We start from the raw sequence: 115,343 nt of genomic DNA, 5'->3' as shown, positions 1-115,343 counted from the left end.
GGGGTTACTTCTTCTACTAGGATTGGATAACTCTCTTTCAAATGATCGATTAATTGCTTTGTTTCTTGTCTACCAAGCAATTCATGTGCATTATTTTTGATTAGCTCCGTTATATGAGTTGAAACCACAGATGGTGGATCGACGACTGTATATCCAAAGATTTCAGCTTGCTCCTTGACTGCTTCTGTAATCCACTTAGCAGGTAGTCCGAAAGATGGCTCTACCGTATCAATTCCTTCAATTGAGTCATCCTCAATCCCAGGACTCATTGCTAAATAATGATCCAATAGTAACTCTCCTCTAGCCATCTCATTTCCTTTTATTTTCAAGCGATATTCATTCGGCTGTAGCTGTATATTATCGCGGATACGCACGACCGGAATGACTAGACCAAGCTCGATTGCCAATTGTCTTCGTATCATTACAATTCGGTCTAATAAATCCCCACCTTGATTAGCGTCAGCTAATGGGATCAGCCCATATCCAAATTCAAATTCAATTGGATCTACATTTAACAGATTCACAACATTCTCAGGACTTTTCATCTCATCTGTATGTATTTCTTCTTCGAGCTGAATCTGGTCTTCCTCGGATTGTTCCGGTATTTTAGAAATCATATATCCACCAATCCCTAATAATACTGCAATTGGCAAAGTTAATACTAAACCGATTGGAGTGAAAATTCCTAATAACAACAAAGTGCCAGCAGTAACATATAGAAGTGTAGGGAATTGAAGCAGTTGCTTTGTAATATCGTTACCTAAACTTCCATCCGATGCAGCTCTTGTCACAACAATTCCAGTTGCTGTTGAAATAAGAAGTGCCGGTATTTGACTGACTAGACCATCCCCAATTGTTAGCATTGAGAACTTTTGTGCTGATTCAGCAATCGTTAATCCATGCTGCATGACACCGATAATCATTCCAAAAATCAAGTTTATTAAAGTTATAATGATGCTAGCAATTGCATCCCCTTTTACAAATTTACTCGCACCATCCATTGAACCGTAAAAATCAGCTTCACGGCTAATTTTTTCACGGCGCTCTCTCGCGTCTTTCTCAGAAATCATCCCGGCATTTAAATCCGCATCAATACTCATTTGCTTACCAGGCATTGCATCAAGTGTAAAACGGGCTGCTACCTCAGAAACACGCTCCGCACCCTTTGTAATAACAATGAATTGAATAATAACAAGGATTAAAAATACTACTAAACCGACTAAAATATTTCCACCGGTCACAAATGATCCAAACGTATCAACAACTCTTCCGGCGTCACCTTGGCCTAAGATCGCTCTCATTGTGGAAACATTCAGCCCAACTCGGAATAACGTTAAAAGAAGGATGAGTGAAGGGAAGATTGAAAACTCAAGCGCTTCTTTCATATTCATCGCTGTTAATAATACAAGTAGAGCCAACGCCATATTGATGATAATTAAAATACTCAATAACCATGTAGGAAATGGAATGACGAGCATCGCAACGATTAAGATGACTCCAAATAGAACGGATAAATTCTTCCACTGCATAGTATTTTTCTCTCCTAACTTTGCATAACAAAAACCGGCTCCATTAGCTGTTGCATTTTTATTTAAACTTTATTTTTCACTTTATATACATACGCAATAATTTCTGCCACTGCTTTAAAGAATTCCTCAGGGATCGCTTGACCAATTTCAGCTTGATCATAAAGAGCACGTGCTAATGGGCGATTTTCTACCATTACTACTTCGTTCTCCTTTGCAATCATTTTGATCTTTTGCGCAACGAAGTCGACTCCCTTTCCAATCACAATTGGTGCATCAGATTTACTTTCATCATATTTGAGGGCAATTGCGTAATGTGTTGGATTCGTTATAACTACATCGGCTTGAGGAATTTCCTGCATCATCCTTCTCATTGCCATTTCACGTTGTCGTTGCTTAATTTTTGACTTAATAAGAGGATCTCCCTCCATGTTTTTATACTCATCTTTTATGTCTTGTTTCGACATGCGAATGTTTTTCTCAAAATCATATCTTTGATAAAGATAATCAAGAATCGATAAAAACATGAGAGCAATTGCTGCAAACAAGCCCATTTGCAACGTCAGGTTGACGATCGTTAACATCGCTGCGCCAACTGTTTTTTGTGACAAATAGAGAATTTCATCAATTCGCACCCATAATACAGTAAATGCAACAGCTCCAACAAATGAAATTTTTAATACTGATTTGAGCAATTCTACAAGTGCTCTTACTGAAAAGATTCTCTTAAATCCTTTGATAGGATCAATCTTCTCTAGCTTTGGTTTAATACTTTCACCGGAGAGCAAAAAACCAACTTGTAAATAGTTCGCAGCAACCCCTGCGATCATTGCAATACCCATTATAGGTGCCAGCAAGTACACTATCTCTTGTAACATCGTTAAAAAAATGACGTAAATATTCTCTTCTGTGAATGAAATGAATATATACTCTTGAAAGGAGTGCTTCATCAAATTCAAGGTGATGTTAATAAAATATGTACTAGCAAAGAACATGAGTAAAAATACCCCGAATAGCACAAATGCTGTATTTACATCCTGACTCTTCGCAACTTGACCTTTCTTTCGTGAATCAAGGCGTTTTTTCGGTGTTGCTTTTTCTGATTTTTCACCTGCAAACATCTGCAAGTTCAATGCAAGTAGCTTCACCTTATCCGCCTCCCATCAACTGCATTAACCCTCTCATCGTTGTTGCCATCAATGTAAATAGTTGAGAAACGACAAGCATCATCACACCCATTACAATGACTAGAATGATAAAGCTAACCCCAATTTTTAATGGTAGACCTACAACAAACACATTCAATTGTGGCACTGTTCGAGCGACTATACCTAGCGCAACATCAACTAGAAAGAGGCTACCAACAACTGGAATCGCCATTTGAAAGGCAACAAGAAACATCGTATTAAATGTGCGTAAAACATACTCTGCTAAATTCGAATCTCCAAACGGTATAAATGCATGATCAAGTGGTATAAATTGATAGCTATAAAAGATTCCATCAAGCAGTAAATGATGTGCATTGACTGCTAGCATAAATAAAAGCGCAATGATGTATAAATACTGTCCAATAATTGGGCTTTGTGCACCTGTTTGCGGATCGATTACATTTGCCATTGCAAAGCCCATCTGAAAATCAATAAAGCCTCCTGCCACTTGAATTGCAGCCATAATGATATAGGCAATGATGCCAACCATAATGCCAACAAGCGCCTCTTTAATAACTAGAAGTAAGAACGTTCCATCAATCGGAATTTCAGGCACGTCAATTGTAAAAATCATAATATATGCCAAGAAAAAACCTAAACCAAGCTTCGCTTGCGTAGGGATCGTCCGATATGAGAATAGTGGCAACGTCAAAAAGAAGGAAGTAACCCGGACAAAGACGAGCATAAAAGCAGGTATGGCTGGAATTATTTCTAACATTCTCCTACCCTACATATCTTGTTAAATTTGAAAAAATGTCACTCGCATATGATATCAAATGACTTAACATCCACGGTGCAAAGAAAACAACACCGACTAAAACTGCCACAATTTTAGGAATAAACGCAAGTGTTTGTTCTTGGATTTGAGTTGTCGCTTGGAAGATACTCACAATTAATCCGACAATAAGTGCTAATGCAAGCAGTGGACCTGCTATTAATAAAATGGTAATAATGCCTCTTTCAGCAATTTCAATTACGGCGTCTGCTGTCATTTTTATTCACCTGCTTAAAAACTTTGTAATAACGATTTCACTACTAAATACCAGCCATCTACTAACACAAACAATAAAATCTTAAAAGGTAGCGAGATCATAACTGGAGGAAGCATCATCATCCCCATCGACATGAGCACTGATGCGACAATCATATCAATCACTAGAAACGGAATAAAAATCATAAATCCAATTTGAAATGCTGTTTTTATTTCACTTATTGCGAACGCAGGAACGAGCGCTGTTAACGGTATGTCTTCAATCGTTGCTGGAGGTTCTGCTTGTGAATAGTTTAAAAATAGCTCCAAGTCTTTTTGCCTTGTATGTGCACTCATGAATTCTTTAAATGGGATAACCGCTTGATCATATGCTTCTTCCAGAGTTATTTCTTCATTGAATAATGGTGTCAATGCTTGCTGATTCACTTCATGAAACGTTGGTGCCATAATAAAAAAAGTCATAAACAGTGCAATTCCTATAATGACTTGGTTAGGTGGCATTGACTGTGTGGCAAGCGCCGTTCTGACAAAGGAGAGAACGATTACGATTCTCGTAAAACACGTCATTAAAATGAGAATACTCGGAGCGATCGATAATACAGTCAAAAGGAGAACTAATTTGACAGATGTCGAAACATTTTCTGGTGAGCTTGTATTAAAAAACTCCATAAATTCATTCATCGATCGTTTGGTCCTTTCTTCTCAAATTGATTAAATGCTTTGCTTCGATCCTTTTTCATCTCCTCCAATTGTGCGTTTAGCGTCGATTGAAATGAGCTTTTATTGTCGTCCTTTTTCCTGTTCTTTACTGAATCGATTGCCTTTGTCACAATATCGCTTGGTTGCATTAATTGATCCTGCTTATCGTTATAGAGCTTTAATAGTTTTTCAACTTCTCTATCATCGTCAATTTCCTTTAATACTTGGACATTTTCCCCTACCCCAACAACGAGCAATTTCCCCCCAACTTTAATCACTTGGATTGAACGATTATTTCCTAATGAAGTTCCTCCAAGGTTTTCGATGAGTTGAGTGCTTTGGTAAGTACGAGCACGCTTATTTACCAATTTCAAAATGAGGTATAAAAGACCTATAACAAACACCGTAGCAATAATCATTTTTATAACATCCCATACCGTAAGCCCTACAGGACTTCCAGAGAAGTTGGCATTTGAATTTGCTATTTCTTCATTCAAGTCGGTGTTACCTTCAACAGATTCCTCTGCTTTAGGATCGATCCCATTGCTTTCCTCTTCATCATTGCTTTCATTTTCCTCAGGTTGTAAATGTTCCAAGACTGACTTATTGTCATCTGCAGAGGCCATATTCATCAACCCCTGCAGAGGAAATAACGTAAACAGAAGAACTAGTACAACGGCTGTAAGTACTTTTTTATACACTGCCTGCACCCTCTAGTTTTAAAAATTCTAGCTTAACGTTTTAGATATAGCTTCAATTACTCGATCTGCTTGAAATGGTTTTACGATGAAATCTTTTGCTCCTGCTTGAATCGCATCGATAACCATCGCTTGTTGTCCCATTGCTGAACACATAATAATCTTTGAATTAGGATTAATACTTTTAATCTCTTTTAAAGCAGTGATTCCGTCCATCTCCGGCATTGTAATATCCATCGTTACAAGATCGGGCTGCAATTCTTTGTACTTTTCTACTGCCTGAACTCCATTTTCTGCCTCTCCAACTACATCAAAACCGTTTTTTGATAAAATATCCTTAATCATCATTCGCATGAAAGCTGCATCATCTACAACTAAAATTTTATGTGACATTGTGTTGAACCTCCTGTGTTATCTCAATTTTTTTATACGATCGCTCTGACTAATAATATCTGTTACTCGCACTCCAAAGTTTTCATCAATAACAACAACCTCACCTTGGGCAATTAAGCGATTATTTACAAGAATATCAACAGGTTCCCCAGCTAATTTATCCAGTTCAATAATCGATCCTGATGCAAGCTCTAGAATTTCTTTTACAGAACGGCTCGTTCTGCCAAGCTCTACGGTAACTTGAAGCGGTATATCTAATAGCATATTTAAATTTTTTGTATCCGTAGCTTGTGTTTCAAACGAATCAAAGCTTTGGAACATTGCCGGCTGTACATTTGGTGGCTCCTGCTGTATTGACTGTCTATGACCACCTAAATGCTGTGGTGCAGCAGCATGAGTTTGCTGAGGTGCACTTTGCTGATGGGTTACTTGCTGTTGCGCTACCCCCACTTCTTGCTGCCCATATGCGGAAGCAGAAGCTGTATTCATTTGAACAGGTGTCTCATTGATCACTTGCTTTTCGATTGGTGGTGCTTCCTCCATTACGGTTGCAGCTGTCGGATTTAACAATTCTTGAACAAGCTTTTGCCCGAACGATAATGGCAATAATTGCATAATAGAAGAGTCAATTAAATCACCAATCTTTAATCGAAACGAGATTTTTACTAATTTATCATCATTCGGAATCGTTTCTACCCCTTCACCAGAAGGAAGATTCAATAGATCGATGCTCGGTGGAGAAATATCAACTTTCTTTCCGAAAATAGTCGACATAGATGTTGCTGCCGAACCCATCATTTGATTCATCGCTTCTTGAACTGCACTTAAGCGAATTTCATCTAGCATTTCAGTGATGTTTTTACCATCACCACCAAGCATTAGGTCTGCTATTACCGAAGCGTCTGCCTGGTTAATTACTAACAAATTGCTTCCTAAAAACCCTTCTGTATAATGAACCTGTATAGCCACATACGGGTGTGGAAACTCCTCTTTCACTGAATCTCGCATAATAACGGATACAGTAGGTGTTGTTATTTCAACTTTTTGGTTTAACAAAGCCGATAATGCAGTTGCTGAGCTTCCAAATGATATGTTGCCAATTTCGCCAAGAGCATCTTGTTCCATTGGTGAAAGCAACTCCTCTAAGTTTATTTGGGCATCGACCATGACATCCTCTTCTTCATCATCGTCACCACGTAATAGAGCATCAATCTCATCTTGTGAAAGCATGTCTTCACTCATCATCGTTCTCTCCCCCTTTCACAATATCCATGATTTGTATTGCATTTTTCTTACTAGACTTTCCAGGTTGTCCGGTGAATTTTGGAATTCCACCAACTTTAACAACAAGTGGTTCTTGAATTCGCTTATTTAATTCAATAACATCCCCAAGATCTAATGACAAGAAATCTTGAATAGAAATATCAGATTCCCCTAATTCTGCCACAACTGGTATTCTAGCCTTTTGAATATTTTTCTCTAGTTTTTCGATGACTTCTGGCTCGCTAGCCTTTTTCTCTGTTTGCATCCAATAATGGACAGAAAGTCTCGGGATGATTGGCTCTAGTACAACATGTGGAATGCAAATATTAATCATTCCTGTTGTCTCACCAATCGTAGTATTTAGTGAAATAACTACGACTGTTTCATTCGGCGAAACCATTTGCAAAAACTGTGGATTCACTTCAAATTCTGCTAGTACTGGATCAATATCTACAATCGTACTCCACGCTTCTTGTAATGATTCAAAAGCTTTCTCAAAAGTGTTTGACATGATCTTTGTTTCTATTTCTGTTAAGCTATCAATCTTATTAACGCTTGAACCGCGTCCACCCATCATTCGATCCAATAATGAATAAGCAATATTTGGATTCACTTCAATTAAAATTCGTCCGTCTAATGGTTCTACTTCAAACACATTTAGGATTGTCATTTTTGGTATGGAGCGAATAAATTCCTCATAAGGAATTTGGTCAGCGGAAGCTACCGAAATATTTACATAGGTGCGTAGCTGAGCCGAAAAAAACGTTGTTAACAATCTAGCAAAGTTTTCATGTATTCTCGTTAAACTTCGGATTTGATCTTTTGAGAAACGTAGAGCTCGTTTAAAATCGTACACCTTGACTTTCTTTTCACTTTGCTCCTTTTTCAACTCCTCTGCATCCATTTCACCTGTAGATATTGCAGATAACAGAGCATCAATCTCGTTTTGTGATAATATTTCTCCTGACAACTTTCCTCACCTCCATGACAAGGTATCTACAATTTCATTTTCTATTGGAGGAGAGACTCTGTAATATATACGCGCTCTACCTGTCCAGACTGCATCAATTCATTAAGCTTTGCCTTTAATGTTTCTTGAAATGCAACCTGATTTGCTTTCCCTTGTATTTCGGTTGATTCCATTTCAGCTAATTCTTGAATGATTACGTTTTGCACTTGGAAACTTCTTTTCTCAAGCTCTTCTTTTGCTTTCTTATCGCTTGTTTGAATCGTAAAAGAAATCCTTATGTATTCATTGTTTTTTAGATTAGTTGTAATTTGAGGAATCTCAACAGACGCTTCAAGAATTTCATCAATGCTCATTTCTGCACTCGCTTTAGCTGGTTCATTTAATTTTAAAATCGTAATATAGGCAATGGCTCCAATTAATAAAATTGCTAGAAGCATAAAAGACATGATGGCAATTAGCTTATTATTCTTCATCTTCATCCCTCCCTACATGTTGTAGTCCCACTAGACCAATGGATTGATAAAATTCACTGATACGATTATGTATTTGATCTTCTGATTCCTTCACTACATACTTCCTGCCATTTGTCAGTGTAATCGTTGTATCTGGAAACGACTCAACCGTTTCAATCATTAGTGCATTAATCATAAATTCTTTGCCATTTAATCTAGAAACTTTAATCAAGGTTTTCCAAGGCTAGCGAGAATTACCCTCACTAACCTTGTCCCTCCTTCACTTATCGTTTTAAGTTCACAAGCTCTTGTAAAATCTCATCTGAAGTAGAGATAATTCTAGTATTCGCTTGGAATCCACGTTGTGCAACGATCATCTCAGTAAATTCCTCAGATAAATCCACATTGGACATTTCTAATGAACCAGAAGCGATTGTCCCACGACCTTCGCCTGCCATATTAACATTCGCAGTACCAGAGTTTACAGACTCTTGGAATAGATTGTTTCCAGCCTTTACCAAACCAGACGTGTTACTGAACTTAGCCAATGCTAATGTACCAAGGCTACCAATCTGGCCGTTTGAGTATACTCCAAAAATCTCACCTGTCGGCCCGATACTAAAGCTCTCTAGAATACCAGCCATATTACCATTAGTATTTCCCATTGCAGTAATAGACCCAGGCTGGTTCGTTAACCCAGTAAAATCAACAGTTAATGGTGTCGGAGCAGGTGTACCTGGCAAAGCTAGATTGGCAGGTGCTGTAGCATTTCCGTTTGGTCCAAACGTAATAGCTTGTGCAGTCGTCTCAACGGCTGGATCTACATTTCGATCAATCACTTGAACAGTCCAAGCTGTTCCGTTAGTCGTAGCAAATTTTAAGTCTAACACCTTCGCTTCACCATCTGCACCAACAACTTTAATTTGTTGTGTTACTTCATTGGCACCAGTTGCATCGGACGGTAAGTTCCCTACAAATGTAATCGAGTTTGTTTGTGTTGCTGGCTGTACTGCATTAACATTGACCGTAATGTCACGTAGGACACCATTGTCGTATTGCTGTACTTTTAGTCCATCTGAGTTGACAAGCGTCCCGTTGTCATCTAAGTAGAAGTTACCAGCACGTGTGTAAAATAAGCTATTTCCTTGGGAGACTACGAAGTAGCCATCGCCATCGATTCCTAAGTCAAGTGCACGGTTTGTTGTTTGTAAACTTGATCCTGTATGAATTGTATCAATGGTTGCAAGTGTTGAGCCTAATCCAACTTGCATTGGATTTGTTCCACCACGAGCGTCTGTCGCAGCACTTGCACCCGCAACCATTTGGTTCATTGTATCTTTAAATGTTACACGACCTTTTTTGAAGCCATAAGTGTTAACATTAGCAATATTATTACCAATAACATCTAATTTCGTTTGAAAGTTTTTCATCCCACTAATACCTGAGTACATTGAACGTAGCATGTTTTCTTAACTCCCTTCTGTATGTCCCATACCTCAATCATTCGGTATGGGATTTGGCCTCCTTATAAGGTCCAGCCAATTTATTGATCAAGTATGATCGTTCCGTTTATATTTGTGAAAATTTGTGAACCTGCCTCTTGTCGATTCATAGCTGTTATCACAATGCTGTTTTTGGCACTGACGATTAAAGCTGCGTCCTCAAGCAAAACCAACGATTCTTTAACACCCATTCTTTTTGCTTCTGACAGTTTTGACTCTAAACTTTTCCAAGTCTGTTCATCAATGGTGATTCCTCGTTCATTCATTCGCTCCTTTGCATGCTTGCTTATTGTGAGCGGCTGTTTTGTTTGAATTGCTGTATGTAAATGCTCTGCAAACGGCTGTGACGGCTTTAACGAGCGAACCTTCTGTTGATTCGATTGAACATTTGAATGGGATTGAATCGGATTATAATAATATGTACTCATCCGAACCCTCCATTTACTGAACTTTGATGATTTGCGAAGACTGAATGCTACCATCCAAACCTTCTAGGTGAAACATTGCCTTGCCATCTTTAAACGTTACAGATTCGATTTTTGCTGATTGCTCTTTCTTGTTTTCATCAAGAAAAGTAACCATTTTTCCAATCATCAAACTCGCTTGAATCATGTAATTCTCATCTTTAACTTGGTTCACTTGCGAGATATTTGCTGGTGTTAATTCTGTACCATCCTCAAGAGTAAAGACGACTGTATCACCTTTGTACTGAACTGACTTCACAATACCTTTTCCTTCTTCAATCACTGGTGAGCTGCTCTCATTTGATGAAGATGAAAGTTTATGCCATACAACCTCTTGCCCAACAAATTGATGGTAAGAGATAATTTGACTCTCTCTTTCAAGACTAAGAAGTGATTCCATTGTTTTTCCAATGTTTTGCATTTGCTCCAAGCTAGAGAATTGTGCCATTTGTGCGATAAAATCCTTATCGTCCATTGGACTTAATGGATCTTGGTTTTGAATTTGTGCCATTAAAATCTTCAAAAAATCATCTTTTCCGAGAATATCAGACCCTTTTTTTTGGTTTTGAAGTTGATAGTCTGAAAGATAAAGGGATGTATCGATTGAATTCGTCATTATTGCACCTCCTAAGCTTCAGTATTTACAATCGCTTCTTCAAGCTTTTGTGAGAAGCTTTCTTGCTCATTCTCTTCGTCTAGATGCTGTTTCTCTGCCTGTTGCTGTTTTTGCTGACCAGCTTGCTCTTCACGACCAAAGAACCGATCTTGCTGCTGTGTCATTTGCTGAGAAATTTCAATTTTTTCTACTTGTACTTGTTGAGTTTGAAACGCTTGCTTCAAACTATTCAACTGTTGATCTAACGCCTCACGTGCTGCTGCTGTTGATGTCAAAATTCTTGCGGTTAACATCGAATCCCTTTGTATAAGCTCAATTCGTAAACTTCCTAAGTGTTCAGGGTTTAACCTTAAAAATAACTTTTGTGTTCCACCAGCTTTTGAAAATTGACTTCTAGCTAAAATACTTTCAAATTGCTTCATTAATTCATCTGTAGATACATTACTGCCTAACTGTAGAACTGGTGCTCCTTGTGGTTTCACCATCTGATGAAACTGAATTGCTTGATTAACTGCCATTCCATCAGTCTTAAACGTTGTCTCAAGTATTGGAGACGTCGTTTGGGCTTTTGCCTTACCTTGTTCAATATATTGAACAAAAGAGCGTAAAGGATCATCAGTTTGGCGCGTACCAGGTCGCAAATCCACCAGTTTCTGTTGCAATGCCTCACTTAACTTCTCAATTAAGCCTTTTACATTTACCTGCTGTTGAAATGAATCTCGATGACTTCCTACTAGTTCATACATTTTTAGTACTTGTATAAGCTGCAAATGCTCAGATTTTAGTGGTTGTTGAACGATCTGATTACTGTTTGATTGTACAATTTGTTGAATCAACTGCATCAATTGTCGATCAGCTTCTATTAAATCGTCTTGAGAATGTATAATGGGTAGTTCTAATATATTCATATCTTCACCGATCTCTTTTTGTAAAAGTTCAATAATCTGAGAGAAAGGCAAGTCTAATTCTTTTGAAATCAACTGAATAATTGTCACATCTTCATTCCCAATTGCCTGATCGAACAAATAGATTCCATTGTCTAATTGAAAAACGTCTTCCATTTCAAGTAGTGCCAAGGTATTTTTCAATTCGTCTAATGTAAACGGCAGTGTAGCATCTCGTTCAACATTATTGCTAGGTAATGTTTCTAGACTAGATAGCATTGCTCCAAAACCAGTAGTGGTTTCCGCTTGGATGCTGTTAGAAACTTGAGTATTATTTACTTGTGCGATTAATTGGACTGCCGGAATATTCACTTATTCACCCCCTTTCAATTTTCACTAGGACTCATTTTCCTTTGCTGCTGTTAGAAGTCTTGTAAAATTAGCCGCATTTTCAGGATCCATTTTTTCTAATATCCCAGCTAAAATATCTGGTTTCACATTTGCTAGAATCCTTACCGCTTCTTGTTCATCCATTTCTACCAATATTGGTGCAGCACGTTTTGCTGAAATCGTTTCGAAGGTTTTCACAATGTCTCTAAAAGCTCGTTTGTTTTCATCTCTTATCGCAATTAATTCATCAATTTCATTTTGAAGACGTTCTTTTTCTAATCGTGAACGATCCATTTCCAAGTCTTTTGATTCCAATTGTGATTCAAGTTGTGTTACCTTCGCTTCACGATCTTTAATTTCAGCTTCTAAACCTAAAACTGTTGACTCAAATTCTTCTAGAGTTTGTCGATCCCCTTCTGTGAAAAGCCCAGAAACTATAGGGATTTTCTGTCCATATTCCTTCGTCAATGTGAATACATTATGACCAAGTAACGTTGCGACAATTAAAAAGACGGCAATAGCGAATAGAAGAGGGATGACGCCAAAGTATAGGGTTTTCCGCACAATTCCTAATTTTTTCTTTTCCTCAGCTTCAAGTTTGTTTGCCATTCGATCACCTAACTTCCTCGATTCACATATTGCTGAATAGAGATCTCATCCATTCGTTTGCTTTCAGAGTGCTTCAATTCATCTAAAAATACCATCTTGCTTTTTTCTTTCATTTTTTCATATTTTTTTACTTCAATGTTTTTGTCCATTAACCGCTCTTGAAAATAATTCATTTGATTTCTCGCATTCATCACGACTTTCTGATAATGCTCAATTGATTGATCCAAGTGTGCAACAAAATGCTGATGATGGCGGATTTCTTGAACGGGCAAGCCTACAGCTAATCGGTCAAACTGATGAGACTCTAAATCTTCCTTTTTCTTTAAAAGGTCATATAACTTCGTAGCAGCTTCTTCAAAACGCTTTACTGATTGATTATAGATCGAAAGGGCTTCATCTTTCTCACGCTCTTTCACATTCATGATTTTCTGAAACTTATATTGATACACCATAAAAGTTAGTCACCTTTCTTCGCAAGATGATTTAAAGCTTGTACACTGTCAACCATTGAGATTTTTTCATCAGTGCGCTGTTTTAAATAAGTAATGATTGATGGGTGGCTAGAAATAGCTAAATCTATTTCTTTAGAAGACCCTTTCTTATAAGCACCAATATTGATTAAATCTTCTGAATTAATATAAGTACTTAAAAGCTCCCGTATTTTCTCAGCTGATTGCACATGTCCCGGTTCAGCGATTTGATTCATCACTCGACTAACACTTTTCAACACATTGACAGCCGGATATTGTCCTTGATTGGCTAGTGCACGGTCTAAAACAAAGTGTCCATCCAAGATTCCTCTTACAGTATCCGCAATAGGCTCATTCATATCATCCCCATCGACTAACACCGTGTAAAACGCTGTAATTGATCCGTTCTGATTCGTTCCTGTACGTTCCAATAGCTTAGGCAAAGTTGCAAACACAGAAGGTGTGTACCCTTTAGTAGTTGGCGGCTCACCAATGGCTAACCCTACTTCACGTTGTGCCATTGCTACCCTTGTGACAGAATCCATCATCAACATGACATTCATCCCTTTATCACGGAAGTATTCTGCAATCGCGGTAGCTGTATATGCTCCTTTAATCCTCATCAACGCTGGTTGATCTGATGTTGCGACAACAACAATGGAGCGTTTCAAGCCTTCTTCACCAAGGTCTTTTTCGATAAATTCACGAACCTCCCTGCCTCGCTCACCTATGAGTGCGATGACATTGAGATCTGCTTTCGTATTCCTTGCAATCATTCCGAGAAGTGTACTTTTCCCGACTCCACTTCCTGCAAAAATTCCGACCCTTTGTCCATTCCCCACTGTTAAAAGTCCATCAATGAGGCGAACCCCTATTTCTATTGGTTCATGAATTGGTGGTCGACTTAACGGATTCGGGGGAGATTGCTCCGTTAAAACCGGAACCAACCCTTTAGGGAGTGGCGCCCCATTTAACGGGATGCCAAGTGAATCAATTACCGAACCAATTAATGAAGGACCAACTTTAACTTCTAACGCTCTAGAGCAAGCTTCCACCAAGCATCCTGGTGAAATTTCCTTTACTTCTGTATAAGGCATAAGGACTACATTCTCTTCTTTAAAGCCAACGACTTCTGCCATGATTTTTCTTTTTCTTGATTTGCCGATGTGAATATAGCAAACATCACCAATTGAGCTTTCAGGCCCCTTTGATTCAATCATGAGTCCAACTACACGATTGACTCTTCCGAACCTTTTAAAGCTATCTATTTCTTCAATCTCATTTAATAGATTCGTAACATTCACGCTTGTCCACTCTCCAAAAACTCATGCAGCTTATTTTTCAATTCCAAAAGTTGACTATCAATACTCACATCAATTCTGCCGTTTTCTGATTCAATCCAACAAGTCGTTTCAGCCACATCATCATTTGGGTAGATGTACAACCTTGATTCTTTCGGAAAAACCATCATCAATTCTTCTTTATGTGAGAGTAGCATGTCGTAATAGCTTGGATGAATATGAATTTGTACCTCTAGTTGATCCTTTGCTTCTTTAATGCCTCGTTTTACAAAGGAAACATACGCTTCTTCTTCATCAAGCTTCAAGCGTAAGATTTTTTCTGCAACCTTCATTGAGATTAAAAGGATTTCGGTATCAGCTGTTTCGATTGTTCTTTTAAAGTCTTCTTTGGCGGATTCAACAACACTTTGCGCTGCTTTTATTTGTTCTTGATAAGAGGCTTTACCAGCCTCTTCACCACGAATAAAACCTATATCAAATCCTTCCTTTTGCGCACGTTCAAAAACCTCAACCTTCTCATCCTCAAGATATTTTCGTTCCATCTCCAATTGATCATAAGTTTGTTTAGCCTCTGTCTTCGCTTTAGTGAGAATTTGTTCAGCTTCTAGTCTAGCTGCTTCAAGCACTTCATTCGCTTTTCGATTCAGCGCTTCTACCATTGGCCCTTCATCTAGCTGCTCCTCTACTGGGTTTGCACGATTAAAAGGCTTTATTTCAATGATCTTTTCGTTTGATTTCGATTGCGATTGTGAGGCTTTAAATAATCTAGACAATGATGTCATCTCCTCCACCACGCGCGATGATGATTTCACCAGTTTCTTCTAAGCGTCTAATAATGGCAACAATCCTTGATTGCGCTTCTTCCACTTCACGCAATCGAACTGGACCCATATACTCCATTTCTTCTTTGAAAGTCTCAACCATACGGCTAGACATATTTTTAAAGACAATCTCTTTAACTTCCTCACTAGATACTTTAAGTGAAAGCATAAGATCTTCTGTTTCACAATCACGGATAACACGTTGAATTGCTCGATTATCAAGGGTAACAATATCTTCAAATACAAACATTCTCTTTTTAATTTCTTCTGCTAGTTCAGGATCTTGTATTTCTAATGAGTCAAGTATGGTTCTTTCAGTCGCTCGGTCAACTCCATTCAATACTTCGACGACCGCTTCAATTCCACCAGTTTGCGTATAATCCTGTGTAACTGTGGCAGATAACTTTCTTTCTAACACTTGCTCAACCTCATTAATAATCTCAGGTGATGTGCTATCCATCACCGCAATCCTACGTGCAATATCTGCCTGCACTTCTTGTGGAAGTTCAGATAATATTTGCCCAGCTTGCGCAGAATCTAAATATGAAAGAATTAGCGCAATTGTTTGCGGATGTTCATTTTGAATAAAGTTTAAAATTTGTCCTGGGTCTGCTTTACGAGCAAAATCAAAAGGACGAACTTGCAACGATGAAGTTAACCGATTAATTATAGTGGCTGCCTGCTCAGAGCCAAGCGCTTTTTCTAGCACTTGCTTTGCATAACCAATTCCACCTTGAGAAATATAATCTTGTGCCAATGCGATTTGATGAAACTCATCCATTACTTCCTCTTTTTTAGAAGAATCCACCTTCTTCATCCCTGAGATCTCTAGTGTTAGCCGTTCAATCTCCTCTTCACTTAAATGCTTATATACAGAAGAGGCAACATCTGGCCCAAGGGAAATAAGTAAAATTGCTGCTTTTTCTTTCCCTGATAGTTCTAGTTCACTTTTCTTTGCCAATTTTTCTCCTCCTAGTCTTCAGCAATCCAAGTCCTTAGGAGCTTTGCAAAATCCTCAGGCTTTTCTTTCGCCATTTTTTCCAATTGCTTTCTTCTTAACGTTCCTTCTGTTTCCTTCTCTTCGTTTACATCTGGAACATCAAATGTTTGTGGTGCTACAACATCTTCTTCCATTACATTATTCTTACGACGAGAGCGAATAAATAAAATGAGTAGCAATGCAATGATTAATAGCAACACGCCACCTATTACATAAGCCCACCATGGAATTTGTGTCGTTCCAGTTTGAGCAATCGACTCTTTACCGTTAAATTGTGCTACTGATACTACAATTTTATCTTGTAAATCTTCCGTTGAGATTTCTCCACCAACTGAATCTTTATTAATCGTTGTTCTCACAATTGTTCCAAGAATCTGTGTAATATCATTTACTCTTTCTTGTGGAAGTGACAACGGATCCTCTGCTACTGGTGGTTCAACCATTACTTGAATCCCTAGGTCACGAATTTTATACGGACTTTCTACAATCTCTCTTCGAATTCGATTTACTTCATTATTAATAGTTTCTTCGATTCGCTCATAATCACCATTTGCATTATTTCCTTCTAAGTAGGTACTGCCTAATGCATCAGCAGGATCCTCGCCTTGTGGAATACCACCTACTTGATCTCCATTTCCAGTAAAGGTTTCGGTTAATTTCTGGGCACTAATTGTGATTCCTTCCATATTTTCTGGATCAACTGGCTCAACTAGGTTTTCTTCCCGGTTTTCTTGGGTAAAGTCAATATCAGCAGACACTGAAACTACGACTTTGTCTTGTCCCATAATTGTGCCTAGCATTCTTTGTACTTGTCTTTGAACATCCTTTTCAATTTCTCGTTTGATTTGTTGCTGAGATGCAAATTGTGTTGCTGGGTTACTATTATTTTGATTTTCTAAGTCAAAATACTCTAAGAACTGATTTGTAATGACTATATTTTCTGTTGGTAAGTTCGGTATGCTTTTTGAAACAAGTTGGTACAATGCTAAAATTTGATTTTCTTGAAATTGATAACCTGCCTGTTGATCAATTCGGATTGCTGCACTGGCTTCTTCATTTACATCATTGACGAAAATCCCTTTTTCAGGAAGTTTAATCATTACCGATGCATCTTGTACTCCATCAATCCCTTTGATCAAATTGGCTAGCTCTGTTTGCATAGCATCCAGTTCCATTACATTAAATTCATTCTCAGTCATACCTATACCAGCATTTTGACTAAAGAATGAATAATCGATGCTGCCCGTCTGTGGGATTCCTTCTGCTGCTAATTCAACCTTAAGTGCATCGATTCTTTCTTCTGGAACGCTAATGGTTGTACCACCATTAGAAACTTCAGATTTTATCCCTCTCCCATCAAGGCTTTCTTTAATAACGCCTGTTTCTGATGGGGATAAATTACTATAAAGTGGCACAAGCGTAGTTCTTGTCGATAAAAATGAAACAACAACAATCAACACAACAAACAGTAGGGAGGACCCAATATAAACAAGCTTTTGTGTCTTCGTTCTTGAATTCCAAAACTCTTTAATTTTGTTCATATAATTTTGAAAAGATTCCTTCATCTCATGTCCCCCGATGATTTTTCACTTCACTTTTTAAAAAGAGCACGAGTTATGCTCTTTTAGTTATGTATCCCAATTTATTAAACTTGCATTCTCATTATTTCTTGATACGCTTCAACTGCTTTATTCCTCACTTCAATTGTTGCATTCATTGTGACACTCGCTTTTTGCGATGCAATCATGACTTGATGAAGATCGACCTGTGCTCCTGAAGCAAACTTTTCTGTCAAAAGATCAGATTGAACTTGAGCTTCATTAACAGAATAAATGGTCTCTTTTAAAACAGCCGCGAAACTTTTATGAGCTTCATCTGGTGTAACAGATTGCTTCACTTGGCTTGGTTCAGGCCGTAAAACATTTGATATTGGTGAAAAACTAATTTGATTCATACTAAAATCACTCCATTACTTTCCGATTTCTAAAGCTTTCATCATCATGCCTTTAGTTGCATTAAATACCGTAACATTCGCCTCATAGCTTCTAGTGGCACTAATTAAATCAACCATTTCTCTTAACGGATCAACATTTGGCATTTCAACAAATCCATCTTCATTGCTATCAGGATGTGTGGGATCATATACAAGTTTAAAAGGTGTTTGATCTTCTACAATTCTTGTTACCTTTACGCCATTTCCTACCTCTTTATTATCACTACGGTTCATTGCAACATTTAAAAAGTTCGAAAATTGCCCTTCTTTCGGTTCTAACACAACAGATTTGCGTCTGTATGCCTCTCCACCGTTAACTGATCGAGTAGAGTCCACATTCGCCATATTCGATGAAATGACGTCCATCCTTAATCGCTGTGCTGTTAATGCAGAAGCAGTAGTGTTCATACTATGGAAGATTGACAACTCTAACGGCCTCCTTTAATTACATTGTTCAGGCTAGAAAACTTCCCATTCATACGGTCGATCATTGTGTAATAATAGATTTGATTTGTTGCTTGGTCAGACATCTCTTTATCAATATCTACACTGTTTCCTGTATGTTGGTAAGATACTTCCCTGTTATATACACCTGGAGTACTTACCGGTTTCTCTTTGAAGTTAAAGTGGCGCACGTCTGTTTTATGTGCCATGATTTGTTGATTCATTGCGCTCTCTAAACTTTGCTTAAAGCTAACATCTTTCGCTTTATAGCCAGGCGTGTCGACATTTGCAATATTTTGTGAAATCACCTTTTGCTTCAATGATGAGTAATCTAATGCATTTTCTAGTGTTGTAATAGTGTTAGAGAATAATTTCATAAGTTTCCACCTCTTTTTTGATAAAAACCATCTGTCGTTCTATGTAAAACATTGGCAAAACATGTCATAGTCTCATATCTTAGTATTTATTGTAATGAAAGTGAAATAATAAGTCTATGTAGATCATCAGAATTTCATTAATCCATTTGTCCTATTTTCATTGAATTGACAATTCCATCTGCAAAACATAGGACTTATTGCGCCGATAAACCTAAGTGATTTTTAACAGACAAAAAGACAATAGACATTCACTTAATAATCTTAATAGGACTTTATTCCTGTTTTTTAGCATTGCAAAGGCTTTACAACGATGACAATTCTTATTACATTTTTACACAAATAGAAAACGTCTACCTACGGTTCACTTACAAGTATCACAACACTAGGGTATTATTGACTTCTCTCACACCATGTGAGCCTCAAGTTTATAAATGAAGACCTCAGTAAATTCTGTATTTTGCAAGCTTTAAGTTTATGTTCGCACCTTCGACGCACTGATTGGACTAGTGTCAGTATTTCTAACAGGCTTTATCGAAATTTAGTCGGTGGCACCAAAGTCAACTATTGGCTAGAAAATGATTAAGGTCGCTATCTTCAAGAACTGAATTCTTCATCTTTTCATGTCAATATTTATTGCTTCTGGGACCACAAAAAGAAACCTGAATCAATAGATTCAGGTTTCTTTTTGTTAAAGATGATATTAGTTTGATTTAAGTTTTTCTAATTCTAACAAGAACTTATCATTAAGTACTTTGATGTAAGTTCCTTTCATTCCTAATGAACGGGATTCGATTACTCCAGCACTTTCTAATTTACGAAGTGCATTTACAATTACCGAACGCGTAATTCCTACACGATCAGCGATTTTTGAAGCAACTAATAATCCTTCATGTCCATTTAACTCTTCGAAAATATGTTCAATCGCTTCTAACTCACTGTATGATAATGAGCTAATCGCCATTTGTACAACCGCTTTGCTTCTTGCTTCTTCTTCGATCTCTTCAGCTTTTTCACGAAGAATTTCCATTCCGACAACTGTTGCACCGTATTCACCAAGAATTAAATCATCGTCATGGAATTGCTCTAGTACACGAGCTAGGATTAAAGTTCCTAAACGCTCCCCTCCACCGATAATTGGTACAATTGTTGTTAAACCATTTTTGAATAAGTCACGGTTTTCAATTGGGAATGCAGAGTATGCACTTTCAACATCTAGGTTTGAAGACGTTTCCTGAACATTGAATAGACCTTTTGTGTATTCCTCAGGGAACTGACGATCTTCTAACATTTTTTTCATACGCTCATTCTCGATTTGTTGGTTCGCTGCGTATCCTAATAGCTTCCCTCTACGGCTAACAACATAAATGTTTGCCTCAATCACTTCACTTAAAGTTTCTGCCATTTCCTTGAAATTAACTGGCTTTCCTGCTGCTTTTTGTAGCATTGCGTTAATCTTTCTAGTTTTTGATAATAAATCCATGTTCCTTCCTCCTATTTATGACAACGATTATTGCCTTGTTTATTAGTTGATCTTTTTTAGTCATTTTATTATCCGGTTTAAAAATCCAGAATATCACAGTATAAATTGACTCAAGTCTTTATTCTTGGAGATCACCCCAAGCTTCTCTTCGACATAATGCGGTGTTATTTTAACAACTTCCATTGTAATATCTGGTGCTTCAAAAGATAAATCCTCAAGCAGCTTTTCCATAATTGTATGGAGCCTTCTTGCACCAATATTGTCTGTATCTTGATTCACCTCGTATGCGAATTGAGCGATTCTACGAATAGCATCGTCTGAAAATTCAATTTGTATACCTTCTGTTTCTAATAATGCTTCATATTGTTTAATTAATGCATGATCCGGCTCGATTAGAATCTTATAAAAGTCATCGACCGTTAGTTTCCCCAATTCAACTCGGATAGGAAAACGCCCTTGTAATTCAGGTATTAAATCAGATGGCTTTGCGATATGAAAGGCACCAGCAGCGATAAAAAGAATATGGTCGGTCTTCACCTGACCATGCTTTGTCACTACAGTCGAACCTTCAACAACTGGTAAAATATCACGCTGAACTCCTTCTCTCGAGACATCAGCCGATGAACCACCGCTATTCTTACTAGCAATTTTATCAATTTCATCGATGAAAATGATACCTGTCTGCTCAGCTCTGAAAACCGCTTCCTGGCTTACTTCATCCATGTCGATAAGCTTGAAGGCTTCTTCGTTTGTTAACACTTTTCGAGCTTCTTTGACGGCTAGCTTGCGTTTTTTCTTTTTCTTCGGCATCAATCCACTTAAAGCATCTTGCATATTCATACCCATCTGTTCCATACCAGAACCTTGTAACATATCAAACATTGACGGTTGTTGCTCTTCAACCTGTACTGTGACGAACTCATCCTCGAGCTCTCCTGCAGCAAGCTTTGTTTGAACAACACGCCGCTTCTCCTTGAGCGTTAAGTCCTCTTGGTTTGTGTCCTCTTGGTTCTGTGATTGATCACCACCACCGAACAGCATCTCCAATGGATTATTATAATTGGATGTTTTCTTATTGCTCGGTACGAGCAGCTCAACAAGTCTGCGATTAGCATTTTCTTCTGCTAGCCCCATCACATTGATCATTTTTTCTTCTTTCACAAGCCTAACTGATGTTTCCACTAAGTCCCTAACCATTGATTCAACATCTCTACCTACATACCCTACTTCTGTAAACTTAGTCGCTTCTACTTTAATAAAAGGAGCGCTTACTAGCTTCGCCATTCTTCTCGCGATTTCAGTTTTCCCAACTCCAGTAGGTCCAATCATTAGGATGTTTTTAGGCGTAATCTCATCACGAATTTTCTCAGAAAGAAGACTTCGACGATAACGGTTTCTAAGTGCAATGGCAACTGCTTTCTTTGCATCCTTTTGACCGATAATATATTGATCAAGGCGCTCAACGATTTGACGCGGAGTTAAATTTGTTCCAGTACCCATTATTAGTTCACCCCTTCGTTAAATTTCTTCCACAATAATTTCATGATTCGTATATACACATATTTCTGCAGCAATTTCTAATGATGCCTTCGCAATTTCCTTAGCGGAAAGATGATCCCCAGCATACCTCTTTAATGATCTTCCAGCAGAAAGTGCATAATTCCCACCTGAACCGATTGCTAAAACACCATCATCAGGTTCGATAACTTCCCCAGTGCCTGCTATTAAGAGCATGCTATCATGGTTCATCACAATTAACATTGCTTCTAATTTCCTTAAAACTTTATCGCTTCTCCAAAGCTTTGCTAGTTCAACTGCCGCTCGCTGAATATTCCCGTTATATTCTTGGAGCTTCCCTTCAAACATTTCAAACAATGTAAATGCATCAGCTACACTGCCAGCAAAACCAGCAAGCACTTTACCGTTAAATAACTTTCTTATTTTCCTTGCTGTATGTTTCATGACGACAGCATTTCCCATTGTAACCTGACCATCGCCAGCCATTGCAAATTCACCTTTATGGCTAACAGCAAAAATCGTGGTAGCATGAAATTGTAACATGATCCGTCCTCCTTTTATCGCGTTTCGAACATTCTTTGGCCTCATTTCATTCATAGCCATTTTTATTAATTTTATGCGTCTTCTTTCCTTAATTGACTCATACAACTACGTTCTACGCTCGCGGGTGGTGAGACATGTATGTTTTTCTTAAGTATTCATTCGTAACATGTGTGTATAGTTGGGTTGAGGATAAAAAGCTGTGTCCCAATAATTCCTGCACTGTTCGCATATCTGCGCCGTTTCCTAATAGATGTGTAGCAAACGTATGGCGTAACATATGCGGGTGAATGGTTCCAGTCAATGATGATTGTTCGATTAGCTTATTTAGGATTTTACGCACACCACGATCAGATAGTGTGTTACCTCGGTAGTTTAAAAACAAGTATTCGTTTTTATCAGCGTTTACGGATAACTTTTTCCTACCATTCTGTATGTAAGTCTCTAACGCAGTTTGCGCGAAGTGTCCGAATGGAATATAGCGATCCTTTCCGCCCTTACCTTTAACTAAAACTGTTGCTAATCCCAAATCAAGATCTGAAAGTTTAATATTGACACATTCTCCAACACGAATGCCTGTTGCATAGAGTAGCTCCAATAAAGCGTAATTCCTTTGACCTAAAGGTGTTTCTTGCTCACATGCTTCAAATAATAGTTTTAGTTCTTGTTCATAAAAAAACTGAGGCAATCTTTTTTCTGACTTCGGAATGGAAACAAGTGAAAATGGATTTTCCTTTACCATCTTTTCTCTTAAAAGAAACTTGTAAAAACTCCGAAGACATGAGATTTTTCGCGCCACAGATTTTCTTGAAAGCTTACGATCATATAAGTTTGTTAAAAAGATTCGAACATCAGCATAAGAAACATCATCTAAAGATGATATCCCTTGTTCAGTCATGAACATAAAGTATTCACTAATATCATAGTGGTAATGTTCAATTGTATATTGTGAATAGTTTTTCTCTATTTGTAAATATTCAATAAATAAATGTAACGAAATATTCACATTTTCAGCCATATTTTGTCACCTCACAAGAGCTACTAAATCGTATCATATGTTCAGTAGCCCTTGCAAGAATATTTACATATTTTTCACAAAGTTCTGAATTGTTTCTAACGCTCGGTTTGCATGCTGTTCGTTTCTTTCTTTCTTTCCTTTGATCTTAGTTGGCAAGTCTGGGAATAACCCAAAGTTTGCATTCATCGGTTGAAAGTTTTTTGCGTTTGTTGTTGTAATATATCGAGCCATACTTCCAATTGCCGTATCATGTGGAAACTCAAGCGGTTCCTTCCCTTGAACAAGTCTTGCAGCATTAATACCAGCAACTAACCCGCTTGCAGCAGATTCAACGTATCCTTCAACACCAGTCATTTGACCAGCAAAGAATAGATCTTCTCGATTTTTAAACTGGTAAGTTGCACGCAGTACATTCGGTGAATTAATAAATGTATTACGATGCATTACACCATAGCGAACAATCTCCGCATTCTCTAGGCCTGGAATTAAGCGAAGCACTTCTTTTTGTGGTCCCCATTTCAAGTGCGTTTGGAAACCAACTAAGTTATAAAGTGTTCCTGCTGCATCATCTTGACGTAATTGAACGACTGCATATGGACGTTTACCAGTGCGAGGGTCTTCTAAACCAACTGGTTTCATAGGTCCAAACAACATTGTTTTTCTTCCACGATTCGCCATTACTTCAATCGGCATGCACCCTTCAAAGAAAACCTCTTTCTCAAATTCTTTTAACGGGACTGTCTCTGCAGCAATTAAAGCTTCATAAAAAGTATTAAATTCCTCTTCAGACATTGGACAATTTAAATAAGCCGCTTCACCTTTATCATAGCGAGATTTCAAATATACTTTGTCCATATCTATGGAATCTTTTTCGATGATTGGAGCAGCAGCATCATAGAAGTACAAATATTCTTCCCCTGTAAGCTCTTTTAATTGCTCTGATAATGCTTGACTAGTAAGGGGACCAGTTGCAATGATTGTTGGTCCTTCAGGAATTTTTGTCATTTCCTCATTTACGACTGTCACATTCGGATGGTTTTTTACTCTATCTGTCACTTTACCAGCAAAGTCATGTCGGTCGACAGCAAGAGCTCCACCAGCTGGCACAGCACTATCATCGGCAGATTGAATGATGACTGAATTTAGAGCACGCATTTCTTCTTTTAATACACCGACAGCATTTGTTAAGTTGTTCGCACGAAGAGAGTTGCTACATACTAACTCCGCAAACTTATCTGTATGATGAGCAGGGGTTTGTTTGACTGGACGCATTTCATATAGACGTACTTTTATGTCTCTGCTTGCTAATTGCCAAGCTGCTTCACTACCAGCAAGACCGGCCCCTATGACGTTTACTACCATCTCATTCATCTATAATCCTCCTATATGTATCAAAAGTATGAGCATAAGAAATCCGCTTCTATATTTACACAATTGACATAACTTTCTATTGATATACAATATACAGACTTTGAAAGAGGTTAGACCTCTTTTGAAACTTCCATTCTGCATTGTACAATACTGAGCAAAAAAAATAAAGCATAATGCTGTCGTTTGCTGTCGATTTATTTAATTCGCAATAATCTTTACGATTATGTAAGAAAGCGAGTGGTGAAGTTTCAAATGAAACTTCACCACTCGCTTTAATTTAGCCTTGCTGTTCTTCCTTATAATCACATTCCACACACTGAACCTGCACACCCTTTTTCAACTTCTTCTCAACTAAAAGGTGTTCGCATTTTGGACAGCTTCTTGCAATTGGTTTATCCCATGAGATGAATTCGCATTGTGGGAATTGGTCACATCCATAGAATATTCGGCGCTTTTTGCTTTTTCGCTCGATGATATTCCCCGTTTTACATGTCGGACATTTTACACCGATCTCCTTAACAATTGCCTTTGTGTTACGGCAATCTGGGAAATTGCTGCATGCCATAAACTTCCCATATCGCCCCATTTTATAAACCATTGGGTGGCCACATTGATCACAATCTTCACCAGCTGGTTCATCTTTGATTTCAACTTCTTGCATTTCTTTCTCTGCTTTTTCTAGGTTGATGACAAAATCCTGATAAAATTCGTCTATGACTTGTACCCAGTTTTCATTGCCATCTTCAATGCTATCAAGGTCTTTCTCCATCTTCGCTGTAAATTCTACATCGAGAATTTCAGGGAAAAATTCTAGGATAAGCTCCAACACGATCTCACCTAGCTCTGTCGGTACAAAGCGTTTATTATCGAGCATTACATAGCCACGTTTTTGAATCGTATCCAAAGTAGGTGCAAAAGTAGACGGTCTACCTATGCCTAATTCTTCGAGGGTACGAACTAGTCTTGCTTCTGTGTATCGCGGTGGCGGTTGAGTATAGTGCTGCTTTGGATCGATTTCTTTTTGCAACACTTCATCACCTTCTTCAAGGTTTGGAAGCATTTTATTTTTTTCTTCAGATTGATCATCAGAACCTTCAACATATACCTTCATGAACCCTTGAAACTTTACTTTAGATCCAGTTGCTCTGAATGTTACCGGGCCATTTTCAAGGTCTACACTCATTGTATCCATAATCGCTGGAGCCATTTGACTTGCTATGAATCTTTCCCAAATGAGTCTGTACAGTCTTAATTGATCACGAGAAAGAGCAGATTTAAGACTTGATGGTTCCTTCATAGAGCTTGTCGGGCGAATCGCTTCATGAGCATCTTGAGCTTTTGCGTTCTTTTTTTCTTTCTTCTTTTCTGAAGGTAAAAATTCCTTGCCATACTGTTGCTCTATATACTGTGCGGCTTCTGTCTGTGCAACTTCTGAAACTCGAGTTGAGTCAGTTCTCATATATGTAATCAAACCGACAGTTCCTTCTTTTCCTAAGTCTATTCCTTCGTAAAGCTGCTGAGCAAGCATCATTGTCTTTTTAGCACGGAAATTTAACTTTCTTGCTGCTTCTTGTTGTAAAGATGATGTTGTGAATGGAACGGCAGGATTTCTTTTTCGTTCCTTCTTTGACACTGATGATACTTTAAATTTATTCGATTTCATTTTCTTTAAAACATCATTTACTTCTGCTTCAGATTTCAGCTCTAATTTCTCACCATCTAAAGAGTGAAAGCTAGCTTCAAATGCATTGGTACCTTTTAAAAATTCCCCATCGATGGACCAGTACTCTTCTGGCTCAAATGCATTGATCTCTTTTTCACGATCAATTATGAGCCTAACAGCAACCGATTGTACCCGACCTGCACTTAATCCTTTCTTAACTTTTTTCCATAATAATGGACTAATGTTATACCCGACAAGGCGATCGAGCAGCCTCCTTGCTTGTTGAGCATCTACTAAATCCATATTAATTGGCCTTGGATGTTTAAACGATTCTTTAATCGCATCTTTTGTAATTTCGTTAAACACAACACGGCAATCGGATTGGATATCCACATCAAGACTATGCGCTAAATGCCACGCAATTGCTTCTCCTTCACGATCTGGATCGGCTGCGAGAAAAATTCGCTTTGCTTTTTTAGCTGCTGTCTTCAATTCTTTTAATACCGGACCTTTACCACGAATGGTAATATATTTTGGATTATAATGATCTTCTACATCAATTCCCATTTGGCTTTTCGGGAGATCCCGTACATGTCCCATAGAAGCTTTTACTTTATATTTTTTTCCTAAATAGCGTTCAATCGTTTTCGCTTTTGCAGGTGATTCTACTATCACTAAGAAATCCGACATTAATGGTCCTCCTATAAGAGGGAATTCAATTCAGTTGTTCCACTCTTTTTTATCTCTAGTTCATCTATTCTAAAATCACGCATCTTCTCTATCATATATCTGCGTGTAGAACTCTTGTTTAGTTACTCTTATCTTCAAAAAAACGGACTGTCTACTTTTGCCGAAAATTCGAAAAGGTAGCAAAAGAAGCATTCCGCCTCTTATTTACAATAATCTTTTCTCGTCGCTTCATGAATGCTGTCATTCATTCTATGCATAAATATACGTGTACTTACCTCAAACAATAAAGTTTCCACCATTATTAATCAATCGAAACGTTTTTGTCAAATTAAAATATCACTTCAATTATGGAACGTCTTCTCTAAATCTATACGTTCACCTGTTGCAAAATGTATAACAGTTTTTATAGAAATTCAACCTTTTTCACATAAATTCCTTCATTTTAATCACATTTGTTGGTTTTTCTCCCATTTTTACCCCTATTTATCGATAACTCATCTAAAATGTCTTTAGCATCCATTACGAGCTTAGCACCCTGTTTAATCAATTCATTTGCCCCAACACTACGTTGATCAAAAATCCCTCTAGGTACAGCAAAAACTTCCCTCCCCTCATCAACTGCCATTTGAGCAGTGATTAAGGAGCCACTTCGTCGTTTCGCTTCTATGATTAGTGTTCCAGAAGACATGCCACTAATAATTCTATTTCGCATTGGAAATTGCCATTTTTGAGGTTTCATATAAGGTGGGTATTCTGAGAGTAGGAGATGGTTTTTGATGATTTCTTGAGCAAGAGGTTGATTGGAGGCAGGGTAAATATGATTAAATCCGCCAGCTATAACTGCAATCGTTTTCCCATTATTTGCAATTGTATATTGATGGGCCAATGTATCAATTCCTATAGCTAGCCCACTGACTATTACGACCTTTTCTTCAATTAAAGGAGGAAACAGCGTTTTAATGACATTCACACCATAAGATGATGCATCCCTCGCTCCAACCACAGCAAGTAGCGGAGAGTATTGGGCTAACTTCACATCTCCAAGCGTATAAAGGACCCAAGGAGGCTGATAAATCTGTTTTAGTAGTGGAGGGTATTCATCTTCAAACAAAGTGATTACGCGGATGCCAGATCGTTCATATGATTGAATGAGATTTTTGATTTTATCTGAGTGAAGATCTTGAATGGCCATTTCTAATGCCTTTGGTGAAGGGAAAAACCGGGTTAGAGATTCGAAGAGGAATTGTGGAGGACGCTCAAAAAACGATAATTTTCGATCTTCTTTCAATAAATGGTAAATGATCTTCCACCCTATACCACGGCAATGAAGTAAGTGGACAATGCGAGATTTTAGTATTTCCATATAAATCACCCCTAATTGTTTAATAGCTTAAAAAACAGTCCCCCAAAGCATCGGGGGACTCTAAATTGTATTAATGAGTTTTACACTTGTCGTATAAACCTTTTTCTTTAATTACTTTAATTAAAGTTTCTCCCATAACGGATGGAGTATCTGCTACTTCAATGCCACACTCATTCATAACGCGGATTTTTTCATCTGCAGTTCCTTTTCCTCCTGAGATAATTGCACCAGCATGTCCCATTCTTTTTCCTGGAGGTGCAGTACGCCCACCGATGAAGCCTACGACTGGTTTAGTCATGTTCGCTTTCACCCATTCAGCCGCTTCTTCCTCTGCAGTACCACCAATCTCACCAATCATGATAACTGCATACGTATCTTCATCTTCGTTAAATGCTTTAAGGACGTCGATGAAGTTAGTTCCGTTAACTGGGTCTCCACCGATTCCAACAGCTGTAGACTGACCAATTCCTTCTTGAGATAATTGGTGTACAGCTTCATAAGTCAATGTTCCAGAGCGAGAAACAACTCCTACATGACCTTTAGTATGGATATATCCTGGCATGATTCCAATTTTACACTCGCCTGGAGTAATAACTCCTGGGCAGTTAGGTCCTACAAGGCGAGTATTCTTGCCTTCCATGTAACGCTTAACTTTAACCATATCAAGTACTGGGATATGCTCAGTAATACAGATTGCAAGATCAAGCTCTGCATCAACAGCTTCCATGATAGCATCTGCTGCAAATGGAGCTGGTACATAGATTACAGAAGCATTTGCTCCTGTTGCTTTAACTGCTTCGATCACAGTATTGAATACAGGCACACCCTCAACTTCTGTGCCACCTTTTCCTGGAGTAACACCACCGACGATTTGCGTACCATATTCAAGCATTTGTTTTGTATGAAAAAGGGCAGTAGAACCTGTGATCCCTTGGACAATTACTTTTGTATCTTTATTGATAAAAACGCTCACTTTTATTCTCCTTCCTGATATTGCACCGTATCATTCGTTACGGTTGCCATAATTGTTCTTTTTCGATTAGCCAACTAATGAAACGATTTTTTCTGCACCATCTGCCATAGAATCTGCAGCAATGATATCAATATCTGACTCAGCTAGAATCTTCTTACCTAAGTCAACATTTGTCCCTTCAAGTCTTACGACTAAAGGCACTGATAGTCCAACTTGCTTCGCTGCTTCCACAACACCTGTAGCAATGATGTCACATTTCATAATTCCACCGAAAATGTTTACAAAGATACCTTTTACATTTGAATCAGAAAGGATGATTTTGAAAGCTTCTGTTACTTTTTCAGCAGTGGCACCGCCCCCAACATCAAGGAAGTTTGCCGGATCTCCGCCATAATGCTTGACGATATCCATTGTTGCCATCGCAAGTCCTGCTCCGTTAACCATACATCCGATGTTTCCATCTAAAGAAATATAGCTTAAGTCATATTTAGAAGCTTCGACTTCTTTTGCATCTTCCTCTTCAAGGTCACGCATATCTACGATGTCCTTTTGACGATAAAGTGCATTTGAATCAAAGTTTAATTTTGCATCTAGTGCGATAACTTTTCCATCACCAGTTACAACTAATGGGTTGATCTCGGCGATTGAAGCATCTTTCTCAACGAAAGCTGTGTATAAGCCCATCATGAACTTAACCGCTTGTCCTACTAGTTTAGCTGGAATATTAATGTTAAACGCAATACGACGAGCTTGATAGCCAGTTAAACCAACAACCGGATCAATCACTTCTTTAAAGATTTTTTCAGGTGTTGCTTCTGCTACTTCTTCAATCTCAGTTCCACCCTCTTCAGATGCCATTAATACGACACGAGAAGTTGCGCGGTCTAATACTAATCCGATATAATACTCTTTTTGGATGTCACAGCCCTCTTCAATTAACAGACGCTTAACTTCTTTTCCCTCTGGGCCTGTTTGATGTGTGACTAATGTTTTTCCTAAAATTTCTGACGCATATGTACGGACTTCATCAAGGTTTTTAGCAACCTTAACTCCACCAGCTTTACCCCTTCCGCCAGCATGGATTTGCGCTTTTACGACACAAACTTCCGTGCCAAGTTCTTTCGCAGCTTCTACAGCCTCTTCAACTGTAAATGCAACTTTTCCGTTTGGAACAGATACCCCGTATTGTCTGAGGACTTCTTTTCCCTGATACTCATGTATATTCATTACCCATCCTCCTATCAAATGCTTCAAAAAATAAACTGCGCTTTCATTTTATAAAATGGGAGAATCATTGTCTAGCATTATAGATGAAATATTTAAATTCTTTATAATTTTAGTAGATAAAAGTATTTTTTCTTGTCATTACAGGAGATTAATGGTAGACAAAAAAGAGAATTACTTTTCTACAATAGCGTAATTCTCTAGTTCTTTTTCTTATTTTCATTTTTAAGCCGCTGGTCAGCCTGATAAATAAATGCAAAGACTTCTGCAACCGCTTGATATAACTCGTCAGGAATCTTTTCATTTATTTCAAGATTTCCTAACAACCCAACTAAAGAAGCATCCTCTTGAATCGGAACATGATGCTCCTCTGCTTTTTTTATGATGTTTTCCGCAATATACCCTTTTCCTTTAGCAGATACTTTCGGAACATCAACCTGTTGATCGTAAGTGAGTGCGATCGCCTGTTTTCTTCCTTTTGGTTGATTTGCATTCATATGCGAAAATCAACCCCATTTGTATTTAGGTCTTCTTTTGGTACACTTGCTTCTTTTTTCTCCTCAACGTAAGAAGATGTAAACTTTACACTAGATAAACGATAGTCCATTTCTGCTAATTTCTTCTTTAGTGGTTCAATGAAAGGGTGCGCAATTTCATCTAGCCTTTCTGTATCATTAATGACAGTCACGTTTATAATTCGATTTTGCACATGCAAGTCTATTACTGTTTCCTTCAAAGAATCTAACTCTAAATAAAACAATACCCGGCAATGATTCGGATCAATCTCCCCATCTTCTCGTTTTCTACCACTCCACTGCATCGTTACTTCATATGTTTTTTCCCACATTGAAACAGGGATTTGAAATGCATATTGTTGTATCGGGCCGACTTCCTGTGACAAGAGCTGAAAGCCTGTTATTTGATGAAGGAGCTTCTCGGCAACCGCACGCCCTTGAAACTGAGTTTGCTCTTTTAATAGTGCGATTAAAAGGGGTTTAATAGATTCTACGTTCCTCACCTCATCCGTAAACCCTTGCTTCGCTGCAGTGAACACATCTTTTTCATGAGATAGCCCTAATAATTTCACGATTTCTTTCATTTGTGCTGGTAGTTGATTCACTTGATGCTGAATTTGTCTTTCCTGCGACTCAGATGCCAATGCCTGTCTAACGACTTCATTTTTTAGCACTTCTGTTTGCTGTAGAGGCGGGAGTTCTTTTCCTAACAACATATTCAGTGGTCGTTCTTGGATCACGACCTTCGCTACTTCTTTCATCAATGGAAGCAACCGTTCCTCAGCTAGCGGGAAGGATAACCTTCCGTCTCTTAGCTCACTTGTCATTTGAGTTGCCATCTGTTGTATTTGAGGCGCATTCGTAACTGAAGATGCACTTTTAACTTTCATTAAAGAAAGAATCATTTGCTCAATTGTAACGGATTGATTGGACGAAATGACCGTTTGGCTTGCTTGTAGCAATGTCTGCACCTGCGGTGGCAACTTCGATTGTGAATGCACTTGTCCAAAGAACTGCGATAGCCCATTTAATTCACCTTTTGTTGGAGAGAGAATCCCAAGCTGGGTAAGTGCAGTATATAGTGAAGTAGAGCTTTGTCCTCTTGCAGAAAGCCACTCTGTTAAAATGGTTCTAATACTTTGTTCCTTTGACTTATCACCATTCGATTGAACTACGTTTATAATCTGTGCATGCAAACGTGAAGCAAGATCCGACGGGTTGTTTTCAAGCTGAGGAACGAGTTTCATCATTAACTGCATACTCGATTCCTTTCCCTGTATTGCTAGCATTGCTTGAAAAACAGCGTTCGTGAACGGAAGCTGCCGCGTATGTATTTCTTTTATCGTCTCAAGTCCAGTTGCAGTCGAAGGGAGATTCCCAAGCAATTGAGCAGCCATCTTTAGCAATTCATTAGTAAGAGGAAGCTTTTCCTTCAAGAAATATTGAATCATCTGTACATTCTCTCGGGTTGATTCAAGCCCTAGTTTCTGAAGCAAGTTTTGAATCGATGCACTAGATCCAACCTCATTCATTGCTCCTTGAAGAACCTTCAGCTTAATTGAACCTTCTTCACTATGTCCGACTTGAAACCAATGTCGTTCCAGAGCGGGCAATTGTGTCTCGATTTGAGCAACAACCTTTTGACCACCTACCTGTACCTCAGCCATTTTGTTAGGCAAATGCTTAATTACTTTTCCCGTTACGATTTGCCCTGGTCTTAAGGACAATGCTTCGCCTTGGGGATATTCACGATTCGCTTGCATATGATTCAAGCTATTGAGAGTTTGCATCTTTAGATCACCTATATTATTTTTGGACGTATTCTTTTACTGGAGAAAATGTTTTCCGGTGAATCGGCGTTATTCCATGCTGCTCTATTCCATGTAAATGCTCTTTTGTACCATAACCCATGTTTTTCGAAAATCCATAATTCGGATATTGTTCATGAGCTTCTTTCATCATTTGATCACGGGTTACTTTTGCAATAATAGAAGCGGCAGCAATCGAAATGCTTTTTTCGTCCCCTTTAATTATTGCCTCCTGAGCAGTGACAACTTCGATTTCCATTGCATCAACTAATAAGTAGTCAGGCTGTATAGAACATTGTGCAACTGCTTCCTTCATCGCTAGCTTCGTAGCTTGATAGATATTCACTTCATCTATTACTTGTGCTGACATTACACCGATGCCAACTGCAATGGCTTTTTCCAAAATCTGCTCATAATAGCGTTGCTTTTTCTCTTCAGTAAGTTTTTTAGAATCATCGATTCCTAGCAACAAAAAATCATCAGGAAGGATTACAGCAGCAGCGACGACCGGTCCTGCTAAAGGTCCTCTTCCCACTTCATCCACACCAGCTATGCTCGTGAATCCTTTAAGCTTAGATCTTTGTTCATAAGATTTCATCGATTCGAATTTATTCAGTTGAGCCATTTTTAAAGCTTGTTTCTTCTCCCAACTTTCTCGTAATCGAATGACTCCAATGCGTGTATCCTGTTTAATCTCAATAATGAAAGGATCTTCCCCAGAGTCAATTGTAGCTAATTTTTCTTTAATTTCCTTTATCGTCCACTTCATGTCTACACACCTGCATGCTTTCTATCAATATCGGGTTTTTCCTAGCATTCTTAAGCTAAAAAATAAAAGCCTTCTTAAGTAGAAGACCTTTATATCTTTTATATGTTTAAGAACGAGATTCTCCTTCAAGCTCATCCTTCTGTTCAATTTCCCGCGGTGATTCTAAAGTAATTCGACCAAATCTTTCAGAACGATAATCACGTATGATTAAGTCCGTCACTTTATCATAGTCTGTTTCACCTCGACCCGCTTTACAGCCTCTCCGAGCACCGATGTCATCAAACAAGCCGACGATGTCTTCATTTATGGAATCTAAGCCATAACGACTCTTTAATCGTTCTGGATAATGCTCTGTTAAAAACTTTAACGCATATACAGCAACATCTTGTAAGTTTAAGATCGTGTCTTTGATTGCACCAGTTAATGCTAGCTTTAGCCCAACCTGCTGATCTTCAAACTTTGGCCACAAAATACCTGGAGTATCAAGCAACTCCATCTCTTTCCCAACCTTTATCCATTGCTGTGCTTTTGTTACACCAGGCGTATTTCCTGTACGTGCGATATTCTTCTTTGCTAAGCGATTTATTAAAGTTGATTTACCGGCATTCGGAATTCCTACAATCATCGCTCGGATCGCACGAGGCTTTACACCCTTTGCTTTTAAGCGCTCGAACTTCTCATCTAGCAACTCTTTTGCTGCAGCAACAATTTCCTTCATTCCTTGTCCAGCCTGAGAGTTGATTGCGATCGCTTTTACACCTTTCCCTCGGAAATATGCAATCCATTCCTTAGTTAAACGCTCATCTGCCATATCCGCTTTATTTAGGAGCACAACTCTCGGCTTATGTTGTACGATTTCGTCAATCATAGGGTTTCTAGAAGACTGAGGAATTCTTGCATCAACTAATTCAAAGATAATGTCTACAAGCTTTAACTTTTCCGTAACTTGCCTTCTCGCTTTGGCCATATGACCCGGGAACCATTGGATCGTCAAGACATATCACCTCTTTCTCTGTTCATTCTTTATGTTAATTCACGATGCGAATGTCTCCAATTGGCCAATAAATAATACCTGCACTTCCTAATACTTCTTCCATCGGAACTGCGCCAATATGGCGACTATCTTTACTATAACGTCTGTTATCTCCCATCACAAAGAGATGACCATCAGGAACAACTTGGTGCCCTATTTTCTCCTCTAATGTAAAAGGCTCTGTTAGCGGCCCATCAATCAACCTTTCCTTGTACTCGTCCAAGTAAGGTTCATCATATGCCTCGCCATTTACGTACAATGTATCATCTTTGTATTCAATCTCATCTCCAGGAAGGCCGATGACACGCTTTATGTAATCTTTATTTTCAGGGGCATGAAAAACAATGATATCGAATCGCTTCGGTTCAAATACCTTATAATTGATTTTATTTACAATCATTCGGTCTTGATCCTCTAAAGTAGGGGTCATGGATAAACCATCTACAACAATTGGAGCAAAGAAAAACGTTCTAATAACTACAGCTAAGATGACCGCAATTAAGAGAGCCTTCGTCCATTCCCATAATTCATTCTTCTTTTTAGCCATTAGTTCCACCACTCTTTAATAAATATTGCAATGCAATTTTTTCATTCACATTCTATTGTTTCCAATTTTATTATACATTAAATGATTTATACGATGTTAATTTCTATGTTCTATCATACTCTATAATCAAAAGCATAGAAAAGCAAAAAGAGTGGAAAAAAGAGAGCTTGAAGATCAAGCTCTCTCTTACAATTATCGAATTTCTTTGATACGAGCTTTTTTACCACGTAGGTTACGTAGGTAGTAAAGTTTCGCACGACGGACTTTACCGCGACGAATTACTTCAAGCTTCGCAATCTTTGGTGTGTGAACAGGGAATGTACGCTCAACGCCTACACCGTAAGAGATCTTACGAACTGTGAAAGTTTCGCTAACTCCACCACCACGACGCTTAATCACAACTCCTTCGTATACTTGGATACGCTCACGAGTTCCCTCTACGATAGATACGTGTACACGTACAGTATCACCAGGACGGAATTCAGGAAGATCCGTACGAAGTTGTTCTTTTGTGATTTCTTGGATTAATTTATGCATCGTTTTCAACTCCTCTCGGACAAATGCTCATGCACAACATTTCTATTTGCAGCGGAACATCGGAATAAGACTCATACTAATTTACATCAGCGTAAGTCACAAAAAATATCATATCATACATTCTACTGTAGTTCAATGTCCATCTACTTCTTTTTTTACTTGTTCGAGCAATTTCTTTTCTGTATCTGATATTTGCAGTGAATTGAATAAGTCTGGCCTTCTAGACCATGTCCGCCTTAATGACTCTTTAAGTCGCCATTCTTCAATTAATTGGTGGTTACCACCTGTAAGCACGTCTGGCACCTTCAATCCCCTAAAATCAGCAGGTCTTGTATAATGCGGGTGTTCTAACATTCCTGTTGAAAATGAATCCTTTAAGTGAGACTCTTCACTCCCTAGAACACCAGGTAGCAATCTTACAACACTGTCAATGACGACCATTGCCCCTAGCTCTCCACCTGTCAAAACATAATCTCCTATGGAGATTTCATCAGTTACGACATGTTCACGAATCCGCTCATCATACCCTTCATAATGGCCACAAATGAAAATAAGATGATCACAAGCTGCTAGCTCTTCTGCTTTTTTTTGTGTATAGCGTTCACCTTGTGGGCATAGGAGGATTACTCTGCTTTTATTCTCAGCTTTTTTCGTTAAATCTTCTACTGCATCAAAAATTGGTTGAGGCTTCAAGACCATGCCAGCACCCCCACCATACGGGTAATCGTCAACTGTCTTATGCTTATTATCAGCATAATCTCGAAAGTTGACAACATGATAATCAACAGCTTTAGCTTCTTCTGCCTTCTTTAAAATTGACTGACCGAAAACTCCAGAAAACATTTCAGGAAATAATGTAAGTACATCGATTTTCATTATGATAACAATCCTTCAATTGGATCAATCATTACAAGCTTTTCCTCAATATTAACGGATTTCACAACGTCCTCAATATATGGGATCAAGATTTCTTTCCCATTAGTACCCTTGATCACCCATACATCATTTGCTCCTGGAGAGAGAATTTCTTTAATCGTTCCTAACTCTTCTCCTGAAATCGTTTTGACAGTGCATCCGATGATTTCAAAGTAATAGTATTCATCGTTCTCAAGTTCACTTAATTGCTTCTCAGTTACTTTCAAAAGGCTACCCTTAAACTTTTCAATATCATTGATGTTTTCGTATCCTTCAAAAATAAGCAAATCAAAGTTTTTATGTTTTCTATGCGATTTAACTGTCAGTTCAATCGGCGTCTTCGAATTCGGCTGAAATAAATACAAGGTTTGCCCTTTAGCATAACGCTCTTCAGCAAAATCTGTCTTTGAGATGACACGTGCTTCACCTTTAAGTCCATGTGTATTTACAATCTTTCCTACATTGAGCCACTTTTCCATATTTTCACCTCTAGCGTATTTCCTCGATAACCCCGTCTTTTATAACAATTGTTCTTCCGCGATCAATTTCATCCCAACGATCGCCTTCATTAATTTCGATCAGGGCCTCTACTTCTTTCTCTTTCATTTCACTACCTATTGGTAGCTTATGTATTTGCTCTATTTGTAAATCAATGAGTTTGCATTTTTCTATGCGCGAATTGATTTCTTTATCAAAGTTTTGTTTTAACCGATTTAGATCGTATTTTTTCGTTCGTTCTAGCTTTTTCAATTCAAACTTAAGCTGTTCGCATTCTTTTTGAAGTTGTATCTGAATTTGCATTTGCTTTTCCAATAATCCCGCTTTGCTTTTTTCCGTTAACACTTGCTTTACTGTTACTTTTTGGATTAGTTTCATATCATTTGCAACCTCCCGATTTACACCCTTCACTTGCACGAAAAAATGATCTTTCTAAGAAAAGCGCCAGACGCTTGACCACCCACGAGCATACAACAACGCTACAGCAAGTGCGTAAACCACGACTATTGGTACTATACACAGTTGATGGACGTATTAAGTAATCCTGTATCTTACCGGGCTTAGATATAACCTCGAACAGATAAAAACTGTAGCCATACAACTAATAAGTTCGTAGACTTTCAAACAAATACATCATTTTTGAATTCTCGAAAAACCCCTACACATTCTTATTTTCCATGTGAAAAAAGGAGGGGCTATTTCCCCTCCTTTCTTCTAACATTATTCGCAAATCTCTAAGAAGATTTTTCTCTTGTCTGATGAACCTGCTGCATAGACAACAGTACGAATTGCTTTCGCAACGCGACCCTGCTTTCCGATTACTTTTCCCATGTCCATCTTGTTGACAGAAAGCTGATACGTTACTTTCGTTTCTTCTTCCACCATCATAACCTGAACTTCATCCGGATAATCGACTAAGGGTTTTACAATCGTTTCAATCAGCTCTTTCATCATCATCGATCTCTACTTATTTGCTGTTCTTTGCGTTATGGAATTTCTCCATAATGCCTTGATTTGAGAATAAGTTACGTACTGTATCAGATGGTTTCGCACCAGTTTGTAACCACTTAAGAGCTAGCTCTTCATTGATATCAACGATTGCTGGCTCAGCAACTGGATTGTAAGTTCCAACTGTTTCAATGAAACGTCCATCACGAGGAGAACGAGAATCTGCTACTACAATACGGTAAAAAGGAGATTTTTTAGCTCCCATACGTTTTAATCTAATTTTAACTGCCATTTTAAATAGCACCTCCAAAAAAGTATTACACAAGATAGTATATTATCAATTCTTACATCGTTTGTAAAGGTTTTTTTCTTTACAAGTAAAAAAAGTGTATGTGGCTTGCTCAGACCCGACAAGCATAAGACAAAAAATCGCAGGAAGTCCTGACTTCTGAAGAGTTTTGACTTATGACCTCGAGGGGCTAGCCACTGAAACTAGATTAACAAAAAAAGTGTATGTGGCTTGCTCAGACCCGACAAGCATAAGGCAAAAAATCGCAGGAAGTCCTGACTTCTGAAGAGTTTTGACTTATGACCTCGAGGGGCTAGCCACTGAAACTAGATTAACAAAAAAAGTGTATGTGGCTTGCTTTGTCGCCAATTTTTTTTACAAAAAACGATGCATTAAAAGGGGTTAAATGGTAGCTTAAATCCACCTTTTTTCTTCCCTTTTCCTTGCATGCCTGTCATCTGTTTCATCATTTTCTTCATGTCTTCAAATTGCTTAAGCAATCGATTCACTTCAGGTACACTACGCCCGCTTCCCTTCGCAATTCGCTTTTTGCGGCTTGCGTTAATGATTTCAGGGTGTTCCTTCTCGTCAGCTGTCATCGATTGAATAATCGCTTCGATATGCTTGATTTGTTTTTCTTCAATTTGCATATTGTTTAAGCCCTTAATTTTGTTCGCACCTGGCATCATCTTCAAAATCTCGTCAAGAGGACCCATGTTACGAACTTGACCAAGCTGCTCTAAGAAGTCATCAAGAGTGATTGAAGCTGTACGCAACTTCTTCTCCATCTCCTTGGCCTTCTCTTCGTCAACATTAGCTTGAGCTTTTTCAATTAGCGACAGGACATCTCCCATTCCCAGAATACGAGAAGCCATACGTTCTGGATGGAACGCTTCTAAAGCGTCTAATTTCTCACCCATCCCAATAAACTTAATCGGTGTATTCGTTACAGAGCGAATAGATAGCGCTGCTCCACCACGTGTATCACCATCAAGCTTAGTCAAGACAACTCCTGTTAATCCAAGCTGTGCATTAAAGCTATCTGCAACATTTACCGCATCTTGTCCGGTCATCGCATCAACAACTAGGAAGATTTCATCAGGTTTCGATAATTCTTTTATGTCAGATAGCTCACCCATCAATTGTTCATCGACGTGAAGTCTACCAGCCGTATCGATAATCACATAATCATGATGCTCTTCTTTTGCCTTTACAAGCGCTTGTTTTGCAATTTCAACAGGACTTACTTGATCCCCTAGTGAGAACACAGGCATATTAAGCTGTGTACCTAAAGTTTCAAGCTGCTTGATTGCAGCAGGACGATAAATATCAGCTGCTACTAGCATCGGGTTACGATTATACTTCTTTCGTAGTAAGTTCGCTAACTTACCTGTCGTTGTTGTTTTACCTGCACCTTGAAGACCAACCATCATAATAACTGTCGGCGGTCGGTTTGATACTGCGATTTTACTTTGTTCGCCACCCATTAATTCAGTTAACTCTTCTTTAACGACCTTAATAACCTGTTGACCTGGAGTCAAACTTTTCATGACCTCTTGTCCAACAGCACGTTCACTTACTTTTTTAACGAACTGCTTTACTACCTTGAAATTCACGTCTGCGTCAAGCAAGGCTAAACGGACATCTCGCATCATTTCTTTTACATCTGACTCACTAATCTTCCCTTTGCCACGAATCTTCTGAATCGTATTTTGCAGTCGGTCGGCTAATCCTTCAAATGCCATTTATGCCGCCTCCTAATCTAATTTCTCAAGCTCAGCAATAATTTTAAAAACGTCTTCCGTGTCCGGGATCTCTTTTTCAACTATACCTTTAAGCGAAACCATCAACTTTAAGCGTTCTTGAAACTTTTGAAGTAAGAGTAACTTTTCCTCATACTCTTCAAGCATTGCTTCTGTACGCTTTATATTATCATAAACCGCTTGGCGGCTTACTTCAAATTCTTCAGCAATCTCTCCAAGTGAAAAGTCGTCTAAATAGTATAGGGACATATAGCTTCTTTGCTTCGGTGTAAGCAACGACTGGTAAAAATCATAAAGATAATTCATTCTCGTTGTCTTTTCAAGCACTATGATCCCCCCTTGTTAAGTGAAAAGCCTTTACAACGTAAAGTTTACAGACAAAAGGCTTCTATGTCAAGGAAGAACAGCAAAGCGACTAACCTGAAGTAAACCTATAATAGAACAAGAAAAACATCTTGTATAAGGTAAGTGTTCAGGTTTTAAAACGCTATATTTTCGTTTGAGATTACGAAATCTAATTTAAGATTAAAAGAACCTTCACCTACTTTATCTTTCTGTGGCTCGGAACAAAAACAACCCCGCCAACAACTCACACTGCTGGCGGGTTGTTTTACTCTGCTTCGTTTTCCACTAAGTCAGCAAACAATCCATATACATATTGTTCGGCATTAAATTCTTGTAAGTCATCCATCTTTTCACCAAGACCAACAAATTTAACGGGAATTTTTAATTCATTGCGGATCGCAAGTACGATTCCACCCTTGGCTGTACCGTCTAGCTTCGTTAAGACGATGCCTGTTACATCTGTTGCTTCTTGGAAAGTTTTCGCTTGAACCATGGCATTTTGCCCTGTTGTTGCATCAAGAGCAAGCAATACTTCATGGGGTGCACCTGGAACCTCACGCTCAATCACTCGCTTTACTTTTTCGAGCTCTTTCATTAAATTAACTTTGTTTTGAAGTCGACCTGCCGTGTCACAAATAAGTACATCTACATTACGAGACTTTGCAGCACGAACAGCATCGTACATAACTGCGGCTGGGTCAGACCCTGCGCTTTGTTTTACAACATCAACACCTACACGTTCGCCCCATACTTCTAATTGCTCGATTGCTCCTGCACGAAATGTATCTCCAGCTGCAAGTAGAACGTTTTTGCCTTCACTTTTAAATTTATGTGCTAGCTTACCAATCGTCGTTGTTTTTCCAACACCATTTACCCCGACGAATAAAATGACCGAAAGCCCGTCCTGTGTCAAATTCAATTCGGAAGATGCATTTCCACCCTTTTCATAAATTTCAACAAGCTTCTCAGAAATAACAGCTTGTACATCAGCAGGGTTCTGGATATTTTTACGCTTTACCTCAAGTTTCAACTCATCAACGAGTGTCATTACGGTGTCGAAGCCAACATCTGCTTGAATAAGAATCTCTTCTAACTCCTCAAAGAAGTCCTCATCGACTTTGCGATATCGTGCAACAAGGTCATTTACTTTTCCAGAAAAATTATCACGTGTTTTCGTCAAGCCATCTTTAAACTTTTCAGTAACAGTATCCGTCTGCATCGTGATTTTTTCTTTTAACTTTTTAAAAAAACTCACTTCATCACTTCCCTTTTTATGTATGAGAATGCACAAGCATCCTTTGGTTTATACTTGTGCGACAAGCTCCTCTGATTCCTCTAAGCGAACGGAAACAAGCTTGGAAACACCTGATTCTTGCATCGTTACACCGTAAAGCACATCCGCTAATTCCATTGTTCCTTTACGATGGGTAATGACGATGAACTGCGTATCACCACTATATCGTTTTAAATATTGAGCATAACGATGTACATTCGCTTCATCTAACGCTGCTTCTACCTCATCCAGTATACAGAAAGGTACGGGACGAACCTTCAAAATCGAGAACAACAATGCAATAGCAGTTAAAGCTCGCTCTCCACCAGATAATAGTGCAAGGTTTTGAAGCTTTTTCCCTGGCGGCTGCGCGACAATATCGATGCCCGTATTGAGTAAATCATCCTCATTTGTCATGCGTAAATCAGCGCGACCTCCTCCGAATAACGCTTGGAAAACAGACTCAAAATGGTGACGAATTTGTTTAAATGTTTCTTCAAAGCGACGCTTCATTTCTACATCCATTTCATCAATTACTTGGAACAATGTATCTTTTGCCTCTTGAAGATCATTTCTTTGCTCGACTAAAAATTCATAGCGTTCAGAAACTCGTTCATACTCATCAATTGCTCCTAAATTGACTGTACCAAGCTCTTCTATTCCCATCTTAATGAGCTTCACCTGTCTTCGTGCATCTTCAGCAGGGACGGTTAACGGATAAGCTTCTTTAGCCGCTTCGAACGAGAATAAATATTCCTCACGCAAACGATCTAATCGAGTTTCTAACTCAACATCCAATCGGTTCAGCTTAACTTCTGCATCCTTCATGCTCTCTGTTAAACCTTTATGCTGTCTTCGCAACTCTTTAGTCTCAACCTCTAAGTTTTCTAAATTTGCTTGGAGATTTAACCGCTCACTTCTTCGTGAACCAATCAATTCGATTGTCGCATTTTTATCTTTTAGCTTTTGTTCAGAAAGCTGCTCTAGCTGCTCTTCTCCAGAAGTATTAGAAGTCATATCGGATGTTAACAAACTCAAATCACTCTTGAACAATTCTAAGCGGTCCTTGTTGTCATTAAGCTGTGCAACAAGCGCTACTAAGCGATCGACTGCATGATTCAATTGCTCGCGTTTTGCTGCATAAGTAACTTTAAGTTCATTAATCTGCACTTGAACTTCCTCTTTAGAAGATTGATCAGTTGCTTTTCTTTCTGTTAACTTTTGAATGTCTTCGTTCAGTGAAACAATCGTTTGTGAATACTCATTTAGCTCTTGGGCTAGTTTTTGCTGTCTATGCTCCATCTTTAAGCGCTCTTCATTGATTTGGGCTTGATCAAAATCATAAATGGTTAACCGCTCATTAATGGATTTTTCTTCATACTCAACATCCTTCAACTGCGAATTTGCGAATTGCTCATCCGAACGAAGCGCTTCCCCTTTTGCCTTTAGTGCCTCAACATCGTCTTGTTTTTCTGAAACTTCAACCTTTAAACGCTTTACATCTTCCTCTAATGAAATCGTTTTACGCTCCATTTCATCAATTTTCACCTTTAAGTCTTCGAGCTCACCTTTTCTGGATAATAGCGAATTGTTCTTCTGCTTATTCGCTCCACCAGTCATTGATCCTCCAGGGTTTACGACATCCCCTTCTAACGTCACGATACGTACCCGATGTTGAACAAGTCGTGCTATATCATTCGCGCCCTTTAAATCATGTGCAATAAGGACATTTCCTAGTAAATGATCAACGACGGATTTAAAGGAAGGATCATATTCTACGAGTGATGTTGCAACACCAATAAACGCGGGGTGGGACTCGACATGCCTTAACATTTGATCTTGGATAAAGCGTCCTTTCACAACACTTAAAGGTAAAAAGGTCGCTCTTCCAAATCCATTTTTCTTTAAGTATTGAATCGCACCGCGAGCGTCTTCCTCACCTTCAACAACAATATGCTGCATCGCTGCACCTAATGCAATTTCAATAGCTGTACTATATTCTTTTTGCACAGAAACAATCTCCGCGACAGCTCCGCGAATACCAGGTAATCTTGAATCTCTTGCTTTTAATATTTCCTTTACACCTTGGTAAAACCCTGCAAAATCGTCCTCAAGCTCTTCTAGCATCTCTTTTCTAGCCTTTGTTTGCTGAACGAATTGATAAGCTTGATATAAAGTCTTCTCTTGTTTAAGATAAGCATCCTTTAAGGCTTCTAGCTTTCTTTCTTCCTCCCTAAAGGCAGGAATAAGGGCTTCAATCGCCTTCTTTATATCGTCGCATTTTTGAATTGCCTCATTTTTACGCTTTTCAATTCTTTGACGATCTTTAATATATTTTTGATTGTCATCATCTAAACGGGCACGCTTCGAAAGCTGCTGTTCCAATTGACGCTCAATCATTTGCTTCTCATTTTTTGCTGCTGCCTGCTGATTTAATACGTCTATGTAATCTGTCTTAAGGGATTCAATTAGCTGCTCCACGTCTTCAGTATAAATCGTTAGCTCATTTTCTTTCTCTGCTAATTTTACTTTTAGCTCATTTGCTTCTAGAGACAAAGTTTGCTTTACATGATCTTGATCATTTTTTTCCTTTTCTAATTGTTCAACTTTCACTGAAAGCTCTTGAATATTCTTTTCTAGCTGTCCCTTATTTTGGGCAGCATTCTTCTTCCGTTCTTTTAAAACTTCCTTTCGACCTTCAATTTTTTCCAATTCTTCACTAGCTTGCAGCAGGAGTGCTTGAAGATCGTTGATTGATTCATCCAATGCAGTTGATTGATCACGTAATTGAACAATCTTAGACTCTTTTTGCTGAAGGGCGGTTGAAAGTTGTAACTCAGCTTCCGAATGTTTCTCAAGCTCTTTTTTTAAGGATTCCCATCTTCCATGCAGTTCTTCAACTTCATAAACAAGCAGGGCAACTTCAATTTTCTCTAATTCCTCTTTTTTTTCTAAGTAATCCTTCGCAATTGAGGCTTGAATCTTCAAAGGCTCCACTTGTACTTCTAATTCATGGAGGATATCCTTGACACGATTTAAATTTTCTTCCGTTTCGAACAGCTTACCTTCAGCTTTTTTCTTTCTAGTTTTGTACTTTAAAACTCCAGCTGCCTCTTCAAAAATCGTTCTCCGGTCTTCAGGCTTGCTGTTTAATATTTCTTCTACACGCCCTTGGCTAATGATGGAAAATGCTTCTTTACCTAATCCAGAGTCCATAAACAAATCAACAATATCCTTTAAACGACATGATTGTTTATTTATAAGAAACTCACTATCCCCAGAACGAAATACTCGTCTTGTTACACTGACTTCGTTGTAGTCCACAGGTAAAAATTGATCATCATTTGAGAGAGTTAACGTAACTTCTGCAAAATTTAATGGCTTTCTACTATCACTTCCTGAGAAGATGATATCTTCCATTTTAGTTCCTCTCAATGATTTAGCCGATTGTTCGCCTAAGACCCAACGTATAGCATCAGTAATATTGCTTTTTCCACTACCATTTGGACCAACAACCGCTGTGACCCCAGAGACGAAATCCACAGAGATCCTTTCAGCGAATGACTTAAATCCAATTATATCAAGCTGCTTTAATAACACGAACCGTTCCTCCCACAAAAAATCTCTATGCTCTGTCCATTATTGAATATGGTTTTTCAGAACCTCTAATGCCATTTGAGCAGCATGCTGTTCAGCCTCTTTTTTCGAACGTCCTGTACCCGTTCCAAGCTCTTCTCCATTCAACGATACCGTCGATACAAACTCTCGATTATGTGCTGGCCCTTTTTCGAGCAAGATTTTATATGCTAATAGACCTGTACCTTCACGTTGAATGAGCTCTTGAAGCTGGCTTTTAAAATCCATCACGTGAGAAAATGCCCCACTATCAATCTTTGGAAAAATAACCTTCTCTAGAAACTCTACCACAGGCTCAATGCCTCTATCTAAATACAATGCTCCGATATACGCTTCAAAAACATCGGCTAATAAAGCTGGTCTAGAACGACCACCAGTCATCTCTTCTCCTTTTCCTAATAGGACATATTGTCCAAAGGAAAGTTCATTAGCAAATGAGACAAGTGAAGGCTCGCATACTACTGCTGCTCTAAGCTTCGTTAGCTCCCCTTCACTCATCATAGGGTATTTAATATACAGGAACTTCGAAACCGTTAATTCTAATACTGCATCACCTAAAAATTCTAATCGCTCATTGTCTTCGTGAGGACGTCTTCGATGTTCATTTACATAAGAAGAATGTGTAAATGCTTGAATTAATAGTTTCTCATTATGGAATTGAACACCGACATTACTCTGGAAGTCCTTGAACTTTTGTAAAATTGCGCGTGTGCTTCTTTTTTCCTTATCTTTATTATAGTAGCGCATAATTGCCTCCATCATCTAATCAATTAATTGATCGATCTATTCTGTTTGTATTTGTTAATTGTTTTTAATGTTTAAACCATTTATTTAAAAGCGCAAGAAACTTGGAAAGATGCCCTCTTCCCAAGTTAAGTGATACCACTACGATTAAAATGTTATCATTTTTCCAAGCTATTATACAATAGCGTGTTTACTTTACACTATCACTTTTTTAAAAAGGAACAGTGTACAGTATACACACTATTAATCATTAAATATGTAGGGAGTTGCTGGTACTAAAAAAGCTCGGGACATATACCGATTGGTTATGACCGCAAGCTAATGCCTACTGTAGACTGGACAATAAGGAAGATCATAGATTCTCGTTAGAAAATAAAAAATCTTCAATTCATCGTTTTGCAATCTAAATAATAAACCAGTGGGGAAGTTTTCCCCACTGTTATTAGCTGTTCAATCATTATTGGAGCGCTTTTATGTAATTTACAGCGTCACCAACTGTTGAGATTTTTTCAGCATCTTCATCAGAAATTTCCATATCGAATTCATCTTCTAATTCCATTACGAGTTCAACAACATCTAGGGAATCAGCGCCAAGATCTTCTTTGAAAGAAGCTTCTAATGTAACCTCAGACTCTTCCACACCAAGACGATCGACGATAATTTTCGTTACACGTTCTAAAATATCTGCCATGCTTGCTCACCTCCCCTCAAGCCATTATAGTCGATTCCCGTTTAAGAATAAAGGAAATCGTAAATTATTGCCTACATCACCATACCACCATCAACATGTATAGTTTGCCCAGTAATATAGCGGCTATCGCTTGAAGCCAAGAATGTGACAACGTTTGCAATATCAGAAGGCTCACCCAATCGAGCAAGTGGGATCTGCTTCAACATCGCTTCCTTCATTTCTGGAGTCAATTTGTCCGTCATGTCTGTTGTAATAAAACCTGGGGCAATCGCATTGACTGTAATCCCTCTTGTAGCCAGTTCTTTAGCCGTCGTTTTTGTTAAACCAATGACACCTGATTTTGCAGCGACATAGTTCGCTTGCCCAGGGTTTCCACTGACACCAACAATTGAAGAAATATTAATGATTCTGCCATTGCGTTGTTTCATCATTTGTCGTGTTACTGCTTTCGTACAAAGGAAAACACCTTTAAGGTTCGTATTGATGACCGCATCCCACTCATCTTCCTTCATACGCATCAAAAGATTGTCGCGTGTGATTCCCGCATTATTCACAAGGATATCGAGCTTGCCAAACTTCTCAATCACATGCTTTACCATGTTTGCAACCGAATCTTGATTTGCTACATCCGCTTGAATAGCAATGGCTTCTTGACCTAATGCTTGAATTTCTTGGACGACTTCATTCGCTCTTTGCTCACTGCCAGAAAAGTTTACAGCAACAGAAGCGCCTTCTTTTGCTAATGACAGTGCAATTTCCCTTCCTATGCCACGTGAAGCACCTGTTACCAATGCTACTTGCCCTTGTAATTTCATTCGTTTGCCTCCTTTAAAGCATCAATCACCGCATCAAATGATGAAGCGTCGGATACCGAATATGTCTTTACAGTACGATTGACTTTTCGAATCAACCCTGAAAGTACCTTACCTGATCCAATCTCGATGAATGTGTCTACACCTAATGCAATCATTTTCTGGACTGAATCCTCCCATAATACAGGAGAATACAGCTGCTCGATTAATTTTTCATTAATCTCTGCCTTATCTCTTAGTTCATCCGCAGTCACATTTGCAATAACTGGGATTTGGGCATCTCTTAGATCAACTGAATCTATAACACCCTTAAATTTTTCCGCAGCAGGCTTCATTAGTTCAGAATGGAAAGGACCGCTAACATCAAGTGGGAGCACCCGTTTCGCTCCCTTTGCTTTCGCTTCAATACCTGCAAGCTCTATTCCACGCTTTGAGCCTGAAATAACGATTTGTCCAGGACAATTGATATTTGCAAGTTGAACGGGATCACCAGCTTCACTCACATGCTTAGTCACTGATTGAAGAACATCTCGATCAAGCCCTAAAACAGCAGCCATTGTTCCTTCGCCGTTCGGGACAGCCTCTTCCATCAGTTCTCCTCGACGTCGAACAGTATAGACAGCATCTTCAAAAGAAATTGCATCTGCGGCAACTAAAGCTGAATATTCACCTAGGCTATGCCCAGCCACATAGTCCGCTTTAATTCCAGCTTGCTTAAAAAGCTCAAGGGTTGCAATACTTGTTGTTAACAACGCAGGTTGCGCATTCATTGTTAACGTTAACTCCTCTTGCGGACCTTCAAATATCAATTGAGATAAGGAGAATCCTAGTTTTTCGTCCGCCTGTTTGAATATAGACAGTACTTCTTTTTTCTCGGTAGCGAGCGCTTGCCCCATGCCAACTACTTGTGAACCTTGACCTGGAAAAACAAATGCTATTTTACCCAACCCGATCACCTCTCTACCCTATACATTTATGAATGCTTTTGTTCAATAAATTGCTTAATCGTTTCCGACACTCGGTGCTCTACCATCGTTCTTGTTTGGCGTACAGCATTAAATAGAGCATTTGCATTAGAAGAGCCATGTGCCTTAACAACTGGTGCTTTTAATCCAAATAGGGCTGCTCCACCGTATTCTGTATAATCCATCTTATCTTTTAAAACCTTTAAGTCTGGTTTTAAAACAGCCGCTGCCATTTTTGATTTGAAACTAGAAGTAAGTGCGCCTTTTAACATTTTAAAAACAGACATCGCTGTTCCTTCCACAGTCTTTAAAACCATGTTTCCAGTAAACCCATCCGTAACAACAACATCAGCAACACCATTCAATAAATCTCTCGCTTCTACATTTCCAATGAAATGGATACCTTTTTGCTCACTTAATAGTTTAAAAGCTTCTTTTGTAAGCTCGTTTCCTTTCTTATCCTCTTCACCAATATTTAACAAACCGACACGAGGATTCTTGACCCCACGAACATTTTCTGCATATATAGACCCCATCACACCGTATTGAAGCAAATGCTCTGGCTTCGCATCTACATTAGCACCAACATCTAACAGGATAAATCCATCCCCTTCAATCGTTGGCAAAGTTGGTGACAAGGCCGGGCGTTCTATCCCTTCTATTCGACCAACAACAAACAACCCCGCTGCCATTAAAGCCCCTGTATTTCCTGCTGAAATACAGGCATCCGCTTTTTGATCTGCTACTAATTGTGCTGCTAAAACCATTGATGCTGTCTTCTTTCTTCTTACAGCACGAACTGGCTCGTCTGTTGGCAAAATGACTTCATCCGTATGAACAATTTCAATTCTTTCAGCAGATGTTACATGTTCTTTTATTTTTTTTTCGTCTCCGACTAAAATAATTTCCATATCTTTATAGGTCTCTATAGCTTTCATGGCACCAAGAACGATTTCCTTAGGTGCATGATCTCCGCCCATTGCATCTATCGCGATCTTCATTCCATTCATCCTTTGTCTATTATAATCATTTACTGTTAGTAGCAATTTGGTACTATTTAAACATTCTGTTTATCAGAACGAAACATAAAGAAATCACCTTTAAAAACCAATTCATTGTTTACATAACTATTTACTTCGACAAGTGTACGGTTCTGATCGTCATGCTGAACAACCTTCGCCTTTGCTATGACTCTTTCATTCATTTTAACTGACTGCGTAAAATGAATATTGGCTCTTGCTGTTAAAGCAAGCTCATCATTAATCACCGCGACGGCTAATGAGTTTGCTTGGGCGAATAAATGATGTCCACGCGCAATTTTATTTCGTTTAAATACATGCTCTTCCTGAATGTCGAGAATTGAAATCGCCGTTTCATCCAATTGGATATCAATGATTTCACCAATCACTTCGTCAATTGGCAACGCTTTTACCTCTTCGTCAAAGCGTTTCTCTGCTACATGCTTAATACGTTCACGCAACTCAGGAATTGATAGTTCAAGGCGATCTAATCGAATCGTTTGTACACTAACCGAGAACTTATCCGCAAGCTCTTCGTCTGTTACAAATGGATTTTCTTTAATCGTTTCCTCTAACATTGATTGCCGTTCTTTTTTGTTTCTCTTCATAATTTTTTCACACCGTCCAAGATATTATGACTAGGTACTAAAAGTAGTATATAATTATAACGATTCTATTGCAAGAGAAATCTTGCTCCTCTTAACAATTCCGATTTAATCGAGCTTTTCTCCTTCAAGTACACCGCTTTTCATTAATTGATCCCTTAGTTGCTTATATTGCTGTTCAGTCCAGAATGCCTTTGACTGCACAAGCTTTTCTGCATCCTGTCTTGCTGTTTCAAGTGCACGATAATCGTGAACCATATCAGCCATTTTAAATTCAGGCAATCCACTTTGTTTCTTCCCAAAGAAATCCCCTGGTCCACGAAGCTCCAGATCTTTTTCCGATAAGACAAAACCGTTGTTTGTTTCGGTCATGACACGCATTCTTTCTTTGCCTTCCTCTGTCTTTGGATTGGCAAGCAATATACAAAATGATTGATCTTCTCCTCGGCCAACTCGACCTCTTAATTGATGGAGCTGCGCTAACCCAAAGCGTTCAGCGTCATAAATGACCATGATTGTTGCATTTGGGACGTTCACACCAACTTCCACAACCGTTGTTGAGACCAATACTTGTACATCATTATTAGCGAACTTCTCCATGACTTCTTCTTTCTCATCAGGGTGAAGCCTTCCGTGCATGAGTCCTACATTGGCTCGACTACCAAAGAATTGTGTCAGAATCATGTGAACATCCAATGCGTTTTGCACATCCAACTTTTCCGACTCTTCAATAAGCGGACAGATGACGTACGCTTGATGGCCATTGCGTAATTCTTTATCGATAAAATGGAGAACACGATCAAGCATATCCGGCTTAGCCCAATATGTTTCGATTTCTTTTCGACCTTTTGGCATTTCATCAATTGTTGAAACATCCATTTCTCCAAATGCAGTAATCGCTAGTGTACGAGGAATGGGCGTAGCCGTCATAAATAGTACATCTGGGCTTTCTCCCTTTTCGCGTAAAATCCGACGCTGATTTACGCCAAATCGATGCTGTTCATCCGTGATAACAAGCCCGAGCCGGTGAAACTCCACCTCTTCTTGAATTAAGGAGTGTGTACCGATTAACAAATCAAGCTCGCCACTTTTTAATCTTTGAAGAATTTCACGACGTTTTTTCGCTTTAATTGAACTTGTTAACAGCTCAATTTCTAGTCCAAATTTAGCAAACATCGTTTTGAAGGATTGAACATGCTGCTCCGCTAAAATTTCTGTAGGAACCATTAACGCTCCTTGATAGCCTGCTGTTACACATCCATATAGGGCTATTGCAGCAACCGCTGTTTTCCCAGAACCTACATCTCCTTGAAGCAAGCGATTCATTCGGTAAGGAGAGATCATATCCGCTAAGATTTCATTTACAACCCTTTTTTGCGCTTCCGTTAATTCAAACGGCAGTGAGTAGATCAATTGATTGATTTTCTCATCATTGTACTGTATAGACATTCCATTTGATTGTTCTCGTTGGATTTTACGCAATGATTGCATTTTTAATTGAAAGTATAAAAATTCCTCATATACTATGCGTCGGCGTGCTTGTTTAAGCTGCTCACCATCTTTAGGGAAATGGACAGCTTCTACTGCATCAAATTTACCCATTAACCGATAACCTTTTATTAAGCTTTCTGGTAAATCTTCAATTAGTTCATGACCGTATTGTGTAAAAGCTGAATTGATCAGCTTCCTTATCCCTTTTACTGTGACTTTCCCTTTCACTGTATAAACCGGTTCATAATCTTTTTGATGAGAAAATGGTCCGACATGAAGTTCACTCACTGTGATTACTTGGCGGTGCTGATCCCACTTACCCGTAATGGTGACCGTTTCTTGAAGAATCAACTTACTTTTTAAATAAGGTTGATTAAATAGTACAGCTTGAACAAGAACCCTTCCTACTAAAACCCTAATCGTGAGCCTTGAGCGCTTTCTCCCATAGTATTGCAGAACCGGTTCACTATGAATAACACCTTCTACAGTAACGCGCTCTTCATGTTTCACTTCCTCTAATTCCTTCATCCGATAATCTTCATATCGATATGGAAAGTAAAGCAGTAAATCTTCAACCGTATGTATGTTCATATCATTTAATAATTGCGCGGTTTCTTCCCCAACGCCTTTAACAGCTGTTACCGGCTGGTTCAATGGTTCATTCACTCTATTTGCAAAGAACTTTCCGTAAAGTTCTTTCCTCTCCTCCCTTCTTAGCAAAATGAAAATGTCCTATTCTACATCATATGAATCTTCTACTGAAGTTTCCTTAGGCTCTATACGATTCATTACCTAATTATGCTACTTTCTATAATTATAAAAAAAGCGGCGGCCATGTGAGCCCCCGCTTTCATATTTATTCAATCGCAAAAATAAAAGCATATAACGGTTGCTTGCCGTCGTGAACTTCTACTTCAACGTCAGGGTATGTGTCTTCAACAAATGAAACAAGCTCATTTAATGTTTCATCCGCCGCATCCTCACCCTTGAAAACTGTTAAAATCTCTGCATCTTCATCCACCATTTTCTCTAATAGGTCCTTTGCCGCTTGAACAAGGTCTTTATGTTTAACGATGATTTTCCCTTCATCAATTCCCATAAAGTCTCCTTCTTCAATTTCAAGACCATCAATAGATGTATCACGAACTGCATATGTGATTTGCCCTGTTTTAACATGCTTCATTGCATCAACCATCACAGATTCATTATCAGTAAGAGATGCACCTGGGTTAAATGACAACAGAGCTGACATTCCTTGAGGAACAGTCTTTGAAGGAATGACAATGACTTCTTCCTCAGCAACCTCAGCAGCTTGTTCAGCTGCCATAATGATATTTTTATTATTAGGAAGAAGGATGATCTTCTTCGCATTAACATCTTTTATAGCTTTAAGGATATCCTCTGTGCTTGGGTTCATCGTTTGTCCACCTTCGATGACCTCATTCGCTCCAATGGAACGGAATAATTCAGCAATCCCACTTCCCATCGATACAGTAACAATTCCATACTCCTGCTTTTCAGTTGATTTCGGCTTTGATTGCTTCTCTTTGTCTTCATCGTCTAAAAGGCTCGTATGTTGCTCACGCATATTTTCAATCTTCATATTAATTAAGCTACCGTATTTTTGACCATAGCTTAAGCAATTGCCCGGTTGTTCAGAGTGAATATGAACTTTCACAACATCCTCATCTGCAATTACTAATAAAGAATCTCCAAACTTGCTTAAGTCCTGGCGGAATTTCTCTTCTGAGAAGGGTTGTTCAGAAAGTTTCTCACTCTCAAATTTCACCATAAACTCCGTACAATAACCGAAGACGATATCCTCAGTATTCATATGGCTTTGGACACTTTTATGATGCTCAGCATTTACTAGATCATTCATATTTGGCATGTTCATTGGTTCAGGAAGACTTTCACCCTTTAGCTCAGCAAGAAAACCTTCATATACAAATACAAGCCCTTGGCCACCACTATCAACAACCCCAACCTCTTTTAGAACAGGCAATAGATCTGGCGTACGTTTAAGGGAAGCTTTTGCTTCCTTTACGACAGCTTCCATGATAACAATAATGTCCTGAGTTGTATCAGACACTTCAACTGCTTTTTTCCCTGCATCTTTAGCAACTGTTAGAATTGTCCCTTCAACAGGTTTCATGACTGCCTTATAAGCCGTTTCAACACCGCTTGCAAAAGCACTAGCGAATTCTGTAGAGTTGATTGTTTCTTTTGCTTCGATTGCTTTAGAAAAACCACGGAATAATTGTGATAAGATAACACCGGAATTTCCACGAGCGCCCATTAATAGACCTTTTGAAAGAGCTATCCCTACCTTACCAATATGTGGTTGTGTATTATTTTTTACTTCCTTTGCACCGGAAGTCATTGACAAATTCATATTTGTCCCAGTATCTCCATCAGGCACAGGAAAAACGTTTAGCGCATCTACTAGCTTTGCATTGCTAGACAAGTGATTTGCACCCTGCAATATCATTTTTGCAAACTTTTTCCCGTCTAAAACTTGAATTGACACAAATCTTTCCTCCTCACTACGGGTTCGTAACACGGACACCCTGAACATAAATGTTGACTGAATCAGCACTTAAACCAACTGTCTTGTCCAGAATGTATTTCACTTTCGATTGTACATTATGAGCTACTTCAGAGATTTTTGTACCATAGCTTACGATAATGTACATATCAATATGTACTTCATCCTCTTCTTGGCGAACGACAACACCACGTGTGAAATTCTCTTTACGCAATATTTCTGTTAGTCCATCTTTAATTTGGTTTTTTGATGCCATACCCACTATACCATAACAGTCAACTGCTGCCCCGCCTGCAATTGTAGCGATTACATCGTTTGAAATATCAATTTGTCCAAATTTCGTTTTTAATTCGATCGACATGAATCTTTCCTCCTTTAGAATAATTGTAGGAAAGCGTTGGACGCTTTTTTTATGCTTCATCTAACTCCTATGATGCTTATTAAGTCTGTAAGAAGTAGTTATTTTCAATAAGGATGACACAAGCAACTATATGCCGACAATCAAAGTGAAGCATATCATTCACTGAACATAAAAAGTAGTTATGAACAATTACACATTTTCTATCCTACAGTTTTTACAGAGTAGTTGTAAACAGTTGAATTGAATTTAACTGATTTGTGCAGACTCCACCGATTATGTTTATTTTACTATATGAGCGTTTTTTTTGAAAGCTATAGTTATTATGGCTTTAATTTCCGACTAGTATGTCAAGGTTTTTTTCTTGAAAGCGAATCTCAGCTATTGCAATAGCAAAACATCTATGATAAATTATTAAAGTATCTTTTAATGGTCGTAAAACAGAATTACTGTTTTCTCATTAAGTCAGATGAACTCATGAATTGCAAATGAATGCATAAAACAATAGTTTTAGCTCATGTTTTTGTAAGGAGGGGAATTTTATGCCACGCAAATGTGTTGTCACTGGTAAGAAAACTAGCTCAGGTAACGCACGCTCACACGCGATGAACGCTAACAAGCGTACATGGGGTGCAAACCTTCAAAAAGTACGTATCCTTGTTGACGGAAAGCCAAAACGTGTTTGGGTTTCTGCACGAGCTCTTAAATCAGGTAAAGTTGAGCGCGTTTAATATGCGTATAGGACATCCTAAATTGGGATGTCCTATTTTATTTATTATATGATAAGTATTTAGCCCCACATATTGGCGAGCAAACAATTACGCCATACCGTGTGGAATTGTTGGTATTACTTACCTTCTGTGTGCAAAAAAGCTTATTGCCATTCTTTCGGCAATAAGCTTTTTTATAGTATTAAACTTTGAATTTCGTTACCGCATTTTGAAGCTCTAAAGCAAGGTCGCTTAAGTTTCGAGCAGAAGATGACATTTCTTCAATGGCTGCTAATTGTTCCTCTGATCCTGCTGCGACTTCTTGTGTGCTTAATGTCGTTGTCTTTGTTATGTTCGAGATTTCATTAAAGGAAGCAGAAACCTCTTCTGCTGATGATGACATTTCCTCTGAAGTTGCAGACATTTCCGTAATACGGTCAGCGGCATCCTGAGTTAGCTCTAAGATTTCCACAAAGAGTTCTTTCGTATCTTTTGCAATGGTAACTCCATTCTTCACCTCATTAATCACACTTTTCATCGATTTACTTGACTGTTCAATATCGAATTGTATTTCTGTAATAATGGTGGAAATCTCTTTTGAAGAACGCTGTGATTCTTCCGCTAGCTTACGAACTTCGTCTGCCACAACTGCAAAACCTTTTCCTTGCTCGCCAGCACGCGCTGCTTCGATTGCTGCATTAAGAGCGAGTAAGTTTGTTTGATCTGCTATTGCTGTAATTGCATTTAGTATTTGGGTAATATCCTGCGAACGTACGATAAGCGATTGAGTTAATTGATCTGATTCAATCACGGATTCATGAATCGCATTCATTTGTTCAATCGTTTTATCTACTGATCCGCTTCCAACACCTGCTTTATCTAAGGTTTCATTTGACTTCTCAGAGATTACTGAAGAAGTTTCGGCCATCAATTGTATGCCATGTGTTACTTCATCTAGTGCCTTGACACTTTCAGAAACCATCTCCGCCTGATTCGAGGCATCCTCAGCAACAGACTGCATAGATTTTGCGATCATCATACTTGTTGAATTAGACTGATCTGCACTAGCCGCAAGCTCTGCAGAGGTTGAGGAAGTTTGCTCAGAGCCCTCTTTTACTTGTAGTATTAACGTATGCAAATTCCTTTTCATGACATTTATATTTTTTGCTAGAACACCAAGCTCATCTTTCGAGTGGATGATCAAATCTTCTCCAGTTAAATCACCTGCTGCAATCATTTCTACTCGCCCAGTTAATTGTTTTATTGGCTTGCCGATGCTATTTGCTATCCATATAGCTGAGACAGTAATTAAAAAGACTGATGCTATACTAACGAAACTAGCTATATTTCTAATACTATTCGTAACAGTCAATATACTATCTAACGGTGTAATTAAGTAGATACCAAATTCCCCTTCAAGCAGAGGGGCATATGATACTAACATATCTTCCCCATTGATCCGAATGGTTTGTATACCGCTTGCTGTCTGTCCCTCTTGTAAAACCTTTTTCAAATCATCAGAAACTGATACTTGTTCTAACGGTTTTCCAATTAATTCTGAATCAGGATGATGTTGAATTATATTCTCATTATCCATTAATACTGAAAATCTACCATTACTTGCTGCTTCTTCATCCTCTAAAAAATAATTCACTAGACTGTCAAAATTGACAGATGCTGAAAGTACTCCTATTGCATCCCCCTGCTCAGATGTAATTGGAGTGGCAACAACCATAATGCGATTTCCTGTTGAGTTTGAAACCAACACATCGGAAATTGATTGTTCGCCCTTCATGCCGTTTATAAAATAATCTCGACCGGATAGATCTAATGTTCCTATATTGCTCTCGGTTGTATGAGCAACTACTATTCCATCCTTCCCAGACACTACTACAGTTTCGTATATTGGATCCTGTTCCTTCACGACATTAATAATCTGGCTGCGTTCTTCCAAATCTCCATTTATAATAGCATTTGATTTCGAAATAATCGTTATTTCATCTAATCGTTTTAAGATCCATTCTTCCATGCTTGAAACATAATTTTCTGTTTCTACTCCTAATCTCTCTTGTTCGTTTGATAGAATCTCCTTACTACTCGCGTTGTAGATAATGTAAGAAGATACCATGAGCGGAATCAATCCTATCAATAAAAAATAAATAATAAATTTGGTGCGGATCTTTGATACACCTGATGATAATTTCCTCATAGAAAGATTCCCCTTTAAGTTTTCTAAGCAGTAGCTTACTTTTCATATCGGTGGAGTTTTAAATTAATTCACTAACTTGAACCGGTTGGCGGAAAATTTTATTTAAAAATACTCTATCCCGATAAAAAATATTATATAAGTATAATTAACACCTATCACTGTAATGCTATAATAACTCTCCTGAAGCAAATTTGGGCGTTCCAGGGGAATTATTGCTCAATAGTCTACTACATTAGAAAAATGATTGAATTTTTTAGCTTGATACTGAAGAAGGAGTAAAGATATCACACCTGTCATTTAGAAAGTTGAAGACCATTCATTAGGATTAGTCCAAGCAATCCCAGTAAGCAAAGAGGACGTTGCTGAATCCAAAAAACAGCTTTCTTAATAGGAGACATTAATGCTTAAACACAAAGCTTTGCCAAAACGGCAGAAGAGGTTCTGCCTTTAGGTCTTTAAAATATAAGATAAATTGCCGATTATCTTGTACTTTCCAGTGCTTAATCTCTAATGGCCCGATCTACACAATAAATGGCAAAGAAAGGCTGTCCAATTTTCAAACAAATGACTAATTGGACAGCCTTTCTTTCACTTCTACCTCAAGCATCAGCAAGACATTATTTAGTTTTTACATAATTTATTAAGTCAAATGCATTTTCCATCCGACAGTATTTGAAACAAAGTAAGCTAATTTCAGACTTGAAAAGTAGTTAATTTCATAGTGCTCTACTTTTATCAAAATTTTGTCATTATATTAAGATGTTTCTATTTGTCATGTGTGGACATAACGTACTTAGGTTTAAAACAAAACTGTAGACAAAATCAAATCTACATTGAGTTTGTCTACAGTGAGAGCATCTTAAAAAGATGCCGCTTGGGAAGACAAGTACGTTACCCTTTTTTGAAAGCTCCTAACATTGCACGTACAATCCCACCTAAAAACTTTGGTAACTTAATTGTATAAAACCTCATTTCTTAAGTCCCTCCTCATGAGTCTACCATGTCAATTCATAGGATATTGCAAAAAAATCCTATTCATAAAATGAATGATTCGTACTTAAATTGAATCTCGGCTCCTTACCACCATTAATATGCCTTCTTCGAAGGAAAAAGTACCAGTTTCATTCACAATTTCATTACTTATACATAGTGTAGACCCGATCGGAATATTCCTATCTTTTAAAGGATATTTCACTCCATCGATGGATAATTTACGTACTTCGAAAGTAAGTGGAAGAAAGGAAAGGTATTTATATTCCTCACTTTTTCTTACAGTATATTCTCCCTTTGCACGTACGTAAAGCAAGTTTTGACGATCTTTAATGCATACTTTGATGCTTTTATTTTTTTGTAGTGCTTTAATTAAGAGCTGTGTATTAGCAAAGAGATGGTCCAACCTCCCACCTGTTGCAGCAAATAAAGTAATCGTTTGTGGCGATTGATCAAGAGCCCAATTAAGTGCTAACTCCATATCTGTTTCATCTTTCTCTGGTTTATGCACGTCTAATTCAACATCTAATGCATTGATTTCTTCCCACTCTTCTTTTGCAACTGAGTCAAAATCACCAAACGCCTTTTGCGGAATGATTCCTTCCTTTAATAATGACAAAACACCTCTGTCCGCACTAATCCAAACGACATTTTCACCTTGCTCTTTCTTTAATGATGGCACGTATTCTGCAGGACCAGCGGCAACAATGTTAATGTGCATGTATTCATCAATCCTCCTTTTTTATGATGTTCCCTGTTTACCACCCATGTTATCTTGGTGGTATTTTCCAACGAGAAAAAGGCCGAAATTAAGTTTCGACCTTTTTCTTCTGGATTGCTTCATTACCCACGAATTCTTTCAATTGCTGCTTTTCGATCTGCTTCATTATAGACGGCAGAACCAGCTACGAGTACATTCGCACCTGCTTCTATACACAATCTTGCCGTAACTTCATTCACACCACCGTCTATCTCAATCTCAAGATTCGGATTATGCTGATCAGCCAGTGCTTTTACTTCCCGTACTTTTGGTAAAACAGAATGAATAAACTTTTGACCACCAAAACCAGGATTCACAGTCATTAATAACACCATATCAACATCTTCAATTACATGCTTAATCGTATCAACAGGAGTTGCTGGATTTAATACAACACCCGCCTTCACTCCTAGTGATTTAATGTGGTGAATTGTACGATGAAGATGTTTACATGCTTCCACATGCACAGTAATATAGTCTGCACCCGCTTTTGCAAATGCCTCCACATATAAATCTGGATTTTCAATCATTAGATGAACATCTAATGGAAGCTTTGTTATCGGACGAATTGCATCAACAATTAACGGTCCAATTGTAATATTAGGAACGAAATGCCCATCCATAACGTCAACATGGATATAATCGGCTCCTCCCTTTTCTACATCTTTAATTTCATCACCTAGTTTTGAGAAATCTGCTGATAAGATCGATGGTGCAATTTTAACCATTGTTAATACCTCGGCTTTCTATCCTTAATTTCTTCAATAAATTGTAAGTAATGTTCATAGCGATAAGCTGGCAGTTCAGAAGATTCATATGCTGCTTTCACCGCACACTTCGGCTCTTTTACATGTAAACATCCTCTAAATTTGCAACCCTCACTTAATGCATATAGGTCAGGAAATGTCTGATTTACATCCTCCACTTCCATATCGATAAACTCCAATGAACTAAACCCCGGTGTATCTGCAACTAGCCCATCACCGATCTTAATCAACTCAACATGTCTTGTTGTGTGCTTTCCACGTCCTAGATGTGTCGAAATATCATTCGTCTTAAGCTCAAGCTCAGGCCGTATCACATTAAGCAATGAGGACTTACCAACGCCTGATTGACCAGCAAATACCGAGATTTTCTCCGATAAATACGGATATAGCTCTTCTATTCCTTCTTCAGTTTCTGAAGATGTTAAGATCACTTCATAGCCAATTTCACGATAATCATTTGCATATTGATTAATACGATTTGCTACCTCTTCATTCGTTAAATCCATTTTGGTAATACAAATGATGGGCTTTATATGATTGAATTCAACAAGCACAAGAAAACGATCTAAAAGTGATGTACTAAAATCTGGCTCGACTGCAGAAAAAACTAGGATCGCCTGATCAACGTTTGCTATCGGCGGTCTAACGAGTTCATTTTTTCGCTCCTTAATTTCCAACACATAGCCATCAGTTTCATTTTCAATTTGAAAAACAACCTCATCTCCGACAAGTGGGGTGATTTTATTTTTGCGAAAAACCCCTCTACCTCGGCATTGATAAACTTCATTTTCACTTATTACATAGTAAAATCCACTTAACGCTTTGATAATCTTGCCTTCAGGCATAGCAACTCTCCTTAATCATTTGGATAAGGAACCTTTTCATTAGCAAATACTGAGCCGTCTCGAACGATGCGATATCGGCCTGTAGAACCATTGGCAATTTCCAAATCAATTCGAATTGTTCGATCTTCTACAATGGTAAGCTCTTGAAAAAGGTCTGAGATCGTACGATTCATGTCTTCTATATAGACTAAAACTTGTTGAGGCATTCCTTCCTCTGCAGGTTCATACGGAATTTCCACTTCAACAGTCGCCTTTCTTGGTGGCAATTGTTCTTGACCTTTGGAAATAATCACATGTATGACATCACCCTTTTGTACCTCCGTATTAGGCGCTGGATTTTGAGAAATGACTAGTCCAGCTGCGACATTATTATGATGCTCTTCAGTAGCTTGAATCTTCAATCCTGTCGCCTCTTCATACACTTCTAGACCTTTTACATTATACCCGCTTAAATCATTTAATTTAATAGGTTCTGGTCCTCTGCTTACGTCAAACACGAGTTCAGCTTCATTTGGAACAACCGTCTCTCCAACCGCAATGCTTTGACTAATGATTTGACCAACTGGTGCACTTTCATGAAAGACTTCGTTGGATTCAATATTCTCAAACCCTTCGCGTTCAAGCAAACGCTTCACCGTCTCAAACTGCATTTCAGTATAATCTTCTAGTTCAAACTTTTCTCGACCAAGGCTTTCATACACCTCAACAGTTCCACCTTCTTTTACTGTGTTCCCTGCACGAGGTGACGTACGAATGACCTGACCTTCATCCACTTCATCATCATTGATTTTTATTGGCTCCTCAACCACAAAGCCTGCATCCTCTAAAACTTTTATCGCTTCCTCGAGCTCATAGCCAGTTACATCTGGAACCTCAATATCTTTAGGTGAAAGCAAACTCGGTAAAAACAACACAACTAATAAAGAAATCACAATAAGTGACACGAGGATTGTAGGTAAAATAATCGCCCATTTCACTTTTTTCTTTTTCTTTTTCTTGTCCTTTTTCGGCTCTTCCTCACTATTTTTATCTTTGGATTGCCCATCATGAATAATCGTTTCCTCAGAAGGTGGGAAAATTTTATCCGACGTAATCACAGGTATTGCCTTCGTAGCTTCATCATCCGTTGGAAGCATAAACTTCGGCTCATTTAACCGGTCATCATTTAACGCTCCACTTAAATCATCTTCCATTTCATTTGCAGATTCATAGCGGTGGAATGAGTCTTTTGCAGTCGCCTTTAGTACAATGTTTTCAACACTTTGTGGAATGGCTGGATTCCATCTTCGTAATGATGGTGTCTCTGATTGTAGATGCTTTAATGCAATCGAAACCGCTGACTCTCCAGAAAACGGGAGCCTTCCAGTTAATAATTCAAACATCACAATTCCTAATGAATAAATATCTGATTTGCGATTGGCCATGCCTCCACGAGCCTGTTCTGGTGAGAGATAATGGACGGACCCTAGTACTGAATTCGTTTGAGTAATACTTGTAGCACTTAGAGCCATTGCAATACCAAAATCAGTGATTTTTATGAGCCCCGAATCGTCTATTAAAATATTATGTGGTTTAATATCTCGATGAATAATATGATTGTCATGTGCATGTGAGATTGCTGAAGTCAGCTGCTTCATAATATCCATCGCTTCTTCAATATCAATGGGACTGTTTTTTTGTATGTATTGCTTTAATGTTTGTCCCTTTACATACTCCATCACAATGTAATATAGGTTGTCTTCTTCTCCAACATCGTAAATGCTCACAATATTTGGATGCGCTAAGCTTGTTGCTGATTGTGCTTCTCGATGAAAGCGACGAATAAATTCATCATTTTCAACAAAATCTAGACGGAGCATTTTTACGGCAACATCGCGGTCTAAAATCATGTCATGAGCTAAATAAACGTTTGCCATGCCACCACCGCCGATCATTTCCATGATCTTATATCGGCCGCTTATTCTTTTCCCAATCATCATTGGTCATCACCTGCTTCTAGATGCTCAAAATATTCAACGATAACCAATGTAATATTATCTTCGCCACCATAATGATTTGCTAAGTCTATTAATTGTTCCGCTTTCTTCTCTAATGATAGGTCACTTCTCAATAGGTCTGTCATTTCAGCCTCCGACAGCTTATTTGAAAGTCCGTCAGAGCAAAGGAGAAGAATATCCTCTTCTTCAAACATAATTGTCTTTACATCAATTACAACATTCTCTTCAGAACCTAATGCGCGTAAGACTACATTCTTCATTGGATGATGCTCTGCATCTTCCTTTGAAATTTCCCCTTGGCGTACAAGCTCACTCACTAATGAATGATCATCTGTGATTTGCTGAAATCCGGTTTCATTTAAAATATAACAGCGGCTATCGCCAACATTTACAATGGTAGAAAAAAGGTTCGTACAAATGGCTGCCACGCAAGTTGTACCCATTCCCTCACATTCCTTGTCAGACTTAGAATGTTCATATAAGACCGTATTAACCTCTTTAATTTGTTGTTTAAACCATTCTTCCGCTTGATCAGCTGTCTTAAATTCTGTCGATTCACTCCATCTTTTTTCCAACTCATTTAACGCTATCATGCTAGCAACATCACCAGCACGATGGCCACCCATACCGTCGACTACGACTGCAAGGCGTTGTTTGTGGGCATTCATAAAAATGCCCCCATTGTCTTCATTTAATTGACGAATTTTTCCCTTATCTGTTTTAAAAACCGCTTTCATGCGATCACCTCGTCTCTTCTTTGCGCTCCTTAGCACGAAGTTGTCCACAAGCTGCATCTATATCATGGCCTTGCTCTCGGCGAATCGTAACATTCACACCGTGAGCTTTGAGCGTCTTTTCAAATTGAAAGATTTTTTCCTTCGGTGTTCGTACATAATCTCGTTCTGGAACGTAATTCACAGGAATTAAATTAACATGGCATTTAATCCCTTTAATTAGTTTTGCAAGCTCTTCAGCATGCTCCACTTCATCGTTAACGCCACCGAATAATCCGTATTCGAAACTCACACGTCTTCCCGTCTTTTCGATATAATAACGAATCGAATCCATTAGGTCTGGTAGTTTGAATGCACGGTTGATTGGCATCAGCCTTGTACGAATTTCATTATTAGGAGCATGCAATGAAAGGGCAAAGTTAATTTGTAACTGCTCATCTGCAAATTTGTAAATCTTTGGAATAATCCCACTTGTAGAAACCGTAATATGTCTCGCTCCAATATTTAGAGCTTTATCATGATTGATGATTTTCAAGAATGAGAGCATTGCATCATAGTTTTCAAATGGTTCCCCTATTCCCATTATGACGACAGAGCTTACTCTTTCGTTAGTTTCATCAAGTGCTTGCTGTACTTTTACGACTTGCGCAACGATTTCTCCTGCTTCTAGATTCCGTTTTAATCCACCTAATGTAGATGCACAGAATGTACACCCGATTCGACAACCAACTTGAGTTGTTACACAAACCGAATTTCCGTACTCATGTCGCATAAGAACCGTTTCAATTGAATAGCCATCATGCAACTCAAATAAAAATTTAATCGTTCCATCAGACGATTGTTGCTGAATCAACGTTTTTAAAGTCGTCATTGTATAAGCATCACTTAAACGTTCACGCAACCCTTTTGACAAGTTTGTCATATCTTCAAATGACGTCACTCTTTTCGTATAAAGCCAATCAAATATTTGTTCAGCTCGGAATGCCTTTTCATTATTTTCCTTTAACCACGTTTTAAGCTCTTCTAATTGTAAGGAATAAATCGATGGCTGTTCCGGAACTGTTTGTTGTTTTCTTCCTGTTGTTTGTACCATTTTCCTACACCTTCTTTCTTAGACAGGCGATATAAAAACCATCAGAATTTAAATCCTGAGGAAAAAGCTGCAATTGATTGCCGTCCACTAATGGCCTAATGGACTCGGGCATCCTGTCTACTAATGTTTCATCTTTTTCAAATTGATTGTTCGTATTTAAAAACGATTGAATGATCGTCTCATTTTCTTCTCTATCTACAGTACACGTACTATAAACAAGCATACCACCTTTTTTAAGCAAAGGGGCAACTCTTGTTAATAATTGCATTTGAATGTCATGCAACCTTATTATATCTTCTTCACGCTTTGTATATTTCATATCTGGTTTTCTTCTCATAACACCTAGACCAGAGCACGGTGCATCAAGTAAGATGCGATCAAACGATTCTTCTTCGTGCAAATCGGATAGCTTACGAGCATCATGAGCACGAGCCTCAATATTATTTAATGCTAATCTAGAGGCGTTCTCTTTAATCAACTTAACCTTATGTTCATGTAAATCATAAGAAATAACTTTCCCGTCATTGTTTAGCTTTTCAGCGATATGTGTTGTCTTCCCACCTGGAGCGGCGCATGCATCTAGAATCTCTTCTTGACCAGTTGCACCAAGTGCATGTGCTACAAGCATGGAGCTTTCATCTTGGATGGTGAATAAACCTTGTTCAAACGCTTTTGAATTCGCAAGGTTTCCCCTTAAAGCACGGATCGCTTCAGGAATAATTGGAGACGGTTCAACGGAAAACCCTTCTGCTTCTAATTGCTTTATACAGTTTTCCCGGTCAATTTTTGTTACGTTTACTCTAGCAGTTTGTACAGGAGCGATTAAGTTTGTCTGACACATCTCTTCTGTTTTTTCGACCCCATACTGCTCGACCCATCGCTTCACTAGCCACTCTGGGTGACTAGTTGAAATAGAGATTCGTTCAACCGGATCTTTGATGACATCAAGAGCTGGTATTCCATTGCGTTGTATGTTTCGTAAAACGCCATTTACAAACCCACTGATACCTTTATGACCACGTTTTTTTGCAAGTTCCACCGCTTCATGTATGGCTGCATGATCTGGTATTTTATCTAAATAAACCATTTGGTATACCGTTAGCCTTAACAAATGAAGTACCCAAGCTTCAACTTTTGCTGGCTTTTTAACAAATGGCTTTAAAAAATAATCAAGTGTGAATTTTCGTTGCAAAGTGCCATACGTTAATTCAGTCAATAAGCCGACATCCTTTTGGTCCACTGTATTTTTCTTAATTGCATTATTTAATAGCAAATTGCTATAAGACTGATTTTTTTCTATCGTTTCAAGTAATTCCAGGACGACCTCTCTCACTTGCTTTTGTTTCTTTTTACTCATTCTTTTGCTCCTAAAAGGATGCCAGCTGATAGTTGTGCACCCGAGCCTCTTAAATAATCTTTTGCTAGCATTTTCTTCTTCCCGGAAGGTTGAACCTCTATAATTCTGATGGCCGTGTCGTTTCCTGTTTTTACAATTATACCATCGTCTTCGATATTGATTACTTCACCAGGCACGCCTGGTCTTTTGTCGATCACCTTTTCGCTCTTCCAAACTTTAAGAACAGCCCCATCTAACAATGTAAAAGCGACTGGCCAAGGGTTCATTCCACGAATTTGGTTATATAATTCTTCGCCTGTTTTCGTCCAGTCTAACCATTCTTGCTCTCGTTTAATATTATAAGCAAATGTTGCATCCTCTTCATTTTGTGGAGTTGGTTCAATTTCCCCGTTTAAAAGCCTTGGAATTGTTTCAGATAAGAGCTTTGATCCTGCAACACTTAAGCGATCATGAAGTGTGCCGACATTGTCTTCTTCCGTGATGTCTACTTCTACTTGTGTTAGCATATCGCCTGCATCAAGCTTCTCAACCATATACATGATTGTAATACCTGTCTTTGGCTTGCCTTCAATAATTGAATAATGAATTGGCGCACCACCACGTAGCTCAGGCAACAGAGATGCATGAACGTTAATGCAACCGTACTTTGGCGCTTCCAATAAACGATTTGGTAAGATCTGACCATATGCGGCTGTTACAATAAGATCTGGTTGTAAATCAATAATCGTTTGCAGCTCCTCAGATTGTCGAATCTTTTCAGGCTGATAGATCGGAATATTATGCTTTAATGCCTCTACTTTTACTGGAGGTGGAGTAAGCACTCTTTTTCTCCCTACAGGGCGATCCGGTTGTGTCACTACTCCTATGACCTCGTATCCATCTTCAATGATTGTTCGCAAAACAGGTACGGAAAAGTCTGGTGTCCCCATAAAGACTATTTTAGTCATGATTCTTCGCCCCCCTCTAAGTCTTCTTCAGTTAAATATTTTGATACTTTTGATGTAAATAAAATTCCGTGCAAATGATCAATTTCGTGCTGAATCGCTCTTGCTAAAAACCCTTCCGCCTCTAGAACATAGTCATTGCCTTTACGATCTTTTGCCTTTAATTTCACATAATTAGCTCTTGTTACTTCACCATATAAACCTGGAAAGCTTAAGCATCCTTCTGGATCTGTTTGTTCACCTGATGCTTCCAAAATCTCTGGATTTATCATTTCAATTGTCCCCAACTCATCATCAACATCAACAATCGCTACTTGCAGATCTAAGCCGATCTGTGGAGCCGCTAGACCTACACCATCAAACTCGATCATCGTATCATACATATCATCTAATAGCTTTAATAGCTTTTTATTAAATTGAGTGACTTCCTTGCATTTCGTCTCAAGAATTTCAGACGGATGCATCACAATCTTTCTAATAGTCAAAAATACTTCCTCCATTTGTAGAACCGTTATCATCATTCATTACATTAAAATTTGCGGATTTAAATCAATCGAAATATTTAAACGACCAGAAGCTAATTCTTGCTTATATTGGTCATAAACCTTTTTTAATATGAGATGAAGCTCTGGTTCCCTTTTGTATTTAATCAAACATTGGTATCGATAACGATTATTGATTCGCGCAATCGGTGATGCAACAGGTCCTAAAACAACTGCTTGATCACTTAACCTGCTTTTCACCCATGACGTAATCTTCTCAGTCACCCCAACCGTTTTCATTAGCTCCTCATGACTTACCGTTATTAAGGTTAAAAAATAATACGGTGGATACCCATGAAGTTTTCGAATATTCATCTCGGTTTGATAAAACTGTTCATAGTTTTGGATACTAGCTAGTTCAATACTATAATGCTCAGGTGAATACGTCTGAATGATTACTTCTCCTGGCAATTGATGCCTACCTGCCCTGCCACTTACTTGTGTTAGCAGTTGAAAGGTTTTTTCGGACGAACGAAAATCTGGCAAATGGAGCATCGTATCTGCAGAGAGCACGCCGACTAAAGTAATATTTGGAAAATCCAATCCTTTTGCAATCATCTGAGTGCCTAGTAATATATCAGCTTTTCCATTTTGAAACTCATTTAACAGCTTTTCATGTGAACCTTTCCGAGAGGTCGTGTCTACGTCCATTCGAATGACCTTCGCTTCAGGTAGGACCTTTACAAGCTCCTCTTCCACCTTTTGTGTTCCTGTACCAAAATAGCGGATATGCTCACTTTGACAGTCAGGACATTGTGTATGAACTCTTTCCTCATGCCCACAATAATGGCATTTCATCTTATGTTGCTGACGGTGGTATGTTAAAGATATTTCACAATGCGGGCAGTTAACAACAAACCCACAATCCCGACACATGACAAAAGATGAATGACCACGCTTGTTTAAAAACAATACGGTCTGTTCTTTTCTTAGTAATCGTTCCTGAAGTTTTTCTAATAATGCTCTTGAAAACATCGAGCGATTCCCATCACGAAGTTCTTCCCTCATATCAATGATATCAACAATCGGCAATGCTTGATTGTTCATTCGCTCTGGTAATGTAAGCTCAGTGTATACATGCTTTTTTGCACGAGCAAAAGTCTCTAATGATGGAGTTGCACTACCTAAGATCACCGCACAGTTAACATTCTTTGCCCTTTCGATTGCTACATCACGAGCATGATAGCGTGGGTGGTCCTCTTGTTTATACGTCGTCTCATGTTCTTCATCTATAATGATCATCCCTAGATTTTCAAAAGGGGCAAAAATAGCTGAGCGAGCACCAACTACAACTTTTACTTCTTTTCGTTGAATTTTCCTCCACTCATCGTATTTTTCACCGACGGATAAGCCACTGTGCATGACAGCAACCTTGTCTCCGAATCTACCTTTAAACCTCTTAACCATTTGGGGGGTCAATGAAATTTCTGGTATAAGAAAAATCGCTTCTTTTCCTTTATTCAAAACTTCTTGAATCGATTGCAAATAAACTTCTGTCTTCCCACTTCCTGTAACACCGAATAATAGAAATACTTCATGGCGGTGTTCTTCAATCGACGAAAGAATGGGTGCAATTGCCTTTTGTTGCCACATTGTTAATTGCAATGGCTCTGTACGTTCAAACTCACGATCCTCATACGGATCTCGATACACTTCTATATCCTTTTCAATGACAATTCCTTTTTGAATAAGGCTTTTCACTACACCAACGGTAATGTTTAATTGCTGTAACAATGTCTGCACTAAAATTGGGCTCGGATGCTTTAAGAAATATTCAAGTACAAGTCTTTGTTTTTTTGCTTGCTCTGTCATCCCATCCATCACCGCTTGCAATTCCTCTTCTTCGAGGGCAGGATATACATGCCTTAGCTTCTTTTTTCGGGCACGCTCCCTTACTTCATAGATGACCTCAAGTACTTCGCTTGTGATCAAATTTTGAAGTTTTTTTAATGAAGTAGATTTCTGCACATCCTCCCATTTTATCATACTTTCGGTTGCAAATAGAGAGTAGATTTCTGGTGGCAGATTTTGCTTTTCACTTTCATTTACTAAATGAAGTTTTTTTTCATACTTTGCCTTAAGTGCAGCAGGTAACATCGCTTGATAAGCAGAGATTTTATAACTCAAAGTGTGAATGCTTAGCCAATCACCTAATGCTAATAGTTCTTTGTTTAACACTGGGGTTACATCCATCACTTCTGAAATTTCTTTCAGTTTATCAAAGTCTGAGCTTTCCTTAATCTCTACAATGAACCCTAGCACCTTTCTAGGGCCAAACGGTACCTGTACACGGACTCCCGGACTGATTACACCTTGCCACTGTTCTGGAATGAAGTAATCAAAGGTGCGATCGGTTGGACCTGCTGGAACATCCACAATGACAGACGCGATCTTCATCGTGCATCATCCTTAAAAAAATATGCTGCCTCCTCAAGTAATCGTTTTGCAACATCATGCTTGTCCATCATTGGAAGCTCCACCTTGTCTCCGTCTCTTTTATAAATCGTAACAATATTCGTATCTGTCCCAAACCCTGCACCAGATTTTGTGACATCATTGGCAACGATTATATCCGCGTTTTTCTTTTCAAGCTTTTTCTTTGCGTATGCCTCAACATGATCCGTTTCTGCAGCGAATCCTACTAATACTTGATGCGCCTTTCTTCTTCCAAGCTCCATCAGGATATCTTTTGTTCTTTCTAATTCGATGATTTGATCACCATCTTGTTTTTTAATTTTATAATTGTGCTGAACCTTCGGCTTATAATCGGCTACTGCCGCAGTTTTAATTACGAGGTCAGCTTGATCGTATACATTAAGCACAGCTTCATACATGTCATCTGTGCTCTCGACGCTGATGATCTTGACCGGTAGCGCTGGTTTAATCGCCACCTCTCCCGAAACTAACGTAACATCAGCACCCATCCTTACTGCTTCTTCTGCAATGGCATATCCCATTTTACCGGATGAAAAATTTGTAATATAACGAACTGCATCAATTTTTTCTCGAGTTGGCCCAGCTGTGACGATGACTTTTTTTCCTTTTAACGGTGTTGGCTTTTCTTTAAAAAACGAGGCAATATGACCAATAATTTGTTCAGGTTCTTCTAATCTTCCTTTTCCTACATATCCGCATGCTAAGTAACCTTCACCAGGCTCAATAAAGCGATACCCGAACGAATATAATGTATTAATATTATTGATAACTGCAGGGTGATCGTACATGTTCACGTTCATCGCTGGAGCAATCCATATTTGTGACCTCGTTGCCAAAAGCGTTGTAGAAATCATATCATCCGCTATTCCATTCGCGAGTTTTCCGATCATATTCGCGGTTGCTGGTGCAACAATTGTTAAATCAGCCCAATCAGCTAGATCAATATGTGCGATATATTTAGAATCCTTTTCATCAAATGTATCTGTGTATACATCGTTTCGCGACAACGCTTGAAAAGTAAGTGGAGTTACAAACTTACTAGCGGAATCACTCATGATTACTTTCACATCTGCACCAGTTTGTGTTAGTTTACTTGTTAAAGCTGCAGCCTTATAGACAGCTATTCCTCCTGTTACACAAAGCAGAATCTTCTTCCCATTTAGCATTTTTTTACCCCCATTAAAACGAGCTCTTTTTTCTGTACTTTTATTATGCTAGAAAGACGTCAAAATTTCATCTATTTGGATCAAAATCCTATTTAGAATAAAAAGAAATCAACAGACAATAGACAAAGAAAAAACAACCGGATTGGTTGTTTTAATAGTTATTCTTCATTTTGAGTAGAGCCGATGCGATAGTGTAGTTCATTTGCATGAATTTCTTCAAGCGCTTTTCCAACATTTTTATGTGAGACATATTTTTCTAATTGTAGCGTACCATCAATTTGTAAAACACGTGCTCTTTTCGCAGCTACAGATACAAGCGAGTATTTTGAATCAATTTTTGTCATTAATGAATCAATAGATGGATATAACATAATTATTCAACCTCCAACATACGTTTATATTTCGGTTCGACTCTTTCTCTACGACAGTGCTCAGCTACAACGATTGAATTGATGCGTTCACACGCGTTTTCAATCTGATCATTTTCTACCACATAGTCGTAAAGATTCATCATTTCTAGTTCTTCTTTTGCTGCTGTCATTCGGTTACGGATTACATCTTCTGTTTCCGTTCCCCTTGTCACAATACGGTTCTTTAATTCAGAAAGGCTTGGTGGCACAAGGAAAATAAACAAACCGTCAGGAAACTTTTTGCGTACTTGCTTTGCACCTTGCACTTCTATTTCTAAGAAGACGTCTTTGCCTTCTTCTAATGTTTTCTGAACATATTCAACAGGTGTTCCATAGTAGTTTCCAACAAACTCAGCATACTCAAGCAGCTGATCTTTTGCAATCAAGTCTTCAAAGTCTTCGCGAGATTTAAAGAAATAATCAACCCCATCAACCTCCCCATCACGCGGAGATCTTGTTGTCATTGATATGGAGTATTCAAACTTCGTATTTTGTTGGGAAAAAATTTGTTTTCTAACGGTACCCTTTCCAACTCCAGAAGGTCCCGATAAAACAATTAGCAATCCTTTTTCTTTCATTTCTCCTCGTCCTAACCTTCCTCTATAATCTCATCTCGGTCATTTAAACGCGCTGCAACAGTTTCAGGCTGAACAGCTGACAGAATAACATGGTCACTGTCAGTAACAATAACCGCTCTCGTTCTACGTCCATATGTAGCATCGATGAGTGAGCCTCGATCACGTGCATCTTGAATGATTCTTTTAATTGGTGCTGATTCAGGACTAACAATGGAAATGATTCGATTTGCAGAAACGATATTCCCAAATCCTATATTGATTAATTTAATAGACATTTCTGTCCTCCATTCATCACGTATATTTTGACCTATCTTGCTACCTTCTAAACCGTTTACTCGATATTTTGCACTTGCTCTTTTAATTTTTCAAGCAAACTTTTTAACTCAACGACTTCGTAAGCAATCTTTGAATCATTTGCTTTTGAACCAATCGTGTTCACTTCTCTGTTCATTTCTTGGACGATAAAATCTAATTTTCTACCGATTGGTACACCCTCTGTTTCCAAAGTTTTTTGGAATTGATGAAGATGACTATTGAGACGAGTTATTTCCTCATTTATATCGGCTTTATCCGCAAATATTGCAACCTCAGTTACAATCCGCGCATTATCAATTTGAGCTTGTCCGTTAAGGAACTCCTCCATTCGCTTAAGCAACCGGTCTTTATAATGAAGAGAAACTTGTGGAGCGAGGCTTTGAAGAACGACAATCGTTTGCTGCATGCTTTTTAACTGAGTAAGTAGATCCTCTCTCAAGGCCATTCCCTCAGCTTTTCTCATCTCAATCAGCTGCTCACACGCTTTATGTACCGCCTGTAAAAGCAATGCATCGAACTCATGGTCGATGACATCAACTTCCTCAACTTCTAATGTTTCATCACGTACTATATGATGGACATTTATCTCATCGGATAACTGATACTTGTTCTGGATTGTTTGAATGACTTCATAATACTGATCCGCTAACTCCCAATCAACCAGTAGCTTCTTTTTATATAAGCCTTTCCCTTCGATAGAAGCGAATACTTCAATTCGACCTCTCTTTATGCTTTCACTTAACAGTTTCTTTATTTTATCTTCTAAGCGCAAAAACGGTCTCGGAATCCGCATAAAATACTCAGAGAATCGATGGTTCACTGTTTTAATTTCGATTGTAACAGTGTAATTCTTCGTTTGCTGATGACTTCTTCCATAGCCAGTCATGCTTTTAACCATCTTTCACACGTCCTTCCAAAGTGAAAGCTTAAATGATCTATGTATGATTGTGCTTTCCTTTAATCTTATCACTTAATAAGTGAAATGAATACTGGTATGAAAAGATAATCTTCTATTTCCTCATATGGCGTGCGCTTTCTATATGCACGCTTCAATTTCCTCGATAGAATAAGACTTCGTGGGCATTATTTAGCTGTTGCTTTTCCCATCGTTCTTTCATTTTATTATCCAGTTCCACTTTTTATATCTAAAAAAGAAAAGGTAATAGAGTTTCATCTCTACTACCTAATGGATTATATCATATTTTATTTCGACTTTCTTGCCAAAAATGAAAAGGCAAGCAAAAATGTTGGAATTGCCGATAACCCAATAATCATGAACCAATCTTTTAATACGATTGGGACAGTATGGAAGATTGGCTGAAGTGGAGGATAATAGATGACGACGATCATCAGTAAGAAGGATGATAGTACCGCCCACACTAGATATTTATTACCAAACGGATTTCGTGAAAGGACTGACTTTTCACTTCGACAATCAAACACATGAATTAGTTGAGCCATTACTAACGTTGCAAAAGCAACCGTTTGTGCATACGCTAAATCATTTGGGTTTGCGTTGTATGCAAAGATAAACGCGAGTAATGTAACAATTCCGATAAGGAAGCCTCGTGATACAACTTTCCAACCAAGTCCTCTTGCGAACACCCCTTCTTTCGGATGACGAGGCCCCCGTTTCATGACGTTTTCCTCTGGCTTATCTAGCCCTAAAGCCATCGCTGGGAGTCCGTCAGTTACTAAGTTCACCCATAGAATTTGGATCGGTACAAGTGGCAATGGCATTGCTAAAAGCATTGCAAACAACATGACTAGAATTTCTCCAACGTTAGAGGCTAATAAATACCTTATGAACTTACGGATGTTCTCATATATGTTTCTACCTTCTTTAATAGCAGACTTAATGGTTGCAAAGTTATCGTCTAGTAAAACGAGTGACGATGCTTCCTTCGCTACATCGGTTCCTGTAATTCCCATCGCGATGCCGATATCCGCTGCCTTGATTGCCGGAGCATCATTGATTCCATCACCTGTCATCGCGACAATATGGCCACGATTTTGAAATGCTTTAACAATTTTTAATTTATGCTCTGGTGACACTCTAGCAAATACAGCAACTTCCTCAACAACATCTTCTAGTTCCTCTACAGACATATCCGCTAATGCAGAACCTTCTATCACTCTTTGTCCAGTTGTCAGGATGCCAAGTTGCTTAGCAATGGCTTCTGCTGTTATAACATGATCTCCTGTAATCATGACCGTCTTAATACCAGCTTCTTTACATTCTTTAACTGCATCCCTTACTTCTGGACGAGGGGGATCAATCATCCCTTGCAGTCCAATGAACGTTAAGTTCTTCTCCGCTTCACTTTCACTTAACACGAAAGTGTTTCCAGATATCTCCTTAAATGCTATCGCAATCGTTCTTAGCGCATTGGATGCAAGGTTAACAATAGCATCATTTACCTTTCCTACCATGTCTTTATTCATCAATTGCCTTCTACCGTTCCAAAGGATGCCTTCACTTTGGTTAACGATGACATCAGGCGCACCCTTTGTCACTAAGAATGTTCGACCACTTCGGTCCTTAACTATGACACTCATCATTTTACGTGTTGAGTCGAAAGGAAATTCCTTAATTAATTGGAATTGCTGTGACAATCCTTCTCGGCTATATCCAGCTTTCATTCCTGCGACCAATAACGCTCCTTCGGTAGGGTCACCATCAAGCGCAAACTCACCTTTTTTCTGATGTATCTCGGCATGGTTGCAAAGCATTCCGAACATTAAAAGCTGCTGCAATGTTTTTTCTTCCTGCAAATCTATGACTCTGTCATGACGATAAAATTGACCATTGGGCGTATATCCAACACCATCTACATTCCACTCAGTTCCACCTGCCCATAAATGCGTAACGGTCATTTTGTTCTGCGTTAATGTTCCTGTTTTATCTGAACAAATTACTGAAGCGCATCCAAGTGTCTCAACTGCAGGTAGTTTCCTCACGATTGCTTTAGATTTTATCATCCGCTGAACACCTAAAGACAACGCCACGGTGACAATTGCAGGTAAGCCTTCTGGTATCGCAGCAACAGCTAAAGATACGCCTGCTAAGAACATCGTATATAAGTCTTGTCCTTGTAGCACACCTACGAATACGACAAGTACTGTTAATAATAAAGCAGTCGTAATTAAGATTTTGCCTAGCTGTTCTAACCGTCTTTGTAGTGGGGTAATCATCGTTTCCGCATTTTGAAGTAGATCTGCAATTTGACCCATTGCTGTTTTCATCCCTGTGCCAACGACAAGGCCAACACCATTGCCCCTTGTCACCATCGTACCCATAAACGCCATGTTTTCCATATCGCCAATTCCAACTTTATCACCCTTTATTGGCACAACGGATTTCTGCGCCGGCACAGACTCTCCTGTTAAGGCAGATTCTTCAATCTCCAGACTATTAGATTCAACAATACGGACGTCCGCACCAATCCTGTCCCCTGACGAGAATTTCACTAAGTCTCCAACAACGATTTCCTTAGATGGAATCTTCATCCACTCTCCATCACGCAGTACTAAAACTTGAGGAGCAGATAATTCTTTTAACGCTTCTAGCGATTTCTCCGCCTTACGCTCCTGATAGAATCCTAGACAGGCGTTAATCACTACAATCGCAATGATCGCAATCGCATCGATGTATTCTCCTAGTAAGCCAGAAATTAGCGTTGCAGCTAATAAAACAAGCACCATAAAATCTTTAAATTGACTTAAAAATATAAGCAAAGCAGATGGCTTCTCACCTTCGGCTAACTCGTTATAACCATATTGTTTTAAACGTTTTTGTGCCTCTTCATCGCTCAGCCCTTCTGCCCGATTACTGCTTAATGCACCTTCAACCTCTGCTTCATTCATTTCATGAAATTTCATCTAGGCATCACACACTTCCTCCTCATTCTCACATCTCTAATCATTAATGCTAGTCCTTCTATGAAAGCTTATTCATCCTTGTCCTAAAAAATGCTATGATTAAACAAACGGAAATCTGTTCGACTTTTATTGAAAGAAACGAAAACTTAACTATTACAAAGGATGTTTACATATGTCATTTGATGGACTTTTTACGAAAGCAATGACTTCAGAGCTTTCCGATACACTTTCAGGTGGAAGAATCAATAAAATCCACCAACCATTTAAGAACGAATTGCTTTTTGTTATTCGTGCAAACGGTAAAAACCATAAGCTATTGCTATCGGCTCATCCAAGTTACGCAAGAGCACAGCTAACAAATGAAGTCTTTGAAAACCCTGCAACTCCTCCAATGTTTTGTATGCTATTAAGAAAGCATTTAGAAGGGTTTACGATTGAGAATATTCATCAAATCGAGATGAATCGAATCATTGTTTTTGATATTAAAGGAAGAAACGAGTTAGGTGATTTATCCTATAAGCAATTAATCATCGAGATTATGGGTCGCCACAGCAATATTATTGTCGTTGATCGCGAACGCAATATGATTTTAGATTGCATTAAACATGTTTCTTACGCAGTGAATAGCCATCGCGCGATTTTACCTGGCCAACCTTACGTTCTCCCACCAGATCAAAAGAAACAAGATCCTTTTGCTGCTGATGAGGAAACAATCATCCGAAGCATCGATTTTAACAGTGGGAAGCTAGATAAGCAGCTTGTTGCAAGCTTTGCTGGGCTTTCACCGGTTGTTGCAAAGGAGGTTATTCATCTTGCGGGGCTTCCGAATCGAACAACGATTCCGAAAGCATTTATACAGTTGATAAACAAACTAAAAGCTGGAGAAGTTACTCCTACCTTAATGAAGCATAATGGGAAAGAGAGCTTCCACATATTCCCATTACAACACTTGGAGGGAGAAACAACGTCGTTTCCGACATTAAGCACGATGCTTGACCGTTTTTATTTTGGAAAAGCTGAACGAGATCGCGTCAAGCAGCAAGCAAATGATTTGGAACGGTTGATTCACAATGAAAAAGAGAAATACGAAAAGAAAATCGTGAAATTAGAGCAAACATTGAAGGAAGCAGAAAATGCAGACGCACACCAATTATTCGGGGAATTGATTACAGCAAATATGTATGCAATTACTAAAGGGATGAACGAGATTGAAGTGCAAAACTATTACGATGAAAACGGTGGATTGGTGACGATCACTTTGAACCCACAAAAAACACCATCTGAAAATGCGCAGGTGTATTTTACGAAGTACGTGAAGGCGAAGAATGCGCAGGCGATTGTAAAAGAGCAAATCACAAAGGCAAAAGAAGAAGCTACATACTTCGATTCTCTAACACAACAAATCTTATCAGCCTCACCAAAGGATGTAGAAGAAATACGTGAAGAGTTGGTCGAAGGTGGCTACTTACGCGAAAGACAGAAAAAAGGTCAGAAAAAGCCAGCCAATGCAAAGCCACAGTTAGAGACATATATCGCTACTGACGGTACTGAGATTTTCGTTGGCAAAAACAACAAGCAAAACGATTATTTAACAAATAAATTTGCGCGTAGGGATGAAATCTGGCTACATACGAAAGACATTCCAGGAAGTCATGTTGTCATCAGAAACTCTGAGCCAAAAGATGAAACAATCTTGGAAGCAGCGATACTTGCCGCCTACTTCAGCAAAGCGAGAAGCTCAAGCTCCGTCCCTGTTGACTACACCCAAATCCGCCATGTCAAAAAGCCAAGCGGAGCAAAGCCAGGCTACGTCATCTACGACCAGCAAACAACCGTCTTCGTAACTCCTGATGAAGATGTAATACTCAGATTAAAGAAATAATGAATGACAACAACCACCGGATAAGATTTTTCGGTGGTTTTTACTATTAAGATAAACGATTTAGAATTTCTTTTGCCAATCATTTCACATTGATATAATTAATCAATATTCAAAATAAACAGAACAAGGTGATTCAATGAAATACACAATAACATCAGGGTGCTTAGTATTGAACGATAAACAGGAAGTTCTACTAAAAAAAGATCCTCTTCGCGGTTGGGAATTACCAGGTGGCCACTTAGAAGAACAAGAAACGTTTCAAGAAGCAGTTATTCGGGAGGTCGAGGAGGAAACTGGATTTAAAATATCGCTCAAAAAGTTTTGCGGATTATCTCAAGATTTAGATAAGGGATTTTGTCATGTATGGTGGATTGGAAATGTAATAAGTGGAACTCCTACACTAGGGAATGAAAGCGTAGAAGTTGGTTTTTTTACTATTGAAGAAGCTTTAGAATTAATTAGTAACGAAGACTTCCAAAAGGAACTAACCTCATGCTTTGACGAATCAAAACACCCATTTATCTTAACCTTTAATTAGAAAGGATAGTTTAGCATAGTAATCATTATTAGAAATGTAGACACTTAAGTTTTCCTGAATCACTTCATGCAAAGGAGAAAGAAAGAATGATGAAAAAACTTCTTATGTTTTCACTAGCAATATTTTTGTTTATGGGATTGATAGCCTGCTCTAACGACACTGCTAATGATGAGGAAATAATTACGTTTGTCAAAGAATATAAAACCAAACACTTTACAGTAAAAGACCCTGATAATCCCCCTTCTATAGAGGAAATTGCTGAAAATATTAAACCATACGTATCGGCAGAATTATACGAGAAACATTTTCAAAACCAAACATTAAATATCCCAGCGCAAATTGCAGCTAAAACAAACCGTAGTATCGAAGTTATAGATCTTACTTTAGAAGAAACAGGAGCCGAGGGGAATTCTACTAAATATAAATATATTTTGCACTTAGAGTTTGATAATGGTGAATCTCTTGAGAAAATTGAGAGGCATGGTGAAGTAAGCATTATTAATAATGATGGTGAATTTGAGATCACTCGAGATTGGGAGAACAGATCTAATCATATTGACAACGTTGATTTTTAAAATAACATGTTAAGATTCCTCTCAATTAATCTATCGTTAGACCAAGCAAACCAATATATATAATCAGAGGTTATCGTAATAGATATACTTTCAAGTAAAATACTCAAAAAAAACTCAGAAGCTGGAAATCTCACAAGCTCTAAGAATTAGTTGAAGCGGGCGTACGAGTTATGACTAAAGGACTTCATCCAAGTTCAAATCGGATATGTCTTTCATTTCTTATAACAAGAAGCCAGTAGTATAAAATGGCCATTTACAGATTCGAATGAGTGATTGCTTGATTTATACTGATAAATGCGAAGCTAAAGGAAGAAGCCATAGAATGGGCAATGCGTATGCCTGATCCACAAGGGGAAGGTAAAGGTCAGATTGAATTAGGACAAGTATTTGCCGGGCAAGAGTAAAGTTAAAACTTTACTTAGTTGAGGATTTTTAGCTTTATTGTTATAAGTTAAAGCGAGCACCCACTGTGGATCCTCGCTTTTCCTACTATTATGCTTTTGTTAGCCAGCTTTCTGGGTTTCTTCTCCAGCGGAATAGTGCTTCTTGTTCAGATTGGCTGATGGCACCATTTGCTTCTGCTACTTGTGCAAGTGTTGTAAAGTCGCTAAGGGCAACCGCTTTTACATCAGCTTCTTCAAGCTTTTTGAACCCTTTTTCGAGTTCATATGTAAAGATTGCGACAACACCTAGCACGTGAAAGCCTGCTTCACGAAGGGCGTGTACGGCGTTGATTGAGCTTCCACCTGTCGAGATTAAATCCTCAACAACGACAACCTTTTGCCCCTCCGTAATTCTCCCTTCAATCTGCTTACCTTTGCCATGTCCTTTTGGCTTTGAGCGAACATAGCACATTGGCAAATTCATACGATCGCTCACCCAGGCAGCATGAGGGATTCCTGCCGTTGCTGTTCCGGCGATCATTTCGGTCTCTGGGAAATGCTCTTCAATAAGTGAAACAAGTCCTTCTGCAATTGAAGCTCTTACTTCAGGATGAGACATTGTTAAACGATTATCACAATAGATCGGTGATTGTAAGCCTGATGACCATGTAAATGGTTCAGATGGATTTAGGGCGACTGCTTTGATGTTTAGTAATTGCTCTGCAATTTTTTCTTTCATATTGTAACTCCCTCCCATAATGCTTTCATCTCTTTATATTTCTTTAATGGATCTGCTGCTTTTGTAATCGAACGGCCAACTACGATCGCTGACACCCCTTGTTCTAATGCGAATTGAGGTGTAGCAATCCGTTTCTGATCTGATACGTCATCTTCCTCCTGACGAATTCCTGGTGTTACTGTATAAAAGTCGCTTCCTAGCACCCCGTGAATGAATGATGATTCATGAACAGAGCAAACAACACCATCTAACCCTGCTTCCTTCGTAAGACTGGCATAATGCAATACAGACTGTTGCAGTGAAGTTGGAATACCTTGCTCGTTTTGCATTTGCTCTTCTGTCGTGCTTGTCAGCTGTGTCACTGCAATACAGATTGGCCTTTTCCCATCAATTGAACCTTCTTCAAGTCCAAGTTTTGCTGCTTTCATCATGTCAATTCCACCCGCTGCATGAACATTTACTAAGTCACAACCAAGCGAAGCGATGTTTCTCATTGCATTCTTCACCGTATTCGGAATGTCATGAAGCTTCAAGTCTAAGAAAACATCATGCCCTAATTGTTTTAGTGCAGAAATCATTTCAGGACCTTCTTTATAAAATAATTCCATCCCTACTTTTACAAATAAAGCCTCTCCTTTGAAACGATCTAAAAATGCAAACACCTCTTGTTTTGATGAAAAATCAAGCGCGATGATTAGCGAGTTCTTCATGCTTTCCCCAGCTCCTTCCGATACAGTCTGTAATATGTTCAATGCGAAGCTCATCCATGACAAGTGGAAGATCGTCAATGATAGTTGGACATACATATGGGTCAACGAAATTTGCTGTGCCTACCGCAACTGCACTTGCCCCAGCATAAAGGAATTCAATGACATCCTCTGCCGATTGTACGCCCCCCATTCCAATGATCGGAATGTTTACAGCTTGACTTACTTCATGAACCATGCGAATTGCGACCGCTTTTATCGCAGGGCCTGATAAACCACCCGTTTTATTCGCGATCACTGGTTGACCCGTTTTCAAATCAAGCCTCATTCCAAGCAGTGTGTTGATCATCGTCAAACCATCTGCTCCACCATCTTCAATCGCTTTTGCAATCTCAACAATATTTGTGACATTCGGTGAAAGCTTTACATATACAGGCACACTAGAAGCTTCTTTTACTTTCTTCGTTAATGATTTTGCAACATCAGCATTCGTACCAAAAGCGATTCCACCCGTTTTCACATTTGGACATGAAATATTTAACTCAATCGCATGAACATTTTCAGCCTGCGAAATTTCTTTTGCGACCCGAACATAGTCTTCTTCTACCGAGCCTGCTACATTCGCAATGATTGGGACATCGTATTGATTTAAAAATGGCAATTCCTCTGACATCACTTTTTCAAGCCCAGGGTTTTGCAGACCAATCGCATTTAACATCCCTGCATGCGTTTCTGCTACTCGAGGCGTTGGGTTTCCAAAGCGAGGTTCAACCGTTGTTGCCTTAATCATAATTGCCCCAAGCTTTGATAAATCATAAAATTGACTATATTCACGACCAAATCCGAAGCAACCTGATGCTGGCATAATCGGGTTTTTCAGATTCAGACCCGGTAAGTTCATTTGTAATCGGTTCATACAACAACCTCCCCAGCACGGAATACTGGACCATCAGTGCATACCTTTTTATACGTATAGCCAGTTGGATCATCTGCTGTATGACACACGCATGCGAAACATGCCCCGATGCCACAGCCCATTCTCTCTTCAAGCGAAATATATACTTCCTTACCTTGATAAGCTACTTCTAACGCACGAAGCATTGCAGTAGGTCCACATGTGTAGAGCACATCAAACTGAAGATTGTTTCGCGTAATTGCATCAGTGACAAAACCTTGCTCACCGTAAGAACCATCAGCTGTCACAATGATTGTTTCACCTAATGCCTGAAACTTTTCTTCATAGAAAACCGCATTGTCGCTCTGAAAGCCTAAAACATGAATCACATGTACGCCATTTGCTCTTAATCTTTTCGATAATTCATACAATGGTGGTACTCCGATCCCGCCGCCAACAAGCAATGCTGTCTGTTCTTTATGGCATGCTTCTACAGGAAAACCATTACCTAACGGACCTAGTACATCAACCGTTTGTCCAACCTCTACCAATGATAGTTTTTTCGTCCCTCTTCCTTGTGAACGATATATCATTGTGAACTCGCCTTTTTCAGAATCAATATTCGCGATGCTGATCGGTCTTCTTAACAAAGGATCGATTCCATGATCGACCTTTACATGGACAAATTGACCAGGAGCTTTCATGTCAGACACAAGCTCACCCTTTAAGGTGAGCTCATAAATGTGATCTGCGATTAGTTCTTGGGATACAACGATGCAGTTTTCCTTTTTTATCATACTAAGACAGCCTCCTTCACAACCTCTGCTTGTTGCATTGCATTTGTTGAGAAAGTCATTGATTCGATTACTTGTAGAATCGCATCCGCCGTATCGAGAGATGTTAAACATGGGACACCATTTTCAACCGATTCGCGACGAATTCTAAAACCATCTCTCGCAGGCTGTTTTCCTTTTGTTAGCGTATTGATGACGATTTGTGCTTTGCCGCCTCTAATCATATCAATTAAGTTTGGTCCTTCTGAACCAATTTTCTCTGTTACTTGTACGGGGATTCCAGCAGCTTGTATATATGATGCTGTTCCACTTGTCGCCATTACTCTATAACCGATTGCCACGAATCGTTTCGCTAATTGGATCGCTTCTTCCTTATCTTTATCAGCAATTGTCATTAGCACGGTTCCGTATTTATAAATCTTCATTCCAGAAGCAACTAATCCTTTATAAAGCGCTTTTTCGAGTGTTGTATCTTTCCCCATCACTTCTCCTGTTGACTTCATTTCTGGCCCAAGTGTAATATCAACTCTTCGAAGCTTTGCAAATGAGAAGACAGGAACCTTCACGTACACACCCGCCTTTTCGGAAACAAGCCCACTCTCATAGCCTTGCTCTTTTAATGACTTCCCCAAAATAACTTTCGTCGCCATATTTGCCATTGGCACTTTCGTAATTTTACTTAAAAATGGCACGGTACGACTTGAGCGTGGGTTCACCTCTAAGACGAATATCTCACCTTTAGATATGACGTATTGAATGTTTAGTAGCCCAACAATCTTAAGTCCCTTTGCCAGTCTTGTTGTATAATCAACAAGCGTCTGTTTGATCTCCGCTGATAAGTTTTGCGGAGGATAGACAGCAATCGAGTCACCAGAATGAACTCCAGCTCGTTCGATATGCTCCATTATCCCTGGTATAACAACCGTTTCCCCATCAGATATCGCATCAACTTCAATTTCTTTTCCTGTTAAGTAACGATCGATTAACACTGGGTGTTCTGGGTTTACCTTAACCGCATGTTTCATATAATGAAGCAGTTCTTCCTCTTTGTAGACGATTTCCATCGCTCGTCCACCTAGTACATACGAAGGTCTCACAAGAACCGGATATCCAATTTGAGTGGCAATCTTAACCGCTTGTTCCACTGATAACGCCGTTTTCCCTTGTGGTTGTGGGATTTTCAGGGAATTCAATGCATGCTCAAACTTATCTCGATCTTCTGCACGATCTAAATCCTCTAGCGATGTCCCAAGGATTTTCACACCGCGCTCGACTAACTTCGCTGCAAGATTGATTGCCGTTTGCCCACCGAACTGAACGACCACTCCTTCAGGATTTTCAAGGTCGATAATATGCATTACATCTTCAATCGTTAACGGTTCAAAATAGAGCTTGTCAGAGATGCTAAAGTCCGTTGACACCGTTTCAGGATTGTTGTTTATAATAATCGCCTCATATCCTGCTTCTTTAATCGCCCATACCGCATGTACTGTTGAATAGTCAAACTCGATCCCTTGCCCGATACGAATTGGACCAGAGCCTAGTACAACGACACTCTTCTTGTTCGTGATGATTGATTCGTTTTCTTCCTCATAAGTCCCGTAGTAATACGGTGTTTCTGATTCAAACTCAGCTGCACAAGTGTCGACCATTTTATAGACTGGGATTATACTTTCAGCTTTTCTCCACTCATAAATCTCTTTTTCTGTTTTATTCCAAAGTTGAGCAAGTACGTGATCTGCAAATCCCCATTCTTTAGCTTTTTGTGCGACTTCTATATGAAATGGCTTTTCTTTTATTTCTTCCTCAAACTCTACCATTTTCGCAAACTTGTAAAGGAAGAATAGATCGATTTGGCACCATTCATGCAATGTTTCTATAGTGACTCCTCTTCTTAACGCTTCCCCGATGTAAAATAAACGCTCGTCGCCAGCTTTTCTAATTCGTTTTTCCAACAAAGCATCATTAACTTCATTCGCTTCATTTAATGCTAGGTGATACACATTCGCTTCAAGTGATCGGATTGCTTTATGGAGCGACTCTTCAAATGTTCGTCCAATCGCCATAACCTCACCAGTTGCCTTCATCTGTGTACCTAATGAGCGATTTGCCGATTCAAACTTATCAAATGGCCAACGTGGGATTTTCGTTACAATGTAATCAAGCGCTGGCTCAAAGCTTGCGTATGTTTTCCCTGTTACCGGGTTCATCATTTCGTCTAAAGTTAGTCCGACTGCGATTTTTGCAGCTAGCTTCGCAATTGGATAACCAGTTGCTTTCGACGCTAGCGCCGATGAACGGCTCACACGCGGATTTACTTCGATAATATAGTATTGGAAGCTATCTGGATCTAATGCTAGTTGAACATTGCATCCACCTTCGATTTCTAAGGCACGGATAATTTTTAAAGATGTATTTCGTAACAATTGATATTCACGATCACTCAATGTTTGTGAAGGAGCAACAACAATCGAATCACCTGTATGAATGCCAACTGGATCAATGTTTTCCATATTACAAACAACGATTGCGTTGTCATTACCATCTCGCATTACTTCATATTCAATTTCCTTAAAACCGGCGATGCTTTTTTCTAATAAACATTGAGTAACAGGGCTGTTTTTCAATCCACTTGTTACAATTTCGATTAGTTCCTCCTCATCATCGCAAATCCCGCCCCCTGTACCGCCAAGCGTGAATGCTGGGCGTACAATGACCGGATATCCGACTACTTCTACGAATTGATACGCTTCCTCTAAGTTATGGATGATTTCACTTTCTGGGACTGGCTCACCTAATTCATTCATAAGTTGACGGAAAAGGTCTCGATCCTCTGCCTGCTCAATCGCTGAAAGCTTAGTCCCAAGGATTTCCACTCCACATTCTTCAAGAACTCCCGACTTTGAAAGCTCTACCGCTAAGTTAAGTCCCGTTTGTCCTCCTAATGTTGGAACGAGTGCATCAGGTCTTTCCTTACGGATGATTTTGCTTACAAATTCGAGCGTCAACGGTTCAATATATACCGCATCAGCAATTTCTGTATCTGTCATGATTGTTGCAGGATTCGAGTTTACAAGAATGACACGATAGCCTTCTTCTTTTAAGGCAATACATGCTTGGGTCCCTGCATAATCAAACTCTGCTGCTTGCCCAATTACGATTGGACCTGATCCAATAACGAGTATGCTTTTAATATCTGTTCGTTTTGTCATTGTTTCGCACCAACCTTTTCATTTGTTTCAATCATCTCCATAAATTGTTCAAACAATCCGTTTGCATCTTCTGGCCCAGGTGATGCCTCTGGGTGGTATTGAACAGTAAACGCTGGGAACTTCGTATGCCTTAATCCTTCGACAGTCTGATCGTTTAAAGCGATATGCGTAACTTCTAAAACACTTTCATCAATTGATGCCTCTTCAACAGTATAGCCATGATTCTGTGATGTGAGTGCGATTTTGCCAGTGTGTAGATCCTTTACCGGGTGATTTGAACCGCGATGACCGAATTTCATTTTCTCGGTGTTTGCACCGCATGCTAAGGCGAATAATTGATGCCCTAAGCAAATGCCGAAAAGTGGCACTTTCCCTAGGATTCCCTTGATCATCTCAATGCCTTCTGGAACATTTTTAGGATCTCCTGGCCCATTCGAAAGCATGACACCATCAGGACTCAAGTTCAGAATTTCTTGTGCGGTTGTATTGTATGGCACGACTATAACGTCACAGTCGCGATTGTTTAATTCTCTTAAAATGCCATGCTTCATTCCATAATCGACAAGAACAACTCTTCTACCTCTACCTGGGCTTGGGTATGCCGTTTTCGTTGAGACCATTTTCACCTGGTTCGTTCCAATTGTCGTTGCTCTTAGTCGTTCTAATACCTCATCTACATTTTCTTCAACGCGGCAAATTGCACCTTTTAATGTCCCATATTGACGAATGATTCTCGTTAATTTTCTCGTATCAATTCCTGCGATACCTGGAATGTCATGCATGTTAAAAAATTCATCCAGTGAACGCTCACTTCTCCAATTTGATGGATAATCGACTGCTTCTTTTACTACAAATCCATGAATACTTGGAAGAATCGATTCAAAATCATCTCGGTTGATCCCATAGTTACCAATCAATGGATAAGTTAATGTAACAATTTGACCGCAATAAGAAGGGTCTGAGAGGATTTCTTGATAGCCTGTCATCCCTGTATTAAATACGACCTCTCCATACGTATTGCGATCACTCCCAAATCCTTTTCCAATAAAAACTGTTCCATCTTCTAAAATGAGTTGTTTTTTCATGCTGTTACACTCCCTTTTTCCCATGCTACTTTCCCAGCAACAATTGTACATACTGGTTGACCTTGTACTTCCCAGCCTTTAAATGGCGTATTCTTTCCTTTTGATAAGAAGCTTTTAGGATCGATGATTGTCTGTTCATTTAAGTCTATTAACACAAGATCTGCATCTTGACCGACTGCAACCCTTCCTTTGTTATGTAAATTGAACACTTCGGAAGGCTTTTTTGTTAAGAAGTCGACAAGCTGTTGCAATGTAAACATCTCTGTCTTGACAAAATGTGTGTAAAGTAGTGAAAAAGCTGTTTCTAGTCCAACAATCCCAAATGGAGCTAAACCCATGCCCTCTGCCTTTTCATCCTCTGAGTGTGGCGCATGGTCAGTCGCAATAAAGTCGATTGTTCCGTCAAGTAAACCTTCGATTAGTGCTTCTCTGTCGCTTGCACCTCGGAGTGGTGGATTCATCTTGTAATTCGTATTCATACCAGGAATATCATCCTCACAAAGGAGTAAGTGATGAGGCGTCACTTCTGCTGTAACACGGATACCTGCTTTTTTCGCATCGCGTACAGCACGAACAGATTCTTTCGTACTAATATGGCAAACATGATAATGACAACCTGCTGCTTCTGCTAAAAGCACGTCTCTTGCAATATGAACCGATTCGCACACTGAAGGAATACCGTTTATTCCATTTTCTTGACTAAACTTTCCTTCATGTACGGCTCCTTTATTGATCAAAGTGTTTTCTTCACAATGTGCAACAATAGCCATATCAATAGCTGCTGCTTTCTTCATTGCCTCTAACATCATGCTTGCTGACTGCACACCAACTCCATCGTCTGTAAATGCGAATGCTCCAGCTTCTTTTAAGCTAGTAAAGGAAGTTAACTCTTTGCCTGCCTCACGAATCGTAATTGATGCGTATGGAAGCACATTTACAACCGCCGTTTCTTTGATGCGGTTTTGCAACCAATCAAGCTGTTCTTTCGTGTCTGGAACAGGTCTCGTGTTTGGCATGGCAGCAATAGTTGTAAATCCACCCTTTGCTGCTGCAAGACTTCCCGTGTGTATTGTTTCTTTATGTTCTCCACCTGGTTCACGTAAATGAACATGCAAATCGATAAATCCTGGAGTGAGAAGAAGACCTGATGCATCGATCGTTTCTGCTGCATCTACAAGTAAATCCGTGCCAATCTGCGCGATTTTTCCATTCTTAATGAATACATCTACAACTTGCTCTTCTCCATTACTTGATAGCAACTGCCCATTTTTGATTAACATTGTCATTTATACCGCTCCCCTTCATTTGTTCAATTGATCTTTTTAACACCGCCATACGAATATAGACACCGTTTTGCATTTGTTTAAAAATTCTTGAGCGCTCACATTCAACAAGCTCATCTGCAATTTCTACATCCCGATTAACTGGTGCTGGATGCATAATGATGCTGCCATGCTTCATTCGTTTTTCTCGGTCAACTGTTAATCCATACTGCTCATGGTATTCCTTTTTTGACATGCTTATTGCAATCGCATGACGTTCATGCTGAACCCTCAGCAGCATCACAACATCTGAAGTTTCAATCGCTTCATCAATAGGTTCAAAAGCTACTTGACTAAGCATTTCTTCGTCAAACCATTGAGGTGGACCTGAGAACACAACATTTGCTCCGAGGCGAATAAGTGCATCTGCATTAGACCGTGCTACACGACTATGGCGAATATCGCCAATAATCGCAATCTTCAATCCATCAAACTGCCCAAATTCCTGTTTAATTGTGAGGAGATCGAGCAATGATTGTGTAGGATGATGTCCGCATCCATCTCCTGCATTGATGATCGCAATTGACGTTTTTTCTTTTATTTGATCAAAGTATCGATCTTCATTATGGCGAATGACTAAGCTGTTCACTCCTATCGCCTCTAATGTTTTGACCGTATCGTATAATGTTTCCCCTTTTTGAACACTTGAGGTACTCACTTCAAATGGAATCATATCTAGTCCAAGTCGTCTTTCAGCTACTTCAAAGCTGCATTTTGTTCTCGTGCTGTTTTCAAAAAACAAGTTGGATACAAACACCTTTTCCTCTGGCTTCCACTTCCCACCATTTAGAAAAAATTCAGCATCATGTAGTATATCGTTCATTTCTTCAATGCTTAATTCTGATGTTGTTAACAAATGCTTTGCCATATGAATCCCCTCTTTCCATGAGTCTTCTTGATTTCCTTCCTATTTAAAACACCCTGACAGCGAATGTCAGGGTGCGCGAAACGAAGAGTTCAAATTTGTTTTGCCTATAGCGAACAAATTCAATCTCTTCACACCCTTCTGAGCCTCACAGGACTCTGTTTAAAAGGACTATGCTATTTCATTGTTTTCAATTTCAGCTTCGTCTATGTGCTTTTCACGACCAGGTAAGACTAAATTTAGAATAACTCCACCGATTGCGACTAATGCAAGACCTTCAAGCATAAAGTTTCCAATTTCTAAATGCGCTCCACCGATTCCTAGAACAAGAATGAAGCTTGAGATCGCTAAGTTTCGATTGATTGAGAAGTCTATCTTGCTCTCGACTAGCATACGCAAACCGCTTGAAGCGATGATTCCGAATAGCAGAATTGATACCCCACCCATTACTGGTTTTGGAATTGAACTGATTAATGCACTTACATGTCCTAAAAATCCAAACATCGTTGCTAAGATAGCTGCACCTAAGATGACATAGACGCTGTATACTCGAGTAATGGCTAGGACTCCAATGTTCTCACCATAGGTTGTTTTCGGTGGTCCTCCGATTAATGCTGAGATCATAGTTGCGGTTCCATCCCCAAGAATGGAGCGATGCAAGCCTGGTTCTTTAATATAATTGCGGTTTACAACTCTTCCTAATACAAGCTGGTGCCCAATATGCTCTGAGATCGTGACGACTACGATTGGGACCATTAAAAGGACAAGTGCTTGCGAGATGTTCACATCATAGTGTACGAACGGAATGATGAATTCTGGCATTTGGAAAAACTTCGCATCATGGAATGCTGTGAAATCCACAATTCCGATCGCTAATGAATATAGATAACCAACTATGATTCCAGCTAAGATTGAAATCATGTTTAGCATCCCTTTTGCAAAAACTGAGAAGCCGATTGCAGCTGCGAGTGTCACTAATGCTGCTGAGAAATGAAGCATGCTGTATTCTTCAGAATCTGGGTGGTTCATCGCCATTCCGACTGCTGTCGATGCTAGAGCTAATCCGATGACGATAATGATTGGTGCGACCACGATTGGCGGTAAAATATTCATAATCCATCGATAACCTGTTTTATAAATGATTAATGCGACAATTCCATATGTTAAACCTGCTAGGAAGCTTCCGATCATTGCTGCTCCCGGACCTCCGAGTGCTTGTGCGCTAATGATTGGTGCAATAAAGGCAAAGGATGAGCCTAAGTAAGCAGGTACTTGAAATTTCGTAATAAGTAAGAATGCGATTGTTCCAATTCCACTGGATAAAAGGGCGATTGCTGGATCTAAGTCAACAAGTGCTGGAACAAGCACCGTTGCACCAAACATCGCGAATAAGTGCTGGAAGCTTAACGTTAATAGTTGTAAAAACGAGGGTTTATCATGTACATCTAATACTGGTTTATTCATTCTTTCTTCCCCCTATTGGTTTTGGTCTTGTACTAGTTAATCTTTCTTTTAAGGGAGGGATGCTTGCTTTTCATAAAGCAAAAACCCTCTTTGCGCGGAGATTAAGGCACAAAGAGGGTATATTTAAACAAATGAAAGCTTCTTCATTTATTTATATCCCTTTTGCTAGCCTCTCTGGACTACATTTAAAAGGTGTACACTATTTTATTTTTCATGGATGCTGACAAGGTCTAACTCATCAACTTCCTGTAATTCAACCATTATTTTTTCTGAGCTTGACGTCGGTATGTTTTTCCCAACAAAATCAGCTCGAATCGGTAATTCACGATGACCTCGATCCACCAAGACAGCTAGTTGAATCAATGAAGGGCGACCGATATCAATCAGTGCATCAAGCGCTGCTCTTACAGTTCTACCAGTGTAGAGGACATCGTCCACTAGGATGACTTTTTTATCTTTAATTTCTACAGGAATGTCAGATCCATTAATGAGTGGTTCTTCATTCTCTGTCTTCTTCGACAGATCATCTCGGTACAATGTAATATCTAATTCACCAACAGATATTTGTTTGCCTTCAATTTGCTCGATTCTTTCAGCAAGTCGCTTTGCAATGTAAATGCCTCGTGTGCGAATCCCTACAAGAACACAATCTTCAATACCCTTGTTTTTTTCAATAATTTCATGAGCTATTCGTGTTAATGCTCTGCGGATTGCCTGTTCATCAAGCACAACTGCTTTTTGTGGCATGATCTTCACCTTCTTTGAATTATTGTCCATTTAAAAACCCTCAAGCCAATTGGCGAGAGGGTTACGATACATGCAAAAGAATAGAGGTATAATTATATACCATTATTCAAGCCGTTACCTTCTCAGCCTCACTGGACTGTTTTTAAAGGACTTATTCAACTACAAATATCTTATCCCCACACGCGAATTTTGTCAATGATTATTTCTTAACTTCGTTAAAAGCGCAGAGAAATCTTCAGGTAATTGCGCTTCAAATTCTAAATATTCATCTGTTCTTGGATGATCAAACCCTAATACGCCAGCATGTAGAACTTGTCCATTAAAATCAATCGTTTTCTTAGGGCCATACTTCGGATCTCCTGCTAACGGATAACCAATATATTTCATATGCACACGTATTTGATGTGTACGCCCTGTTTCTAATTGACATTCAACATATGTGAAATCCTTAAACCGCTCTAACACTTGAAAATGAGTGACTGCTTTTTTCCCATTATCGACGACAGCCATGCTTTGGCGATCTTGGGGGTCGCGACCAATTGGTGCATCAATCGTACCATGATCATGCGGAATCACTCCATGCACAACAGCACGATATTTTCTTGTAACCGTTTTTGCAACGAGTTGATTCACTAAGCTTTCATGACTTAAATCATTTTTAGCGACCATTAATAAGCCTGAAGTATCTTTATCTATACGATGTACAATACCAGGTCGCATTACACCATTGATTCCTGACAAATCTTTGCAGTGTGCCATTAAACCATTCACTAAAGTTCCAGTGTAATGCCCAGCTGCAGGATGAACAACCATACCTTTTGGCTTATTCACAACTAATACATCTTGATCTTCAAAGTAGATTGCTAAATCCATTTCCTCTGGTTCAACATCTAATTGCTCTGGTTCTGGAATCGTTACGATGATTTCATCATTCATTTGACATTTATAATTCGTTTTTATACTTGCTCCGTTCACCTTAACATGTCCTTCTTTAATCCAACCCTGCACTTGCGTTCGTGACCATTCAGGATTTAAAGTAGAAACCACCTTATCAATGCGGTCTCCAACTCGTTCTTCATTAATGATTTGCTTCATTTTTTCCATCTGCTTTCTCCTTCTTTGCTGCTCTTTCCTCTTGTATCATTTGAATGATAAGTAATCCAACCCCGATGCAAAGTGCGGAATCGGCTATGTTGAATATTGGAAAGTCATATCCAAAAATATAAGTATTCACAAAATCGACAACTTCTTGCCTAAAGATCCGATCAATAAAGTTTCCGATTGCTCCACCTAATATAAAACCTAAAGAAAGACCTAATAGCGGGATTTTTCTCCCCATCTTCTGCATGTAATAGACGATAGCAATTACGACAATTGTTGTGACTATATAGAAAAACCACATTTGCCCTTCTAAAATTCCCCATGCCGCACCAGTATTTCGATGTGATGTAATATATAAGAAGTTTGGAATGATTTCAATGCTTTCTCCTAAGTAAAACTTAGAAACAATGAGCCATTTAGTCCATTGGTCTAATGCAATAATAAGCAGTGCTAATATGTAATAAAACACAAAGGCAACCTCCATCAACTGATCTTATTCGTTCCCTTTGCATTTTAGCATAATCTTCATGAAAACGATAGCAACGTTTATAGCCAGACGACTTTCTTGCAAATTAATGATAAATTGGCTTTCGATAAAAGGAAGAAAGTCGATCGTAATCGTCGAGTGTTTGAATGGTAGGCATCATATTCATCACATTCTCTGGAATCCACTCTCCTGTACATTCACACTTACCAAACATGCCATTGCCACATTTTAAGAGTGCCTTTTCAATATCATATAGCTCTTCAAAAAAAATAGCCTGCACATTTGGATTTGAATCTCCATTCATTAAGCGCTCTAAAAGCTCCTGTCGAATTTGTTGAAGTTCAGTAATTAGCTGATTTCTCATCCTTTCCATAAGAAAAAACCTCCTGCTATCGTTTGTAACCTTTAGTATTTCTCTCGTTGGATGAACAACTCGAAAAAACTATTAGCAGGATGAACAACATTTAACGAAGGTGTTAAAAAACCCCTCTAATTCTAATTAGAATAGAGGGGCAACTTAATTACATCATATGGTCATAATTTTCTTTTACTACAGATGCACATCGTGTGCAAAGTGTTTCCAATTGCTCATCTTGACCAACTTCTTCAGTCACTGTCCAGCAACGTTCACATGTTTCTCCATCCGCTTTTGATACAACAATTGCGGATTTCTCAAACTTCTCTGCTTGCTCAGGTGCTTCATCATATAAGCCAGCAACTTCAAATTTAGAAACAATGAATAGTTGTTGCAAGTTCTCTTCAACAGAATCAAGTAATTCTTTTGTTTCAGGTTTAACGTATAATGTCACTTTAGCTGCTAAGGACTTACCGATTACCTTTTCATTACGTGCAAGCTCTAACGCTTTTAATACTTCATCACGAACTTTTAAGAACGCATTCCATTTCGTCTCAAGTTCTTTCGCATTAGGAATATCTGTAAACACCGGCATGTCTGTCAATTGAACGCTCTCTTCCTTCACGTTCGGAACATACTGCCATACTTCATCTGCTGTATGTGAAAGAATAGGTGCAGTTAACTTCGCTAACGCTACTAATGTTTCATAAAGAACAGTTTGAATTGCACGACGGTCTTGATGATCACTTGCTTCAATGTAAAGAATATCCTTCGCAAAATCCAAGTAGAATGAACTTAAGTCCAACGTACAGAAATTGTTAATTGCATGATAAATGTTAGAGAACTCATAGCGATCATAGGAATTAAGTGATTGCTTGATAAGATTATTTAATTTTACAAGCATAAATTGATCAACTTCACGTAAGTTCTCATAGGCAACTGCATCTTTTGTTGGATCAAAATCATCAAGGTTTCCTAATAGGAAACGGAATGTATTACGGATTTTACGGTATACTTCTGCAACTTGCTTCAAGATTGCATCGGAGACACGTACATCTGCTTGATAATCAACAGATGCTACCCATAGACGCAAAATGTCTGCGCCTAATTGGTTCATAACCTTTGCAGGAACAATTGTATTTCCAATTGATTTACTCATCTTACGACCTTCACCATCAAGCGTAAAACCGTGGCTTAAGATGCCTTTGTATGGTGCTTTTCCAGTTACAGCAACCGCCGTTGAAAGCGATGAATTAAACCATCCACGATATTGGTCAGATCCTTCTAAATAGAGATCAGCAGGTCTGTCAAGATCGTCACGCTCAAGCAACACTGCTTGGTGTGATGAGCCAGAATCAAACCAAACATCCATAATATCTGTTTCTTTCGTAAACAATCCGTTCGGACTATTTGGATGAGTAAATCCTTCTGGAAGCAGTTCTTTTGCTTCTTTTTCAAACCAAATATTTGAACCATGCTCACGGAATAACTTGGATACATGATCAATCGTTTCGTCTGTAATGATTTCTTGGCCATTCTCTGCATAGAATACCGGAATTGGTACTCCCCATGCACGTTGACGTGAAATACACCAATCTCCTCGGTCTCTTACCATATTGAAAAGTCTTGTTTCTCCCCAACTTGGAACAAATTTCGTCGCTTGAATCGCGTCAAGAAGTTGTTGTCTGAAATCTTTGATTGATGCAAACCATTGTGCTGTTGCTCTAAAGATGACAGGCTTTTTCGTTCTCCAATCATGAGGATACGAGTGTGTAATAAATGTAAGCTTTAATAAAGCGCCCGCTTCTTCTAGCTTTTGTGTGATTGGTTTATTCGCTTCATCATAGAATAGCCCTTCAAAACCAGGAGCTTCATCCGTCATTTGCCCTTTATCGTCAACTGGACACAAAACTTCGAGACCATATTTCATCCCAACTTGGTAGTCGTCTTCCCCATGACCTGGTGCAGTGTGTACACAACCAGTACCAGCATCTGTTGTTACATGCTCGCCAAGCATAACGAGTGAATCACGTTTATAGATTGGATGTGTTGCGATGATGTGCTCTAATTCTGCACCTTTCACTGTTGTAACAACTTCGTATTCTGCCCATTCAAACTCTTTAGCAACTGAATCTAAAAGTTCCTGTGCTACTACATATTTTGTACCATTAGCTGCAACAACGACATAATTCAATGTTGGATGTACAGAAATCCCTAAGTTTGCAGGAATCGTCCAAGGTGTTGTCGTCCAGATTATGAACTTTGTATCAGTTGATAAAACGCCTTTTCCATCTTTTACATCGAATGTAACATATATCGATGGAGAGCGCTTATCTTTGTATTCAATCTCTGCTTCAGCTAAAGCAGATTCAGATGAAGGCGACCAATATACTGGCTTTTTTCCTTTATAAATATAGCCTTTATTCGCCATTTCACCAAAAACTTTAATTTGTTGTGCCTCGTATTCTGGCTTAAGCGTGATATAAGGGTTTTCCCAATCTCCACGAACGCCCAAACGCTTGAACTGTTCACGTTGGCTTTCAATTTGCTCGTACGCATATTCTTCGCAAAGCTTACGAAATTCAGCAAGTGTCATTTCTTTACGCTTAACTCCTTTATTCGTCAAGGCTTGCTCAATTGGCAATCCATGCGTATCCCATCCTGGAACATAAGGCGCTTGGAACCCACTCATTGATTTATATCGTACGATAAAGTCTTTTAAGATTTTGTTTAATGCGTGACCAATATGAATATCTCCATTTGCATATGGTGGTCCATCATGCAAGATAAATAGTGGTCTTCCGCTCGTACGATCTTGTACTTTTTCATATATCGATTGTTCATTCCATTTTTGTTGGATTTCTGGCTCACGCTTTGGTAAATTCCCTCGCATTGGGAATTCTGTCTTTGGCATTAGCAATGTATCTTTAAATTCCATCTTCTCTTCCTCCTAATAAATCAATAAACGATGTTTAATGCATTGATTGTTGATTCCATACAAAAAACCCTCTCATCCCAAATAGGGACGAGAAGGTTTGAATCTCCCGCGGTACCACCCTTATAGATTGCAAGAATCATTCGCAATCCACTCAAGCATTCGTAACGTGAATGAAACGCCATCGCTTACTTATAATTGTTCAGCTAGGAACTCAAGGGTGATCTTCTATTCCTTCTCTTATACCAGGCTTCCACCATCCCTGGTTCGCTTCACGGAACATCCGTTTATAAGGTTTGAAGAAATGTACTTTCCCTATCAATGCTTCAGTATTTAAATGTTTTTGAGTCGCATAATATTTATACTTTCCAAATTATATGCGAATTATTCCTGATTCGTCAAGTTAATGAATCCTCTTCTTTTGGCAATGTAACTTCTGTTGCATCTAATTTATAATCCATTAAATGATCCCAATCATCATTGTTAAGCATGTCTAATTGTGCTTCAATAAGCATTCTGAATCGAGTTCTAAATACTTTGGACTGTTTTTTCAAATCCTCAATATCCAATGCGATTTTTCTCGCTTTAGAGAGTGCCTCATTTACAATACGATCAGAGTTTTTCTCTGCTTCTCTAATGATTAGCTTTGCTTCTTTCTGTGCATTACGCTTTACTTCCTCAGCTGCCTCTTGGGCTACGACAATCGATTTATTCAAAGTTTCCTCGATTGTGTGAAAATGCCCAACTCGATCAGTTAACTCATTTAACTTTTCTTCAAGTTCTTTTTTCTCGCGAATGATGATTTCATAATCTTTAATTACTTGATCAAGAAATTCATTCACCTCATCTTCATCATAGCCACGGAATCCTTTACTGAATTCTTTATTATGGATATCTAACGGTGTTAACGGCATCGATGCCACCTCCCAAATTTTATGTATGATTAATGAAATGACGACATAATGTCTTTTCCTTGTACAACCTTAACTATTCATCGACAATTCTTGTAAAGAGTGAATGTTCCTATGCATTTATTCGACAATTGTATTCCTGATTCCTTTAAAAAGTCGATTTATTTTTGCTTTCCAATCACTAACCTTACCTTGTCTTTTTTTGTCTTGCCTTCAATCGAGATGATCTTCATACGACCAAACCCTCTTACTGAGATAATGTCACCGGTTTCACAAGAAAAAGAGGTTTGTTCAATGATTTTCCAATTCACTTTTACAAGCTTTTGCCCGATTAACACTTGCGCCTTTTGTCTTGATATTTTATGCATGGCTGCTAAGACTACATCCAACCTTAACGAACTACAAGTTACATTCAATTCAGACCAAGCATCCTCAGCTATGACAGCTTCACTTAAGGATTGCTTTTTAAGCGAAACCGAAGCCTTTCCAATCGTCTCGATTTGCATAAGCGTGTAATCTGCAATATCTGCTGATATAAAGAATTGTACCGTATCATCTGCAAAAATGATATCCCCAAATTTTCCTCGTTTTATGCCTAAAGACATTAATGTCCCTAAAACTTGAGGATGCTCCAAAGTAACAAACTTTTTAGGATAATCAATTTCATATAGTACAACATCAAAATCTTCATTAGAAGGCTCGTAATATTCCGGATAAAATAGTGCTCTTTTTCTTTCAGAAAAAGAACTCCCTCCAAAAAAATTCACCTTTGTTTCAGCATGCTCTCCTACAATAGAATGAACGATTTCTTGCTCCCTTGGATCTAAGAAATCTGTCAGTTTAGGTGTATAAGATCTCTCGACCTGATCTCTCCATTGGAGAACTCGATCAATAAATTCTTTTTCTTCCGGTCGAAAATGCACATAAATAGACATAGTGATTAACCCTTTCAATAATGGAAAACTTGAGTTTCCAGACTGCTTACATTTGCTCTCATACTACGTTGTTTGGAGAAGAAGACCCACATGAACTTTGTTTACTATCCTGACACTAGTCTTAGTCTCACTATCGTTACCAATTCTTTTTTAGCTTTGGCTACTTTATTTGCTCTTAAAAACATGTAGACAAAGTCATAAATCGACTTTGTCTACATTCTCAATTCTCGCAGAATGCGAGTTTCTACTTAAAGCACAAATTAAATAAACATAGATTGTAAAGACTGTACACCCATTGCCGCAAAACGAAGAACGATAATTCCGACAATCGGGGAGATGTCTAACATTCCTAGCGGTGGAATGAAACGACGGAACGGCTCTAAATACGGCTCACAAATTCGCGCTAAAAACTGCCCTACCGTAGATTCTCTTGCGTTAGGAAACCACGATAATAAAATATAAACAATCAACGCCCATGAATATAAATAAATTAAGTTACCAATCATCATAAAGATAAATGCCATGCTATTTTACCACCTTGTATTTTCAAATTCCTGTTCCTGCATAAGTTGCGAAATCGTGCCTGATATTTCCACATTATCTGGAGTACAGAGGAAAATATCTGTCCCAATTTTTTGAATATCTCCACCGATGGCGTAAACCGTTCCACTTAAAAAGTCAACAATTCTCTTAGCCTGATCTCTTTCAATTCGTTGTAAGTTGACCACGACAGCTCTTCTATTTTTTAATTGATCCGCAATATCTTGTGCTTCAGCATAGACACGCGGTTCTACTAAAACAACCTTTGAAGATTTTTGTACACTTTGCAAGCTAACGATGTTTTGTTTTTGTTGAACCTGTTGCTGCTTAGGTGTTTCTTTCACAGGAGCGATTTCTTCATTATGCACTTCTTCTTCACGATCATATTCATCATCTAAAAAGAAAAACGTTTTGAATTTTGATTTCATACTCATCTTTCTTACCCTCCTTAAGATTCACCAACAAGTGCTGTTCCAATACGAACCATCGTTGCTCCTTCTTCTACAGCTATTTCATAATCATTTGACATTCCCATGGATAATTCCTCACAAGGAGCATGTATGTATTGCTGCTTTTGTATAGATTCCTGCAATTGTTTTAATGACTTGAAGCATTTACGCAAGAACGTTTCATCATCGGTATTAGGAGCCATTGTCATCAAGCCAACAATTTCGATATTCGTATAAATCTCTAATTTTTCAATAAACGGCAAGACTTCGTCAGGAGTTAAACCTTGTTTTGATTGCTCCCCTGATACATTTACTTGCACAAGGCATTTCACTTTCTTATCAGCTCTTTTGTCGATTTCCTTTGCAAGCGATTCGCGATCAAGTGAATGAATATAGTCAACATAGTCTATAATATTCTTTACTTTTCTCGTCTGAAGCGAACCAATATAATGCCATACTGGCTCTTTACCAAGTGCTTCATGCTTCTGCAACAAACCTTCATCGCGATTCTCTCCTAAATGGATAATCCCTGTAGCAATGGCCTCTTTTGTTCTCTCAATTGAAACATACTTTGTTACAGCAATCACCTTTACATCTTCAATTGAGCGTCCTGTTTTCTCACATGCTTGATGTATGAACGCCTGAATCTTTTGTAAATTCTCACTTACTTTCATCGCTGTTGAACTCCTCCTTCCAGCCGATAAAGCTCATCATTCTGCCAGTTTTCCCTCGATCGCGGCGGTGAGAGAAAAATAACGATTGATCACAGCTGGAACAATAACCTGTCACGTGAATATGCTCGGGAATAACCCCTTCATTTTCTAATACTAATTGATTTAAGCGCTTTAAGTCTAATTTGTACTGAGTATCATTCAATTTCACATACGTTTTTGTAGTTATTCCATCAACAAGTTTATTTACTGAATCTATGACTCGTTGGTCAACTTGATAACAGCTCTGGCAAATGGATGGGCCAATTACAACTTCTATCTCGTTAGAAGTGATACCTGCTTTTTCAAACTTCTTGATCATTTCAGCTGCGATTCCATTAACAGTTCCTTTCCACCCTGCATGCGCAAGACCAATTGCCCTTGTCTTACGATGAAGAAAATATAAAGGAACACAATCTGCATAGCACATAGTCAGTAAGACTCCTTGATCAAATGCAATAAATCCATCAGTATTTGGAATCGAATTTTCATACTGTAAGGACCCTAGTCCTTTATGTTCCTTAGAAATAGAAGCAATTTGAATGCCATGTGTTTGCTCCGCACCGACCCAATCATTAACAGAAAATTGGAGAGTATCTCCTAGATGCTGACGGTTTTTTTGTACAACTGATTGCTCATCGTTGACATGCAACCCTAAATTCAAAGAAGAGAAGCTTTCTTTGCTATAGCCTCCACTTTTTGTTGAAAAACCTGCGATCAACTGAGGGTTGGAGTCTGTCCAACTTTTCACTGACATGTATTCCTCTTCAATTAAAGAAAAAGGCTCCATTTACACCCCTCATTTACGAATAATAATATACAAACTTGCTTTTAGTTTACCATATTCCCACTCATGAGAACAATCGAAACTCTATTGAAACCTTTACTCATACTTATTCTGAGGACGAAATTTTACGATAATGACATCATCACCAATTGTTAAGATATCGTGCCAATGCACCACATACTCTTCCTCCCGTTTAATAAACCCCATTACTTTTTGTGTTTCTCCAATAATGAGCGCCGAAATTACCCCTTTCCTTGGATCGATGTCTACATCTGTTACATACCCTAGCCTTTTTCCGTCAGATAAATTGATAACATCCTTCCATCGAACATCAGAGACTCGAATCATATACGACCTCCTCCACTTCCTTTCACTTATTGAGATTATATGATTGATCCTGTGCAATCATAAGTGTTCACATAAAATAATACGTAAAAAGCTAGAAGGCATTTGCCTCTAGCTTTGTATATTCTTATTCATTTGTTTAATTGCGGCTTTTTCGAGTCGGGAAACTTGCGCTTGTGAGATGCCAATCTCTTCTGCTACTTCCATCTGTGTTTTCCCTTGGAAAAAACGCTTCCTTAGAATCATTTTTTCGCGCTCATTTAAACGGCGCATTCCTTCTTTTAATGCAATTTCTTCTATCCACTGAATGTCTTTATTACGTTCGTCACTAAGCTGGTCCATTACAAAGATCGGATCACCGCCGTCATTGTAAATCGGTTCAAATAAAGACACTGGATCTTGAATCGCATCAAGTGCAAAGACAATTTCCTCATGAGAGATATCCAATTCTTTTGCAATTTCCTCTGCTGTTGGTTCTCTAGATGTTTTACTCATTAATCTCTCTCTTACCTGCAAGGCTTTATAAGCAATATCTCGCAATGATCTCGAAACACGGATAGGATTATTATCTCGTAAATACCGTCTAATCTCACCAATGATCATCGGAACAGCATAAGTAGAGAACTTTACATTTTGACTTAAATCAAAATTATCGATTGATTTCATAAGACCGATACAACCAACTTGGAAAAGATCATCAACAAATTCTCCACGGTTGTTAAATCGTTGAATCACACTTAAGACTAGGCGTAAATTTCCATTTACAAGTTCTTCTCGTGCACTCATATCTCCATTATGCATTTGCTTGAATAATTCTCTCATCTTTTCATTTTTTAATACTGGAAGTTTCGATGTATCAACACCGCAAATTTCTACCTTATTCCGAGTCAATCCATTTCCCTCCTCACAGGGGATGCTGTACAAAAAACAGTATCTCCTCGGTAAGGAAAAATATGCATTGACAAATGGAAACCATCACCTAATGAAACCTTGAGAAGCTATGCAGTTATTGCTTTTTCATGAACGAAAAAATTTTTTTAAACCATTTTATTAAATTCCTTTTTTAATCGTTTTATAATTCTTTTTTCTAATCTTGAAATATAGGACTGAGAAATACCTAAAAGGTCGGCAACATCTTTTTGTGTCATCTCTTCTCCGCTACCTAGTCCAAAGCGAAGCTCCATAATTTGTTTCTCACGCTCTGTTAATTGATGCAATGCTTTTAATAATAACTTTTTATCAACATTTGCTTCTAAGTCTTTTGTAATAATGTCTTCCTCTGTACCTAAAACATCTGATAGGAGCAATTCATTTCCGTCCCAGTCAATGTTTAGCGGTTCATCAAATGAAACTTCTGAACGAATTTTGTTGTTTCTCCTTAAATACATAAGAATCTCATTTTCAATACAACGAGAAGCATATGTAGCTAGTTTTATTTTCTTCTCTGGATTGAACGTATTAACTGCCTTAATTAACCCAATTGTTCCAATGGAAATCAGATCTTCAATATTGATCCCTGTATTTTCAAATTTCCGCGCAATATAAACAACTAACCTTAAGTTTCTCTCGATTAAAATCGAGCGTGCAGCCTGATCACCTTTGGGGAGTTTTATTAACAATAGTTCTTCTTCTTCTTTGCTTAGTGGAGGAGGCAACGCTTCACTTCCGCCTATATAATGTACCTCATCCGTTTTAAGCCCTAGTTTCATTAAGATCTTATACCAATAGTAAGTTAGGCGAAGTTTTATTTTTTTCAAGTTTTGTCCTCCTTCTAAAAATTGTTTTTTTGAGTATAGTAGTAATAAGTAGAAACTCCTAAAAGCAATTATTTATCCAACCTGTTTTTGTTCAGTAGAAATCAGCATTTTTGGATGAATTATACACTGAAATACATCATCAGGAGATAACTGTTGGATTGTAAAAGAAACAAGACCCTTCTTGACAATCCACTCCTCTTTATCCTTCTCCAATCTTATTTGATCTGGTTTTAGCGCTAGTACAATCTGATGATCACTACCAACAACTTTATAAGGGATAATTCGGACACGGTCCTGCCACGAATTCGGAATGATCTGATCTGAAAGAATTGCTTCATTAGGATTTTCTGCAATTTTCCAAATAAAATCAGGCAGTTCATGCATACAATTTTTTATAGACACAAACATTATCGGCTGTTTCGAAATAGGATCATGTACTTGATTCCCGCTATCTACCATCCCTTTGAACTGATAATCCTTCTCCTGCAGTGTAATTGTTACATTCATGATCGTCTCATATTGAATCTTCGTCACTTCAAATTTTTCTACATTTGATTTCGAAAAATGCCAGGCTAAAGGAAAGCCAATTACTACAAACAGCCAACTAATTGGGTCACCAAAACCTTTAACACTTGAAATGAAAACTGAGTTTGACAAATCCATATCAAATCGTAAAAAGTAATGAGAGCCAATAATAATTCCACCTAATAAGAATGTTACAAAATAAAACGTCATTAGATGGCGTAGGAAATAGCGTAATCGATGAAATCCAAATGTTAATAAGACCATTAAAATGGAAACAAATAATTTGCTAATCGGATGAGAAGCAATCAATGAAAGCGGAGTAACCGCTAGTAATACTAAAAGTGAACCAATCAGTCCTCCCAGTGCCATCCTCCACCAAGTTATCGACCTTTTCATAATAATGGCTGTTAAAAAGAGGAGAAGTGTATCAAATAAAAAGTTCAGTGCCCATATAACATCTAAATAGACTGTCAAACCCCTTCCCACTTTCTCTTTTTTCTAAATCGAAACGAAGTTTACTAGTTGGTCTGTTAGAAGAAAGTATAGCGTATGTAAACGAATAAACCTGTCACTTCATGTAGTTGAAACAGCAGAAATTTTCACTATTTCATTCGGATTTTGTCATATCATCTGAAAAATAGATCAACTGAATTATATTGGTTAAATTTAAGATAAAAAAATCCACTAGTCTTAAAGACTAGTGGATTTCAGACTGTTGTCAAACGCTCGAATACGTCGTTGTTTGACTTAATCGTCTCCTCATAAACGGTATGTTCTTCATTCGATTTTTAAAACTTTTTTATCTTCTTCTATTTCGATTACGTAAAAAAGTAGGAATGTCTAGCGTTTCTTCTGCCTGATGTGTATTATTGCTGTTGTTCCGGGCAGGCTCCTGTTGATGCTGTTGCTCTTCCCTTGATGGTTCACGTTTCACAGCACCTAGGTTAGATGTCGGCTTCTGTTGATTAAAATTCGGTCTTGTTTGCTTCGGCTCTGGTGCATCATCATTAAAACCAGTTGCAATAACTGTTACAATAATTTCTTCTTTTAAGTTCTCATTAATTACAGAACCAAAGATCATATTCACATCTTGATCAGATGCAGAAGCAACGATATCTGCTGCTTCTTGTACTTCGTATAAACTTAAGTTTGAACCACCAGTGATGTTCATAAGTACACCTTGAGCACCATCAATGGATGTTTCTAATAATGGAGAAGAAATAGCTTTCTTCGCAGCTTCAGTTGCTCGGTTTTCACCAGATGCAACACCAATTCCCATTGAAGCTGAACCCTTGTTAGACATGATTGTTTTCACATCTGCAAAGTCTAGGTTAATTAACCCTGGTACAGCGATTAATTCAGATATCCCTTGTACACCTTGACGAAGTACATTATCTGCCTCACGGAATGCCTCTAGCATTGGCGTACTCTTATCAACAATCTCTAATAAGCGATCATTTGGAATGACAATTAATGTGTCAACTGCCTCTTTCATTGCTCCGATTCCACCAGCAGCTTGTGTAGAGCGTTTACGACCTTCAAATGTAAATGGTCGAGTAACAACTCCAACTGTTAATGCACCTAATTCACGAGCAATCTGTGCAATCACTGGAGCAGCACCTGTACCTGTTCCTCCTCCCATTCCAGCAGTAACGAATACCATGTCTGCACCTTTTAACGCCTCTTCAATTTGTTCCTTGCTTTCCTCAGCAGCCTTTTTCCCTACTTCTGGGTTAGCTCCTGCACCAAGACCTCTTGTTAATTTCCCACCAATTTGCATTTTTATTTCAGCTTTTGATAGATTAAGTGCTTGTGCATCCGTATTTACTGCAATAAAGTCTACACCTTGTACACCATGTTCAATCATTCGGTTAACTGCATTATTACCACCACCGCCAACGCCGATGACCTTAATCGTTGCTAATGAATCTAAATTTGTATCGAATTCTAACATGACAAATCCTCCTAATTCAATTCGTCGAACTTCTTCGAATTAATCTTTTTAATCAAAAAAGTAACCGAAGAATTTTTTTACTCTTGATGTGATTTTCTCTTCCGGTTGTCTTTCCGGCTTTGTATTTGACTGCTTCTGCACTCTTTTTTCTTGTGATTCGATTTGTGTCGGTCTTTTTTCTAGTTTTCTACCTTGAACCCTTGCATTTTTATATACAAATTTTATCAAGCTAACGGCTGTCGTATATTGTGGTTCTCTTACACCAATGTAGTCTGGAATAGCAATTCGAACTCGGTTGCGTAGAATCAATTGGGCTAATTCCAATAACCCCTCGGAATTAGCAACTCCTCCAGAAATAACATAGCCACCAGGTAGATCTTGCTTCGTCATTCGTTTTACTTCTTGCTGAATGAAGTCAAAGATTTCTTCTAGGCGAGCCTCAATTATATCTGAAATTTCCAATTGGTTAAATTGTTGATGTTGATCACTTCCTATAATTGGAACACTAAAGACGATGTCTTCAGATGCTTCATCATAGAACGCGTGACCATGTTTGATCTTTATCTTTTCTGCATCCTCTGTTGAAGTGCGTAAGCCGATTGATAAATCCTTTGTGATATGGTCTCCACCTACCGGAAGGACACTTGTACCCTTTAAGCGACCATTTTCAAAGATAGCTATCGTCGTTGACCCGCCCCCAATGTCAACTAATGCTACTCCAAGATTTTTCTCATCCTTAGAAAGAGCAAATGCCCCTGTTGCGAGTGGCTGAAGCGTAATATCTAATATTTCAAGTCCTGCTCGTTCTACACAGCGTAATGTGTTATGTAAAATTGTCTTTGATCCGGTAATAATTGTACCTTCCATTTCAAGACGAACACCGATCATGCCCCTAGGATCATTAATTTCATCTAAACCGTCTACAATGAATTGCTGTGGAATAACATCGATGATTTCTCTTTCAGGTGGTATGGAAACGACTTGCGCAGCATCTATTACTCTCGTAACATCTAAGTCTGTTATCTCTCTATTTTCGCCAGATACTGCTACAACCCCATGACACGGTTGAAGGCTAACATGGTTTCCTGTTACACCAACAATCACACTTTTAATTTCCATTCCAATCATTCGTTCTGCCTGCTCGATCGCTCTCCTAATTGATTGAACTGTTTCATCTATATCAACAATCGTTCCTTTTCTTAGGCCGTCCGATTTCACATTCCCAACACCAATAATATTTAAAGAGTCATTGACCATTTCCCCAATGATTACCTTTACACTGGATGTACCGATGTCAAGACTTACATAAATTTCATTGCTGTTCATATCTCTGGCACCTCCTTTTGCAGTGTTCCTTTGAACAACAAAAATGATTCTTATTACATTTTAAATATTACTAAAACTATTCGTCACAATTTATGGCATTCCCTTTTTTAAAAATCAATTTTTTTCTGTTTTTTCTCGTGATGTCCATTTCGTTATTAGGATTCTTCTAATTACCGCAATATTTTGAAACAATCGCACACCGAAAGCGAATACTGCAGCTAAATATAAGTCTACACCAAGATGTACACCTAGAAAAGCTAAACTTGCTGCCAACAAAATATTAAAAAAGAATCCTGAAACAAATACTTTCTCATCATATACGTTTTGCAGCTGAGCACGAATCCCACCAAACAATGTATCTAAAGCTGCCAAAACAGCAATGGACAGGTAGTTGGAATATTCATCGGGAATTGTCATATCGGTCATCATTCCGAAAAACACTCCAATGATTAGTCCTAAAACTGGCAGCCACATTAAGAAGAACCTCCCTCATTACTAGGCAATGGCTCCATATCACGCACACGAATGGTTCCATCAAATGCTGGAATTGTTATTTCACTACCTTCAATTGATACCTTTACTTGTAAATTATCAATGAAAAACTCTTCAATCGAACGAGAAACTTGCATCCTATTATATAGTTTTTCTGCATCTTGCTTGGATTCAGTAATAACTAGTATTTCGAATGGTAAATTCCTTAACGAGTACCCATCAATCTTAGTCTCTCCATTAATATCGCGGATGACCGTAGTATTGATAACTCTTCTCCCATCAATTGATATATGCTTTGCTCCGTACATATTCAACTCGTTTATCAGCCTCTTTAACAGGTCTGGTGAAATCGTTGCAGGAGGACCTTGTTCTACAAGTAGTTCTTTATAAAGTTGATTGATGTCCAGCTTTATTCCGTAACCTGACACTTCAGTTAATCCTGCTTCTTTCTTCAACTCATCAATCGTATCTCTTAATATTTTTTCCTTGCTTTCTGAACGGCTAATTTCATATTGTGCGATGATGTCTTCATTAGCCCTTATCTCTCGAAGCAATCTCATTTCGATTTCTTTTTCTCTTTGTAAATCCTCACGCAATTGCCATGTGTCTCTCGTATCCCTTACTGTTGGTTCCTTTACATGTTGGAATTGGACGGCTAACATAAATCCAACAATGATGGTAATGATCATAAAACCAATTTTACTTCTGTCCACTTTCAATCACCTAACCTTCACTGAATTTCTTGTAGTGGACAAATCAATCTTTAACTCTTATAGCAATGGATCCATCGTGATTTCTTGTTTTCTTTCTAGAGTGAATAAAATATTTTCTTGTACTAGTGAATCCTTCACTCCACCAACAATATTCAATGCTGATGCCATTACATCCTCATCTCCAATGGCCGTGATGACAAACGGAGCAGGATGCTGATACCCATCCACCTCAATGACTGGACCATTACAAACAATATAGGAATTATGCGTCAGCCTCTGTCCATTGATCGTAATTGCAGATGCACCGGAAATATACAATTCATTAATTACTTTAAACACATGGTGTTCATGAACTATATAGTTATTCACATTGCCATCTAAAGGATCATATTCTCCATCTTCAAGGGTAACTTGAACACCGTTTCCTTTTACTGCAATCTTCCCTAAATACATTCGGAATTTTTCCGCGTCTTCAGCAAGGTTAAAAAAAACTTGTTCTTCCTCAGCAAAAGATTTTTCAATCTCATTAATTTTTTTCTGCTTATCGTTCAATTCAAGTTGCAATGATCGATTTTTCTCTTCAAGCTGGATAATTTGATTACGTAAATTCAAATCACGTTCCCATTGTTTGCTTGATATTTCTGGCCCTTCATTTTCATCCTTCGTTAGTTGGTAGGAAAATGAGAAGATGAAGCCAAGGACTAAAAATACTAAAGAAAAAACAATTTGCTTACTCCTCGTTTTCTTCAACGACTCCCTCCTCCTCGATTTCCACTTCACCACCATCATATGATTTGAAATATGAACCGACTTCAAAATTGATGATGCCTTTTTGGTTAGGATCAAGCTGACTAACAATAGAAGGGTAATGTTCCATTTTTTCCGCAAATGTTCTAATTGTAGCATGTACTTCATAACCGTCATTCATATAAAGGGAGATGAAATTATTGTCCGTCTCCTTTGGTTGTGAATGAATCTCAGAAATCGAATTTTGAACTGCCTCAGGAAGCTTCTCTAGCTCTTCAATCATCAAGTTTAAAAGCTCTTCTTCCAAAAAACCGAATAAGATTGGTGCATTTGTCGGTAATTCATACGTATCTGAATCAGCTAATACCTTTCCGTTATCTAACACAGGTAAAAATCTCTCACCGTCCATTATGTATGCAATTCTGGAAAACTCTTTCGTATGTATGACAATTGTGTTTGGCCAACTAACTTCAACTGTAGCCTCATTCATTTGAGGTAACTCCATTACTTTACCCTCAATGCTCCCATTGTCAACCTTCCAAATATTTGTATTTAAAGAAACGCCACTTACTTCTATGATTTCATCATCCGAGTAAACCTCGTTTCCATTTACCTCTATATTTTTAATGTGACTTAATGGTGATTGGAAATAAATAACGACGACTATTAATACAAAAAACATTAACAAGATGACAATAAGCCTTCTATTTGCTTTTTTCCGTCTTTGTTCCTTTAGTTTCGGAATACGATCTTCAATCGAAACTACATTTCCATTTTCCATCATTTCACCCCTTACATGAATATTGTCTTAAGAATGCTTGTTATCCTTGTTCAAACATCCATATTTATACAGACAAATCCCACATCATGTTTAATGGTCATCTAGTAAGGCTTGTCCCTCACGGATGAAATGAACGTAAGGAAATTTCCATATGTAGAGGATATTTCCTTCCTTTTCTATCAATCAACATTAGGCCCTACAACCTAATTGAGAGATAATCGGTTAAAAAACCATTCATGCCAAGGGTTTATCACTATTATTATATCATAAGAAATACCATAATAGAGGTAGATAAACCCGTTACTTTCGACCTATTATTTCCACTTCTGTTTCAATTGTTAAGGAATATTTTTCTTTTATAGTCTTTTGAACATATGCGATCAATGCTAAAACATCCTCTGACGTTCCTTCACCTGTATTAACAATAAAATTCCCATGTAATTCAGAGATTTGAGCACCACCAATTTGATGCCCTTTTAACCCACATTCTTCCACAAGTTTCCCAGCATAATGAGGCAAAGGATTTCTAAAAATGCTGCCTGCACAAGGAGAGTCCCAAGGTTGCGTCTCTTTACGATAGTCTTTATTCTTTTGCATCTCTTTGGTGATCGCTTCCTTATTACCTTCCTTCAGCTTTAGGACAGCCTCAATCACAATTCCCGGACGTTCATTCTGTAACACTGACGTTCGATAAGAAAACTTCATGTCCTCATTAAACAGCCACTCTAAGCTTCCATCCTCAAACAACACCAGTACTTTTTCGGTTATTTTTGACATATCACTTCCATGGGCACCAGCGTTCATGTAGACAGCCCCACCTATGGAGCCTGGGATTCCACTAGCGAACTCAAGACCAGATAGCCCCTTGCGGCTGATCTGCGTTGAGAGAGCAACAATCGGATAGCCTCCACCAACAACTAGTTTTTCTCCTTCTAGCTCCATATGAGCTAACCCTTTACCTAGTTTTATGACTGCCCCATCAATACCTTTATCAGAAACCAGCAGATTTGAACCTCTCCCAATTGCTCTCCAAGGGATTTGGTGCTCATTTAATATCTTCATTGTTTGTTTCAGACCTTCAACAGATGAAGGCTCAATCAATAGGTCAGCCGGTCCGCCTATTTTCATTGTTGTATGCTTAGCAAGTGGCTCATTAACCTTTACATTGCCAATATTTGAATCTGTCAGCGTATCAATGATCTCTTTCATTCTGACCTTCCTTTCTTCCTTTCAAGTACAATATCTTATGCATATCGCGCCTAATATTCTCACTTTTGTTTTATTGTTTTATCTTTTTTTCTTACTTATAACCTCTTTAACTAGGTCATATAGCTTTTCTGAAGCATTAGGTATTCCTAATTTCTTAGATGCATTCGTCATTTTCATTAATTGATCTTTATCCATCATTATGCGATCAATTTGTTCGATTAATTTCTTTCCAGCAAGTTCATTTTCCTTTAATAATACTGCTGCTTGGTTTTTACTTAAGGCCATCGCATTTTTTTCTTGATGGTTGTTTGTTACATATGGACTTGGAATTAAAATAGCTGGAATACCAAGAGAAGTAATCTCAGCTAGGGTTGTAGCACCTGCCCGTGTTACAGCTAAGTCCACTCCAGCTAACACTTCTGGCATATTATATACAAACGGTTTTATGACCAAGTTTTTCGGATTGCCTACAAGCTCAACCTCTTTCTTAACCTCATTGTAATGTGCTTCTCCCGTTATATACAACGTTTGATACGGCTTTTCTCCAAGCTCTGCTAGCGTACGAATAACTGCATCATTTATCGGACGAGCACCTCTACTTCCACCAAATACTACAACAGCAGGAGTTTTAAGATTTAATCCAACAGAAATTCTACCTTTAAGGCCATCTTGTCCTTGAACCTCACTTGCACGTGGATTTCCAGTTAAGACAACATTCTTTTTAGGGAAAAAGGGACGAGCCTCCTCAAAACAAATGGCGATTGCATCTGTATATCTACTCAGAAACTTATTTGTTAAACCTGGAACACTGTTTTGCTCATGAATAATAGTCGGTATGCCCATTTTTGCAGCTGCAAATACAACAGGTCCACATACATAGCCACCTGTTCCAATGACAACATCAGGCTTGAATTGTTTAAGAATTTTCTTGCTATCCCGAACACCCTTCATAAATCTATAAATTGTTTTAACATTATCTAATGATAACTTTCTACGAAACCCAGTAATATGTATTGATTTAAACGGAATACCCGACTTTGGTACAATTGTACTTTCTAATCCTTTTTCCGTTCCTATATATAAAAATTCAGCATCTTTGTTCGTTTTTTGCAATTCTTTAATGAAGGCCAGAGCAGGATAAATATGCCCACCTGTTCCACCACCACTTACAACAACTTTCATTCTGTCACCTCATGTATATTTACACTATTATTATCAAAAAGAATTATAAACCACTTTTATCTATTCTACTATACTTATAGGTTTATCAAGAAACGATAACCTATAATGTCATTGAAATGTAATAAAAATGGAAAAGTCGATACTTGTTTAAAACAATCCAAAATAGTTCGATTGTTCTGTCCATCATCATAAATAGAAAAAGAAACCCCTCCAAATATGGAATGGGGTTTAGAGCTAATATCGCGAATAACGGCTAACATTTAATAATACTCCAATGGCCATTAGCATTAATGTTAATGAAGAACCTCCATAGCTTAAGAACGGTAATGTAATTCCGGTAACTGGGATTAGACCAGTTACTACCCCTATATTAATCATAACCTGAATCGCAACCATTGCAATAATCCCTACCGCTAAGAAGCTGCCATATAAGTCGGGAGCACCAAGCGCGATTCGAATTCCTCTCCATAGTAGAAGAGCAAACAATAAGATTACCAATGATCCGCCAATAAAACCGAGCTCTTCAGATAAGATAGCGAATATAAAATCAGTTTGCGGTTCAGGTAAATAAAAGAATTTTTGCCGGCTTTGACCTAACCCTAAACCTAGTAAGCCCCCTGGCCCTATCGCATATAAAGATTGAATGATTTGAAACCCACTCCCTAAAGGGTCCTGCCATGGATCAAGGAAGGAGGTAATCCTTTTAATTCGATACGGTGCTGAGATGACTAGTGCGGCAAAACCAGCTAATCCAATAAAGCCTAAGAATAGAAAATGACGAATTCTTGCACCTGCAACAAAAATCATCACGATACAAGTTCCAACCATCACCGTTCCTGTTCCGAGATCTGGCTGGATCATGATTAAACCGAAGGCAAGAAAAACAAGTCCTAATGATGGCAATAATCCCGACTTAAAAGAGGTGATAAGCTTTTGTCTTTCCGAAAGGAACTTTGCTAGAAACGCAATCATCGCTAACTTCATAAACTCTGATGGCTGAATTGAAAAGGCACCAATTCCAATCCAACTTCGTGAGCCATTCCGCACATTCCCTATACCAGGAATCAAAACGAGAATAAGCATGACGAAGCAAATGATGATGATGACCTTTGCCCAAGTTTTCCATGTCCAATAATCAACATTCATGATAAAAAACATGGCAATAATTCCAGCACCTGCAAATAACAGCTGACGCTTTGCAAAGAAAAATGAATCATCGAATTTATAGTCAGCCCAAATTGCACTAGCGCTATATACCATCGTTAACCCGATTGCTAACAATAATAACGTTACGATTATTAATACTAAATCTGGTGTTGATTTTTTTATCGGCAAGGAAAACACCTCTACAGCTAGTTTAAGGGCACTTAATGATCAAGTACGTCTCACTTTGCAAAGGTGTTTTAAGTAAATCTGCAGCGAGACAAGCCCTTACTTAAGCTTATGCACCGCTTCCATAAAAATGTCTCCTCTGACCTCAAAAGTTTTATATTGATCCCAGCTTGCACATGCAGGTGAAAGCAGAATCACATCGCCAACGTCAGATAAAGCAAAAGCAGCGGGCACAGCTTTCTCAACATTATCGACACGTTGAATTGTTTTTATTCCCGCCCCTTTGGCTGCCTGCTCGATTTTTGGTGCAGTTTCACCAAATGTCAGAATGGCTTTTACATTCTCTAATGATGGAACCAATTCATCGAACTCATTGCCACGATCTAGTCCTCCTGCTAAGAGAATGATTGGCTCATCGAAAGCAGCAACAGCATTTTCGGTTGCGAGTATATTCGTCGCTTTCGAATCATTATAGAATCTACGGCCTTCTAATTCTCCTACATATTGTAGACGGTGCTTAACACCTGCAAATGATGATAAGACTGTTTTAATTGCCTCATTCGATACACCAAATATTTTCGCTGCAGCAACTGCAGATAAGATATTTTCTAGGTTATGCGTTCCGGGCAAAACAATATCCGAGCGGTGGATGATTCTTTCGTTATTAAACGTAACCCAGCCTTCCGATACATAAATTCCATCATCTAACACGCGTTTAGATGAAAACGGAATAATAGTAGCGTCTGACTTCTCAGCTATCCTGATCGTTTCTTCTTGGTCATAATTTACGATGAAAAATTCATCTTTTGTTTGATTTTCTGTAATACGAGCTTTTGCATTCACATACTCTGACTTTGTTCCATGATAATCTAAGTGTGCATCGTATAAATTTGTTAAAATGGCAACCTTCGGATTAAATTGGTCAATCCCCATGAGTTGAAACGACGATAACTCAATCACGATAGTATCATCGAAAGAAGCTTCCTGAGCAACCTCTGATGCGACAGTTCCTATATTCCCAGCGATCAAAGGCGACTTCTGCCCAACTGTAAGCATTTCGTGAATCAATGTTGTCGTTGTTGTCTTTCCGTTTGTCCCTGTAATCGCTATAAAAGGAGCTTCACTGATTTGGTAAGCTAATTCAACTTCTGTCAAAACAGGAATGCTTCTTTCGAGTGCTCCTTCTACCATTGGATTAAAGTATGGAATTCCCGGATTTTTCACAATGAATTCAAACCCTTCATCCAAAAGTTCTAGTGGATGAGAACCACAAATCACCTTGATTCCCTGCTCTAATAACCCTTGTGCTTCAGGGTTTTCAGAGAAAGGTTTATAATCATTTACAGTCACAAATGCTCCTAGTCTATGTAAAAGGGAAGCAGCACTCACACCACTTTTAGCTAAGCCTAGCACCAATACTTTTTTATGATAATATCGACTAATTGTTTTCACCCTACATCCACACCTCTATATAGATTCCTAAAATGGCACAAAGCAATCCAACCGTCCAAAACGTAACAACAACTCTCCACTCAGACCAACCTACTAACTCAAAATGATGATGAAGAGGACTCATTTTAAAGATTCTTTTACCTGTTGTCTTAAAGGAAATGACTTGCAAGATGACCGATAATGTCTCAATAACAAATACCGCTCCTATAATTAGTAAGATAAATTCTAGTTTAGCTAATATTGCTATCGTTGCAATCGCACCACCTAATGCAAGCGAACCAGTATCACCCATAAACACTTTGGCGGGATGAGCATTAAAAACAAGAAATCCTAATACCGCTCCAACAACTGCAAC

General features: G+C 38.6%; 114 protein-coding genes and 1 other annotated feature (2 of these 115 cut by a window edge). Of the genes, 4 read left to right on the top strand and 110 right to left on the bottom strand.

All coding sequences use genetic code 11. The features are described 5' to 3' along the window. The 57 genes from flhA to AC6F34_RS08965 form a co-directional block, all read right to left on the bottom strand. On the bottom strand, positions 1 to 1,529 hold the 5' portion of the coding sequence (gene flhA / locus AC6F34_RS09245; RefSeq protein WP_500771318.1) for a flagellar biosynthesis protein FlhA. Its footprint begins 508 nt before the window's first position; only the first 1,529 of its 2,037 coding nucleotides appear in the window; its start codon is at positions 1,527 to 1,529; the stop codon falls past the left edge of the window. 62 nt (positions 1,530 to 1,591) lie between these two features. Then, complete coding sequence (gene flhB / locus AC6F34_RS09240; protein ID WP_500771316.1) at positions 1,592 to 2,674, bottom strand: flagellar biosynthesis protein FlhB; 1,083 nt, start codon at positions 2,672 to 2,674, stop codon at positions 1,592 to 1,594. A gap of 1 nt (position 2,675) precedes the next feature. Then, the gene (fliR, locus tag AC6F34_RS09235) at positions 2,676 to 3,452 is read right to left on the bottom strand and encodes a flagellar biosynthetic protein FliR (RefSeq protein WP_500771314.1); all 777 of its coding nucleotides are present in this window, start codon (positions 3,450 to 3,452) and stop codon (positions 2,676 to 2,678) included. A gap of 4 nt (positions 3,453 to 3,456) precedes the next feature. After that, positions 3,457 to 3,726 carry a flagellar biosynthesis protein FliQ gene (gene fliQ, locus AC6F34_RS09230; protein ID WP_500771312.1) on the bottom strand — a complete coding sequence of 90 codons (270 nt, stop codon included), beginning with the start codon at positions 3,724 to 3,726 and terminating at the stop codon, positions 3,457 to 3,459. A 14-nt stretch (positions 3,727 to 3,740) separates the two neighbouring features. Continuing rightward, complete coding sequence (gene fliP / locus AC6F34_RS09225) at positions 3,741 to 4,406, bottom strand: flagellar type III secretion system pore protein FliP (RefSeq protein ID WP_500771310.1); 666 nt, start codon at positions 4,404 to 4,406, stop codon at positions 3,741 to 3,743. Next, entirely contained in the window at positions 4,403 to 5,125 is a 723-nt protein-coding gene (locus AC6F34_RS09220) for a flagellar biosynthetic protein FliO (RefSeq protein WP_500771308.1), read from the bottom strand. The genes fliP and AC6F34_RS09220 overlap by 4 nt, the downstream gene beginning before the upstream one ends. Before the next feature lie 27 nt (positions 5,126 to 5,152). Then, positions 5,153 to 5,515, bottom strand: coding sequence for a response regulator (locus AC6F34_RS09215; RefSeq protein ID WP_500771306.1), 363 nt, complete (start codon positions 5,513 to 5,515; stop codon positions 5,153 to 5,155). An 18-nt stretch (positions 5,516 to 5,533) separates the two neighbouring features. Then, positions 5,534 to 6,760 carry a flagellar motor switch phosphatase FliY gene (fliY, locus tag AC6F34_RS09210; protein ID WP_500771304.1) on the bottom strand — a complete coding sequence of 409 codons (1,227 nt, stop codon included), beginning with the start codon at positions 6,758 to 6,760 and terminating at the stop codon, positions 5,534 to 5,536. After that, the gene (fliM, locus tag AC6F34_RS09205) at positions 6,750 to 7,748 is read right to left on the bottom strand and encodes a flagellar motor switch protein FliM (protein WP_500771302.1); all 999 of its coding nucleotides are present in this window, start codon (positions 7,746 to 7,748) and stop codon (positions 6,750 to 6,752) included. Before fliM ends, fliY begins: the two co-directional genes overlap by 11 nt. Before the next feature lie 41 nt (positions 7,749 to 7,789). Further along, complete coding sequence (gene fliL / locus AC6F34_RS09200) at positions 7,790 to 8,221, bottom strand: flagellar basal body-associated protein FliL (protein WP_500771300.1); 432 nt, start codon at positions 8,219 to 8,221, stop codon at positions 7,790 to 7,792. Next, entirely contained in the window at positions 8,211 to 8,432 is a 222-nt protein-coding gene (locus AC6F34_RS09195; RefSeq protein ID WP_500771298.1) for a flagellar FlbD family protein, read from the bottom strand. The genes fliL and AC6F34_RS09195 overlap by 11 nt, the downstream gene beginning before the upstream one ends. A 52-nt stretch (positions 8,433 to 8,484) precedes the next feature. After that, the gene (locus AC6F34_RS09190; protein ID WP_500771296.1) at positions 8,485 to 9,663 is read right to left on the bottom strand and encodes a flagellar hook protein FlgE; all 1,179 of its coding nucleotides are present in this window, start codon (positions 9,661 to 9,663) and stop codon (positions 8,485 to 8,487) included. Between the two features lie 80 nt (positions 9,664 to 9,743). Further along, on the bottom strand, positions 9,744 to 10,130 hold the full coding sequence (locus AC6F34_RS09185) for a TIGR02530 family flagellar biosynthesis protein (RefSeq protein ID WP_500771294.1): 387 nt from the start codon (positions 10,128 to 10,130) through the stop codon (positions 9,744 to 9,746). A gap of 13 nt (positions 10,131 to 10,143) precedes the next feature. Beyond that, complete coding sequence (gene flgD, locus AC6F34_RS09180) at positions 10,144 to 10,782, bottom strand: flagellar hook assembly protein FlgD (protein ID WP_500771292.1); 639 nt, start codon at positions 10,780 to 10,782, stop codon at positions 10,144 to 10,146. Between the two features lie 11 nt (positions 10,783 to 10,793). After that, positions 10,794 to 12,038 (bottom strand): flagellar hook-length control protein FliK, encoded by a 1,245-nt coding sequence (locus AC6F34_RS09175; protein WP_500771290.1) that lies wholly within the window; start codon positions 12,036 to 12,038, stop codon positions 10,794 to 10,796. Between the two features lie 24 nt (positions 12,039 to 12,062). Next, entirely contained in the window at positions 12,063 to 12,665 is a 603-nt protein-coding gene (locus AC6F34_RS09170; protein ID WP_500771288.1) for a MotE family protein, read from the bottom strand. 8 nt (positions 12,666 to 12,673) lie between these two features. Then, positions 12,674 to 13,117, bottom strand: a complete 444-nt coding sequence (fliJ, locus tag AC6F34_RS09165) for a flagellar export protein FliJ (protein ID WP_500771286.1) — start codon at positions 13,115 to 13,117, stop codon at positions 12,674 to 12,676. 5 nt (positions 13,118 to 13,122) lie between these two features. Then, positions 13,123 to 14,439 carry a flagellar protein export ATPase FliI gene (fliI, locus tag AC6F34_RS09160; protein ID WP_500771284.1) on the bottom strand — a complete coding sequence of 439 codons (1,317 nt, stop codon included), beginning with the start codon at positions 14,437 to 14,439 and terminating at the stop codon, positions 13,123 to 13,125. Further along, positions 14,436 to 15,209, bottom strand: coding sequence for a flagellar assembly protein FliH (gene fliH, locus AC6F34_RS09155; protein ID WP_500771282.1), 774 nt, complete (start codon positions 15,207 to 15,209; stop codon positions 14,436 to 14,438). Before fliH ends, fliI begins: the two co-directional genes overlap by 4 nt. Beyond that, complete coding sequence (fliG, locus tag AC6F34_RS09150) at positions 15,202 to 16,218, bottom strand: flagellar motor switch protein FliG (RefSeq protein ID WP_500771280.1); 1,017 nt, start codon at positions 16,216 to 16,218, stop codon at positions 15,202 to 15,204. The genes fliH and fliG overlap by 8 nt, the downstream gene beginning before the upstream one ends. A gap of 11 nt (positions 16,219 to 16,229) precedes the next feature. Beyond that, the gene (fliF, locus tag AC6F34_RS09145) at positions 16,230 to 17,822 is read right to left on the bottom strand and encodes a flagellar basal-body MS-ring/collar protein FliF (protein WP_500771278.1); all 1,593 of its coding nucleotides are present in this window, start codon (positions 17,820 to 17,822) and stop codon (positions 16,230 to 16,232) included. Positions 17,823 to 17,902: 80 nt separating this feature from the next. After that, positions 17,903 to 18,211, bottom strand: coding sequence for a flagellar hook-basal body complex protein FliE (gene fliE / locus AC6F34_RS09140; protein ID WP_500771276.1), 309 nt, complete (start codon positions 18,209 to 18,211; stop codon positions 17,903 to 17,905). A 15-nt stretch (positions 18,212 to 18,226) separates the two neighbouring features. Continuing rightward, positions 18,227 to 18,676, bottom strand: a complete 450-nt coding sequence (gene flgC, locus AC6F34_RS09135) for a flagellar basal body rod protein FlgC (RefSeq protein WP_500771274.1) — start codon at positions 18,674 to 18,676, stop codon at positions 18,227 to 18,229. A 2-nt stretch (positions 18,677 to 18,678) separates the two neighbouring features. Then, on the bottom strand, positions 18,679 to 19,071 hold the full coding sequence (flgB, locus tag AC6F34_RS09130) for a flagellar basal body rod protein FlgB (protein ID WP_500771272.1): 393 nt from the start codon (positions 19,069 to 19,071) through the stop codon (positions 18,679 to 18,681). A 700-nt stretch (positions 19,072 to 19,771) separates the two neighbouring features. Continuing rightward, positions 19,772 to 20,551 carry a GTP-sensing pleiotropic transcriptional regulator CodY gene (gene codY / locus AC6F34_RS09125; RefSeq protein WP_500771270.1) on the bottom strand — a complete coding sequence of 260 codons (780 nt, stop codon included), beginning with the start codon at positions 20,549 to 20,551 and terminating at the stop codon, positions 19,772 to 19,774. A gap of 93 nt (positions 20,552 to 20,644) precedes the next feature. After that, a complete protein-coding gene (gene hslU / locus AC6F34_RS09120) occupies positions 20,645 to 22,051 on the bottom strand; it encodes an ATP-dependent protease ATPase subunit HslU (protein ID WP_500771268.1) in 1,407 nt (468 codons plus the stop codon). 18 nt (positions 22,052 to 22,069) lie between these two features. Continuing rightward, positions 22,070 to 22,612: an ATP-dependent protease subunit HslV gene (gene hslV, locus AC6F34_RS09115; protein ID WP_500771265.1), complete on the bottom strand. Its 543-nt coding sequence runs from the start codon at positions 22,610 to 22,612 to the stop codon at positions 22,070 to 22,072. A gap of 112 nt (positions 22,613 to 22,724) precedes the next feature. Continuing rightward, positions 22,725 to 23,627: a tyrosine recombinase XerC gene (gene xerC / locus AC6F34_RS09110; protein ID WP_500771263.1), complete on the bottom strand. Its 903-nt coding sequence runs from the start codon at positions 23,625 to 23,627 to the stop codon at positions 22,725 to 22,727. Between the two features lie 63 nt (positions 23,628 to 23,690). Next, positions 23,691 to 24,998 carry an FADH(2)-oxidizing methylenetetrahydrofolate--tRNA-(uracil(54)-C(5))-methyltransferase TrmFO gene (trmFO, locus tag AC6F34_RS09105; protein WP_500771261.1) on the bottom strand — a complete coding sequence of 436 codons (1,308 nt, stop codon included), beginning with the start codon at positions 24,996 to 24,998 and terminating at the stop codon, positions 23,691 to 23,693. 277 nt (positions 24,999 to 25,275) lie between these two features. Further along, the gene (topA, locus tag AC6F34_RS09100) at positions 25,276 to 27,351 is read right to left on the bottom strand and encodes a type I DNA topoisomerase (RefSeq protein WP_500771259.1); all 2,076 of its coding nucleotides are present in this window, start codon (positions 27,349 to 27,351) and stop codon (positions 25,276 to 25,278) included. 442 nt (positions 27,352 to 27,793) lie between these two features. Next, the gene (dprA, locus tag AC6F34_RS09095; protein WP_500771257.1) at positions 27,794 to 28,714 is read right to left on the bottom strand and encodes a DNA-processing protein DprA; all 921 of its coding nucleotides are present in this window, start codon (positions 28,712 to 28,714) and stop codon (positions 27,794 to 27,796) included. Positions 28,715 to 28,784: 70 nt separating this feature from the next. Then, positions 28,785 to 29,687, bottom strand: a complete 903-nt coding sequence (gene sucD, locus AC6F34_RS09090) for a succinate--CoA ligase subunit alpha (protein WP_500771255.1) — start codon at positions 29,685 to 29,687, stop codon at positions 28,785 to 28,787. A 66-nt stretch (positions 29,688 to 29,753) separates the two neighbouring features. Beyond that, positions 29,754 to 30,914 carry an ADP-forming succinate--CoA ligase subunit beta gene (gene sucC, locus AC6F34_RS09085; protein ID WP_500771253.1) on the bottom strand — a complete coding sequence of 387 codons (1,161 nt, stop codon included), beginning with the start codon at positions 30,912 to 30,914 and terminating at the stop codon, positions 29,754 to 29,756. A 197-nt stretch (positions 30,915 to 31,111) separates the two neighbouring features. Next, a complete protein-coding gene (locus tag AC6F34_RS09080) occupies positions 31,112 to 31,408 on the bottom strand; it encodes an EscU/YscU/HrcU family type III secretion system export apparatus switch protein (RefSeq protein WP_500771251.1) in 297 nt (98 codons plus the stop codon). After that, complete coding sequence (locus tag AC6F34_RS09075) at positions 31,405 to 33,216, bottom strand: TP0910 N-terminal domain-containing protein (RefSeq protein ID WP_500771249.1); 1,812 nt, start codon at positions 33,214 to 33,216, stop codon at positions 31,405 to 31,407. Before AC6F34_RS09075 ends, AC6F34_RS09080 begins: the two co-directional genes overlap by 4 nt. Before the next feature lie 16 nt (positions 33,217 to 33,232). Beyond that, positions 33,233 to 34,003 (bottom strand): ribonuclease HII, encoded by a 771-nt coding sequence (gene rnhB / locus AC6F34_RS09070; RefSeq protein ID WP_500771247.1) that lies wholly within the window; start codon positions 34,001 to 34,003, stop codon positions 33,233 to 33,235. Between the two features lie 106 nt (positions 34,004 to 34,109). Then, a complete protein-coding gene (ylqF, locus tag AC6F34_RS09065) occupies positions 34,110 to 34,997 on the bottom strand; it encodes a ribosome biogenesis GTPase YlqF (RefSeq protein WP_500771245.1) in 888 nt (295 codons plus the stop codon). Between the two features lie 34 nt (positions 34,998 to 35,031). Next, on the bottom strand, positions 35,032 to 35,583 hold the full coding sequence (gene lepB / locus AC6F34_RS09060; protein ID WP_500771243.1) for a signal peptidase I: 552 nt from the start codon (positions 35,581 to 35,583) through the stop codon (positions 35,032 to 35,034). 192 nt (positions 35,584 to 35,775) lie between these two features. Next, complete coding sequence (gene rplS / locus AC6F34_RS09055) at positions 35,776 to 36,120, bottom strand: 50S ribosomal protein L19 (protein ID WP_500771241.1); 345 nt, start codon at positions 36,118 to 36,120, stop codon at positions 35,776 to 35,778. A gap of 132 nt (positions 36,121 to 36,252) precedes the next feature. Beyond that, on the bottom strand, positions 36,253 to 36,996 hold the full coding sequence (trmD, locus tag AC6F34_RS09050; protein WP_500771238.1) for a tRNA (guanosine(37)-N1)-methyltransferase TrmD: 744 nt from the start codon (positions 36,994 to 36,996) through the stop codon (positions 36,253 to 36,255). Then, positions 36,996 to 37,514 carry a ribosome maturation factor RimM gene (rimM, locus tag AC6F34_RS09045; RefSeq protein WP_500771236.1) on the bottom strand — a complete coding sequence of 173 codons (519 nt, stop codon included), beginning with the start codon at positions 37,512 to 37,514 and terminating at the stop codon, positions 36,996 to 36,998. The genes trmD and rimM overlap by 1 nt, the downstream gene beginning before the upstream one ends. A 10-nt stretch (positions 37,515 to 37,524) precedes the next feature. Further along, complete coding sequence (locus AC6F34_RS09040; RefSeq protein ID WP_500771234.1) at positions 37,525 to 37,911, bottom strand: YlqD family protein; 387 nt, start codon at positions 37,909 to 37,911, stop codon at positions 37,525 to 37,527. Positions 37,912 to 38,253: 342 nt separating this feature from the next. Further along, positions 38,254 to 38,484, bottom strand: coding sequence for a KH domain-containing protein (locus AC6F34_RS09035; RefSeq protein ID WP_500771738.1), 231 nt, complete (start codon positions 38,482 to 38,484; stop codon positions 38,254 to 38,256). Between the two features lie 16 nt (positions 38,485 to 38,500). Further along, on the bottom strand, positions 38,501 to 38,773 hold the full coding sequence (gene rpsP, locus AC6F34_RS09030; protein WP_500771232.1) for a 30S ribosomal protein S16: 273 nt from the start codon (positions 38,771 to 38,773) through the stop codon (positions 38,501 to 38,503). A gap of 389 nt (positions 38,774 to 39,162) precedes the next feature. Then, positions 39,163 to 40,515 carry a signal recognition particle protein gene (ffh, locus tag AC6F34_RS09025; RefSeq protein WP_500771230.1) on the bottom strand — a complete coding sequence of 451 codons (1,353 nt, stop codon included), beginning with the start codon at positions 40,513 to 40,515 and terminating at the stop codon, positions 39,163 to 39,165. A 12-nt stretch (positions 40,516 to 40,527) separates the two neighbouring features. Then, entirely contained in the window at positions 40,528 to 40,860 is a 333-nt protein-coding gene (locus AC6F34_RS09020) for a putative DNA-binding protein (RefSeq protein WP_500771228.1), read from the bottom strand. A 283-nt stretch (positions 40,861 to 41,143) separates the two neighbouring features. Next, positions 41,144 to 42,133 carry a signal recognition particle-docking protein FtsY gene (ftsY, locus tag AC6F34_RS09015; protein ID WP_500771226.1) on the bottom strand — a complete coding sequence of 330 codons (990 nt, stop codon included), beginning with the start codon at positions 42,131 to 42,133 and terminating at the stop codon, positions 41,144 to 41,146. Positions 42,134 to 42,181: 48 nt separating this feature from the next. Next, on the bottom strand, positions 42,182 to 45,751 hold the full coding sequence (gene smc, locus AC6F34_RS09010; protein WP_500771224.1) for a chromosome segregation protein SMC: 3,570 nt from the start codon (positions 45,749 to 45,751) through the stop codon (positions 42,182 to 42,184). 39 nt (positions 45,752 to 45,790) lie between these two features. Further along, positions 45,791 to 46,534, bottom strand: coding sequence for a ribonuclease III (gene rnc / locus AC6F34_RS09005; protein ID WP_500771222.1), 744 nt, complete (start codon positions 46,532 to 46,534; stop codon positions 45,791 to 45,793). Positions 46,535 to 46,988: 454 nt separating this feature from the next. Further along, a complete protein-coding gene (acpP, locus tag AC6F34_RS09000; protein ID WP_500771220.1) occupies positions 46,989 to 47,222 on the bottom strand; it encodes an acyl carrier protein in 234 nt (77 codons plus the stop codon). Positions 47,223 to 47,293: 71 nt separating this feature from the next. After that, positions 47,294 to 48,037 (bottom strand): 3-oxoacyl-[acyl-carrier-protein] reductase, encoded by a 744-nt coding sequence (gene fabG, locus AC6F34_RS08995; protein ID WP_500771218.1) that lies wholly within the window; start codon positions 48,035 to 48,037, stop codon positions 47,294 to 47,296. Further along, positions 48,034 to 48,981, bottom strand: a complete 948-nt coding sequence (gene fabD, locus AC6F34_RS08990; protein ID WP_500771216.1) for an ACP S-malonyltransferase — start codon at positions 48,979 to 48,981, stop codon at positions 48,034 to 48,036. The genes fabG and fabD overlap by 4 nt, the downstream gene beginning before the upstream one ends. Positions 48,982 to 49,007: 26 nt before the next feature. After that, complete coding sequence (plsX, locus tag AC6F34_RS08985) at positions 49,008 to 50,000, bottom strand: phosphate acyltransferase PlsX (protein ID WP_500771214.1); 993 nt, start codon at positions 49,998 to 50,000, stop codon at positions 49,008 to 49,010. 56 nt (positions 50,001 to 50,056) lie between these two features. Then, entirely contained in the window at positions 50,057 to 50,626 is a 570-nt protein-coding gene (gene fapR / locus AC6F34_RS08980) for a transcription factor FapR (RefSeq protein WP_500771212.1), read from the bottom strand. A 105-nt stretch (positions 50,627 to 50,731) separates the two neighbouring features. Further along, positions 50,732 to 52,780, bottom strand: a complete 2,049-nt coding sequence (gene recG / locus AC6F34_RS08975; protein WP_500771736.1) for an ATP-dependent DNA helicase RecG — start codon at positions 52,778 to 52,780, stop codon at positions 50,732 to 50,734. Positions 52,781 to 52,970: 190 nt separating this feature from the next. Continuing rightward, on the bottom strand, positions 52,971 to 54,644 hold the full coding sequence (locus AC6F34_RS08970; protein ID WP_500771210.1) for a DAK2 domain-containing protein: 1,674 nt from the start codon (positions 54,642 to 54,644) through the stop codon (positions 52,971 to 52,973). Positions 54,645 to 54,660: 16 nt separating this feature from the next. Next, on the bottom strand, positions 54,661 to 55,023 hold the full coding sequence (locus tag AC6F34_RS08965; RefSeq protein WP_500771208.1) for an Asp23/Gls24 family envelope stress response protein: 363 nt from the start codon (positions 55,021 to 55,023) through the stop codon (positions 54,661 to 54,663). A 539-nt stretch (positions 55,024 to 55,562) separates the two neighbouring features. On the opposite strand from AC6F34_RS08965, the gene rpmB reads away from it, so the two are divergent. Next, a complete protein-coding gene (rpmB, locus tag AC6F34_RS08960) occupies positions 55,563 to 55,751 on the top strand; it encodes a 50S ribosomal protein L28 (protein WP_500771206.1) in 189 nt (62 codons plus the stop codon). 181 nt (positions 55,752 to 55,932) lie between these two features. Here rpmB and AC6F34_RS08955 read toward each other — a convergent pair whose 3' ends face one another. The 18 genes from AC6F34_RS08955 to AC6F34_RS08870 form a co-directional block, all read right to left on the bottom strand. Beyond that, positions 55,933 to 57,939, bottom strand: coding sequence for a methyl-accepting chemotaxis protein (locus AC6F34_RS08955; protein ID WP_500771204.1), 2,007 nt, complete (start codon positions 57,937 to 57,939; stop codon positions 55,933 to 55,935). Between the two features lie 891 nt (positions 57,940 to 58,830). Then, positions 58,831 to 58,911 carry a stage V sporulation protein SpoVM gene (spoVM, locus tag AC6F34_RS08950; RefSeq protein ID WP_057986724.1) on the bottom strand — a complete coding sequence of 27 codons (81 nt, stop codon included), beginning with the start codon at positions 58,909 to 58,911 and terminating at the stop codon, positions 58,831 to 58,833. A gap of 85 nt (positions 58,912 to 58,996) precedes the next feature. Beyond that, a complete protein-coding gene (locus tag AC6F34_RS08945; RefSeq protein WP_500771202.1) occupies positions 58,997 to 59,650 on the bottom strand; it encodes a thiamine diphosphokinase in 654 nt (217 codons plus the stop codon). A gap of 122 nt (positions 59,651 to 59,772) precedes the next feature. Continuing rightward, positions 59,773 to 60,417 (bottom strand): ribulose-phosphate 3-epimerase, encoded by a 645-nt coding sequence (gene rpe / locus AC6F34_RS08940; protein ID WP_500771200.1) that lies wholly within the window; start codon positions 60,415 to 60,417, stop codon positions 59,773 to 59,775. Between the two features lie 2 nt (positions 60,418 to 60,419). Further along, the gene (gene rsgA / locus AC6F34_RS08935; protein ID WP_500771198.1) at positions 60,420 to 61,301 is read right to left on the bottom strand and encodes a ribosome small subunit-dependent GTPase A; all 882 of its coding nucleotides are present in this window, start codon (positions 61,299 to 61,301) and stop codon (positions 60,420 to 60,422) included. Positions 61,302 to 61,312: 11 nt separating this feature from the next. Beyond that, on the bottom strand, positions 61,313 to 63,280 hold the full coding sequence (gene pknB, locus AC6F34_RS08930) for a Stk1 family PASTA domain-containing Ser/Thr kinase (protein WP_500771196.1): 1,968 nt from the start codon (positions 63,278 to 63,280) through the stop codon (positions 61,313 to 61,315). Continuing rightward, on the bottom strand, positions 63,277 to 64,035 hold the full coding sequence (locus AC6F34_RS08925; RefSeq protein WP_500771194.1) for a Stp1/IreP family PP2C-type Ser/Thr phosphatase: 759 nt from the start codon (positions 64,033 to 64,035) through the stop codon (positions 63,277 to 63,279). The genes pknB and AC6F34_RS08925 overlap by 4 nt, the downstream gene beginning before the upstream one ends. Positions 64,036 to 64,039: 4 nt before the next feature. Beyond that, positions 64,040 to 65,125, bottom strand: a complete 1,086-nt coding sequence (rlmN, locus tag AC6F34_RS08920; protein WP_500771192.1) for a dual-specificity RNA methyltransferase RlmN — start codon at positions 65,123 to 65,125, stop codon at positions 64,040 to 64,042. Positions 65,126 to 65,129: 4 nt separating this feature from the next. Next, positions 65,130 to 66,482: a 16S rRNA (cytosine(967)-C(5))-methyltransferase RsmB gene (gene rsmB, locus AC6F34_RS08915; protein WP_500771190.1), complete on the bottom strand. Its 1,353-nt coding sequence runs from the start codon at positions 66,480 to 66,482 to the stop codon at positions 65,130 to 65,132. Next, positions 66,479 to 67,429, bottom strand: a complete 951-nt coding sequence (gene fmt, locus AC6F34_RS08910; RefSeq protein ID WP_500771188.1) for a methionyl-tRNA formyltransferase — start codon at positions 67,427 to 67,429, stop codon at positions 66,479 to 66,481. The genes rsmB and fmt overlap by 4 nt, the downstream gene beginning before the upstream one ends. After that, positions 67,426 to 67,911: a peptide deformylase gene (gene def / locus AC6F34_RS08905; RefSeq protein WP_500771186.1), complete on the bottom strand. Its 486-nt coding sequence runs from the start codon at positions 67,909 to 67,911 to the stop codon at positions 67,426 to 67,428. The genes fmt and def overlap by 4 nt, the downstream gene beginning before the upstream one ends. Before the next feature lie 39 nt (positions 67,912 to 67,950). Next, on the bottom strand, positions 67,951 to 70,365 hold the full coding sequence (gene priA / locus AC6F34_RS08900; protein ID WP_500771184.1) for a primosomal protein N': 2,415 nt from the start codon (positions 70,363 to 70,365) through the stop codon (positions 67,951 to 67,953). Continuing rightward, positions 70,362 to 71,570: a bifunctional phosphopantothenoylcysteine decarboxylase/phosphopantothenate--cysteine ligase CoaBC gene (coaBC, locus tag AC6F34_RS08895; RefSeq protein ID WP_500771182.1), complete on the bottom strand. Its 1,209-nt coding sequence runs from the start codon at positions 71,568 to 71,570 to the stop codon at positions 70,362 to 70,364. The genes priA and coaBC overlap by 4 nt, the downstream gene beginning before the upstream one ends. Positions 71,571 to 71,728: 158 nt before the next feature. Continuing rightward, positions 71,729 to 71,941 carry a DNA-directed RNA polymerase subunit omega gene (gene rpoZ, locus AC6F34_RS08890; protein WP_500771180.1) on the bottom strand — a complete coding sequence of 71 codons (213 nt, stop codon included), beginning with the start codon at positions 71,939 to 71,941 and terminating at the stop codon, positions 71,729 to 71,731. Between the two features lie 2 nt (positions 71,942 to 71,943). After that, complete coding sequence (gene gmk, locus AC6F34_RS08885) at positions 71,944 to 72,558, bottom strand: guanylate kinase (protein ID WP_500771178.1); 615 nt, start codon at positions 72,556 to 72,558, stop codon at positions 71,944 to 71,946. A gap of 11 nt (positions 72,559 to 72,569) precedes the next feature. Then, a complete protein-coding gene (remA, locus tag AC6F34_RS08880; protein ID WP_500771176.1) occupies positions 72,570 to 72,833 on the bottom strand; it encodes an extracellular matrix/biofilm regulator RemA in 264 nt (87 codons plus the stop codon). Between the two features lie 56 nt (positions 72,834 to 72,889). Beyond that, entirely contained in the window at positions 72,890 to 73,771 is an 882-nt protein-coding gene (locus tag AC6F34_RS08875) for a YicC/YloC family endoribonuclease (protein ID WP_500771174.1), read from the bottom strand. A 305-nt stretch (positions 73,772 to 74,076) separates the two neighbouring features. Beyond that, on the bottom strand, positions 74,077 to 76,755 hold the full coding sequence (locus AC6F34_RS08870) for a calcium-translocating P-type ATPase, SERCA-type (protein WP_500771172.1): 2,679 nt from the start codon (positions 76,753 to 76,755) through the stop codon (positions 74,077 to 74,079). A gap of 172 nt (positions 76,756 to 76,927) precedes the next feature. Between AC6F34_RS08870 and AC6F34_RS08865 the strand changes: the two genes are divergently transcribed. From AC6F34_RS08865 to AC6F34_RS08855, 3 genes are all read left to right on the top strand, one after another. Next, a complete protein-coding gene (locus tag AC6F34_RS08865; protein WP_500771170.1) occupies positions 76,928 to 78,637 on the top strand; it encodes an Rqc2 family fibronectin-binding protein in 1,710 nt (569 codons plus the stop codon). A gap of 136 nt (positions 78,638 to 78,773) precedes the next feature. Then, positions 78,774 to 79,175, top strand: a complete 402-nt coding sequence (locus AC6F34_RS08860; protein WP_500771168.1) for an NUDIX hydrolase — start codon at positions 78,774 to 78,776, stop codon at positions 79,173 to 79,175. An 86-nt stretch (positions 79,176 to 79,261) separates the two neighbouring features. Then, positions 79,262 to 79,750, top strand: coding sequence for a hypothetical protein (locus AC6F34_RS08855; protein ID WP_500771166.1), 489 nt, complete (start codon positions 79,262 to 79,264; stop codon positions 79,748 to 79,750). A 492-nt stretch (positions 79,751 to 80,242) separates the two neighbouring features. On the opposite strand, the gene pyrE is transcribed toward AC6F34_RS08855, so the two are convergent. The 35 genes from pyrE to mraY all read right to left on the bottom strand — a co-directional run. Beyond that, the gene (gene pyrE / locus AC6F34_RS08850) at positions 80,243 to 80,872 is read right to left on the bottom strand and encodes an orotate phosphoribosyltransferase (RefSeq protein ID WP_500771164.1); all 630 of its coding nucleotides are present in this window, start codon (positions 80,870 to 80,872) and stop codon (positions 80,243 to 80,245) included. Then, positions 80,869 to 81,582: an orotidine-5'-phosphate decarboxylase gene (pyrF, locus tag AC6F34_RS08845; RefSeq protein ID WP_500771162.1), complete on the bottom strand. Its 714-nt coding sequence runs from the start codon at positions 81,580 to 81,582 to the stop codon at positions 80,869 to 80,871. Before pyrF ends, pyrE begins: the two co-directional genes overlap by 4 nt. After that, a complete protein-coding gene (locus AC6F34_RS08840; RefSeq protein WP_500771160.1) occupies positions 81,554 to 82,495 on the bottom strand; it encodes a dihydroorotate dehydrogenase in 942 nt (313 codons plus the stop codon). The genes pyrF and AC6F34_RS08840 overlap by 29 nt, the downstream gene beginning before the upstream one ends. Then, positions 82,492 to 83,271 carry a dihydroorotate dehydrogenase electron transfer subunit gene (locus AC6F34_RS08835; protein ID WP_500771158.1) on the bottom strand — a complete coding sequence of 260 codons (780 nt, stop codon included), beginning with the start codon at positions 83,269 to 83,271 and terminating at the stop codon, positions 82,492 to 82,494. The genes AC6F34_RS08840 and AC6F34_RS08835 overlap by 4 nt, the downstream gene beginning before the upstream one ends. Then, positions 83,268 to 86,480 carry a carbamoyl-phosphate synthase large subunit gene (gene carB, locus AC6F34_RS08830; RefSeq protein WP_500771156.1) on the bottom strand — a complete coding sequence of 1,071 codons (3,213 nt, stop codon included), beginning with the start codon at positions 86,478 to 86,480 and terminating at the stop codon, positions 83,268 to 83,270. Before carB ends, AC6F34_RS08835 begins: the two co-directional genes overlap by 4 nt. Further along, positions 86,477 to 87,565 carry a carbamoyl phosphate synthase small subunit gene (locus AC6F34_RS08825; protein WP_500771154.1) on the bottom strand — a complete coding sequence of 363 codons (1,089 nt, stop codon included), beginning with the start codon at positions 87,563 to 87,565 and terminating at the stop codon, positions 86,477 to 86,479. Before AC6F34_RS08825 ends, carB begins: the two co-directional genes overlap by 4 nt. Further along, positions 87,562 to 88,851, bottom strand: a complete 1,290-nt coding sequence (gene pyrC, locus AC6F34_RS08820; protein ID WP_500771152.1) for a dihydroorotase — start codon at positions 88,849 to 88,851, stop codon at positions 87,562 to 87,564. Before pyrC ends, AC6F34_RS08825 begins: the two co-directional genes overlap by 4 nt. Further along, positions 88,811 to 89,755, bottom strand: a complete 945-nt coding sequence (locus tag AC6F34_RS08815) for an aspartate carbamoyltransferase catalytic subunit (RefSeq protein WP_500771150.1) — start codon at positions 89,753 to 89,755, stop codon at positions 88,811 to 88,813. The genes pyrC and AC6F34_RS08815 overlap by 41 nt, the downstream gene beginning before the upstream one ends. Positions 89,756 to 89,923: 168 nt before the next feature. Beyond that, entirely contained in the window at positions 89,924 to 91,216 is a 1,293-nt protein-coding gene (locus AC6F34_RS08810; RefSeq protein ID WP_500771148.1) for a solute carrier family 23 protein, read from the bottom strand. A gap of 204 nt (positions 91,217 to 91,420) precedes the next feature. Further along, positions 91,421 to 91,963, bottom strand: a complete 543-nt coding sequence (gene pyrR, locus AC6F34_RS08805) for a bifunctional pyr operon transcriptional regulator/uracil phosphoribosyltransferase PyrR (RefSeq protein WP_500771734.1) — start codon at positions 91,961 to 91,963, stop codon at positions 91,421 to 91,423. Positions 91,964 to 92,155: 192 nt separating this feature from the next. Continuing rightward, positions 92,156 to 93,067: an RluA family pseudouridine synthase gene (locus AC6F34_RS08800; RefSeq protein ID WP_500771146.1), complete on the bottom strand. Its 912-nt coding sequence runs from the start codon at positions 93,065 to 93,067 to the stop codon at positions 92,156 to 92,158. Continuing rightward, positions 93,042 to 93,533 (bottom strand): signal peptidase II, encoded by a 492-nt coding sequence (gene lspA / locus AC6F34_RS08795; RefSeq protein ID WP_500771144.1) that lies wholly within the window; start codon positions 93,531 to 93,533, stop codon positions 93,042 to 93,044. Before lspA ends, AC6F34_RS08800 begins: the two co-directional genes overlap by 26 nt. A gap of 103 nt (positions 93,534 to 93,636) precedes the next feature. Continuing rightward, positions 93,637 to 93,924: a hypothetical protein gene (locus AC6F34_RS08790; RefSeq protein WP_500771142.1), complete on the bottom strand. Its 288-nt coding sequence runs from the start codon at positions 93,922 to 93,924 to the stop codon at positions 93,637 to 93,639. Between the two features lie 148 nt (positions 93,925 to 94,072). Continuing rightward, positions 94,073 to 96,844 carry an isoleucine--tRNA ligase gene (gene ileS / locus AC6F34_RS08785; protein WP_500771140.1) on the bottom strand — a complete coding sequence of 924 codons (2,772 nt, stop codon included), beginning with the start codon at positions 96,842 to 96,844 and terminating at the stop codon, positions 94,073 to 94,075. A gap of 80 nt (positions 96,845 to 96,924) precedes the next feature. Next, positions 96,925 to 97,172 (bottom strand) — a binding site (T-box leader). Positions 97,173 to 97,239: 67 nt separating this feature from the next. Beyond that, positions 97,240 to 97,755, bottom strand: a complete 516-nt coding sequence (locus AC6F34_RS08780) for a DivIVA domain-containing protein (RefSeq protein WP_500771138.1) — start codon at positions 97,753 to 97,755, stop codon at positions 97,240 to 97,242. A gap of 158 nt (positions 97,756 to 97,913) precedes the next feature. After that, a complete protein-coding gene (locus AC6F34_RS08775; RefSeq protein WP_500771136.1) occupies positions 97,914 to 98,687 on the bottom strand; it encodes a YlmH family RNA-binding protein in 774 nt (257 codons plus the stop codon). Positions 98,688 to 98,947: 260 nt separating this feature from the next. Beyond that, a complete protein-coding gene (locus AC6F34_RS08770) occupies positions 98,948 to 99,211 on the bottom strand; it encodes a YggT family protein (RefSeq protein WP_500771134.1) in 264 nt (87 codons plus the stop codon). A gap of 6 nt (positions 99,212 to 99,217) precedes the next feature. After that, entirely contained in the window at positions 99,218 to 99,661 is a 444-nt protein-coding gene (locus tag AC6F34_RS08765; protein WP_500771132.1) for a cell division protein SepF, read from the bottom strand. A 14-nt stretch (positions 99,662 to 99,675) separates the two neighbouring features. Continuing rightward, positions 99,676 to 100,350: a YggS family pyridoxal phosphate-dependent enzyme gene (locus AC6F34_RS08760; protein WP_500771130.1), complete on the bottom strand. Its 675-nt coding sequence runs from the start codon at positions 100,348 to 100,350 to the stop codon at positions 99,676 to 99,678. Further along, positions 100,337 to 101,176, bottom strand: a complete 840-nt coding sequence (pgeF, locus tag AC6F34_RS08755) for a peptidoglycan editing factor PgeF (protein ID WP_500771128.1) — start codon at positions 101,174 to 101,176, stop codon at positions 100,337 to 100,339. Before pgeF ends, AC6F34_RS08760 begins: the two co-directional genes overlap by 14 nt. A gap of 93 nt (positions 101,177 to 101,269) precedes the next feature. Continuing rightward, positions 101,270 to 101,521: a YlmC/YmxH family sporulation protein gene (locus tag AC6F34_RS08750; protein WP_500771126.1), complete on the bottom strand. Its 252-nt coding sequence runs from the start codon at positions 101,519 to 101,521 to the stop codon at positions 101,270 to 101,272. Between the two features lie 108 nt (positions 101,522 to 101,629). Next, positions 101,630 to 102,409, bottom strand: coding sequence for an RNA polymerase sporulation sigma factor SigG (gene sigG, locus AC6F34_RS08745; protein WP_500771124.1), 780 nt, complete (start codon positions 102,407 to 102,409; stop codon positions 101,630 to 101,632). Positions 102,410 to 102,555: 146 nt separating this feature from the next. Further along, positions 102,556 to 103,275 carry an RNA polymerase sporulation sigma factor SigE gene (gene sigE, locus AC6F34_RS08740; protein ID WP_500771122.1) on the bottom strand — a complete coding sequence of 240 codons (720 nt, stop codon included), beginning with the start codon at positions 103,273 to 103,275 and terminating at the stop codon, positions 102,556 to 102,558. A 72-nt stretch (positions 103,276 to 103,347) separates the two neighbouring features. After that, positions 103,348 to 104,274, bottom strand: coding sequence for a sigma-E processing peptidase SpoIIGA (spoIIGA, locus tag AC6F34_RS08735; RefSeq protein ID WP_500771120.1), 927 nt, complete (start codon positions 104,272 to 104,274; stop codon positions 103,348 to 103,350). Positions 104,275 to 104,599: 325 nt separating this feature from the next. Continuing rightward, positions 104,600 to 105,754 (bottom strand): cell division protein FtsZ, encoded by a 1,155-nt coding sequence (gene ftsZ, locus AC6F34_RS08730; RefSeq protein ID WP_500771118.1) that lies wholly within the window; start codon positions 105,752 to 105,754, stop codon positions 104,600 to 104,602. Between the two features lie 48 nt (positions 105,755 to 105,802). Further along, on the bottom strand, positions 105,803 to 107,080 hold the full coding sequence (ftsA, locus tag AC6F34_RS08725) for a cell division protein FtsA (protein WP_500771116.1): 1,278 nt from the start codon (positions 107,078 to 107,080) through the stop codon (positions 105,803 to 105,805). 114 nt (positions 107,081 to 107,194) lie between these two features. Further along, entirely contained in the window at positions 107,195 to 107,554 is a 360-nt protein-coding gene (locus AC6F34_RS08720; protein ID WP_500771114.1) for a small basic family protein, read from the bottom strand. Continuing rightward, positions 107,554 to 108,285: a DUF881 domain-containing protein gene (locus tag AC6F34_RS08715; protein ID WP_500771112.1), complete on the bottom strand. Its 732-nt coding sequence runs from the start codon at positions 108,283 to 108,285 to the stop codon at positions 107,554 to 107,556. The genes AC6F34_RS08720 and AC6F34_RS08715 overlap by 1 nt, the downstream gene beginning before the upstream one ends. A gap of 57 nt (positions 108,286 to 108,342) precedes the next feature. After that, entirely contained in the window at positions 108,343 to 109,071 is a 729-nt protein-coding gene (locus AC6F34_RS08710; protein ID WP_500771732.1) for a DUF881 domain-containing protein, read from the bottom strand. Next, entirely contained in the window at positions 109,016 to 109,813 is a 798-nt protein-coding gene (locus AC6F34_RS08705) for a cell division protein FtsQ/DivIB (RefSeq protein ID WP_500771110.1), read from the bottom strand. Before AC6F34_RS08705 ends, AC6F34_RS08710 begins: the two co-directional genes overlap by 56 nt. A 300-nt stretch (positions 109,814 to 110,113) precedes the next feature. Further along, entirely contained in the window at positions 110,114 to 111,022 is a 909-nt protein-coding gene (gene murB / locus AC6F34_RS08700) for a UDP-N-acetylmuramate dehydrogenase (RefSeq protein WP_500771108.1), read from the bottom strand. Positions 111,023 to 111,100: 78 nt separating this feature from the next. Continuing rightward, positions 111,101 to 112,204 (bottom strand): undecaprenyldiphospho-muramoylpentapeptide beta-N-acetylglucosaminyltransferase, encoded by a 1,104-nt coding sequence (gene murG, locus AC6F34_RS08695; RefSeq protein WP_500771106.1) that lies wholly within the window; start codon positions 112,202 to 112,204, stop codon positions 111,101 to 111,103. Between the two features lie 234 nt (positions 112,205 to 112,438). Then, entirely contained in the window at positions 112,439 to 113,539 is a 1,101-nt protein-coding gene (gene spoVE, locus AC6F34_RS08690; RefSeq protein WP_500771104.1) for a stage V sporulation protein E, read from the bottom strand. Between the two features lie 96 nt (positions 113,540 to 113,635). Then, the gene (gene murD, locus AC6F34_RS08685; RefSeq protein WP_500771102.1) at positions 113,636 to 114,988 is read right to left on the bottom strand and encodes a UDP-N-acetylmuramoyl-L-alanine--D-glutamate ligase; all 1,353 of its coding nucleotides are present in this window, start codon (positions 114,986 to 114,988) and stop codon (positions 113,636 to 113,638) included. A 1-nt stretch (position 114,989) separates the two neighbouring features. Continuing rightward, positions 114,990 to 115,343, bottom strand: the 3' end of a protein-coding gene (mraY, locus tag AC6F34_RS08680) for a phospho-N-acetylmuramoyl-pentapeptide-transferase (protein ID WP_500771100.1). 621 nt of this gene lie beyond the right edge of the window; only the last 354 of its 975 coding nucleotides appear in the window; its start codon lies off the right edge, out of view — the gene reads right to left on this strand; the stop codon is at positions 114,990 to 114,992.

The sequence above is a fragment of the Niallia sp. CD-39 genome (assembly GCF_059874745.1).
This window is presented reverse-complemented; position numbering and strand designations above follow the sequence as displayed.

What these genes read in the sequence shown, in the direction of transcription:
- fliR (WP_500771314.1), bottom strand. Translation starts at nt 3,452, where the DNA reads ATGTTAGAAATAATTCCAGCCATACCTGCTTTTATGCTCGTCTTTGTC.
- fliQ (WP_500771312.1), bottom strand. Translation starts at nt 3,726, where the DNA reads ATGACAGCAGACGCCGTAATTGAAATTGCTGAAAGAGGCATTATTACC.
- fliP (WP_500771310.1), bottom strand. Translation starts at nt 4,406, where the DNA reads ATGAATGAATTTATGGAGTTTTTTAATACAAGCTCACCAGAAAATGTT.
- AC6F34_RS09215 (WP_500771306.1), bottom strand. Translation starts at nt 5,515, where the DNA reads ATGTCACATAAAATTTTAGTTGTAGATGATGCAGCTTTCATGCGAATG.
- fliY (WP_500771304.1), bottom strand. Translation starts at nt 6,760, where the DNA reads ATGATGAGTGAAGACATGCTTTCACAAGATGAGATTGATGCTCTATTA.
- fliL (WP_500771300.1), bottom strand. Translation starts at nt 8,221, where the DNA reads ATGAAGAATAATAAGCTAATTGCCATCATGTCTTTTATGCTTCTAGCA.
- AC6F34_RS09190 (WP_500771296.1), bottom strand. Translation starts at nt 9,663, where the DNA reads ATGCTACGTTCAATGTACTCAGGTATTAGTGGGATGAAAAACTTTCAA.
- AC6F34_RS09185 (WP_500771294.1), bottom strand. Translation starts at nt 10,130, where the DNA reads ATGAGTACATATTATTATAATCCGATTCAATCCCATTCAAATGTTCAA.
- flgD (WP_500771292.1), bottom strand. Translation starts at nt 10,782, where the DNA reads ATGACGAATTCAATCGATACATCCCTTTATCTTTCAGACTATCAACTT.
- AC6F34_RS09170 (WP_500771288.1), bottom strand. Translation starts at nt 12,665, where the DNA reads ATGGCAAACAAACTTGAAGCTGAGGAAAAGAAAAAATTAGGAATTGTG.
- fliJ (WP_500771286.1), bottom strand. Translation starts at nt 13,117, where the DNA reads ATGGTGTATCAATATAAGTTTCAGAAAATCATGAATGTGAAAGAGCGT.
- fliF (WP_500771278.1), bottom strand. Translation starts at nt 17,822, where the DNA reads ATGAAGGAATCTTTTCAAAATTATATGAACAAAATTAAAGAGTTTTGG.
- fliE (WP_500771276.1), bottom strand. Translation starts at nt 18,211, where the DNA reads ATGAATCAAATTAGTTTTTCACCAATATCAAATGTTTTACGGCCTGAA.
- flgB (WP_500771272.1), bottom strand. Translation starts at nt 19,071, where the DNA reads ATGAAATTATTCTCTAACACTATTACAACACTAGAAAATGCATTAGAT.
- codY (WP_500771270.1), bottom strand. Translation starts at nt 20,551, where the DNA reads ATGGATTTATTATCAAAAACTAGAAAGATTAACGCAATGCTACAAAAA.
- hslU (WP_500771268.1), bottom strand. Translation starts at nt 22,051, where the DNA reads ATGGGTACTGGAACAAATTTAACTCCGCGTCAAATCGTTGAGCGCCTT.
- hslV (WP_500771265.1), bottom strand. Translation starts at nt 22,612, where the DNA reads ATGTTACAATTTCATGCTACCACGATTTTTGCTGTTAGCCATAAAGGT.
- xerC (WP_500771263.1), bottom strand. Translation starts at nt 23,627, where the DNA reads ATGGCTGAAAATGTGAATATTTCGTTACATTTATTTATTGAATATTTA.
- trmFO (WP_500771261.1), bottom strand. Translation starts at nt 24,998, where the DNA reads ATGAATGAGATGGTAGTAAACGTCATAGGGGCCGGTCTTGCTGGTAGT.
- topA (WP_500771259.1), bottom strand. Translation starts at nt 27,351, where the DNA reads ATGTCGGATTTCTTAGTGATAGTAGAATCACCTGCAAAAGCGAAAACG.
- dprA (WP_500771257.1), bottom strand. Translation starts at nt 28,714, where the DNA reads ATGGAAATACTAAAATCTCGCATTGTCCACTTACTTCATTGCCGTGGT.
- sucC (WP_500771253.1), bottom strand. Translation starts at nt 30,914, where the DNA reads ATGAATATACATGAGTATCAGGGAAAAGAAGTCCTCAGACAATACGGG.
- AC6F34_RS09080 (WP_500771251.1), bottom strand. Translation starts at nt 31,408, where the DNA reads ATGAATGCAAATCAACCAAAAGGAAGAAAACAGGCGATCGCACTCACT.
- AC6F34_RS09075 (WP_500771249.1), bottom strand. Translation starts at nt 33,216, where the DNA reads ATGCAAACTCTCAATAGCTTGAATCATATGCAAGCGAATCGTGAATAT.
- rnhB (WP_500771247.1), bottom strand. Translation starts at nt 34,003, where the DNA reads ATGAAGTGGACGATAAAGGAAATTAAAGAAAAATTAGCTACAATTGAC.
- lepB (WP_500771243.1), bottom strand. Translation starts at nt 35,583, where the DNA reads ATGGCTAAAAAGAAGAATGAATTATGGGAATGGACGAAGGCTCTCTTA.
- rplS (WP_500771241.1), bottom strand. Translation starts at nt 36,120, where the DNA reads ATGCATAAATTAATCCAAGAAATCACAAAAGAACAACTTCGTACGGAT.
- trmD (WP_500771238.1), bottom strand. Translation starts at nt 36,996, where the DNA reads ATGAAAATCGATGTACTTACATTATTTCCTGAAATGTTTTCTGGAGTT.
- rimM (WP_500771236.1), bottom strand. Translation starts at nt 37,514, where the DNA reads ATGGAAAAGTGGCTCAATGTAGGAAAGATTGTAAATACACATGGACTT.
- AC6F34_RS09040 (WP_500771234.1), bottom strand. Translation starts at nt 37,911, where the DNA reads ATGAAACTAATCCAAAAAGTAACAGTAAAGCAAGTGTTAACGGAAAAA.
- AC6F34_RS09035 (WP_500771738.1), bottom strand. Translation starts at nt 38,484, where the DNA reads ATGAAAGAGCTGATTGAAACGATTGTAAAACCCTTAGTCGATTATCCG.
- rpsP (WP_500771232.1), bottom strand. Translation starts at nt 38,773, where the DNA reads ATGGCAGTTAAAATTAGATTAAAACGTATGGGAGCTAAAAAATCTCCT.
- ffh (WP_500771230.1), bottom strand. Translation starts at nt 40,515, where the DNA reads ATGGCATTTGAAGGATTAGCCGACCGACTGCAAAATACGATTCAGAAG.
- rnc (WP_500771222.1), bottom strand. Translation starts at nt 46,534, where the DNA reads ATGCGCTACTATAATAAAGATAAGGAAAAAAGAAGCACACGCGCAATT.
- acpP (WP_500771220.1), bottom strand. Translation starts at nt 47,222, where the DNA reads ATGGCAGATATTTTAGAACGTGTAACGAAAATTATCGTCGATCGTCTT.
- fabG (WP_500771218.1), bottom strand. Translation starts at nt 48,037, where the DNA reads ATGAAATTACAAGGGCAAGTAGCATTGGTAACAGGTGCTTCACGTGGC.
- plsX (WP_500771214.1), bottom strand. Translation starts at nt 50,000, where the DNA reads ATGAAGATCGCGATAGATGCAATGGGCGGAGATCATGCACCTAAGGAA.
- fapR (WP_500771212.1), bottom strand. Translation starts at nt 50,626, where the DNA reads ATGAAGAGAAACAAAAAAGAACGGCAATCAATGTTAGAGGAAACGATT.
- AC6F34_RS08965 (WP_500771208.1), bottom strand. Translation starts at nt 55,023, where the DNA reads ATGTCGATCGAATTAAAAACGAAATTTGGACAAATTGATATTTCAAAC.
- rpmB (WP_500771206.1), top strand. Translation starts at nt 55,563, where the DNA reads ATGCCACGCAAATGTGTTGTCACTGGTAAGAAAACTAGCTCAGGTAAC.
- AC6F34_RS08955 (WP_500771204.1), bottom strand. Translation starts at nt 57,939, where the DNA reads ATGAGGAAATTATCATCAGGTGTATCAAAGATCCGCACCAAATTTATT.
- spoVM (WP_057986724.1), bottom strand. Translation starts at nt 58,911, where the DNA reads ATGAGGTTTTATACAATTAAGTTACCAAAGTTTTTAGGTGGGATTGTA.
- AC6F34_RS08945 (WP_500771202.1), bottom strand. Translation starts at nt 59,650, where the DNA reads ATGCACATTAACATTGTTGCCGCTGGTCCTGCAGAATACGTGCCATCA.
- rpe (WP_500771200.1), bottom strand. Translation starts at nt 60,417, where the DNA reads ATGGTTAAAATTGCACCATCGATCTTATCAGCAGATTTCTCAAAACTA.
- rsgA (WP_500771198.1), bottom strand. Translation starts at nt 61,301, where the DNA reads ATGCCTGAAGGCAAGATTATCAAAGCGTTAAGTGGATTTTACTATGTA.
- pknB (WP_500771196.1), bottom strand. Translation starts at nt 63,280, where the DNA reads ATGATGATTGGGAAAAGAATAAGCGGCCGATATAAGATCATGGAAATG.
- AC6F34_RS08925 (WP_500771194.1), bottom strand. Translation starts at nt 64,035, where the DNA reads ATGAAAGCGGTTTTTAAAACAGATAAGGGAAAAATTCGTCAATTAAAT.
- rlmN (WP_500771192.1), bottom strand. Translation starts at nt 65,125, where the DNA reads ATGGTACAAACAACAGGAAGAAAACAACAAACAGTTCCGGAACAGCCA.
- rsmB (WP_500771190.1), bottom strand. Translation starts at nt 66,482, where the DNA reads ATGAGTAAAAAGAAACAAAAGCAAGTGAGAGAGGTCGTCCTGGAATTA.
- fmt (WP_500771188.1), bottom strand. Translation starts at nt 67,429, where the DNA reads ATGACTAAAATAGTCTTTATGGGGACACCAGACTTTTCCGTACCTGTT.
- priA (WP_500771184.1), bottom strand. Translation starts at nt 70,365, where the DNA reads ATGAAGATCGCGTCTGTCATTGTGGATGTTCCAGCAGGTCCAACCGAT.
- coaBC (WP_500771182.1), bottom strand. Translation starts at nt 71,570, where the DNA reads ATGCTAAATGGGAAGAAGATTCTGCTTTGTGTAACAGGAGGAATAGCT.
- rpoZ (WP_500771180.1), bottom strand. Translation starts at nt 71,941, where the DNA reads ATGTTATATCCATCTATTGATTCATTAATGACAAAAATTGATTCAAAA.
- gmk (WP_500771178.1), bottom strand. Translation starts at nt 72,558, where the DNA reads ATGAAAGAAAAAGGATTGCTAATTGTTTTATCGGGACCTTCTGGAGTT.
- remA (WP_500771176.1), bottom strand. Translation starts at nt 72,833, where the DNA reads ATGTCTATTAAATTAATCAATATAGGATTTGGGAATATCGTTTCTGCA.
- AC6F34_RS08875 (WP_500771174.1), bottom strand. Translation starts at nt 73,771, where the DNA reads ATGGTTAAAAGCATGACTGGCTATGGAAGAAGTCATCAGCAAACGAAG.
- AC6F34_RS08870 (WP_500771172.1), bottom strand. Translation starts at nt 76,755, where the DNA reads ATGAAATTTCATGAAATGAATGAAGCAGAGGTTGAAGGTGCATTAAGC.
- AC6F34_RS08865 (WP_500771170.1), top strand. Translation starts at nt 76,928, where the DNA reads ATGTCATTTGATGGACTTTTTACGAAAGCAATGACTTCAGAGCTTTCC.
- AC6F34_RS08860 (WP_500771168.1), top strand. Translation starts at nt 78,774, where the DNA reads ATGAAATACACAATAACATCAGGGTGCTTAGTATTGAACGATAAACAG.
- AC6F34_RS08855 (WP_500771166.1), top strand. Translation starts at nt 79,262, where the DNA reads ATGATGAAAAAACTTCTTATGTTTTCACTAGCAATATTTTTGTTTATG.
- pyrE (WP_500771164.1), bottom strand. Translation starts at nt 80,872, where the DNA reads ATGAAAGAAAAAATTGCAGAGCAATTACTAAACATCAAAGCAGTCGCC.
- pyrF (WP_500771162.1), bottom strand. Translation starts at nt 81,582, where the DNA reads ATGAAGAACTCGCTAATCATCGCGCTTGATTTTTCATCAAAACAAGAG.
- AC6F34_RS08840 (WP_500771160.1), bottom strand. Translation starts at nt 82,495, where the DNA reads ATGAACCGATTACAAATGAACTTACCGGGTCTGAATCTGAAAAACCCG.
- AC6F34_RS08835 (WP_500771158.1), bottom strand. Translation starts at nt 83,271, where the DNA reads ATGATAAAAAAGGAAAACTGCATCGTTGTATCCCAAGAACTAATCGCA.
- carB (WP_500771156.1), bottom strand. Translation starts at nt 86,480, where the DNA reads ATGACAAAACGAACAGATATTAAAAGCATACTCGTTATTGGATCAGGT.
- AC6F34_RS08825 (WP_500771154.1), bottom strand. Translation starts at nt 87,565, where the DNA reads ATGAAAAAACAACTCATTTTAGAAGATGGAACAGTTTTTATTGGAAAA.
- pyrC (WP_500771152.1), bottom strand. Translation starts at nt 88,851, where the DNA reads ATGACAATGTTAATCAAAAATGGGCAGTTGCTATCAAGTAATGGAGAA.
- AC6F34_RS08815 (WP_500771150.1), bottom strand. Translation starts at nt 89,755, where the DNA reads ATGGCAAAGCATTTGTTAACAACATCAGAATTAAGCATTGAAGAAATG.
- AC6F34_RS08810 (WP_500771148.1), bottom strand. Translation starts at nt 91,216, where the DNA reads ATGAATAAACCAGTATTAGATGTACATGATAAACCCTCGTTTTTACAA.
- pyrR (WP_500771734.1), bottom strand. Translation starts at nt 91,963, where the DNA reads ATGCCACAAAAAGCAGTTGTGCTTGATGAACAGGCAATCCGCAGAGCA.
- AC6F34_RS08800 (WP_500771146.1), bottom strand. Translation starts at nt 93,067, where the DNA reads ATGGAAAAAATGAAGCAAATCATTAATGAAGAACGAGTTGGAGACCGC.
- AC6F34_RS08790 (WP_500771142.1), bottom strand. Translation starts at nt 93,924, where the DNA reads ATGGAAAGGATGAGAAATCAGCTAATTACTGAACTTCAACAAATTCGA.
- ileS (WP_500771140.1), bottom strand. Translation starts at nt 96,844, where the DNA reads ATGGAATTTAAAGATACATTGCTAATGCCAAAGACAGAATTCCCAATG.
- AC6F34_RS08780 (WP_500771138.1), bottom strand. Translation starts at nt 97,755, where the DNA reads ATGCCGTTAACACCGTTAGATATCCATAATAAAGAATTCAGTAAAGGA.
- AC6F34_RS08775 (WP_500771136.1), bottom strand. Translation starts at nt 98,687, where the DNA reads ATGTCTATTTATGTGCATTTTCGACCGGAAGAAAAAGAATTTATTGAT.
- AC6F34_RS08770 (WP_500771134.1), bottom strand. Translation starts at nt 99,211, where the DNA reads ATGGCATTTATCTTTATGATGATTGGTAACTTAATTTATTTATATTCA.
- AC6F34_RS08765 (WP_500771132.1), bottom strand. Translation starts at nt 99,661, where the DNA reads ATGAGTATGAAATCAAAATTCAAAACGTTTTTCTTTTTAGATGATGAA.
- AC6F34_RS08760 (WP_500771130.1), bottom strand. Translation starts at nt 100,350, where the DNA reads ATGAAAGTAAGTGAGAATTTACAAAAGATTCAGGCGTTCATACATCAA.
- pgeF (WP_500771128.1), bottom strand. Translation starts at nt 101,176, where the DNA reads ATGGAGCCTTTTTCTTTAATTGAAGAGGAATACATGTCAGTGAAAAGT.
- AC6F34_RS08750 (WP_500771126.1), bottom strand. Translation starts at nt 101,521, where the DNA reads ATGATTCGAGTCTCTGATGTTCGATGGAAGGATGTTATCAATTTATCT.
- ftsZ (WP_500771118.1), bottom strand. Translation starts at nt 105,754, where the DNA reads ATGTTAGAATTCGATACAAATTTAGATTCATTAGCAACGATTAAGGTC.
- ftsA (WP_500771116.1), bottom strand. Translation starts at nt 107,080, where the DNA reads ATGAACAGCAATGAAATTTATGTAAGTCTTGACATCGGTACATCCAGT.
- AC6F34_RS08720 (WP_500771114.1), bottom strand. Translation starts at nt 107,554, where the DNA reads ATGTGGCTGCCAGTTTTAGGACTAATCATTGGAGTGTTTTTCGGAATG.
- AC6F34_RS08710 (WP_500771732.1), bottom strand. Translation starts at nt 109,071, where the DNA reads ATGGTGGTGAAGTGGAAATCGAGGAGGAGGGAGTCGTTGAAGAAAACG.
- AC6F34_RS08705 (WP_500771110.1), bottom strand. Translation starts at nt 109,813, where the DNA reads ATGGAAAATGGAAATGTAGTTTCGATTGAAGATCGTATTCCGAAACTA.
- murB (WP_500771108.1), bottom strand. Translation starts at nt 111,022, where the DNA reads ATGAAAGAGATCATTGATACGCTGACAGATTCAAATATTGGCAATGTA.
- murG (WP_500771106.1), bottom strand. Translation starts at nt 112,204, where the DNA reads ATGAAAGTTGTTGTAAGTGGTGGTGGAACAGGTGGGCATATTTATCCT.